Origin of the sequence: Pseudomonas sp. 3MA1 (assembly GCF_029237275.1) — a bacterium.
Lineage (GTDB): Bacteria > Pseudomonadota > Gammaproteobacteria > Pseudomonadales > Pseudomonadaceae > Aquipseudomonas > Aquipseudomonas fluorescens_AP.
The window spans coordinates 618467-728966 of record NZ_JAACFX010000003.1 but is presented as its reverse complement, the minus strand read 5'-3'; the positions used below and the strand labels follow the sequence as shown (position 1 = coordinate 728966).

Genomic DNA, 110500 nt, shown 5'->3' with positions numbered 1-110500 from the left:
CGGAAACCTTCGACGTCGGCGCCAGCGTGCAATTGGTGGCGCAGATGATCAATCCGTTGATCGGCGCTTGCATCGAGCTGCGTCTGGAACTGCCGGAACAGCCCTGCCACACCCATGCCGATGTCGGTCAGTTCGACACCGCGCTGATCAACATGGCGGTCAATGCCCGGGACGCGATGCAGGGCGAAGGCTTGCTGGTGATTGCCGTGGAGCGGGTGACGCAGATTCCCGCCACCGCCGGGCAGGGCGCCCAGGTCGGGGATTTTGTCGCGGTGTCGCTGACCGATACCGGGGCCGGCATCGACCCGCAGCAGATCGAGCGGATCTTCGAGCCGTTCTTCACCACCAAGGAGGTGGGCAAGGGCACCGGCCTGGGGCTGTCCCAGGTGTTCGGTTTCGCCAAGCAGTCCGGCGGCGGCCTGGAGGTCCATAGCCGGCCCGGGCAGGGCACGCGCTTTACCCTGTACCTGCCGCGCACCGAAGCCTTGGCCGGCACGCCGCTGCCGGCCGGCCCGGTGGCGCTGCCGGCGGACGGGCAGGGCGCCACCCTGCTGGTGGTGGAGGACAATCCGCAGGTGGGACGGCTGCTGGCCCAGTCCCTCAACGAACTGGGGTATCAGGTCGAGTGGGCCACCAGCGCCGCCGAGGCGCTGCGTCGCCTGAGTCAGGAGCAGGGCCGGTTCCAGGCAGTGTTTTCCGATGTGGTGATGCCCGGCATGAGCGGTATCGAACTGGCCGGGCGGATCCGCAGCGACTACCCCGGGTTACCGGTGATCCTCACCAGCGGCTACAGCCCGGCCCTGGCCGAAGGCCGCACCCGGGAGTTCGTGTTTCTGCAGAAACCCTACTCGATCGCCGAACTGGCCCAAGCCATCGATAGCTGCAGGTGCTAGGCGGCAGCAAGCTTGGCGCTGGCCGCTCAAGGCTTGCCGCTGTTCCTCACCCATTCCTGGGCCGAACGCCACAGGCAGATCCCCAGAAAATAGGCTGAAGCCGCCAGCCACAGGCCCATGATCGACGGGCTGTGCAATGGGTGGCTGAGGATCAGCAGCGCGCCACTGAGCAGCCAGACGAAGGTCACGATGATGTTCAGCCCCATCCACTTGCGCACCCGGAACGGATGCAGGAACTGCACCCGGGTCGCCGTCAGCAGGGCCAGGACGACGATGCTCAGCAAGCTCAGCCAGGGGCCGGGCTCGATCAGGTAGAAGCACAGGGCAACCACGTTCCAGGCCGCGGGAAAACCCTGGAAGTAGTTATCGTGGCTCTTCATGTTGACGTTGCAGAAGCACAGCAGCGACGACAGCAGGATCAGCGAGGTGGCCAGCAGCGCGCTGTACTCCGGCAGGGGAATGTAGCGGTAGATGAACAGCGCCGGAATGAACACGTAGGTCAGGTAGTCGATCACCAGGTCCAGCACCGAGCCGTCGATGTTGGGCAGCACCGAGCGGGTGTTGACCTTGCGCGCCAGGGAGCCGTCGACGCCGTCCACCAGCAGCGCCACCCCCAGCCATAGCAGGCAGGCCTTGGGCTGGTTGTCGAACAGCGCCAGGGTGGCGAGCAGGGCACTGACCACACCGGTGGCGGTAAAGCCATGGGCGCCCCAGGCTTTGATTCTGGCGATCTGCAGGGTCGATATCACAGGGCGTGTCTCCGGCGGCTGAGGGGGCCTGTAGTGCCCGCGTCGCTCAAGGGCGGCGCGGATCCAGGTTGCAGTAATCGACCGAAAAGCCTGGCAGAAGGTTCAGCGCGATCCTGCAAGCAGGCCCTTGTCGCAACCCTTGGCCGCCGCATGCCCGGCCTGGCCGGGGCCAGCGGTCGAGGGGATTTTCAGAGTTTAGGCGCGATGGCCGAAGCGACAAGAAAAACGCCACGTGCGCGCAGCCGACACGTGGCGTTTGGTTTTTCCGGCGCAGGCCTGGCGCGCAGCCGGAGCGCTTACCGGACCGTCTCAAGCGCGCTGAGAATCCCATGGGCGGCCTTGACCCGCTCTTCGTTGGGGTAGTTCTTGTTGGCCAGCAGGACGATGCCGATCTGCTTGCCGGGGACAAACAGCACATAGGCGCCGAAACCGCTGGTGGAACCGGTCTTGTTGTACAGGGCGTCAGCTTTGGGCGCATCGGCCGGGGTCAGCCATTGCACGGGGTGCGGCTCCAGAGCCATGGCCGGTGAGTTGCCGGCCATCAGCCGCGCCAGGGGCACCGGGTAGGCGTAGCGCTCCCAGCCCAGGCCCTGGGTCATGTCGCCGACCCGGTAATAGCCGCTCTGGGTGCTGGCGATGGCTTTTTGCAGCGTGTCGTCCAACGGCTGCGGTTGCAGGTTGTCGGCAATGAACTGCAGCAGGTCCGCGGCGCTGGTCTTGACCCCGTAGGCCTCGCTGTCCATGGGCCCGGGGCCGACCCGAGTCGGCTTGTCCTGCTTGTCATAGCCCTGGGCGTACTGAGCTTGCTGGGCTTGCGGGACGCGGATGTAGCTGTGCTTGAGGCCCAGCTTGGGAAACAGCATCTGCTCCATCAACTGATCGAACGGCTGGCCGAGGCTGCGGGCCGCCAGGTAGCCGAACAACCCGAGGCTGGGGTTGGAATACTGGCGCTGGATGCCGGGGCTGAAGGTCGGTTTCCAGGTGTTGTAGTAGTCCAGGGTCTTGTCCTCGCCCTGCACGTCATCGGGAAACTGCAGCGGCAGGCCGCCGGCGGTATAAGTGCCCAGCTGCAACAGGCTGATACCGTCGAAGGCGCTGCCACGCAGGGCCGGCAGGTACTGGCTGGCCTTATCCTCGAGGGCCAGCTTGCCGCTGGCCTGGGCGTAGGCCGCCAGGGTCGCGGTGAAGGTCTTGCTCACCGAACCGACCTCGAACAGGGTGTCGTGGTCCACCGGGCGCTGATTGTCCTTGGAGGCGACGCCGTAGTTAAAGTAATGTCGCTTGCCGTTGGCGATGATCGCCACTGCCATGCCGGGGATGCCCTGCTGCTGCATCAACGGACGGATGGTGGCGTCCACCGTGGCTTTCAGGGCGCTGTCCGGGGAGGTGTCGGCCAGTGCCTGGGTGGCACCAAGAAGCAAGGCACAGGCGCCGAACAGGCCCCGTCCGGTTAAGGTTATTTGCCGCATGATGGGGGATTTTCCATATGTATTGCTTATTTTGACCGCAGGGTTCCAAGCGGCCTTCCGGCCTTGATCTTCGTTGCGCGAATTCAAGGGGCACATGGCTCGCCAGGCGTTCCTGGCGGGGGGCGCCGGGTCGGCGGCTGGCGAGCGAGGCCAATGTAGGCAGTCTGTGGGGGATCGACAAACGATGATATTTCGCAGCAGCCATTAGAAAAACTAGGGAATAGTCATGCTCCGTCCTCATCTGCCCTTGAATGCGCTGCGCGCCTTCGAAGCCTCGGCCCGTCATTTGAGCTTCACCCGCGCGGCCATCGAGCTGTGCGTGACCCAGGCGGCGGTCAGCCATCAGGTCAAGAGCCTGGAGGCCCAGCTCAAGGTCACCCTGTTCAAGCGTCTGCCCCGGGGGCTGATGCTCACCAGCGAAGGCGAGACGCTGTTGCCGGTGCTGCGCGAGTGCTTTGACCGCATCGCCCAGACCCTCGGGCGTTTCGACGGCGGGCACTACCGCGAGGTGCTGACAGTGGGCGCCGTAGGCACTTTCGCGGTCGGCTGGTTGCTGCCGCGCCTGGGGGACTTCCAGGCCCGCTATCCGTTTATCGACTTGCGCCTGAGCACCAACAACAACCGGGTCGACGTGGCCGCCGAGGGCCTGGACTACGCCATCCGTTTTGGCACGGGAGCCTGGCACGGCATCGAAGCCCTGGAGCTGTTGCAGGCGCCGCTGTCGGTGCTGTGCGTGCCGGAGATCGCCCGTCAGTTGCACAGCCCGGCGGATCTCTTGGGCCAGACTCTGTTGCGTTCCTACCGCACCGACGAGTGGCCACAGTGGTTCCAGACGGCGGGACTGGGCAGCAACAGCCTGCTGCCCCAGAGCATTGTCTTCGACTCGTCCCTGGGCATGCTCGAAGCCGCCCTGCAGGGCCTGGGCGTGGCCCTGGCGCCGCCCTTGATGTTCGCGCGGCAACTGGCCAGTGGCGCGGTGGTGCAGCCGTTTGACATCGGCATCGTCACCGGCAGCTATTGGCTGACGCGCTTGCAGTCGCGGGCGCAAACCCCCGCCATGGACGCCTTCAAGGCCTGGCTGCTGGAGGCGCTGGCGGCCTAGGCCCCATCAATAGCGCCAATGCCCCGGCGTCCAGACCCACTGGCCGGCGTGCCAGCGGTAATGCCCGGCGACCCAGTGGTAGTTCGGCGCCGGCGCTATCGGTATCACTTCAACCATGGGCGGTGGTGGCGGCCGACGTGGATGGACCGGCTCCACTACGCAGCCGGCCAGGGTGCTGCCAAGCAAGGTGGCAATCAGGACGCTTTGGATAACACGGCGCATGCTGGGTTTCCTTGAGAAGTGACAGTGAACCCGCGGCAATCGCGGGCGCTTGGTTATTGAACGCGGCCCGGGGCTGAATCCGTCGCCGAGTCTTTCAATCGCGATTGGCCGCGCGGTTTTTCCCCGGGTTTCGCAGGTACATGGATTCCACCAGTTGCTGGCGCTCCCTGAGCGACAGGCCGCCGGCAAAATTGGCCAGGGCTTCATCCACCCGGGCCCGCAGGGCGATGTCGGCCTCGCGGGATTTGCCCAGCTCGGCGTCCAGGGCACGGCGGTCCAGTGTTTCGGCCCCCAGCTCGCGAACCACCCCCTGGCGGGCCTCGCGCCCGGCAATGATCAGCGGCTGGCTGTCGATGCGGGTCTGGCGCAACAGTTGGCGCAACTGGCGCCGGCGTTCTTCCGGCATCTGCGCCATGGCTTGGCGCAGGCCCTGTTGCGGCATCGCCAGGACCTGGCTCGATTTGGGCTGGCCGAACCATTGGTAGAGGCCGCCGGCGACGCCGCCGATCAGGAACACGTTGAGCAGCAGCGACAGCAGCAGCAAGGTTTTCAGTGGGCGGGGGGACAGGTTCACTGTTCGGCCTCCTCGGCATTGATGCTCAGGACGAATTCCGCGTCGCTCTGGTCCAGCACACTGGGCAAGGCCTCGGCGGAGGGCGGCAGCGGCAGGCTCAGGGTCACCGCCAGCATGCCGGCGGCGGCGCCGCTGAGGCCGACCCCGATCCAGCCCAGGGAGGTCAGCCAGCCGGCATAGCGCTGCCAGAGCGTCGGTGCCGGCGGGTGCAGCGCTGCCGTGGCCATGATCTGCCGCACCAGTGCCGGGCTTGGTTCGGGCACCCGGTAACTGTCCAGCCGGGTGTCGAGCCAGCGCGCCTGTTGCAGCGCTTGCCGGGCCGTGGCATGGCCGGTGTCGAGCAGGGCCTGGGCCTGGGCGCGCTCGGCGCTGGGCCAGCGTTGCAGGTCTGCGCCATAGGCGTCGGCCAGGTACGCAAAGCGTTCGGGGGTCATGGTTTTCTCCTTCCTGAGAGGTCCGCGCCGGGGGCCTCGGCGAGGTGGCTGCGCAGGGTGCGTCGGGCCCGCGACAGCAGGCTTTCCAGGGCCTCGACGCTGATGTTCATCAGCGCGGCGGCCTCGGTGTTGGACAGCTCCTGGTAGTACTGCAGGACGATCGCCTCGCGCTGGCGCTCCGGCAGCCGGTCCAGGGCCTGGGCCATGCGTCGCTGCTGGCTTTGGGCTTCCAGCTGCTGTTCCGGCGTGGGGCCGCTGTCCGGCGCCTCGATGGCCTCCTCGCTGTCGGCTTGCAGGTGGTCCTTGCGCCGGCGCAGGCGGTCATAGCACAGGTTCAGGGCGACCCGGTGCAGCCAGGTGTCGAAGCGCGCCTGCTCGCTGCGCCAGTGCGCGGCCTGTTTCCAGATCCGCAGAAAACTCTCCTGGGCGATGTCCCGGGCTTCGTCGGCGTCACCCAGCAAGCGGCTGGCCAGGGCCAGCAGGCGCGGCAGCTTGCGGGTGACCATTTCTTGCACGGCCTGGGCGTCGTTGTTGCCGATGCGGGCCAGCAACTCCAGATCCGGGTCGGTTTCGTTCAAATCGGCGGTTCTCGCTGCGGTGATGGGGCGATCCAAAAGAGCGCGTGTTCAACGCAGCCAATGGCCTTCGATCCAGTACCAGTTCGGCCCGCGCGCCTGCCAGTGCCCGGGCACCCACTGGCCACGGCGCATCACCGGCTGCCAGTGGCCCGGCACCCAGACATAGCCGCGTCCATGCCAGCGCCAGTGGCCGCGATCCCAGGCATAACCGGGCCGGGCCATGGGCGCCGCTTCGTAGCGCATGGGCGGCGGAGCTTGTTGAATGATCACGGTCTGGGCGAAGACCGGGCTGCCGACCAGGGCCGTGAAGGCCAGGGGGATCAGCAGCAGGGTACGAAGACGTGGCAGACAACGGGCAAGCTTCATGATGACTCCTTCAGGCCTGCGTTCGCTGTTGAACGCAGCTGATGGGTTCAACGATAGATGGCCGAAGAATCCGTCGCGGGGAAATGAATTTTTATCCGGGCCCGGTTCAACCGCGGTTCAGCCAGCGTCCAGGGTTGCGACACGGCGCGGGGCGCGGCGGATGAAAAAATTTCGGCGGTGGCGGCGACGGAAGTTGCCCGGGCGCGCCGTTCAATCGGTAACCCTGTGCAGCGCCGGCGAGGTTGGCCAGCGTCGCAGAGCGGTCGTATCACTGAACCCTTGAGGAATTCATCATGTCCCGTCGTATTGCACTGCTGATTGTCATGGCCACGATGCTGTCTTTGGGGGGCTGCGTGGTTTACCCCGGGCACTATCACGGCTGCTGCTACCGCTATGGCTACTACCGCTAGGGCGCGGGGCCGCGCGCCGGCGTGGCCCGGGGTGCTTGGCTAAGCCCCATGGGCCCGGCACAATCCTCGACCTTGCCGGGCAGGCACCGGCGTCGCGCCGATGGCGGGCTTGCCCCGGGCGTGGGGAGGAAGGTGGATGCCCGTCTTGAAACAGCAGGACCAGGACCCGGACGCGATTGCACGTCCGGTATGTGCCCTGCGCATCTCGACCCAAGAACAGCGCTGGGAACGGCCATGGCACAGCCATCGCAAGGCCCAGCTGCTGTTTCCCGCGGGCGGCGTGCTCAGTTGCGAGAGCGCCGAAGGCCTGTGGCTGGCGCCGCCGCAGTGCGCGGTATGGATTCCCAGCGCGATCGAGCATCGGGTCCAGGGGCTGGAGAACGCCCAGGGCTATTGCCTGTTGGTCGAGCCCGAGCACGCCCGTTCGCTGCCTCAGGCCTGCTGCACCCTGGTGATGTCACCGCTGTTGCAGGAGTTGCTCAAGCGTTGTGCGCAACTGCCGTTCCTGTATGACCAGGACGGCGCCGCCGGGCGCCTGGTCGCGGTGACCCTGGATGAGCTGGCGGTCGCGCCCCGTGAGCAGATCCACCTGCCCATGCCCCGGCACGCACAACTGCGGCGTCTGGCCCAGCAGATCCTTGAACAGCCGCAACGGCGCCTGAGCCTTGGGCAATGGGGCGAGCAGATCGGCCTCAGCGAACGCAGCCTGAGCCGCTTGATCGTGGCCGAGACCGGCCTGAGCTTCGGTCGCTGGCAGCGTCAGTTGCACATCCTCCTGGGGCTTGAGCAATTGGGCCGGGGCGACTCGGTGGAGCGTGTGGCCCTGACCCTGGGCTATGACAGCGCCAGCGCCTTTATCCGCATGTTCAAGAAAGCCGTGGGCCAGCCGCCGGGGCGGTTTTTTGCCGAACGTCGCCAAGCCCTGGAAAACCAGGCCCTGTAGCCGCTGCCGAGCCCGCGAGGCTGCGAAAAGGCCCGCAGGGCCTTGCCTGGCGATGCCTCGTCAAACTCACGATCGCGGTGGCCGCCAGGTCAGAGTGCCGCCTGTGGCAGTGGCAATATCTGGCTGGATTGGTCAATAACTTGTCGATCTCGGCTGATGCGGACAATGTTTCTCGGGAAGATGATAAGCATTCTTGTTTGTCAGCTTCTTGAGGTGTTCCCATGTACTTCGATCATCAGCATTTTCCCCTGGTCTGGATGCGTCGCGCCGAGGACGCAGGGCAGCCGGGCGTCGACCCTTTCCAGCAGTTGGAGGGGCTTATGCAGCGGGCCCAGGCCTTTGTCCTGATGAGTGATCTGATGCCTGAGCCCGAGCAGCGCAACAGCGCTCGGAGCCAGGCGTTGCTCAAGCAGGGTTCGTTGTGGATGAAGCGCAACAAGGCGGCGATCCGCCGCTGGATCAAGGCGATGATCGTCATTGCCCCGCAGCCGGAGACACAGGCCCGGGTCGAGGCGTTTGCCGACAGCTATGAAAAGTTCTGGGGCTATCCGCTGCTGCACAGTGCCTCGCCGCTGGCCGCAGCCGCCCTGGCCCAGCAACTGCTGCGTCCGCCGCGAGTCAACCCGCACAACTGGTAGTTCCAGCCACTTCAGCTGCGCAGGTGCTCGGGGAGGTTGGCGGTGAGCACCTTGCCCATGCTGACCCGGGGTTCAACCTGATAACCCAGGGCCTGGTAGAAGCCCTGCACCGCGGCGTTGCTGCTGAGGATCTGCAGGTTGATCTTCAGGCAGCCGCGGGCGCCCAGGGCCTGTTCGCCGTGGCGCACCAGGGCCCGGCCGGTGCCGAGTCGGCGCTGTTGCGGGTCCACCGCCAGGGAGTAGAGCCAGCCACGGTGGCCGTCGTAGCCGGCCATCAGGGTGCCGATGACCTGCCCTGAGGCCAGGGCGACGAAGAACAGCCCGTCATCCACGGCGAGCTTGCGCTCGATGGCCAGCTCCGGGGTGTTGTGGGCGCTGTCGTAGCCGAAGACGCGTTTCCACAGCTCGATCACGGGCTGGCGGTGCTGGGTGTTGTCGTACTCGATCAGTTGGATCATGGCGTGGGCTCGGCAAGGGGGGAGCTATGGGTGGTGGCGGTTGGCAGGTTTCAGTCCTGATGGCCGGGCCAGGTTTCGGTGGGGAAGTAGGCCTCCAGCCCCGGCTCGCGGTGGTCCACGCCGTTCCGGGTCCAGTAGCAGCTCAGGCGCGAGTAGTTGTCCAGGTCACCGCGGACCAGGCAGGTGGCGGCGTGCCCCGGCCAGTTGAAACGCAAGACATCGGCCTCGGCCATGCGGGCGCGTTCCACTTTGCCGACGGCGGTGGTGGTCTTGCCGTTGACGGTCTTGACCAGGGTCAGGGCCTGGTTCTCGTAGCGGATCAGCGCAGTGCCGGAGTAGGTCGGGCCGCCGTCCGGCTCCTTGCCGATCAGCATGAACTGGCCGGGCACCATGCTGTAGTAGATGTGCAGGTCCTGGTCCTGTTTTGGCGCGGCCTGGGCCGCGAGGCTGGCCAGCAGCAGGCCGAGAAGGGGGGCGCGGGAGAACGGCGGCATTGGTGCTCACTCCTGTTGAGGCGGGGGGGGCATGATTCCAGACTTGGCGGGGCAGATAGTAGCAAGCAGCAAGCAGCAAGCAGCAAGCGGCAAGCTTGGAGCGGAGGCGGGCTTAAAGGTCGTTGGGGTGGGGTTTGGTCGCTTTCTTTTGTAAGGCAAATCCGAGAAACTGCGGGCCGCTTGAATGCGCCTGGTGGGCGGGCTAGGGTGCCTGGGCCATCGCCAAATCGATGGCTCGGATGTGCAAGTCCGAACTCTGCAAAGGCGCACAAGCGATCAGCACTGATTGATCGTTTTCATGTCCGCTGCGTTATGGCGGCCGTGCGTGGGAGATCTTCGGATCTGCCGGGTGTCCTTGCAGACTCGGTCTTGCACACCTGCGTACGGCTGCCACCTTATTTGTGTGCAAGCGATCGGTGTCGGCTCCTTTTATCTGCAAGGAGTTTGACCATGAAAAAGATTGTCCCCGATCCCCCCACGTCCTATCGCGATCCCGAACTCAAGGCCGCCAACGCCACCCTGCGCGTGGCTCTGGCCCGGCAACCGCAGGACCCGGCGCTGTTCCAGCGCAACACCCAGGCCAAAGCCGTTACCCCCGACTCGCTGTTCAGCGTGCGCGAAGGCGTCAGCGCCGAAGAGGCGCTGGTGCATGTGGCGTTGTTGCTCAAATGCGCCGAGGAGGTCTGCGATGAAATCACCCAGCAGGGCAGCGGCATCGAGCGCGGGCTGATCTGGTCCATGGTGCATTCGGTGGAGATGGCCCGGGCGGTGGTGGAGGCATTGCTCGATGGCGCACCGAGGGATGCTGTTGGCCTTGGAGTAGAGGGCGGTTGTTGATGGGGTACATATCCGTTACTGCGGCTGTGGCCACTGGCGGTTTCGCTTTTACAGCGACTCACTTTTGACGGACGCAAAAGTAAGCAAAACGTCTCTGCCCCTGCATCCGGCGCCTCGCCTAGGCTCGGCGTTCCCTCGTTCCGGCATTGCTCCGGGGGCACGCCGCCACAGGCCATCCATGGCCTGGGGCGGCTAGCTCGGCATCCTTGCCGAGCTGCCCCCTGCGCAACGCCTGTGCTCGGCCTCCTGAAGGGGCAGCAAGATCACAAGCTGCAAGCCGCAAGCTTGGAGCTTGGCGCTTGGCGCTTACAGCTTGAGTATTCTGCCGCTGGCGGCCACTGCCAACAGCAGCACGGCGATCAGGCCGAAGGCCGCGCTCAGGCTGCTGCCGTGGGCGATGAAGCCGATCACCGCCGGGCCGGCCAGGATGCCGGCATAGCCCAGGGTGGTGATGGCCGGCACGGCGATGTTTTCCGGCATGACTCGCTGTTTGCCCACGGCGGTGTAGAGCACCGGCACGATGTTCGAGCAACCCGCGCCCACCAGGGCATAGCCCAGCAGCGCCGCTTCCCAGGCCGGGGTCAGGGTCGCCAGCAGCAGGCCGACGGCGGCGGTGCTGCCGCCGATGATGATCACCCGGCGTGCGCCCAGGCGCTGGACAATGGCATCGCCGGTCAGGCGGCCCAGGGTCATGGTCAGGGCAAAGGCCGCGTAACCCAGGCCGGCGTAGGCCGCATCCAGGTTGCGCTCGGCGGTAAGGAACACCGCGCTCCAGTCCAGCACCGCGCCTTCGGCGAGAAACACCACAAAGCACAGGCAGCCAATGAACAGCACCACGCCGTGGGGCACGGCAAACGCCGGGCCCGAGCTCTGGCTGCCGTAGGGCAGCATGTGCGGCGCGGCCTTGAGCAGGGCCAGCAGCATCAGGGCAATCACCACCAGGGTCGCGCCCAGTGGCGACAGGCCCAGGCCGAGCAAGGCGCTGACCCCGGCGGCGCCGACGATCCCGCCGAGGCTGAACAGCCCGTGAAAGCCCGACATCATGGTCTTGCCGCTGGCGCGCTCGACGATCACCGCCTGCAGGTTGACCGTGGAATCCACGCCGCCCAGGCCGGCGCCGAACAGGAACAGCGCGGCCATCAACAGCGGGATCGAGGTCAGGGTCGCCAGCAAGGGCAGGGCCAGGCAGATCAGCAAGGTGCCGCCGGCCATCACCCGACGGCAGCCGAAACGTCCGGCCAGGGCCCCGGCAATCGGCATCGCCAGGATCGAACCCACCCCCAGGCACAACAGCAACAGGCCCAGGGTGCCTTCGTCGAGCCCGGCCCGGGCCTTGGCGTAGGGCACCAGCGGGGCCCAGGCGGCAATACCGAAACCGGCGATGAAAAAGGCGATGCGGGTGGACATCTGTTCGAGGCGGCCGGGGGTGGCCTGGAAGTGGGTGTTGCTGGCAGTCATAAAGATCCTTGGCGATGAAACTCGCTGCCGGCCACCTGATGCCCCCATGGCGTGATGGCGGCCGGGTCGGGGATTGTGACAAATCCAGCCGGTGAAGGTTGCAGTCTTCGTCGGGGCGGCGGGCCAGGGCGGCAAATAATCCTGCGCAAGCCGGCGGTTTGTTTCGCATAATCGGTCGCTTTGCACAAAAACATTGCTGCGCGCGCCGTTCGCCCCCCGGAGTTTTCCTGCCCATGAATGCCAGTCTCGACGCCTATGACCTGAAGTTGCTCGCCGAGCTGCAGCGTGACGCCAGCACCGCGCAAAGCGAGCTCGGGCTGCGGGTCAACCTGTCCACCGCCGCGGTCAACCGGCGGCTCAAGCGCCTCTGCGACGAGGGCGTGATCGAGCGCTACAGCGCCATCGTCGCGCCGGATGCCCTGGGGCACGAGCTGAGCATCATCGTCGAGGTGGAAGTGGAGAGTGAGCGCATCGACCAGATCGACGCGCTCAAGCGCAGCTTCCAGGCCTGCCCCCAGGTCCAGCAGTGCTACTACGTGGCCGGCGAGTGCGACTTCGTGCTGATTTTCTGCGTGCGCAACATGGCCCAGTACACCCAGCTGACCCGCGAGCTGTTCTTCGACAACGCCAACGTCAAGCGCTTCAAGACCCTGGTGGCGATGAACCGGGTCAAGGTCGGCCTGGACGTGCCCACCACCGGTTGACGTTCAGGGTGCTTGCGGCGCTGGCCCGAGAACAGTCACGAACCCCGGACCTGCTGCGGCAGGTGGCGTTGGCCGGTCCGGCGTTGCCCTCTGGTGGAGCCGCGGCATTCTCCGTAATGTCAGCGGCTGGTTTTTTTCTGGAGGCGGTGTGATGGCGGCGTTCTACGATGCACGGGGCAATCTCTATGGTGTGGTGGCGCCCGCTGCGCTGCGTGGCCTGGGAATTGCCTTGCCCGACAACGCGGCCCAGGCGGCCCGGGACCGGCGCCTGTGGGCGGAACAGGCGATCGCCGCGCTCTGCGACTGGGCGCCGGGCACCCGCCCGCCCGGGGCCAAGGCCCACCGCTGCGACGGTCTGCTGGTGGGGCCGTTCCAGGCTCGGGCGCCCTTCGATCTGTTGATCGTCAACACCGATGGCACCCTGGCCGAGCGCAGCGGCAATGGCCTGACGATCTTTTCCCAGGCCCTGGCCGAACAGGGCCTGCTGGCCACCCAGGGACCGACGCTGTTGCAGGTGCATCACGATCAACCCACCGGCGCCTCGCCGCTGGCCACGGTGGTGGAGCAGGCGCAAGTGGCGGGGCAGCAGGGCTTCTGGCTGGATCTGGGCCAGCCGTCCTTCGGGCCCGAGGCGGTCGCGGCGATGGGCGTGCAAGCCGTGACCTTCAACGGTCGCGAGCTGAGCCGAGTGACGCCGTTGCAGGCGTTGAACCCGCTGTGGGAGCAGAGCCAGTTCGTGCGCATCGGCAACCCTCACTGCGTGACCCTGGTGGAGGAGGCCGAGGCCTTGCCGAGCAACCCGCAGATGCTCCAGGCGCCCCTGGCCAAGGGCCTGACCGCCGTCGCCTTTGCCTGGCCTCAGGGCCGCGGCGAGCCGTGCCCGGCGGGGGTCAACCTGCAATGGGCGATGCGCCAGTCGGCGCAGCGCATCGTCGCCCGGGTGTTCGAGCGCGGCGAAGGGCCGACCGCGTCGTCGGGCACCAGCGCCAGCGCCGTGGCCTGCGCGGCGTGGCGGGTGGGCTGGGTCCAGGCCGGACGGGTCGAAGTGCTGATGCCTGGCGGCACTGCGCCCTTGATGTTGCAAGAGCGCGATGGCGTGTTGACCCGGGTGAGCCTGTTCGGCACGGCGCAGGCACTGCCTGAGTGAGGACGCCGAAGTGGCTGTGGCGGAGTGCAAAACGGCGGGAGTTTCTATAGGGTGGCGGCCCTCGCGGCTCGTCTCTGGATACAGCCCGCATTTACCGAAAGGACTCGACATGCAAAAAGGAACGCCCCGCCGCGCTTTGCTCAAAGGCACGCTCATGGCCTTGGGGGCTGCGGTCGCTGGCAGCCTGGGCGGCTGCCTGACCAGCAGGCTGTACGAAAGCCGGGCCAGCAATGAGGTCTATACCGAAACCGTCAGCCAGTTCTACATCACGGCGGACGCGCAGAGCTTTGTCATCCTTGGCAAGCGCTATCACTACTTGGTGAGGGTCGATCCTGAGTTGCTCAAGGCCATCAAGTCGGACCTGCATGGAAAAATGCAGGCCGAGTTTTCGCCGATCCTCGTCAATGCGTGGCAGAACCTGGAGGGCGAGCTGGTCCTGAGGATTCCCGAGCCGGACCAGCTCGACGCCAGGCAGATCGATGAAGCCCGGGCGTTGGGCTTCGTCGTCGCAAGGTCGCAGAACGCCCTGCTGCACCGCTATGCCATTCGCGGCAGCCGCTTTGAGTCCAAGCGGGATATCAGCGCCTACCCGGCCAACCCGTTGAACAGCACCTACACCCTGAATTTCTCGGCGTACCGCGAGAAGAGCAAGGTCGGCCAGGTGCTGCTGACGCCGGTCACCCTCGCCGCGGACGGCGTGTTGACGATCCTTGCGCTGCCGCTGTTGCCGGTGGCGTTCATGGCGGCCCGGCCGTTTCGAGTCAAGTAGGCATCGCCACCGTCAGTCGCCGGCCAGTTGCACCTGGGCCATCTGCCGTTGCATCAGCACCTTGCCGTGGCGGATCGAGTACAGCGGCAAGCCCTGGCTGCGGAGCATTTCGTAGTCGCTGTCGGCCGAGAGGATCAGCAGGTTCGCCGGGCGGCCCTCCTCGATGCCGTAACCCTCGCCCAGGGCCAGGGCCTTGGCGCTGTTGTCGGTGACCAGGTCCAGAGCGCTTTGCAGGTTGCTGTAGCCGAGCATGTGGCAGATGTGCAGGCCGGCTTCGAGCACCCGCAGGATGTTGCCATTACCCAGGGGGTACCAGGGATCGACGATCGAGTCCTGGCCGAAGCAGACGTTCATCCCGGCATCCAGCAGCTCCTTGACCCGGGTCACGCCGCGGCGTTTCGGGAAGCTGTCGAAGCGCCCCTGCAGGTGGATGCTTTCGGTGGGGCAGGAGACAAAGCTGATGCCCGAATGCCCCAGCAGGCGGAACAGCTTGGCGCAGTAGGCGTTGTCGTAGGAGCCCATGGCGGTTGTGTGGCTGGCGCTGACCCGTGAGCCCATGTCGCGGCTGCGGGCTTCTTCGGCCAGCACTTCGAGAAAGCGCGAGTGCGGGTCGTCGGTTTCGTCGCAGTGCACGTCCACCAGGCAACCGCTGCGTTCGGCCAGGTCCATGAGGAATTTCACCGAACTCACGCCCTGGTCGCGGGTGTATTCGAAGTGCGGAATGCCGCCCACCACGTCGGCGCCCAGGCGGATGGCCTCCTCCATCAGCTCGCGGCCATTGCGAAACGATTCGATGCCCTCTTGAGGGAAGGCGACGATCTGCATATCGATCAGGTGCCCGGTCTGCTCGCGCACTTCGAGCATGGCCTTGAGGGCGGTGAGGTCGGGATCGGTGACGTCGACATGGGTGCGCACGTGCTGGATGCCGTGGGCGGCCAGGGCGCGAATGGTCTTGTGGGCGCGGGTGCGGGTGTCTTCGGCGGTGATGCTGGCCTTGCGTTCGCCCCAGCATTCGATGCCTTCGAACAGGGTGCCGCTCATGTTCCAGCGCGGCTCGCCGGCGGTCAGGGTGGCGTCCAGGTGAATGTGCGGTTCGACGAAGGGCGGCACCACCAGGTTGCCGCCGGCATCCAGGTGTTCGGGGCCGAAGGCCGGCGCGGCGGTGGGAGCGTCCGGGCCTTGCAGGACAATGCGGGCGATGCGGCCGTTTTCCAGGTGCAGTTGGTGCAGACCTTCACGGTGGCGCAGGCGGGCGTTGGTGATCAGCATCGGGGCAATTCCTCGAGTCGGGCAATCAGTGGTGGCGCCGTGAGATCCGGGCGCTGGCCCTTGTCCCACGGTCATTGGACTGTCCCTGCGCCGGCCGTGACCGGGCCGCTGGGCAGGGACAGGGTGTTGCGTGACCGGGCCATGATAGACCCGGAGCGCGTCGAATGAGCAAGGCGCGGGTTCAGCCCCGGGCCTCGGCGCCGGCGCTGGAGCGCGCGCCGCGCCAGGCGCTGAACAGCACATGACTCAGGCTGGCCACGGCGATGCCCACCAGCGGTGCGACCCAGGGCGAGCAGAACGCCGCCAGGGTGCCCAGGCCGTAGGCGGCCAGGCCCGGCCAGTTCCAGTCCGGCAACTGGCTGTCGGCCAGACGCGGGTAGCGGCCGCGCCAGCGGTAGAAGAAGTCGGCCATGATCACCCCGCCAATCGGCGGAATCACCGTGCCCAGCAGCACCAGGTAGGGCACCAGCAAGTCGTACATGCCGAGCATCGCCAGCAGGGTGCCGATCAGCGCGCCCACCAGGGTCACGGTCTTGCGCCGGTCGGTGCGCAGCAGGTTGCAGCCGGCCACGGCGAAGTTGTAGATGGTGTTGTCCTGGGTGCTCCAGATGTTCAACAGCAGCATGGCCATGGCCGCCATGGCAAAGCCTTGCAGCAGCAAGACTTCCACCACGTCCGGCTGCTGGTAGACGATGGCGCCGTAGGCACCGATCAGCACCATCAGGCCGTTGCCGATGAAGAAACCGATCAGGCTGGCGCTCACCGCCACCCGCGCCGAGCGGGAGAAACGGGTCCAGTTGGTGGCCTGGGTGGCGCCGCTGACAAAGGTGCCGAACACCAGGGTCAGGGCGGTGGACAGGTCCAGGCTGGCGCTGGGGCTGCGGGCCAGCAGGCCGTCCAGGCCGCCGACCTGGGTGGTCGCCACCGCCATCGACAGCACCAGCAGCAGGCCCATGGCCGGCACCGCGATCCACGACAGGATCTCCAGGCCGCGATAACCGATATAGGCGGTGGCGCAGAAGGCCATGCCGAACAGCAGCATCAGCCCCAGCACCGCGCCTGGATCGAGCTGGAAGTACTTGCCCAGCACCACCGCGGCGGTGGCGGTGCCCCAGGCGTACCAGCCGATCTGGGTGAAACCCAGGATCAGGTCGCTGAGCTTGCTGCCCCGCTCACCGAAGCAGAAGCGCCCCATCAGCACCGTGTTCAGCCCGCTCTTGAAGGCGATGTAGCCCAGGCTCGCGGCGTAGATTCCCAGCAGCAAGTTGCCGACCAGGATCACCAGCAGCAGGGTGGTGAAGTCGAACGCCACCCCCAGCTTGCCGCCGGCGAACATGGTAGCGGTGAAGAAGGTGAAGCCCAGCAGCACCATGGCCATGGAGGCCAGGCCCTTGCGGGCGTGCTGTGGAACTTCGCTCAAGGGGTAGTCGTTGCCGGGTTGGTGCTGGGTCATGGGCCTGTCCCTGGTCGCAGTGATGCCACGCTGTTGCAGACGCCGTGCCAATCCTTGACGGCAGGGCCGGGCGCCCCAGCAGTTATAGCCGATGCCCGTGCCCCTGCACCGGGTGCCTGTGGCCCAGGGGCGAAAGCAGTGCACCCCCGGGCCAGATTGGTTCACCGGCAGTCAGTCCGCGTCGGGAGTGAAAATGCTTTCGATGGGCATCTCGAAGGCCCGGGCAATCTTGAACGCCAGGGGCAGGCTGGGGTCGTAGCGCCCGGTCTCGATGGCATTCACCGTCTGCCGGGACACCTCTAGCCGGGTGGCCAGTTCGGCCTGGGACCAGCCTTTGAGGGTGCGCAGTTCGCGCAATTGGTTGTTCATCGGTAGCGCCGCACACCGGCCACCGTGGCCAGGGCCCAGACCAGGCCCATCACGGGCCATACGTAGAACATCGAGAGCCGGGGCAGGCCGGCGGTTTCCAGGAAGCCGTAGCTGAAGGTGATCAGCGCGGTGCAGACAAAGGACAGGCCCAGGGCTTCGAGCTGTATGCGCCGGGCCAGTTCGTCCATGCGCCGCAACTGGCGGACCACCGCCAGGGCCATGGCCACCATGGGGATCACCGGCACCAGGGCCAGGGCGATCTTGCCCGGGCCCGGGTTCAGGTCCGCCAGCCAGTGGCTGCTCAAAATCACGCAGGCGATGTAGGCCAGCAAGGCCAGGCTGAATTCGACGAAATAGCGTTTGCTGCCCATGGGCAATCTCCTTTTAGTAAAGTGTCCTTTACATTAGGTGGGGCGTTTTTCAATGTCAAGGTTGCTTTACATTGGCGGTGTCATGCTCAGTCGAACAGGGCCACGCTGCGCCGGCCTGCGTGGAAGTCGAAGGCCTCCTGAATATCCCGTTCAACGGTGCGGCCCAGGGACAGCGGCGGCAGCTGGTCGGGTGCGAAGAAGCCGGCCTCGGTGGCTTCGCTGCCGGCCACCGGGGCCGGGCCGCCGTGGCGCTCGCAGAGAAAGTACAGTTTGTAGAAGTCGCGGTGATCGGCCTTGTAGGGGCCCTTGGCCTTGTGCCGGACGCCGTACAAGGCGCGTACCGACACCTCGAGCCCGGCTTCTTCGTGGATTTCCTTGATCACGTTTTCGCTGGCCGACAGGCCGACGTCGGCATAACCCCCGGGCAGGGCCCAGAGGCCGTCGTGCTGTTCGCGCACTAGCAGAATCTTGCCGTCCTCGATCAGCGCGCCGCGCACTTCGACCATCGGCGTCGAGTAGCGCTGGGCAAAGTCCGAAACCAGATCGGTGATGCGTTCCAGGGGCACGTTGCCCAGTTGCGCGAGCATGTCGTGGGCGATGTCGGCGATTTCCTGGTAGCGCTCGCGGTCGTGCACGTCCTTGCAGAAGTGCAGGCCGGTGGAGGCGATGGCTTGCAGGCGTTTGGCGTGGGTCAGCCAGTGGCTTTCCATGGGAGGGGTTCCTGCGACGTCAGAGAGAAGGCGCTTGTTTTAAGCCCTTGGCGAGCAGGGAGCAAGCACCACGCCGTGGCAGGCGGCGTGGTGCTGTTGGATCACCCCGCGAGATCCTGCCGATGGCAACGCACTTGCTGCATCGCATCGCCCAGCAGCGCTTGAGGCTGTTCGCAACCCGGGCCGCGGCGGCTGCAGCGGTCGAAGAAGAAACAGCCGCTGGGCAGCTTGCGGTTGCCCGGCAGTTCGGTGGGCGCTGAAACCTGGCTGTCCGCCAGCGGCGCGCCGAGGCGTGGCACCGCCTCCAGCAGCAGTTGGGTGTAGGGGTGGCGCGGGCGCTCCAGCACCTGCTCGGCGCTGCCCAGTTCGACGATCTGACCCAGGTACATCACCGCCACTCGGTCGGCCATGTGCCGCACCACCGAAACGTTGTGGGAGATCAGCACGAAGGTCAGGCCGCGGCTGCGTTGCAGGTCCGCCAGCAGGTTGAGGATCTGCGCCTGCACCGAGATGTCCAGGGCCGAGGTCGGCTCGTCGAGGACGATGATGTCCGGGTTCGACGCCAGGGCCCGGGCAATGGCGATGCGCTGGCGCTGGCCGCCGGAGAACTGGTGCGGGTAGCGCTCCAGGTATTCGCCGCGGATGCCCACCTGCTGCGCGACCTTGGCGGCGATCTCGCGCATCTGCGCGGCCGGGGTGGTGCCCAGGGCGAACAGCGGCTCGGTGATGATCTTCCAGATCGGCAGGCGTGGGTCGAGGGACGATTGCGGGTCCTGGAACACGATCTGCACATGGCTGTGGCGCTCGCGGTCGCTGGCGTAGGCCCAGCGCAGGTCGCCGCTGCTGGGCTGGACCAGGCCCATCAGCAGTTGCGCCAGGGTGCTTTTGCCGCAGCCGGACTCGCCGACGATGCCCAGGGTTTCCCCGGGGCGCAGTTCCAGGTCGATGCCGTTCAGCGCGTGGGCGAAGGCCCGGGGCCGGCCCAGCCAGTCATTGCTCAGGGGGAAGCGCACTTGCACGTCGTTGAGCCGCAGCAGCGGCGCGTTGCCGGTGTGGGATTGAGGGGCGGTCATTGGGCGGACTCCGGGGCGGCCAGCCAGCAGGCACTCTTGCGCTGCTCACCGGCGTTGATCGAATGCAGCGGTGGCCGTTGGGCACACACCGCCATGGCCTGCGGGCAGCGCTCGCGAAAGGTGCAGCCAGCGGGCAGGTGGGCGAGGTTCGGCACCTGCCCGGGAATGGTCAGCAGCGGCGCGCCGGGGGCCACCTGTTCCGGCAGGCCGCTGAGCAGGCCGCGGGTGTAGGGATGCTGCGGGTCGAGCATGACCTGGGCGGTGCTGCCTTGCTCGACCACGGCGCCGGTGTACATCACATAGACCCGGTCGCAGAACTGCGAGACCACCGCCATGTCGTGGGTGATCAAGAGGATCGCGGTGCCCCGTTGCCGGGCCTTCTCGCGCAGCAACAGCAGCACCTGGCGCTGCACGGTGACGTCCAGGGCGGTGGTCGGCTCATCGGCGATCAGCAACTGCGGGTCGCAGGAAAACGCCAGGGCGATCATCACCCGCTGGCGCATGCCGCCGGACAGCTCGAACGGATAGGCCTGCAGCACCTGCTCGGGGTCGGCAATGTGCATGTCCCGCAGCAGGGCGATGGCCTTGGCCCGGGCCTGGTCCTGGCTCAGGCGCTGGTGATGGATGATCACGTCGAGCATCTGCCGGCCGATGCGCCGGGTCGGGTTGAGGGCGGTCATCGGCTCCTGGAAGATCATCGCCGCGTCGCGGCCACGGATCTGCAGCAGCTGTTTTTCCGGGGTGGCGAGCATGTCCCGGCCCAGCAGGCTCAGGCTGCCGGAGGTGACGCGGTAGCTGCGTTCGGGCAGCAGCCGCAGGCTGAGCATGGCGGTCACCGACTTGCCCGAACCGGACTCGCCGACCACGCCGACGATTTCCCCCGGGTTGACGTGCAGCGACACGCCGTTGAGGGCCTGCACGTTGCTGCGGTAGGCGGGGAATTCCAGGCTCAGGTTGTCGATGTTGAGAACGGCGGATGAGCTCATGGTCATTTCCCCTGTTGCCGTGGGTCGAGCAGGTCACGGATGCCGTCACCCAGCAGGTTGAAACCGGTGGCGGTGAACAGGATCGCCAGCCCGGGAAAGGTCGAGTACCACCAGTTGTCGAGGATGAAGTTGCGCCCGGTGGCCACCATCGCCCCCCATTCGGCGGTGGGCTGTTGCGCCCCGAGGCCAATGAAGCCCAGGGCCGAGGCCATGAGGATGGCGCTGCCGATGTCCAGGCTCAGTTGCACCAGCAATGGCGGCATGGCGTTGCGCCCCACGTGCCAGCTGACGATGTGCCAGCGCCCGGCGCCGTAGGTCTGCGCGGCCTTGACGTAGCCCATCTGGCGGATGCTCAGGGCCTGGCCCCGGGCCAGGCGCACGTAGAACGGAATGCGCACCAGGGTGATCGCCAGCATGGCGTTGAACAGGCTCGGGCCCAGGGCGGCGGCCAGGGCCATGATCAGCACCAGCGACGGCACCGAGAGCATGATGTCCATCAGGCGCATGATCAGGCTGTCGAAGCGCCCGCCGATGATTCCCGACAGGCAGCCCAAGAGGCCCCCGGCCAGGCACGAGGCGAAGGCCACGAACAGGCCCACGCCCACCGACTGGCGGCTGCCGTGGAGCACCCGGCTGAACAGGTCGCGGCCGACTTCGTCGGTGCCGAACCAATGGGCGGCGCTGGGGGCGGCCAGGCGCTGGGCCAGGTTCAGGGCATTGGGGTCATGGCTCGACAGCCAGGGGGCGAAGGCCATGCACAACAGCACCAGCAGGGTCATGCACAGCCCGGCGATGGTCAGCGGGCTTTGCCGCACGCGGTAGCCCAGGTAGGCCAGGCGCGCGCGCCAGCCGCTGGCCTGGGCGGTGGGTTGTGGCAGGGGAACGATCAAGGGAGCGGACATCTCAACTTACCTCGCCAATGCGCGGGTCGATCACCCGGTACAACAGGTCGATCGCCATGTTCAGCAGCACATAAATGAACGACACCAGGATGGCGAAGCCCATCACCGCCGGGAAATCCAGGGCCTGGATCGACTTCACCACGTAGGCGCCCATGCCCGGCCAGGCGAACACCGTCTCGGTCAGCACCGCGCCATACAGCAGATCGCCGAGGGTCAGGCCGAGTACTGTCACCGAGGGGATCAGCGCGTTGGGCAGGGCGTGGCGCAGGATCACCGCCCAGCGCGACAGGCCGTAGGCCCGGGCGGTGCGGATGTAGTCCTCGCCGAGCTGGTCGAGCATCGCCGAGCGGATCTGCCGCGCCACCACCCCGAGGTTGACGAAACCCAGGGTCACCGCCGGCAGGATCAGGTGCTGCAGGGCATTGAAAAACAGCGGGATATCCCCGGCCAGCAGCGAGTCGATCAGGTAGAAGCCGCTGATGGTTGGCGGCGGCTCCAGGCCTTCATCCAGGCGCCCGCTGCCGGGCAGCCAGCCGAGGTGGCCGTAGAACAGCAGGATCAGCCCCAGGCCCAGCCAGAACGCCGGGGTGGAGATCCCGGTGACCGCCAGGGTGCGGGCGATCTGGTCGATAAAGCGGTTGTGGTAGACCGCCGACAGCACCCCCAGCGGTACGCCCACCAGCACCGACAGCAGCAGGGCGGCCAGGGCCAGCTCCAGGGTCGCCGGGAAGAACGCTTGCAGGTCCTCCAGTACCGGGCGGCTGGTGCGGATCGAAGTGCCCAGGTCGCCGTGCAGCAGGTCGAGCATGTAGCGCCCGTATTGCTGGTACAGCGGCAGGTCCAGGCCCAGCTGGTGGCGGATGTTCTGCACGATGGCATCGCTGGCCCGGTCGCCGGCGATCAGCCGCGCCGGGTCACCGGGAATCAGGTGCGAGATGGTGAAGGTAATCAGCGAAACCCCGATCACGACCAGCAACAGGCCGAGCAGGCGTTTGCGCAACATATTCAGGAAGGCCATGAGGCAACCTCGTTAACGCTTGACGAACGGCAGGGGCCATAACGGCCCCGCAGCGGGGACACGGCCACCCGGCGCCGGCCCGGTTCAGGGGCTGGCGACGGGGATTGCAGGGCCGGTCCTACTTGCTGATTTCGGCGATGTTGAACACCTGTTCCAGCATCGGATGGAACACGTAGCCCTTCACCGAATCGCGCATCGGCAGGCTGTAGTTCTTCTGGTACAGGTAGGCGTAGACGTTGTCCTTGAGGACGATCTTCTGCGCCTTCTGGTACAGCTCGATGCGCTGGGCGGTGTCGTTGGTGGCCGCCGCTTCGCGGATCAGGCTGTCGACTTCCGGGTTGCTGTAGAACGAGCGGTTGCCCGGCAGGCCTTGCAGGCTGGAGTCGAACCAGAAGTTCATGAACATGTAGGGGTCGGCGAAGTCCGGGCTCCAGGAGCCGATGGCCACGTCGTAGTCACCCTTGCCGACCCGTTCACGCATGGTGGCGTTGGCCAGTTTTTCCATCTTCAGGTTGATGCCCAGGGGCGCCAGGCCCGCTTGCAGGGTCAGGCCGATGGACTCCCAGTTGGCGTCCTTGTCCGAGTACAGGTAGGTCAGGTTGCTGATCTTCTGCGGGACCTTGGCCAGGCTGGCCTTGGCGCCGTCGAGGTTCTGCTGCATCAGCGGCAGGCTCGGATCGTGGGCCCACATGCCGTCGGGGATCGGCCCGTTCATCAGCTTGGCCTGGCCCTTGAGGATGCCGTCGACGATGCCTTTGTAGTCGATGGCCTGGACCAGCGCCTGGCGCGCCTCGACGTTGTCCAGGGGCGCACGCTGGTTGTTCAGGTACAGGTAGTTGACCCGCAGCGAGGGGAAGGTCTGGATCACCACCCCGGACTTGCCGGCCAGGGTGCCGAGCTGGTCTTCGGGCATGTCCTCGATGATGTCCAGGTCGCCGCGCTCCAGTTGCAGGCGGCGCACCGAGGCCTCGCTGATGATCTTGATCACCACCTTGTTCAGGCTCGGCTTGGGCCCGGCGTAATAGCTGTTGGGCTCCAGCGTCAGCGCCTGGCCTTTCTGCCAGTTGCTCAGGCGGAAGGCCCCGGAGCCGGCGGTGTGGGTCGAGAGGTAGGCGTTGACGTCCTCGCCCTTGTTGGCCACGTCCGGGTTGATGATGCCGCCGCCGTTGTGGGCCAGGGTGTAGAGGAAGGGCGCGTAGGGCTTCTTCAGGGTGAAGCGCACGGTCAGCGGGTCGACCACGGCCACGCTCATGTCATCCGGGAAAGCCCCGGACGGGCCTTGCTTGAGCTGCATCAGGCGGTCGAAGGAGAACTTCACTGCCGCGGCGTCCACCGGCTTGCCGTCGTCGAACTTGTTGCCGGGCTTGAGCTTGAAGTCCCAGGTCAGGTTGTCGGCGGAGGTGCTCCAGCTCTCGGCCAGGTCGCCCTGGACTTCGGTGCTGCCCTTGCCGTTCTCGACCTTGTAGGTCACCAGCTTCTGGTAGGCCGGGTAGGTCACGGCCCAGTCGTTGTTGTCGATGGTCACGGCCGGGTCGAGGGTCTGCGGGTCGGCGGCCTTGCCGATCATCAGGGTGTCCTTGGGCGCAGCGGCGCTGGCCGCCTGCCAGGTGCCCAGGCTCAGGGCGGCGCACAGCAGCGACAGGGCGACACGGGTGGACAGACGCACATCAGGGTTATTGCGCAGATTGGGGGTCATGCCGGTTTCCTTGATCATTCGATGTTGGGAAGTTCGTCAGGTTTTTTATAAAAGCTATAACCGGGCAGTTGGAGCTGAAGCGGTATTGCAGTACGACCGGCTTGGGGCAGTGGGCTGCCTGTTGTTGTGGCCGGTTGGGGAACGGGAGATCAGTGTTCGAAGGGCTGGTCGTGCTCCTGGATCAGGGGGAAGTCCTCGGCGTTGGGCAACTCGTAGTGCCACCACTCGGTGGGGATCGCCTCGAAGCCGGCGCTGAGCATGATCCCCAGCAGCATCAGGCGATTGCGCTGCACCTGGGGCGGCAGGTCGCTGTAGAACTGGTGCGACTTGGGCTCCATGGCATCGAAGGCGGTGCCCATGTCCAGGGGCTGGCCCGATTCATCCACCAGGGTCAGGTCCACGGCCACGCCCCGGGTGTGGTGCGAGCCCAGGCGCGGATCGCGCACGTAGTCCGGGTTGGGCAGGGCCTGCCACAGCAGTTGCTGGGCGTAGGCCGGGCGATAGGCGTCGTAGATGCGCAGGCCCAGGCCGGCCATGCGCGCCAGCTGGCTGGCCTTGTACAGGCAGGCGGCGGCGTCCTTGTGCAGCAGGCAGCGGGCGTTGCGGTAGATCACCTGGCCGGCCAGGTTGTCGGCGCTGGCGTAGACCAGGTCGATTTCCAGTTGGTGGCGCTGGGCGTCGATTTCGACAAGGGGGCTGTTGTTCACTCACTCACTCCATCTTGGGGCACGCTTGAAGGTCAGGATTCGAACTGGCCGAAGGCTTCCTGCAACGCTCGGTTCTTCGCCAGGCGCTCATCCAGGCGCTCGCCATAGCCCTCGGCCACGGCGGACACCATCAGGTTGAACAGACAGGTCAGCGGCGCCAGGGAATCCCAGAACTGGCCGACATCGGTTTTCAGTTGCAGCAGGTCCAGCGGGTAGTCCCGGGCCCAGGGGCACTGCAGGTCGGTGACCAGGGCCAGGGGCAGGGCGTTGGCGTTGGCCACTTCGCAGAAGGTCTGGGTGATGGCGGAGTAGGCGCGAAAGTCGGAAATGATCGCGTAGGGCTTGGCGAAGCCCGAGTTCAGGGTTTCCGCGTAGATGCCCGACAGGCCGTCGACGTAGTAGACCTTGGGCCGGATGTATTCCAGGTGGCTGTGGAAGGCGTTGAGGATGCCCCGGGTCGACTGGATGCCGATGATGAACACCGCGTCGGCCTCGACGATCTGCCGCACGATGTCGGCGAACACCTGGCTGCGGGCCAGGCCGTAGACGTGCTGGATGGCCTCGATCTCGCGGTGCATCGAGCGCTCCAGGGCATCGTCCTGATGCGCCTCGCTGCGAAACGCGCCAAGCCGGTCGGTGATCAGCCAGGAGGCCTGGGCATCGCCGCGCAGGCCTTGCTTGACGTCATCCAGGTTGCGGTAACCCAGCGAGCGCAGGAAGCGCCCCACGGAAATGCCGGTGGTGCCGGCTTGCTGGGCGATGCTGTCGGCGGTTTCGAAGGGCAATTGCTGGAGGTTGGCCAGCAGATAGGTGGCGATGCGCTTGCCGGTGGGCGTCAGGCTTGCAAACTGCTGTTCCAGGGTGACTTGGAAACTGTTCTTGTCCATGACCATCTCGCCAGGGCTTCGCGGAAAATGTTATCTGAATTTCATTTTTGTAATTCGTGTTATAAACATAACATCGGCCTTCGCGACAAAACAAGGCTTTTGTCCGATGGGGTCGTTTTCGGCAGAAAGTGACGCTGCTGGTTATCTTCAGTGGGCCGCAGGGGTTGCGTTCAACCAGTGCCCGAGGTCACGGATGGCTGTTTCCACACAGGTGCTGCGACCGCTCCAGGTGCAGGCCAGCATCAGGTTGCGCGGCAGGTTGAAGTCTTCCACCGCAAAGCCCTGGGCATCACGGCCCTGGGCGTCGTGGGGCACTTGCTGGCGCAGGGTCGCGGGGCCGCTGAAGTAGGCCCACACCGGCTTGCCCAGGGCGATGGCTGCGCCCACTTCGAAGGCGGTGCCGGAATCCGGCTCCAGGCCGCGAAAGTCGTTGAGGTTGGCCAGCAGGGCGTCGCAGTCGCGGATCATGGCCAGGTTCTGCTGGCAGATCCACTGCGCCGTGGCTTCTGGCGAGAGGTGCTGCGGGGCCTGGTGATCCAGGGGGAACAGACCGTGCAGGCCCTGGGCGCTGCACAGTTGCTTGAGGTACTCGCCATGGGCCAGGGCGTCGCTACGGAACACATCGAAACCGGCGAGATAGATACGTGAGCTCATGGGCAGCTGGATCTCTTCTGTGGCGAGGGAGCTTGCTCGCGCTGGGTGGCAGCGCCACCCCAAAGGCGGTAAACGCGGTGCTCCAGGCGGATCACGGACTCAGGCCTTACGACCGCTACGCGCCGCAGCGCCAGCCAGCTCCCTTGCCACCGGCACATGGCACGGCTTATTCGCCGCGATAGATGCAGCCGCTGGTGCAGGTTTCGTGGATGCGGATCGCGCTCAGCTCCGGCAGCAACGGCTTGAGCTCGTTCCAGATCCACTTGGCCAGGACTTCGCTGGTGGGGTTTTCCAGGCCGGGGATGTCGTTCAGGTAGTTGTGGTCCAGGCGCTCGTAGAGCGGCTTGAAGATCGCCTTGATTTCCGAGAAGTCGCGGATCCAGCCGGTGTGCGCGTCAACCTCGCCACTGAGGTGGATTGCCACCTTGAACGAGTGGCCGTGCAGGCGGCCGCACTTGTGGCCCTCGGGCACGAAAGGCAGGCGATGGGCGGATTCGAAGGTAAATTCTTTGAAGATTTCCACAGTGTCGGTCAGCTCTGTCAGGTGGCGTCGCCCGCGGGCGAGTTGAGGCAGGCGGCGAGTTTATCAGCTTGGCTCCCAGGCTGCGGAAAAACCCTGACTAAAGGGTCAATGCACAGCCCGGGGCAGGTTCACAGGCTCTGCAGGCGCTCGCCCAGGCGGTTTTGCGCCGCCAGTTCGAGGAATTCGTCGCCCAGGCGCCGGCTTTCGTCCATGGCGCTGCGCCAGTATTTTTGCCGGCCGGCGTCATCGCCCATGAAGCGCTTGAAGTCGTTGCGGTCCGGCAGCTTGCCGTAGGGCAGGCGTGCCAGGTATTCCTTCGACGGCGCCAGTAGCAGGACGTCGCGCAGGCGTTCGGGGCTGGCGCGGCGCCAGGGCAGGGTCTTGTCGAACCAGCCGGGGATCACCCGGTCGGTGAAGTGCGGGTAGAGCACGATGTCGCTGCCGCTGTAGGGCAGGTCCAGGTGATAGTCCAGCAGGCCACCGTCGCGGAAGGTGCCGGCCCCGGCGCCGGGCAGTTCGCGCACGCCCTGCATGACCATGGGGATCGAGCCCGAGGCCAGCAGCGCCTGGCGCAGGTTGCCGCGGTCCAGGGGCACGAAGCGCGAGGGGAAGTCCTCCAGGGCCTGCAGCGGCGGGGCCAGGCGTGGGTCGTGCAGCACCAGGCGCTCGAAGTGCCGCGACAGCCGCGCGCGGCCCCGCAGGTTGTCGGCGATCACCGAGGACAGGCCCAGGCCAAGGCGCCCGCGGTGATCGTCGGCGAGCAGACCGTGGCTTTTGACCACCATGATGTTCAGTCGGTAGTGAGGGTTGTCGAGGATCGAGGCGTCGCGGCCATCGAGCAGGTCGTCGAGCATGCGCTGGGAGCTCTGGCTGATCTGCGCCATGGTCACGCCCTTGGCGAAACTCTGGGCGTTGTAAAGCTGACCGAGGCGGCGGATACCTTCGGCGGCGTCCGGCAGGCAGGCACTGGCAAAGCGCCAGGAGCCCACCGAGGCGCCGATCAGCGAACGCTCACGGGGCACCGCCGGCAGCCATTCACCGAACAGCGCCAGGTCCAGGCCCTGAATGCCCAAAGCCTTGGGGCCGCCGGCGGCGCCCGGCAAGGTGCCGACTTCGCCGGCGTGCAGGCCTTGGCGGCGGATGCGGGCCAGGGCGCGGGGGCCGGCCTTGAGGGTCAGGGCGGGAAACTTGATATGGATGGCGGTCATACCGGGCTCACTCTTGAATCAGCCGCCGAGTATAGAGAACCCGGGCGCCGGGGGCCGAGTGAAAGTTCTGTCAGGGCCATGCTGGCGATTCAGTTTCAATTAAGTTGCCTTGGGTATCGTCGGCGGCATCGGCTTTTTGGCCTGCGACTTTGGAGAACCGCCATGAAAACCCTGACCGCGCTGTTCAGCGCCAGCCTCATCGCTCTGACCACCAGCCTGGTCGCCAGTCTGGCCCATGCCCGCGACCTGGGCCCCGACGAAGCCCTGCGGCTGCGCGACGCTGGTACCATTGTGTCCTTTGAAACACTCAATGCCACGGCCCTGTCCCGGCATCCTGGGGCGAGCATCAGTGAAACCGAGCTGGAAGAGGAGTACGGCAAGTACATCTACCAGGTTGAGCTGCGCGACCCGCAGGGACTGGAATGGGACCTGGAACTGGACGCGGTGAGCGGCCAGGTTCTCAAGGATCATCAGGACACTTAATGAACCGGACTCTGCGCATCGCCGGCAGCTGCGCCGTCCTGGCGCTGCTGTTCTGCTCCCTGGCCATGGCCCGCGACCTGGACCAGGACGAGGCCCTGCGCCTGCGCCAGCGGGGGGTGATCCTGCCCCTGGAGCAACTGCTCAAGCAGGCCCTGGACCGTTACCCCGGGGCCCGGCTGCTGGAAGCCGAGCTGGAGGAAAAACATGATCTGTACATTTATGAGGTCGAGCTGTTGACCGTGGACGGCGTGGTCCGCGAGCTGGACCTGGACGCCGCCACCGGGCGCCTGTTGAAAGATGAGGAAGACGACTGATGCGCCTGCTTGTGGTGGAAGACCATGTACCCCTGGCCGATGAACTGCTCGAAGGCCTGAGGCTCCAGGGCTACGCCGTGGACTGGCTGGCCGACGGCCGCGACGCGCTGTACCAGGGCGCCAGCGAACCCTACGACCTGATCATTCTCGACCTCGGCCTGCCCGGGGTGCCGGGCCTGGACGTGTTGCGCCAGTGGCGCGCGGACGGGCTGGCGACCCCGGTGCTGGTGCTCACCGCCCGCGGTTCCTGGGCCGAGCGCATCGAGGGGCTCAAGGCTGGCGCCGACGATTACCTGAGCAAGCCTTTTCATCCCGAGGAGTTGCACCTGCGGGTCCAGGCCCTGCTGCGGCGTTCCCACGGCCAGGCCAACCAGCAAACCTTGCAAGCCGCCGGGCTGCATCTGGATGAAGGCCGGCAATGCGTGGTTCGCGACGGCCAGGACGTGCTGCTGACCGCCGCCGAGTTCCGCCTGTTGCGCTATTTCATGCTGCACCCGCAGCAGATCCTGTCCAAAAGCCACTTGGCCGAACACCTCTACGACGGTGAAACCGAGCGTGATTCCAACGTCCTTGAAGTCCACGTCAACCACCTGCGGCGCAAGCTGGGCCGCGAGGTGATCGAAACCCGCCGCGGCCAGGGCTACCTGTTCGGCGGGACTGATTCGTGAGGTCGATCCAGCGGCGCCTGAGCCTGGGCCTGATCACGGTGATGCTGGTGGTCGGTCTGGTGCTGGCCCAGACCAGCCTCTGGCTGTTCGAAATGGGCCTGCAGCGTTACCTGGAGGCCGGGCTGCGGGAAGACAGCGAGAGCCTGCTGCTGGCCCTGGTCCGGGGCCCTCAAGGTTTGCAGCTGGACGAGCGGCGCCTGTCGCCGGCCTATCAGCGGCCCTTTTCCGGGCATTACTTCCGTATCGATTTTGCCGACGTGCATTGGCGTTCCCGTTCCCTGTGGGATCAGGAGCTGCCGCAGCTGCAGCGCGCCGGCCTGCAAAGCGACCTGCAACTGGGGCCGGAAGGCCAGCAACTGCTGGTGCTGCGCAGTGACTACAAGCGCCTCGGGCAATCGATCTCGATCAGCGTGGCCCAGGACTACACCCCGGTGCGCGAGAGCTTCCAGCGCATGCGTCAGGTCGGTCTTGGCCTGGGGCTGGCGGGGTTGCTGCTGATCCTGTTGCTGCAGCGCATGACCGTGCGCCGGGCCCTGCGTCCCCTGGAAACCGCCCGCGAGCAGATCGCCCAGTTGCAGCAGGGCCAGCGTTCGCAGCTCGATGCCCGGGTGCCGCTGGAACTGGAGCCTTTGGTGGCGCAGATCAACCATTTGCTGGCCCACACCGAAGACAGCCTGAACCGCTCGCGCAATGCCCTGGGCAACCTTGGCCACGCCCTGAAAACACCGCTGGCAGTGCTCCTGAGCCTGGCGTCGGGGCCCAAGCTCGATGGCCACCCCGAGCTGCGCAAGGTGCTGCTGGAGCAATTGCAGCAGGTGCAGCAACGCCTCAATCGTGAACTCAACCGCGCGCGGCTGGCGGGGGATGCGTTGCCCGGGGTGCTGTTCGAATGCGATGCCGAACTGCCGGGCTTGCTGGCGACCTTGAACATGATCCATGGCCAGCACCTGGACTTGAGTTACCAGGCGCCACCGGGGCTGCGCCTGCCCTGGGACCGGGAAGACCTGCTGGAGCTGCTGGGCAATCTGCTGGACAACGCCTGCAAATGGGCCGATGCCCAGGTGCGCCTGAGCGTCGAGGAGCGGCCGCAGGGCTTTTGCCTGTGGGTGGAGGACGACGGCCCGGGCATTCCCGAAGCGCGGCGTAGCGAGGTGTTCAGTCGCGGCGCACGGCTGGATGAACAGACCCATGGCCACGGGCTGGGCCTGGGCATCGTGCGCGACATTGTCGACGCCTGCGGCGGCACCCTGAGCCTGGGGGACAGCGAGTGGGGCGGCTTGCGGGTGGAGATCGAGCTGCCCAAGCGCTGAACGCGCCGGGCGCTGGGTTCGGCGCCCGTGGCGGCGGTCGATCAACCGTAGAACCCTGACGCCCTCTGGAACTTTGCGTCCCCGCAACGCAGTGCCGCCCAGACCGTTCGCAGCCTGTAGCCGCTGCCGAGCTACGGCGAGGCTGCGACAAGGCCCGAAGGGCCTTTGGCGTCCTCAAGGGTGGCTATCGCAGCCTGCGGCAGCGGCTACAGGTCAGACGCGGAACTGGTCCATCAGGCTCTGTTGCTGGTTGGCCAGGCTGTTGAGGGACTGGCTGACCCGCGCCGATTCATTGGCCTGTTCCGACAGCGACTCGGTGACATCGCGAATGGTCGCCACGTTGCTGTTGATCTCTTCGGCCACCGCGCTCTGCTGTTCGGCGGCGCTGGCGATCTGCAGGTTCATGTCGCTGATCACCGTCACCGCATCGCCGATCTGGCGCAGGGCGGTCACGGCCTGACCCACCTGCTCGACGCTGCCCTGGGCCTGGCGATGGCTGTTGTTCATCGAGCCCACCACATCCCGGGTGCCGGTCTGCAGTTGCTCGATCACCTGGCGGGTTTCCTCCACCGATTCCTGGGTGCGCTGGGCCAGGTTGCGCACTTCGTCGGCCACCACCGCGAAACCGCGCCCGGCTTCCCCGGCGCGGGCCGCTTCGATGGCGGCGTTGAGGGCCAGCAGGTTGGTCTGCTCGGCAATCGAGCGGATCACTTCCAGTACCGTGCCGATCTGTTCGCTGTTGGCGGCCAGGCCTTCGACCTGGGTCATGGCGGCGCTCATGTCGGCGGCCAGCTGGTCGATGCTGCGGGTGGTGCGGTCGATCACCGTCAGGCCCTGTTGCGTGGCCTGGTCGGCGTCCCGCGCCGCCTGGGCGGCCTGGGCCGCGCTGCGGGCGACGTCCTGGGCGGTGGCGCTCATTTCGTGGGAGGCGGTGGCCACCTGATCCACCTGGCGATACTGCTGTTCCATGCCGGCGCTGGTCTGGGTGGCGATGGCCGATGACTGGTCGGCAGTGCCACGGGCGTCCTGCACCGAGCGTTTCACTTCGGCAATGATCGGTTGCAGCTTGTCGAGGAAACGGTTGAACCAGCCGGCCAGCTGGCCCAGCTCGTCCTGCTTGTCGTAGGCCAGGCGCCGGGTCAGGTCGCCTTCGCCGCTGGCAATGTCTTCGAGCATCTGGGCCACGCCGAGAATCGGCCGGGTCACGCTGCGGGCCATCAGCCACACCAGCAGCAGGCCCACCACCGCCGCCAGCAGGCCCAGGCCCAGCTCCATCAGGGTGCCGCTGCGGTTGCCGGCGTCCAGCTCGTTTTTCAGGGTTTCGGCCGGGCCCACCAGGACGCTCTCCGGCACGTCCAGCAGCACGCCCCAGGGCTTGCCGCCGGGGATCGGGGTAAAGGGCGCGAGCACCTTGAGCTCATGGTTGCTGTGCAGGCTGTGGGTCTGGGTGCTGTTGGCCAGCTGGCGGATCAGTTCGGCGCCGTTGACGCTGTCGACGCTGTCCAGGCGCTGGCTGAGCTTGCCGGCATCCGGGCTGTAGCCGGCCAGCAGGCCCACCGGGCTAATGATGCTGACGCTGGTCTGGCCGGCGTAGAGCTTCTGGCTGGCATTGCGGCTGACGGCCTGCAGGCTGTTGAGGTTGATGTCCACCGACAGCGAGGCGATGACTTTGCCGTTGACCATCAGCGGGAAGACGATGCTGGTCATCAGCACCTTCTGGCCGTCGATGTCATAGAAGTAGGGTTCGATCACGCAGGGCTTGAGGGTGCTGCGTGGGCAGGTGAACCAGGCATTGGCCGGTTCTCCGCTGGGGCCGCTGCGGGTGTCGCTCATGTCGCTTTCCGGCAGCGCCATGGAGGTCAGCTTGCCTGGGGTGGGCTGGGACCAGTACAGGGCAAAGCGGCCCTTTTCGTTGCTGCCCAGCTCGCCCTGGCCGCTGAACAACTCGTCCTTGCCATCCAGGGCGTTGGCTTCGAACACCAGGGACAGGCCCAGCAGGTCGGGGTTGGCCTGCAGCGCCGACTTGACCTGGCGGGTCAGGTCCTCGCGCAGGTCGAAGGCATCGAGAAAGCGCTTTTCCGCCTGTTCGCGGAGGAACAACACCTGGCGCGAGAACCCGTGGCCGTACTGGTAGGCGTCCATGAACTGCTGGCGAATGCCCAGTGCCTGGACTTCACCCTGGGCCTCGATCCGCGCCTGGGCGGCTTCGTTGAGCATCTCCATGCTCGAGGCCTTGACCAGCTCGGAGCTGTGCTCCATGCGATACAGCGAAAGCCCCACCAACAGCGAGACGATGCCCAACAGGCAGAGTCCGGCCAGCAGGGTGATCTTCCATTGGATGGAAAGTTGTCTGAGCGACATGGAGACGTCCTTTATTCGATAAATATCTGAGACTTTGCACTGTAGCGGCCGACCAACGGTGTTCTTTAAACGCTTGTTCGAAATAAGCCGTGAGGCGCTGGGGCTGCTGTGCAGCCCGACGCGAGCAAGCTCCCTGGTCACGGGTAGGGGTCGGTCCTGGGGGCTTGGCGAGCCAGCTCGCTCCTACGGGGACCGGGGCGGAGTTTTGACAAGCCGGGTCGGCTGCTGCAAAGTGCGCCCCCCTAATAAGAACCCCTTTCATTTCGATGTCGGCAGCCCGCTGCCTTCCGGTCGGTCACAGGCTTTTGCGCCATTTTTGCTGGTGCAGTAATGAGGTAACGATGATTAACGCAGTAATTGCCGCGGTTGGCGTGATGTTGGTGCTCAGCCTGTCCCGCGTGCATGTAGTGATCGCCCTGATCGTTGGCGCGCTGGTGGGCGGCCTGACCGGCGGCCTGGGGATCGAGGCCACGCTCAAGGCGTTCAACAGCGGCCTGGGCGGTGGCGCCACCGTGGCCTTGTCCTACGCCTTGCTCGGCGCGTTCGCCGTGGCCATCGCCAAATCCGGGCTGGCCCACGCCCTGGCGGACAAGATCCTGCTGCTGGTGGATCGCCAGGACGCCCACGGTGGCGGCCAGGTCAAGTGGCTGCTGATCGGCCTGCTGTGGGTGGTGGCGATTGCCTCGCAGAACATCCTGCCGATCCACATTGCCTTTATTCCTCTGCTGGTGCCGCCGCTGCTGTATGTGCTGACCAAGTTGCAACTGGACCGGCGGCTGATCGCCTGCGTCATCACCTTCGGCCTGATCACCCCCTACATGTTCCTGCCGGTGGGCTTCGGCAACATCTTCCTCAACGAGATCCTCCTGGCCAACGTGGCCCGCAGCGGGGTCGACGTCAGCCAGATCAACGTCACCCACGCCATGGGCATTCCCGCCCTGGGCATGCTTTGCGGCTTGTTGCTGGCCTTTGTCAGCTACCGCAAGAAGCGCGTGTATGACCTGGACCGGATCGAGAAAGTCGAGCAGGTGGCGGTGCAGTACAACCCGCGGACCCTGCTGGTGGCGGGGGCGGCCATCGTCGCTGCGTTCGTGATCCAGTTGCTGCTGGACTCGATGATTATCGGCGCCTTGTGCGGGTTTCTGATTTTCTCGGTGTCGGGCATCGTGCGCTGGCGCGAGACGGACGAGCTGTTCACCGAAGGCATGAAGATGATGGCCATGATCGGCTTCATCATGATCGCCGCCTCGGGCTTTGCCGAAGTGATGAAGGCCACCGGCGAGGTCAACTCGCTGGTCCAGGCCTCGGCGGCGTGGATCGGTCACAGCAAGGGCGTGGGTGCCTTGCTGATGCTGCTGGTGGGGCTGCTGGTGACCATGGGCATCGGCTCGTCGTTTTCCACGGTGCCGATCCTCGCGGCGATCTTCGTGCCGCTGTGTGTGCAACTGGGCTTCAGCCCGCTGGCGATCGTCTGCATCGTCGGCACCGCCGGGGCGCTGGGGGATGCGGGCTCGCCGGCCTCGGACTCGACCCTGGGGCCGACCTCGGGCCTGAACATCGATGGCCAGCACCACCATATCTGGGACACCGTGGTCCCGACCTTCCTGCACTACAACCTGCCGCTGCTGGCCTTTGGCTGGGTGGCGGCCATGGTCCTCTGACTCCTGACAGGCTGGAGCCGGCTTGCCGGCGAAGGTGTCTTTCAAGGCGCTACAGGGTTTGTCGGCTTGTTCGCCGACAAGCCGGCGCCTATGGGGCTAGGCTCAACTTTTGCGGTGGCGTGCCGTTAACGCGGTTATCACGCCAATAAAAAACCAAGAGTGAGCCCCCTATGCGCTTGAGCCTGAAGGCCAAAGTCCTGTCCCTGGCAGTCCTCCCGGTGCTGTTGTTTGCGCTGGTGATCAGCCTGAGCACGGTATTCATGCTGCGCCAGCAGGCGCAGAAAGAAGTCGAGGAAACCCGTCAGCGCTTGCTGGGCGAGGCCAAGGCCACGCTGCAGAGCTATGTCGAAGTGGCCTTGAACACGGTCAAGCCGCTGTACGACGCCGCGGCACCCGGGGATCAGGCGGCCCGGGCCGAGGTGGTCAAGCTGCTGTCGAACATCAGCTACGGCAAGGACGGCTACTTCTTCGGCTACGACTCCGAAACCGTGCGCCTGTTCAAGGGCAATAGCGCCGACGGCGTGGGCAAGAGCTTCAAGGACAACCGCGACCCCAATGGGGTCTACGTCAACCGCGAGCTGGTGCGGGTCGGCAAGGACGGCAGTCACTACGTGCAATACAGCTCGACCCAGCCGGGCAGCGACGTGCTGGTGCCCAAGCTGGGCTACACCGAATACCTGCCCAAGTGGGACATGGTGCTGGGCACCTCGGTCAACCTCGATGGCATCGACGCCCAGGTGGCAGCGGTCGAGAACAGCGTCAACCAGCGCATGGAAGGCATGGTCCTGAGCATTCTCGGGATCGCCGCGGTGGTGCTGCTGGTGATCGCGGGCCTGGGCATTCTGGTGGCCAACACCATGTTGCGGCCGCTGAACCTGATGAAGGCCAACCTCGATGACATCGCCGCCGGTGAAGGCGACCTGACCCGGCGCCTGCCGATCACCAGCCAGGACGAACTGGGGCAGTTGGCCAGTTCGTTCAACCGCTTTGTCGACAAGATCCACAGCCTGGTGCGGCAGATCACCGAGATGACCGGGCAGCTCACCGAGCTGGTGACCCAAGTCTCGGATCAGGCGCACCGCTCCGAGCAGGCCATGGAACGCCAGCGCCACGAGACCGATCAGGTGGCCACGGCGATCAATGAGATGTCTTCGGCGGCCCAGGAAGTGGCGCGCAGTGCCCAGGGCGCAGCGGTGGCCGCGCAACAGACCGATGAAGAAGGCCAGGCGGCCAAGCGCGTGGTGGACGGCAGCATCCAGCAGATCCACTCCCTGGTCAGCGATATCCGCAACAGCGGCACCTCCCTGGACAGCCTGCAGCAGGACGTGTCGTCGATTGTCAGCGTGCTGGACGTGATCCGTTCGATTGCCGAACAGACCAACTTGCTGGCGCTCAACGCCGCCATCGAAGCGGCCCGGGCCGGGGAGGCCGGGCGCGGTTTTGCCGTGGTCGCCGACGAGGTCCGCGCCCTGGCCAGCCGCACCCAGCAGAGCACTCAGGAAATCCAGGGCATGATCGACCGTCTGCAGCAGGGCACCCGGGTGGCGGTGGACGCCATGCGCCGCTCCAGCGACGCCGGCGACGGCACCTCGGTGAAAGCCAACGAAGCCGGGGCGTCGCTGGACACCATGGCCCAGCTGATCGGCACCATCAATTCGATGAACGCGCAGATTGCCAGTGCCGCCGAGGAGCAGACCGCGGTGGCCGAGGAGATCAACCGCAGCGTGCATCAGATCGCCGTGGCGGTGGACAGCGTCGCCGATGAAACCCAGCGCGGGGCCCAGACCTCCCGCAGCCTGGCGGACCTGGGCCAGCGCCTGGGCCGGTTGGTGGGGCAGTTCCGTATCTGAGGGCGCCCGCTGTAGCCGCTGCCCGGGCCGCAAGGCCCGGAAAAGGCCCCAGCAGTCTTGTCGCGCGGGCCAGGCATCGCCAGCGCTGCGCGCTCATGCGCAGCCGTGGCTACAAGGCGCGGTCCGTGCGCCGACTCAGGCGCTGATATCGCGCATCAGCAGGGCGAAGCGCAGGTCGACCTGATCCGGAATCGGCAGGTACACGGTGTGGCCATCCCCCGGGGCCACGTCGATGGCTTCGCCCTTGGCGTTCTGCAGTTCGTGCAGATCGAAGTGGAAGTTGCCCTTGGGGGTCATCAGTTCCATGTGATCGCCCACGGCGAAGCGGTTCTTGACCTTGACTTCAGCCAGGCGGTCGCGGCGCTCGCCGGTGAGTTCGCCGACGAACTGCTGGCGCTCCGAGACCGAGCTGCCGTTCTGGTAGTTCTGGTACTCGTCATGCACATGGCGGCGCAGGAAGCCTTCGGTGTAGCCGCGCTGGGCCAGGGACTCCAGGTCGTTCATCAGGCTGCGGTCGAACTCGCGCCCGGCCGCCGCGTCGTCGATGGCCCGGCGGTACACCTGGGTGGTGCGCGCGCAGTAGAAGTGGGATTTGGTCCGGCCTTCGATCTTCAGCGAGTGCACGCCCATGCGGGTCAGGCGCTCCACGTGCTGCACCGCCCGCAGGTCCTTGGCGTTCATGATGTAGGTGCCGTGCTCGTCCTCGAAGGCCGGCATCAGCTCGTCCGGGCGATTGGCTTCCTGCAGCAGGAACACCTGGTCGGTGGGCGCGCCCAGGCCCAGGGTCGGCTCCGGCTGGAAGGTCTGGACGATTTCTCCCAGGTCGTTCTCGGTCGCTTGCTCAGCCTTGTATTTCCAGCGGCAGGCGTTGGTGCAGGTGCCCTGGTTGGCGTCGCGCTTGTTCATGTAGCCCGACAGCAGGCAGCGTCCGGAATAGGCCATGCACAGGGCGCCGTGGACGAAGACTTCCAGCTCCATGGCCGGTACTTGCTGGCGGATTTCCTCGATTTCTTCCAGGGACAGTTCCCGGGACAGGATGATTCGCGTCAGCCCCTGTTGCTGCCAGAACTCGACGCTGGCCCAGTTCACCGTGTTGGCCTGCACCGAGAGGTGGATCGGCATGTGCGGGAAGTGCCGGCGCACCAGCATGATCAGGCCCGGGTCGGACATGATCAGCGCGTCCGGGGCCATGTCGATGACCGGTTGCAGGTCCTTGAGGAAGGTCTTGAGCTTGGCGTTGTGCGGGGCGATGTTGACCACCACGTAGAAACGCTTGCCCTGGGCCTGGGCCTCCTGGATGCCGAGGGCCAGGTTGGCGTGGTCGAATTCGTTGTTGCGCACCCGCAGGCTGTAGCGCGGCTGGCCGGCGTACACCGCATCGGCGCCGTAGGCGAAGGCGTAGCGCATGTTCTTCAGGGTGCCGGCGGGGGCCAGGAGTTCGGGTTTGGCGAGGAGCGTCATGGGGCTTGTCGGTCGCAAAAGGTCGCGAGGGTAAGCCAGCGCGCCGGGGCATTCATTGATCTGGGTCTATGTCTGGCGCAGAAAAAACGCACTCGGCATCGCGGCTGCGGACTAACCCTTTGGACGCCGCGATCGGGCGTCGACTGACCTGGATCGGACATGAAGCAAAACAACCTGCAAAACAAAAGCCTGCTGCTGTTACTGGCCCTGGTGACGGTGGCGTTCATCTGGATTCTGCTGCCGTTCTACGGGGCGCTGTTCTGGGCGGTGATCCTGGGCATCGTCTTTGCCCCCTTGCAGCGCCGCCTGCAATTGAAGTTCGGCTGGCCGCGCAATCTCACGGCCCTGTGCACGCTGTTGATCTGCCTGCTGATCGCCATCCTGCCGGTGATCATCACCAGCGTGCTGCTGGTCCAGGAGGGGGCCGAGCTGTACAAGAAGATCGAAAGCGGCCAGCTGGATATCGCCGGCTACCTGGCCCAGTTCAAGCACGGCCTGCCACCGTACTTCCAGCACCTGCTGGACCGCTTTGGCCTGGGCGAGCTCAAGGGCTTGCAGGACAAGGTGGTCAAGAGCGCGATGCAGGGCAGCCAGTACCTGGCGACCCAGGCCTTCAGCTTCGGCCAGGGCACCTTCGAGTTCGTGGTGAGTTTCTTCATCATGCTGTACCTGCTGTTTTTCTGTCTGCGCGATGGCGCCGAGCTGGTACGCAAGATCCGCGGCGCGGTGCCCCTGGCCGAGTACCAGAAGCGCCGCCTGCAATTGAAGTTCAACCGGGTGGTGCGGGCCACGGTCAAGGGCAATGTGCTGGTGGCGGTGACCCAGGGCGCCCTGGGCGGCTTGATCTTCTGGTTCCTGGACATTCCCAGCGCCTTGCTCTGGGCGGTGTTGATGGCCTTTCTGTCGCTGTTGCCGGCGGTGGGGGCGGGGATTGTCTGGGGCCCGGTGGCGGCGTATTTCCTGGTCAGCGGCGCGATCTGGCAAGGGGTGGTGCTGGCGCTGTTCGGGGTGCTGGTGATCGGCCTGGTGGACAACCTGCTGCGGCCGATCCTGGTGGGCAAGGACACGCGGATGCCGGATTACCTGATCCTGATCTCGACCCTGGGCGGGCTGGCGGTCTTCGGCCTCAACGGTTTTGTCATCGGGCCGCTGATCGCTGCCTTGTTCATGTCGAGCTGGGCGCTGTTCGTCGACACCCGGCCCCGGGTGCAGTTGCCCTGACGCTGGACGGCCCGGTGCTACGAAAAAACACCTATTGCGCTGTGGGGCATGGCGACCAGTGCTACCGGCATGGGCTGTTCAGTCCACCACCTGATCGAGCATGTGCAGCACTTCCTGCTCGTTGAGCAGGCCCTTGCGCACCAGGTTCTGGGTCAGCAGCGAGAGGAACTTGGCGCTGCGATGACCTTCCAGATGCTTGAGCTCGGTCAGGGCGTCGTACACCCGGCTGGAAGTGCAGAGGCCTTCGACGCGGTGCGGGTTTTGCGTGGGCATGGGGTTCGTCCTTGTTCTTGTGGGCCTGTTGTTATAGAGGCTGTGTGACGGGGCTGTTATGACAGGCGTGGGGCGAGCGGACCCGGTCGATCTTGCGGTCCCTGAATGACACACGCGTGACAGTCCCATGTCGCCCGAGGCGTCGCTGGGGTTGGCACACTATTGCCGGATTTTCATGCAAATACTGTTCCAGTCGCGACATGATGCTGAGCTATTCAGACATTTGGCTGATGGCAAAATGCAACAAGCCCCGCCGGATGGGCGGGGCCTGTGGCTGTTTCAGTGGAGCCTTACCAGCGGCCGGGACCCGGGCCGTAGTAGTAATGAGGGTGGCCGTAGTAGCCGCGAGGCGGGCCGTAGTACACCGGCGCCGGGCGGTAGTAGACCGGCTGCTGCACATACACCGGTGCTGGCTGGTAGTAGACCGGTGGTGGTGGCGCGGCGTACACCGGCTGCGGTTGGACATACACCGGCGCCTGCTGCACATAGACCGGACGATCCTGGTTGGCGATCACCGAACCCACTACGGCTGCGCCGACAACAGCACCCAATGCGGCGGGCCCGACCCAGCCACCGCCGTGGGCGGATGCCTGGCCTGCGACAGCGAGTGCGCCAATGAGCAAGGCTATCTTGGGGATTTTGGAAATCATGGTTGTTCCTCGGTTCAACCTCCGCGTTCATGGTCTGCACCAGACTCAAGAACTGACGCGGGGATACTTCTAAGACAGCGGTTTTTGCAAAATCGGCACAGCCGCTGAGTAAATATTGTGTAAGGTCTGTACCGGCCTCTTTACCGTCATCCCTGGGCGTCGAAGAGGCCTGTGAACCAGCGGCGATATGATCGGGCACAAGGGCTCGGCTGACCAATCCCGTCTATCCGAAAGTGCCCGGCAAGGAGATGAACATGCAAATGAACCCCAATAAAGACACCCAGTTGTGCATGTCGCTGTCCGGGCGTCCGGGGAATTTCGGCCTGCGCTTTCACAACCATCTGTATGAGCAGTTGGGGCTCAACTTCTACTACAAGGCCTTCAGCAGCCAGGACCTGCCCGGCGCGGTGCGAGGGATCCGCGCCTTGGGGATTCGCGGCTGCGGCGTGTCCATGCCGTTCAAGGAAGACTGCATCGCCCTGGTGGATGAGCTGGACGCCTCGGCCCGGGCCATCGCCTCGATCAATACCATCGTCAATACCAACGGCCATCTGAAGGCTTACAACACCGATTACATCGCCGTGGCCCGCTTGCTGGCCGAGCACGCGGTGCCGCAGGCGTCTACCTTCGCCCTGCGCGGCAGCGGCGGCATGGCCAAGGCCGTGGCCAGTGCCTTGCGTGACGGCGGTTATGCCCGCGGGGTGATCGTGGCCCGCAACGAAGTGGCCGGGCGCGCGCTGGCCCGTTCCCTGGGCTATGAGTGGCAGGCCGAGTTGGGCAGCCTGCGGCCGCAGATGCTGATCAACGTTACCCCGATCGGCATGAGCGGCGGGCCAGAGGCGCAGCAACTGGCGTTCGACGCCGAGGCGATAGCGGCGGCGGACACGGTGTTCGATGTGGTGGCGGTGCCGCCGCAGACGCCGCTGATCCTGCGGGCCCAGGCCGAGGGCAAGCAGGTCATCACCGGGCTGGAAGTGATTGCCATCCAGGCCCTGGAGCAGTTCGTGCTGTATACCGGCGTGCGCCCGAGCGAGGAGCAGTTCCAGAAGGCCGTGGCCTTCGCCCGGGCCTGAAACCGCAACGCCGTAGCCGCAAGCTGCGACAAGGCCCGCAGGGCCTTGGGCGTGCTTAGGTGCGGCGCCTCCTTCGGGGGCGATCGCCGCCTGCGACAGCGGCGACCAGGATCAGCCTTCGAGCTGGGCCAGGCGCTCTTCCAGGGCGGCGATCCGCGCTTCCAGTTCTTCGATGCGTTCCACTGAAACACCGCCGCCCGTGCTGCGTTCCACCGGGTTGCCGCGGGCGGCGAGAATCGCCTCGATGTCCGCCGTGTCGCCCAGGGCGTGGGTGTAGCGGTCTTCGCGCTGGCCGGCCTGACGCGGAATGTGCAGGGCCAGGCCCCGGGCGATCAGGCGTTCGAGCTGGTGCAGGACCTGCTCGCTGTCTTCGAAATCATGCATGCGCCCGCTGCGGGTCAGCAGCTCGTTGACGGTTTGCGGCCCGCGCAGAAACATCAGGCCGCACAGGATCAACTGCGCCGGCACCAGTTCCAGGGCCTTGTCCAGGCGCTGTTCCCAGCGATCGGCGCGGCTGCCCATGACCAGCCGGGTAAAGCCACGGGCTTCGAGGGCGCGCAGGCTTTGCCCGACCTGGCCCGGGGTCAGGTTCATCACCGGTTCACGGCTGGTTTTCTGGTTGCAGGCCAGTACCAGGGCGTTGAGGGTCAGGGGGTAGGTTTCCGGGCTGGTGGCCTGCTTTTCGATCAACGAACCCAGGATGCGGATATCGGTGCTGCTCAAGCGCAGTTCTTCGCCGGGGGTGTCGTGCTCGCTGCTCATAAGTGCTGGTCCCTTGGTCACTGATGGGTGGGTCGTGAAAAACCGCAACAGGGCCTGGATCGGCGCTGCGGTTTTTCCGTGGCCGGGTGGGCCACTTTGGAGGGGCTCTGTTTTACCTTCAGAACCCGGATCTTGCCATCAGAACTTGGCACGGCCCGCGCCGGCGCCGGTTTATCGGGGCGCCCCCGCCGCCATGCGTGGGGCGAGGGCGGCCGGTTCAGCCGGGTTGCGCGTCTGTTGCAGGCTGTGTCGTGCGTGGCGAATCCGCTGCCTGCCGGGCTTGGCTCGCTGTCTCCAGGCACTGGCGGGCAAACCGGGCCAGGCCCAGCAGGGCGTTTCTCGCGGAGCGCAGGTAGAACGCCTGCAACTGGAACACGTGCCAGCGGCCCTCGTGGATTTCCAGCTGGCAAGCCACCCCCGACTGCCTGGCGCGCTCGGCCAGGCGTGTGGAGTCCGACAACAGCAGCTCCTGGTCGCCGACCTGGATCAGCATCGGCGGCAGGCCGCGCAGGTCTGCTTCCAGGGGGCGATGGGTGGGGGCTTGAGCGGGCGCTGCGTAGGTCTTGAGGGCTTGCTCCAGCCAGTCGCGGCGGATCATCGGATCGGCCTCCTGGCGCGATTGCATACTGGCGCCGCCCAGGTCCGGATCGGTGACCGGCGACAGCAGCATCAGCCCGGCGGCAATCTCCTCGCCACGTTCCTTCAAGGCCAGGGCCAGCGCTAGGACCAGGGCGCCGCCGGCGGAGTCGCCGGCAATCAGCAGTTTGTCCGCCGGGCAGAGCTGGGCGCGGATGGCGTCATAAGAGGCTAGGCAGTCTTCCAGCGCGGCGGGGTAGGGATGCTCCGGCGCCAGCCGGTAGTCGGGGACCCAGACACTGCAGCCGCTGTCCCGGGCCAGGCGGCTGCTGACGCTGTAGTGAGAGCGCGGGCCGCCGAGGCAGAAGGCGCCGCCGTGCAGGTAGAGAATCACCCCCTTGGGCGCCGTGCTTGCGGGTTCGACAATCTGCAACGAGAGCCCGTCCAACCGCATGCTCCGGCGCTTCACGCCCAGGCAGCCGGGCATCAGCCATGACAACCGGTCGACGATCTTGCGCTGGCTGGCCAGGGCCCGGGGCGGGCCGATCAAGGCCCTGAAACTGACCCGCAGGAAAACCCGCAGGAAGGCTGCGTTGGCCTGCTCCAGCCAGTCCCGGGGGGCGGCTATGCGTTGTCCGGCGCAGTCCGGGGACCGGGCGTCCAATGGCCTGGACAGGCGATAGGCGGCCAGCCCGGCATAGCGCGCCAGCCAGCGATAGGACCAGGTGAAGCCTGGCCAGTTGGTGCTGTTGTGCCCCCGTTCGTCGACATACCAGCTCTTGCAGCCGCTCCACACCGAAGTGGCCAGGCGGCGCTGGATGCGCCGTTGAAAGCGCTGGTGGCGGTGTTCATCCACTTCCAGCTGGCTGGCGCCGCTGTCCAGCAGCGCCTGGCGGGCCTGCATGACGTGGGAGATCTGGCTCTCCAGCATATGGATGATGGAGTTGTGGCCTAGGTTGGTGTTGGGCCCATAAAGCATGAAGAAGTTGGGGAAGCCCGGCACGCTGATACCCAGGTAGGCCGCCGCGCCGTCTTGCCAGGCCTGGTTCAGGTCAAGCCCGTCACGGCCGCTGATGCGCATCGGCGAAAGGAACTCGGTGGCGGCGAAACCGGTGCCGTAGATGATTGCGTCCACAGGGTGCTGCTGGCCGTCGAGGGTTTCGATGCCGTGTTCGGTGATGCGTGCGATGCCCTCGGTCACCAGCTGCACATGAGCTTGGTCGAAGGTCTTGAGGTAGTCGTTGGACAGCAGGATGCGCTTGCAGCCGATGGGGTAGTCCGGGGTCATCTGCCGGCGCAGCTCGGGGCTGGCGACCGAGGCGTGCAGGAGCTTGTTGAACGGGCCACCGACCACCCACCGGGTCAGGCCCTTGAGGCGGGTGAAGCCCAGGGCCCGGGATTCGAAGTGCAGGTAGTGGGCCGCGCGCAGCAGTTTCATCCGCCAGGGCTGGCGGGCCAGACGCTGTTTTTCTTGCTCGCTGTAGGCCCGGTCGGCCTTGGGCATGATGTAGGCCGGCGAGCGCTGGAAGACCTTGAGCGCCGCCACCTGATCGGCAATCTGCGGCACGAACTGGATGGCCGAGGCGCCGGTGCCGATCACCGCCACCCGTTGGTCGGCCAGGGCGTAATGGTGATCCCAGTGGGCGGAGTGAAAGACCCGGCCGCGAAAGCTGTCCATGCCCGGCAGTTTGGGCAGGGCGGGACGGCTCAGCTGGCCGACAGCGCTGATCAGCAGGCGGGTGAAATGCTCCTGGCCATCGTTGCAGACGACCTGCCAGTAATGGCCGGCTTCATCGAAGCGGGCGTGGCGCACTTCGCTGCCGAAGTGAATGTGTGGCAGCAGGTCGTAGGTACGGGCGCAATGTTGCAGGTAGCCGTGGATCTCGGCCTGGGGCGCGAACACCCGGGACCAGCGCGGGTTGGGCTCGAAGGAAAATGAGTACAGGTGCGAAGGCACGTCGCAGGCGGCGCCGGGGTAGGTGTTGTCGCGCCAGACGCCGCCGACGTCCTGGCCTTTCTCAAGCAGGAGGAACTGACTGACCCCGGCCTTGCGCAGGGCGATGGCCATGCCCAGGCCGCCGAAGCCGCTGCCGATGATCAGGGCTTCCAGGGGCGCGCAGGGGCTGGAACAGAGGTTTAGCGGGGCGGTGGATTCGGGCATGACGACCTCGTTGTTATTGTTGTGGACGCAGGTGGGATCGACCCGGGGCCCTGTCCTGGCGACGTTGGCGTGGCCCCGTTGAGTGAAGCATGGGGGCAAATATCCGTGGACCCCATGCTGCAACGGGACAAGTGTTTTAGTATTTGGGCCAAATCCGCCCATGAGTCAGGCCATGAACGTTCAAGCATTCACCCGGGGACCGTCCAGCGCCTTGCTGTTGGTGAACTTTGCGCTTGAAAGGGGCCTGTCGCCGACGCGCCTGCTGGCCGGTTGCGCGGTGTCCCTGGAGGGGCTGCAGGACCCCAATACGCTGCTGCTGGCGGCCCAGGAGCTGCGGCTGGTGAGCAATCTGCTGCAGCTGCTGGGGCATCCTCCTGGGCTGGGCTATGAGGTGGGCGCGCGTTACCACTTCTCCACCTACGGCTTGTTCGGCTATGGCCTGATCAGCAGCGCGACGCCGGCCGATGCCCTGAGCCTGGCCCTGCGCTTTCTGCCGCTGACCTATGCCTTCGCTTCGATCGGCTACCGACTGGAGCGGGATCTGGGCGTGCTGACCTTCGGTGCGCCGCCGGTGGCCGATCCGCAGGTGGCCGCGTTTCTGCTGGAACGGGACATGGCCGCTGCCGCGGTGTTGATGAAGGAGATCGTCGGTGAGGATTTTTGTCTGGCGCGCCTGACCCGCCGTGCCGCCCCGCCCGCGGCTAGCGCGGCCTGCGATGTTCCGCGGGTGCTGGGCCGGGTGCCCGAGTACCGGGCGGCGCTGGACAGCTTGGCGTTCGACCGGCGGTTCCTGGATCGCACCTTGCCCCAGGCCAACCCGCTGACGGTGGCGATGTGCGAGCAGATGTGCCGGCAGTTGCTTGAGCGCCGACAGGCCCATCAGAGCACCGCGGCCCTGGTCCGCCAGCATCTCGAGGCCCTGCCGGCCGGCAGGGTCGCTGATCTGCCGGACATGGCGCGTCTTACGCGGACCAGTGTGCGTACCTTGAAGCGGCGCCTGCAGGAAGAGGGCACCAACTATCGCCAGTTGCTGGCCGAGCAGCGCGGCGCCCGGGCCCTGGCGTTGTTGGGCAATCGCGCCTTGAGTCTGACCCGGATCGCGGAAGAGCTGGGTTTCAGCGACCTGTCGAGTTTTTCCCAGAGCTTCAAGCGCTGGTTCGGCGTCGCCCCCAGCGCCTATCGCCGGGGGCCTTCGGGATAAAGGCCCCGGGTTGAGCCGCTGTGGCTATAATCGCTGCTCGTTGTACTCCCGCCATCCTTGTCGAGACTGTCATGACTATTTCCCTGTACGCCGCTTCCGTTCCCGTCTTCAAGCAAATGCTCAACGCCCTGAGCGATGTCCTGCACAAGGCCGAAGCTCACGCCACCGCGAAGAACATCGAGCCCAATGCCCTGTTGCAGGCGCGCCTGTACCCGGACATGTTCCCGCTGGTGCGCCAGGTGCAGATCGCCGTGGACTTCGCCAAGGGCGTGTCGGCGCGTCTGGCCGAGGTCGAGCTGCCCAAGTACGACGACAGCGAAACCACCTTCGCCGACCTGCAGGCGCTGATCGCCAAGGTCCTGGCCTTTATCGACGGCATCCAGCCTGCGCAGATCGATGGCAAGGAAGGCATCGAGATCGTCACTCGCCCGGGCACCCCGAAAGAGAAGCGCTTCAGTGGCCAGTCCTACCTGTTGACCTACGGCCTGCCGCAGTTCTTCTTCCACGTCACCACCACCTACGCGATCCTGCGTCACAACGGTGTGGAAGTGGGCAAGCGCGACTACATGGGCGCGTTCTAAAACCCCAGGTGATAAAAAAGCCCGGCCAGGTTGACCCTGGCCGGGCTTTTTAGTGGGCGTTGGATCAGGCGGCGGCTTGCGCCTTGTCTTCCTGGGCCAGGCACGCGGCGGCCGTGAAGAGCACGTCGGTGGAGGAGTTCAGCGCGGTTTCCGCCGAGTCCTGCAGCACGCCGATGATGAAGCCCACGGCAACCACCTGCATGGCGATTTCGCTGGGGATGCCGAACAGGCTGCAAGCCAGGGGAATCAGCAGCAGCGAACCGCCGGCAACGCCCGAAGCACCGCAGGCGCAGATGGCCGCGACCACGCTGAGCAGCACGGCGGTGGGCAGGTCGACGGCGATGCCCAGGGTGTGCACGGCGGCCAGGGTCAGCACGGTGATGGTGATCGCCGCGCCGGCCATGTTGATGGTGGCGCCCAGGGGGATGGACACCGAGTAGGTGTCTTCATGCAGGCCCAGGCGCTTGCTCAGTTCCAGGTTGACCGGGATGTTGGCGGCCGAGCTGCGGGTGAAGAACGCGGTGATGCCGCTCTCGCGCAGGCAGGTCAGCACCAGCGGGAAGGGGTTGCGGCGGATTTTCCAGAACACGATCAGCGGGTTCATCACCAGGGCCACGAACAGCATGCAGCCGATCAGCACCGCCAGCAGGTGCAGGTAGCCGAGCAGGGCGTCGAAGCCCGAGGTGGCCAGGGTCGAGGCCACCAGGCCGAAGATCCCCAGGGGCGCGAAGCGGATCACCACGCGCACGATGACGGTGACCCCGTTGGACAGGTCATCGAGTACGGCGCGGGTCGTCTCGCCGGCATGGCGGATGGCCACGCCCATGCCGATGGCCCAGGCCAGGATGCCGATGAAGTTGGCGTTCATCAGGGCACTGACCGGGTTGTCCACCACGCTCAGCAGCAGGCTTTGCAGCACCTCGCTGATACCGCCCGGGGCACTCACGGCGACGTCGTGGGTGGCCAGGACCAGGGACGAGGGGAACAGGCTGCTGGCGATCACCGCGACCACCGCCGCGGCGAAGGTGCCCAGCAGGTAGAGCACCAGGATCGGCCGGATATGGGTTTCCTGGCCGTGCTTGTGGTTGGCGATCGAGGCCATGACCAGCACGAACACCAGGATCGGCGCCACGGCCTTGAGCGCCGAGACGAAGACCTTGCCGATGAAGGTGGTGGACTTCGCCACTTCGGGGGCCAGCAGGGCCAGGGCGATGCCGGCAATGAGGCCGATGACGATCTGGGTCACCAGGCTCAGGCGTTTGAGGGTGTGGAGGAAGGAAGGAGGTGCAGCGCTCATAGCGGTATCTCTGTTTTTTTAATGTGCAGTGCATGCCGGGGCTGAGCCGGCATCCAGGGATGCGGTGGCAAAGGGCAACGGGCGATCGGGCGGCCTGACGGGCATGCCGGCGCGAAAACCACTGTTTTTGGCAGGGGGCGGACTTTATCACAGGCGCCCGGGCTTCCTGTGTTGATGTGACGATCTGCCACCTGCGACGCCCGGCGCCGGCGCGGTTGCCCAGACCCGTACCCACTCTGTTAAGATCCGCCACCCCCTTTTCTATCCAGTCAGCGGGCCCTTCGGGCTGTCGCTGCTGTCGTTGTTTCTGGAGTTTGCGATGTTGTTGCCCATCCTGCTGTTGTCCGCCGCGGGTTTTACCGTGTTGACCACGGAATTCGTCATTGTCGGCCTGTTGCCGTCGATAGCCCGGGACTTGCAGGTCAGCGTGTCGCAGGCCGGCTTGCTGGTGACCCTGTTCGCCTTTACCGTCGCGGCGTTCGGGCCGTTCCTGACGGCCTATTTCGCGCGTTTTCCGCGCAAGCAGTTGTTTATCAGCGTGCTGCTGATGTTCGGCCTGGCCAACACCCTGGCGGCCCTGGCGCCGAACATCTGGGTGATGGCCCTGGCACGCCTGGTGCCGGCCCTGGGGCTGCCGGTGTTCTGGGCCCTGGCCAGTGAAACGGCGGTGGATATCGTCGGTCCGGATCACGCGGGGCGCGCCATCGCCAAGATCGGCTTCGGCATCGTCTGTGCCACGGTGTTCGGGATTCCCGTGGGCACCCTGATCGCCGATGCGTTCGGCTGGCGCAGCGCCTTCGGCATCCTGGCCCTGGTGGCCGTCGCCAAGGCCTTGCTGCTGTGGGTCTATCTGCCGAACACCAGGCCGCACAACCCGCAGGCGAGCCTGCGGGCGCAGTTTGGCATCCTGCGCAGCCCGCTGATGCAGGGGCACGTGCTGCTGTCGATCCTGGTGTTCAGCGGCATGTTCACCGCCTACACCTACCTGGCAGACATTCTCGAGCGCCTGGCCGGCTTCGACGGCACCCTGGTGGGCTGGTGCCTGATGGGCTTTGGCGCCGTGGGGCTGATCGGCAACTCCCTGGGGGGCCGGGCCGTGGACCGCCATCCGCTGATCGCCTCCATGGTGTTCTGCGCCTTGATGATCGGCGGCATGCTGGCCCTGGTGCCGAGCATTGATTCGCCCCTGGCCCTGGCGGCGGCCATGGGCGTCTGGGGCGTGACCCAGGCCGCCTTGTTCCTGGTCAGCCATGTGCGCTTGATCAAGGCGGCGCCGCAAGCGCCGGCTTTCGCCGCGTCGCTGAACATCGCCGGGGCCAACCTGGGGATCGGCCTGGGGGCGATGGTCGGCGGGCGGGTGATCGATACCCTGGGCCTGGGCAGCCTGGGGATGGCGGCGTCGGCGTTCATTGTGTTGTCGATTGCTCTGGCTCTGCTGCTGATGAACCTCAAGACGCCGCGGGCCTGCGCCTCTATCCATGCGCCAGGGGCGTGAACAGTTCGCGGCGCGCGCCCTCGGTGATGGCCAGGATGCCCGGGTGCTTGACCTTGCGTTCCACCGAGATGGCATAGAACGATTCGGTCACGGCGTCGGTCTGGCCGATCAGCTGGACGCCGTACTGCTGCCGGACTTCCTCGGCAATCACGCTGGGGGCGATGAAGATCCCGCTGCCGGATTGGCCAAAGGCCTGCATCAGGGCGCTGTCGTCGAATTCACCAATGATCCGCGGTTGCAGTTGCTGTTCGGCGAACCAGCGCAGCAGGCGGCTGCGGACCACGGTTTCCTGCCCGGGAATCAGCAGCGGCGCGCCGTGCAGGCCGCGTGGGAAGTCGGCGCCGTGCAGCCGGGCCAGTTCGGCGGTGGCAAAGAAACTGATGCCGCATTCCCCGAGTTTCTGGCTGTAGCCCTTGATGTCCAGGTGCGAGGGCATCGGGCTGTCGGAAATCACCAAGTCCAGGCGCTGGATGGCCAAGTCGGCCAGTAGGCGTTCGAGTTTGTCTTCGCGGCAGGTCAGGCGAATCGGTTCGCTGAGCTCCATGGTCGGGGCGATCAGGCGATAGACGATGGACTTGGGCACCACGTCGGCCACCCCGACCCGGAACTGGATCTGCTGTTCGTCGGGGCGGGCTCGCAGCATGGCTTCCAGCTCGCCGCCGAGCTGGAACATCTGTTCGGCGTAGGGCAGGGCCTGGCGTCCGGCTTCGCTCAATTCCAGCTGGCGCCCGACCCGGTGAAACAGTTCGATGCCGTAGGTCTGCTCCAGCAGGCTGATCTGGCCGCTGATGGTTTGTGGGGTCAGGTTGAGCTGCTCGCAGGCGCGCACGATGCTGCCGGTCTTGGCCACAACCCAGAAGTAATGCAGTTGGCGGTAGTTGAGCATGGCGACTATCAGTTCGTAAAAACCGAAGTATAACTGCAAAAAATACGAATTTTCCTGAAGTATTCGCCTCCTTAGAATGCCCCGCTATCGACGGGGCCCTCATTGGCCCTGTCCGTTCTATCGAGGAATACGGCATGTCATTCAAAACCCTGGGCGCGGCGTCGCTGCTGGCCCTGTCTATGCTGACTCTGGCGGGGTGTGATCAGGCGGAAAAAAGCGCGCAACAGGTGCTGGACAAGGCCGCCGAGACGGCCAAGCAAGCCATCGATGACACCCACAAGGCCGCCGAGCAGGCGTTGAACGAGGCCACGCAAAGCGTGACCGGCAAGGAAAAAACCAAGGACGACGCGGCCAAGCAGCCCGATTCTTCCCAGGAAATCTGACTTTTCATCTCACCGATTCAGGATTGACCCATGGATTACCTTTTACAGCTCGCCGCCAGCCCCACTGCCTGGGTGGCCCTGGCCACTCTGGTGGTGATGGAGATCGTGCTTGGCATCGATAACCTGATCTTTATTTCCATCCTCACCAACAAGCTGCCGGAAAAACACCGGGCCAAGGCGCGGCGCATCGGGATCAGCATGGCGTTGTTCCTGCGTCTGGCGCTGCTTAGCACCGTTGCGTTCATCGTCCAGCTCACTGAGCCGGTGATCGATGTGCTGGGGCAGAGCTTCTCCTGGAAGGACATGATCCTGATTGCCGGTGGCCTGTTCCTGGTCTGGAAAGCCACCACCGAAATCCATCAGAGCATGGACCCTGAGCCCGAGAAGCCTGCGACCGTGGCGTCCAAGGTGAGCATCGGGTTCGCTGCGGCGATCGGGCAGATTCTGCTGCTGGACCTGGTGTTCTCCATCGACAGCATCATTACCGCGGTGGGCATGACCGAGCACCTGCCGATCATGATCATTGCCGTGGTGATCTCGGTGCTGGTGATGTTGCTGGCCGCCGAACCGCTGGCCAAGTTCATCCATGACAACCCGACTGTGGTGATGCTGGCCCTGGGCTTCCTGATCATGATCGGCATGACCCTGATCGCCGAAGGTTTCGGCGCCCATGTGCCCAAGGGCTATGTGTACGCGGCGATGGCGTTCTCGGCGGCCATTGAAAGCCTGAACATGCTGGCCCGTCGGGCTCGGCAGAAGCGCCAGGCGCAGCAGACCGAGGTCTGATTCGCCGCCATGGCAAACGGCCGCCTGCACTCGTTGGAGTCAGGCGGCCGTGTCGTTTTATCGGAAGGGCAAGCGGGGTCAGTGCACAGTGGCGGGGCGCCGGGCGGTCTTTTCGCTTTCGATGCGTGGCTCGCGAGGCTGAGGATGGTGGCGGCGAGTGATACGCAACACGCCCCAGAGCATGGCGCCGGCGACGGCCAGCCAGCCCAGGATCAGCATCAGGATTGTCGTTGTCAGGCTCATCAGTGCCTCCTTATATGCCCTGTTCAGGGCACACACACTTACCAATGGACAGTCTAGTAGCCCCTGTGTTTCAGGCTATTGACCAATAGTCGCGAGTCTTCGAACACTTCGCTCTATGGTTTGCAATTAACTGCTGCCTAACGCTATACCCTCGCCCGCGAGGGCCCTATGATCAAGGCCCCAGCCGGAGCAGGGTTGTCCGGCGTCTGTCTATTAGAGAGCAATGATGGTGCGGGTATTTCCTCGATTTCGAGCGGTGCTGCTGGCCAGCGCCTGTGTTCTGAGCCTGGCCGGTTGTGCCGGCAGCGTACAACCGGAGATTCAGCGACTGCCGGAGCGGGTGGAGCTCAATAGCGTGCCGTTCTTCCGTGGCGAGATGTACCAGAGCGCTCCCGGAGCGCTAGCCAGTATGTTGTCGCAACAGGGCGTCGTGATCACCCCCGGGCTGCTGGACAAGCCACTGCATCTGCCGGGAGCCGAGGCGCAGTTGCAGCAGAACCTGCAGAGCCTGGCCCGGCAATACGGCATGGTGGTCTATCCCCTGGATGATCATCTGTCGGCCTTGCTGACTCAGGTGGCCGCAGGCTATCCGGTGCTGGTGCGCTTTACCGAGGGTTCAAGCTTGTGGGCGCAGCCGCGTTATGCGGTTCTGGCCGGTTATAACCGGGATAAGCAGACGGTGCTGTTGCGGGGGGCGAAAAGTCGTCGGCAACTGATGAGTTTCAGTGCCTTCGAGTCGTCCTGGAAAGACGCCGGCAGTTTTGCGGTATTGATTCAGGCGCCCAACCAGCTGCCGGCCAAGGTTGATCGCCAGCGTTGGTTGAAGGCGGCCAACGATCTGGCCCAGTCCGGCCAGGAGCAAGCGGCGGCTCGGGCCGGCAAGGCGCTCGACGGTCATTGAATGCTCAAAAGACAACAACGGCGCCTTAGGGCGCCGTTGTTTTTGCGGGGGGATCAATGTGAGGCTTGCGGGGCTGCGCTCTGGTGGTTCTTGAGGTTCTTGTCGGCCTTGTAGCGCAAGGCCACGTCTGGCACCGAACCGCTTTTGCCCGTCTCGACCCAGTTGCGGATACGGCTGGCGTCGGCAAAGTGGGTGTACTTGCCGAAAGCGTCGAGAATCACCAGGGCTACTGGGCGGTTGCCCATGCTGGTGACCAGCACCAGGCAGTGGCCAGCCTGGTTGGTAAAGCCGGTCTTGGTGATCTTGATGTCCCATTTTTCCTTGTTGACCAGGTGGTCGGTGTTGCGAAAACCCAGGGTGTAGTTGGGTTTGCGGAACGCCACGGTCTTTTCCTTGGTGGTGCTCAGCTCACTCAACAACGGGTATTTGCGTGCGGCCACCAACAGCTTGCTCAGGTCGCGCGCGGTGGAAACGTTGTGGATCGACAGGCCAGTGGGCTCGACATAGTGGGTGTGGGTCATGCCCAGGGACTTGGCCTTGGCGTTCATGGCGGCGATAAACGCCGAGTAGCCGCCTGGATAGTGATGGGCGAGGCTGGCGGCGGCGCGGTTTTCCGAGGACATCAGGGCGATCAGCAAGGTGTCGCGACGGCTCAGCTCACTGTTGAGCTTGACCCGGGAAAACACACCCTTCATCTCCGGGGTGTCGCTGATGTTCATGGAGATGTGTTCATCCAGTGGCAGCTTGGCGTCGAGCACGACCATGGCGGTCATCAGTTTGGTGACCGAAGCGATGGGCACCACGACGTCCGGGTTGCTGGAGTAGATGACTTTGTTGGTCTGCAGATCCAGCAGCAGGGCGCTGCCGGAGGCGATGTGCAACTGTGAAGTGTCTCTTGGCGCCGCGGTGGTTTCGCTGGCGTCGACGCTGTGCGCGATCAGGGTGCCGGACACAGCAAACAACAAGCTGAGGATGGAGAGACGAATTTTCACGCGGGCGGACTCGATAAAGATGGATATGCCGTCTGGCAACGGGTTTTTTCGGGAAAACGTTACATTTTATGAATATAGCTGAGGAACTGTCGATTGTTCTTCAGCGGTCAGTCGAAAACCCTTAAAAACCAAGAAAAAACACCGGTTTTCCCTGAGTGGCAACTGCTCATCAGGATAGGTCCAGCTCGATCCGGGGCGCTAAGATTCAGGCGCTATATGTCGGCGGTCGTGTGTGTGCAGAGAGGGCATAAAAAAGCCCGCCAATGGCGGGCTTATTCAAGCGGGCTGGCAACACTCAGCTGTGCAGCGTTTCAGCGGCGTACAGGGTGTTTTCCAGCAGGCAGGCGCGGGTCATGGGGCCGACGCCGCCAGGTACGGGGGTGATCCAGCCGGCGCGGGGCAGGGCGGTCTCATACACAACGTCGCCCACCAGCTTGCCATCTTCCTGACGATTGATGCCCACGTCGATGACGATGGCGCCTTCCTTGATCCACTCGCCCTTGACCAGGCCCGGCTTGCCCGCGGCAACCACGACCAGATCGGCGCGGCCGACGTGGCCGGCCAGGTCTTTGGTAAAGCGGTGAGTCACGGTCACGGTGCAGCCCGCCAGCAGCAACTCCATGGCCATCGGACGACCGACGATATTGGAGGCGCCTACGACGACTGCGTCCATGCCGTACAGATCGGCACCGGTGCTTTGCAGCAGGGTCATGATGCCCTTGGGGGTGCAGGGGCGCAGCAGGGGAATGCGCTGGGCCAGGCGGCCGACGTTATAGGGATGGAAACCATCCACGTCTTTGTCCGGGCGAATGCGCTCAAGCAACAAGGAGGCGTCCAGGTGCTCGGGCAGCGGCAACTGCAACAGGACGCCGTCGATATTCGGGTCATCGTTGAGCTTGTCGATCAGACCGGCCAGATCTTCTTGAGTGGTGTTGGCGGGCAAGTCATAGGCTTGTGAAAGGAAGCCGACCTCTTCGCAGTCTTTACGCTTGTGCGAGACATAAACCTGAGAGGCCGGGTCGCTGCCGACCAGAATCACCGCGAGACCCGGAGTACGCAGGCCTTGTTGGCGACGCTCGGCGACACGTTTGGCGATCTGCTGGCGCAGGCTAGCGGCGATCGCTTTGCCGTCGATTAGTTGTGCAGTCATGACGCGTGATTAACCATCGAGAGGGAGAGAAAAAGAGAACGTATTCTCGCATGTCGGGACGTGAGGGCAAAGGCGCTTGGTCTGCAAATTCCCCTAACTCCTTTAATTAAATGAATTTTTTTTAAAAAAGAGTTGACGACCTAACGGCTCGTCTATAACATTCGTCGCACTTGTCGGGCACAGCCTAGCACTGGTTAAGAAGGTCGGGCAGAGTTGATGTTTAACTCGTAACGACTGAAAGCAATTAGTTTGTAGTCATTAAAGAATACAGATTAATAAGGCGCCCGTAGCTCAGCTGGATAGAGCATCCGCCTTCTAAGCGGATGGTCGCAGGTTCGAGTCCTGCCGGGTGCGCCATTAGGCAGCTTTGGCACAAGTAACGCAATATGGTGGGCGTAGCTCAGTTGGTAGAGCACAGGATTGTGACTCCTGTTGTCGTGGGTTCGATCCCCATCGTCCACCCCATATTCGAAGAAGGCGCCAGATTAATAGTCTGGCGCCTTTGCTTTAAAAGCTTGTTAAGCGGACGTGGTGGAATTGGTAGACACACTGGATTTAGGTTCCAGCGCCGCAAGGTGTAAGAGTTCGAGTCTCTTCGTCCGCACCATTAAAGTAGCTAGTTAATAGCAGATCACGGCGCAGCACCTGAAAGGGGGCTGCGCCGTTTTCGTTTCTGGATTCGATGCTGTGGTCTAGCCGCATGTAATGGGCTGACCGGTGGCCCCAGATTCGCTCCTGGTCGTCAGGTGTATGAGCTTCTGCTGTTGGCTGGTGTTTGTCAGGGGTGGGCCGGTCGATCCCTTCTATATATAGAAGGATTGGTCTAGAGCCCCTGGCGGGATTTGTAGTAATTGCTCTCATGGCGAGGCTCAACCCTTTGTCCCCGCCTTCACATTGTCGGTCGTATTTCACCCTTTTTCAGTAGGGTGACTTCTTGAGTTTGACCCACTAGAATGCATGCCCTTGATTCTGGGGTCGGAAAACGGCCGGCTAACGTCTGTGCAACGAGGAATATCCATGCAAGTTTCTGTTGAAAATACTTCTGCTCTTGAGCGCCGCATGAGCATCACCGTGCCGGCTGAGCGCATCGAGAGCCAGGTCAACAAGCGTCTGCAGCAGACTGCCCAAAAGGCCAAAATCCCAGGCTTCCGTCCTGGCAAGGTTCCAATGAGCGTGATTCGTCAGCGTTATGAGGCTGACGCGCGTCAAGAAGCAGTGGGTGACGTGATCCAGGCTTCTTTCTATGAAGCTGTTGTTGAGCAGAAGCTGAACCCGGCTGGCGCTCCTTCGGTCGAGCCTAAAGTGCTGGAGAAGGGCAAGGATCTGGAATACGTTGCCACTTTCGAAGTATTCCCAGAGTTCACCGTCGCCGGTTTCGAAAACATCGCTGTTGAGCGTCTGAGCGCTGAAGTGGCTGATGCCGATCTGGACAACATGCTGGAAATCCTGCGCAAGCAGAATGTTCGCTTCGAAGTGGCTGATCGCGCTGCGCAGAAAGACGACCAGCTGAACATCGATTTCGTTGGCAAGGTCGACGGCGAAGTTTTCGCAGGTGGCTCGGCCAAGGGTACTCAACTGGTGTTGGGCTCCGGTCGCATGATTCCTGGCTTCGAAGACGGTCTGGTTGGCGCTAAAGCTGGCGAAGAGCGTGTTCTGAACCTGACCTTCCCAGAGAACTACCAGAACCTGGATCTGGCCAACAAAGCCGCTGAGTTCACTGTTACCGTCAACAGCGTTTCCGAGCCTAAGCTGCCAGAACTGACCGAAGAGTTCTTCGCTCAATTCGGGATCAAAGAAGCGGGTCTGGATGGCTTCCGTGCCGAAGTTCGCAAGAACATGGAGCGCGAACTGCGTCAGGCTATCAAGTCCAAAGTGAAGAATCAGGTTATGGATGGTCTGCTGGCCTCCAATCCGATTGAAGTGCCGAAGGCACTGCTGGACAACGAAGTTAACCGTCTGCGTGTTCAAGCCGTGCAGCAGTTCGGTGGCAACATCAAGCCGGATCAACTGCCTGCTGAGCTGTTCGAAGAGCAGGCTAAGCGTCGCGTAGTGCTGGGCCTGATCGTCGCCGAGGTTGTTAAGCAATTCGACCTCAAACCTGATGAAGCGCGCGTTCGCGAGTTGATCCAGGAAATGGCTTCGGCTTACCAAGAGCCTGAGCAAGTCGTGTCCTGGTACTACAAGAACGAGCAGCAGTTGAACGAAGTCCGTTCGGTTGTGCTGGAAGAGCAAGTTGTGGATACTGTTCTGCAGAAAGCTAGCGTGACCGACAAATCGGTCTCTTACGAAGAAGCGGTCAAGCCGGTAGAAGCACCTCAAGCCGACTGATCTTCTTTTCGTTCGAAGCACACACCATAAGCCAGCCTTCGTGCTGGCTTATGCGTATTCAAGACATGACTATTTGGGAGTGACTGCAGGACATGTCCCGCAATTCTTATTATCAGCAGAGCTCTGACATCCAGGCCGCAGGCGGCCTGGTCCCGATGGTTATCGAGCAGTCCGCCCGCGGCGAACGCGCCTATGACATCTACTCGCGCCTTCTGAAGGAACGGGTGATTTTCCTGATTGGCCCGGTAGAGGACTACATGGCCAACCTGGTTGCGGCGCAACTGCTGTTCCTTGAAGCGGAAAACCCGGACAAGGACATCCATCTCTACATCAACTCGCCAGGTGGCTCGGTAACTGCTGGCATGTCGATCTACGACACCATGCAGTTCATCAAGCCTGACGTTTCGACTATCTGCATTGGCCAGGCTTGCAGCATGGGTGCCTTCCTGCTCGCTGGCGGTGCTGCAGGCAAGCGTCATTGCCTGCCTAACTCGCGGATGATGATTCACCAACCGCTCGGCGGTTTCCAAGGTCAGGCGTCGGATATCGACATCCATGCCAAGGAAATCCTGCACATTCGTTCGCGCCTGAACTCGCTGCTGGCTCACCACACTGGTCAGAGCCTCGAAACCATTGAGCGTGACACCGAGCGTGACAACTTCATGAGCGCCGAGCGCGCCGCGGAGTACGGTCTGATCGACTCCGTGATCAACAAGCGTCAAATGCCTGCCTAAGCAACTCAAATGTAGGCGGCTGATTTAACTGGCCGCCTGCGGACTTGAAAAAGCCCGCAATTGCCTTCATCTTGTGTTGCAAGCCTATCGGATTTGGATCGATCGAATGACTGACACCCGCAACGGCGAGGACAACGGCAAACTGCTTTATTGCTCCTTCTGTGGCAAAAGCCAGCATGAAGTACGCAAATTGATTGCCGGCCCCTCGGTCTTTATCTGCGACGAGTGCGTCGACTTGTGCAATGACATCATCCGTGAGGAGGTGCAGGAAGCACAGGCCGAGAGCAGCGCGCATAAATTGCCTTCGCCTAAAGAAATCAGCGGCATCCTTGATCAGTATGTGATTGGTCAGGAGCGTGCGAAAAAGGTTCTGGCGGTAGCGGTTTACAACCACTACAAGCGTCTGAATCAGCGTGACAAAAAGAACGACGATGTCGAGCTCGGCAAGAGCAATATCTTGCTGATCGGGCCTACAGGTTCGGGTAAGACACTGTTGGCGGAAACCCTGGCTCGTCTGTTGAATGTGCCTTTCACCATTGCCGACGCAACCACCCTGACCGAAGCCGGTTATGTGGGTGAGGACGTTGAGAACATCATTCAGAAATTGCTGCAGAAGTGCGATTACGACGTAGAAAAAGCTCAGATGGGCATTGTCTACATCGATGAAATCGACAAGATTTCCCGCAAGTCTGACAACCCTTCGATTACCCGGGATGTTTCCGGCGAGGGTGTTCAGCAGGCTCTGTTGAAGTTGATCGAGGGTACGGTCGCTTCCGTTCCGCCTCAAGGTGGTCGCAAGCACCCGCAGCAGGAGTTCCTGCAAGTTGACACCCGCAACATCCTGTTTATCTGCGGCGGCGCTTTCTCGGGTCTGGAAAAGGTTATTCAAAACCGCTCCACCCGTGGTGGCATCGGTTTCAACGCCGAAGTTCGCAGCAAGGAAGAGGGCAAGAAGGTTGGTGAGTCCCTGCGTGAAGTTGAGCCTGACGATCTGGTCAAGTTCGGTCTGATCCCGGAGTTCGTCGGTCGTCTGCCGGTTCTTGCGACGCTGGATGAGCTGGACGAGGCTGCCTTGATTCAGATTCTTACTGAGCCGAAGAATGCTTTGACCAAGCAGTATGCCAAGTTGTTCGAGATGGAAGGTGTGGACCTGGAGTTCCGTACTGATGCATTGAAGTCGGTCGCCAAGCGAGCGCTTGAACGCAAGACGGGTGCTCGTGGTCTGCGCTCTATTCTCGAAGGTGTTCTGCTCGACACTATGTATGAGATCCCCTCGCAATCCGAGGTGAGTAAAGTAGTGATCGATGAAAGCGTTATTGAAGGCAAGTCCCAGCCACTGTACATCTATGAGAACAGTGAGCCGACGGCCAAGGCTGCGCCAGACGCGTAAGTGTTGTGGTGTTGCTTAAAAGAAGGGGCCTTCGGGCCCCTTTGCTTTTAGCGTCTTTAAAGTGCTGTCTTTAAGCTTGTTTTTTTTGCAGGCAGCCCCCATCTTGGTTTCAAGCTTACTTCCATCTGTTTACGGCCGTACGGCCGCCGTAGAGGCGAAATCATGAAGACAACCATCGAATTGCCTCTCCTGCCATTGCGTGATGTTGTGGTTTATCCGCACATGGTTATCCCGCTGTTCGTGGGGCGCGAGAAGTCGATCGAAGCCCTCGAGGCAGCGATGACGGGCGACAAGCAGATTCTTCTGCTGGCACAGAGAAACCCTGCTGATGATGATCCCGGTGAAGATGCACTCTATCGCGTAGGTACCATTGCGACTGTCTTGCAGTTGCTCAAGTTGCCTGATGGCACCGTCAAGGTGCTGGTTGAAGGCGAACAGCGCGGCGCTGTTGAACGCTTCAGTGAAGTTGATGGTCACTGCCGTGCTGAAGTCTCTCTGATTGACGAAGTCGACGCTCCTGACCGTGAGTCGGAAGTGTTCGTCCGTAGTTTGTTGTCCCAGTTCGAGCAGTATGTGCAACTGGGCAAGAAAGTCCCTGCCGAGGTGCTGTCCTCTCTCAACAGCATCGATGAGCCAAGCCGTCTGGTAGATACCATGGCTGCGCACATGGCGTTGAAGATCGAGCAGAAGCAGGAAATCCTCGAGATCATTGATCTGTCCGCTCGGGTCGAGCATGTCTTGGCATTGCTGGACGCCGAGATTGATCTGCTGCAAGTGGAAAAGCGCATTCGTGGCCGCGTCAAGAAGCAAATGGAACGCAGCCAGCGCGAGTACTACCTGAACGAGCAGATGAAGGCCATTCAGAAAGAGCTGGGTGACGGTGACGAAGGCCACAACGAAATCGAAGAGCTGAAGAAGCGCATCGACGCCGCTGGTCTGCCCAAAGACGCCATGACCAAGGCTCAGGCCGAATTGAACAAGCTCAAGCAGATGTCGCCGATGTCTGCCGAGGCCACTGTGGTTCGCTCCTACATCGACTGGTTGGTGCAGGTGCCGTGGAAGGCTCAGAGCAAGGTGCGCCTGGACCTGGCACGTGCCGAAGACATCCTTGATGCCGACCACTATGGTCTGGAAGAAGTCAAAGAGCGGATTCTCGAATACCTCGCCGTACAAAAGCGGGTCAAGAAAATCCGTGGTCCAGTGCTGTGCCTCGTCGGGCCTCCAGGGGTGGGCAAAACCTCCCTGGCCGAATCGATCGCCAACGCAACCAATCGCAAGTTTGTGCGCATGGCGTTGGGTGGTGTTCGGGACGAAGCGGAAATCCGTGGTCATCGCCGGACTTATATCGGTTCGATGCCAGGAAGATTGATTCAAAAGATGACAAAGGTCGGGGTACGCAACCCGCTGTTCCTGCTTGATGAAATCGACAAGATGGGCAGTGATATGCGCGGCGATCCTGCGTCTGCCTTGCTTGAAGTCCTGGACCCCGAGCAGAACCATAATTTCAACGACCACTATCTGGAAGTCGATTACGACCTGTCCGATGTGATGTTCCTGTGCACCTCCAACTCGATGAATATCCCTCCGGCATTGCTGGACCGGATGGAGGTGATTCGTCTGCCCGGCTATACCGAGGACGAGAAGATCAACATCGCGATCAAGTACCTGTCGCCCAAGCAGATCCAGGCCAATGGTCTGAAAAAGGGTGAGCTGGAATTCGACCCTGATGCGATCCGCGACATCATTCGTTACTACACCCGCGAAGCCGGTGTGCGGGGGCTGGAGCGCCAGATTGCCAAGGTCTGCCGCAAGGCGGTGAAAGAGCACGCGATGGAAAAGCGCTTCTCGGTCAAAGTCACTTCCGACCTGCTGGAGCACTTCCTTGGCGTGCGCAAGTTCCGCTACGGCCTTGCTGAGCAGCAGGACCAGATCGGTCAGGTGACCGGCTTGGCGTGGACTCAGGTAGGCGGCGAATTGCTGACTATCGAAGCGGCCGTGGTGCCGGGCAAGGGCCAGTTGATCAAGACCGGTTCCCTGGGAGATGTCATGGTCGAGTCGATCACCGCAGCGCTGACCGTGGTCCGCAGTCGGGCGAAGAGCCTGGGCATTCCCCTGGACTTCCACGAGAAGCGCGATACCCATATCCATATGCCTGAAGGAGCCACTCCCAAGGACGGCCCAAGCGCAGGCATAGGCATGTGCACGGCGCTGGTTTCCGCGCTGACCGGCATCCCGGTACGGGCTGATGTGGCGATGACTGGTGAGATCACTCTGCGTGGTCAGGTGTTGGCCATCGGTGGACTGAAAGAGAAATTACTCGCCGCTCATCGAGGTGGAATCAAGACGGTGATCATTCCTGAAGAGAATGTTCGCGATTTGAAAGAAATTCCTGACAATATCAAGCAGGATCTGCAGATTAAACCGGTTAAATGGATTGACGAAGTCCTGCAAATTGCGCTGCAATACGCGCCGGAGCCCTTGCCGGATGTGGCTCCCGAGATAGTTGCAAAGGACGAAAAACGCGAGTCTGACTCTAAGGAAAGAATTAGCACGCATTAATACGCATTAGCCTGGGGGGCTTCCTTGACAGCTTTTTAGAGCCCTTGTTATAAAGCGGCTCTTAAGTGTCTGTAGGCCATTCAGCACTCGTTTTTGCTTTCACCAAAAAACTTAGAATCATACTCATAGATATATAAGGGGACTTAGAGTGAACAAGTCGGAACTGATTGATGCTATCGCTGCATCTGCTGATCTCCCGAAAGCTGCTGCTGGCCGTGCGCTGGACGCAGTAATCGAATCCGTTACTGGCGCTCTGAAGGCCGGTGACTCTGTTGTTCTGGTTGGTTTCGGTACCTTCTCCGTAACTGATCGTCCAGCTCGTATCGGCCGTAACCCACAGACCGGTAAGACTCTGGAAATCGCCGCTGCTAAAAAGCCAGGTTTCAAAGCCGGTAAAGCACTGAAAGAAGCCGTTAACTAAGTTTCTTCAGGGTCTTTGCCCATCCGGGTCGGGGTCATGCCTGATCTGGCAGCGGGGCGCCAGTTCACCGATGCACCATCGGTTTACGCAGAGGGTTGCAGATTCAGCTCTCGTCCGCTCCGCCAGTTACGAGAAGGCGCATCCTCGGATGCGCCTTTCTTCTATCCGGATTCTACCCACGCTCCACGGCTGCTCAAATTGAATTACAGCCGTTTTTGGGGGACGTATGCTGCAGAATATCAGGGACAATTCACAAGGCTGGATTGCCAAAACCATCATCGGGGTCATCGTCGCGCTGCTGGCGTTGACCGGTTTCGATGCCATTTTCAAGGCCACCACCCACAACCAGGACGCGGCCAAGGTCAACGGCGAGGAAATCACTCAGAACGAGTTGAGCCAGGCCGTCGACATGCAACGCCGTCAGTTGATGCAACAGTTGGGCAAAGACTTCGATGCCTCACTGCTGGATGAGAAGATGCTGCGTGAAGCCGCTCTGAAAGGGCTGATCGATCGCAAGCTGTTGCTGCAAGGGGCGAAGGATTCCAAGTTCGCGTTTTCCGAAGGTGCCCTGGATCAAGTGATCCTGCAGACACCTGAATTCCAGGTGGACGGCAAATTCAGCCCCGAGCGTTTCGACCAGGTCATCCGTCAACTGGGTTACACCCGTCTGCAATTCCGCCAGATGCTGGCTCAGGAAATGCTGATCGGCCAGGTACGTGCCGGTCTTGCCGGCAGCGGTTTTGTGACCGACGCCCAGGTGCTGGCCTTCGCTCGTCTGGAAAAGCAGACCCGGGATTTCGCTTCCCTGACCATCAAGGCCGATCCGGCGGCAGTCAAGCTGACCGACGAAGAGGTCAAGGCCTACTACGATCAGCACGCCAAGGAGTTCATGACTCCTGACCAGGTGGTCATCGATTACATCGAGTTGAAGAAGGCCGCGTTCTTCGACCAGGTCAGCGTCAAGGACGAAGACCTGCAAGCGCTGTATCAGAAAGAAATCGCCAACCTGTCCGAGCAACGTCGTGCCGCGCACATCCTCATTGAAGTCAATGACAAGGTGAACGAGGCCCAGGCCAAGGCCAAGATCGAGGAGATCCAGGCTCGTCTGGCCAAGGGTCAAAGCTTCGAGGCGCTGGCCAAGGAGTTCTCCCAGGATCCAGGTTCGGCCAGTAACGGCGGTGACCTGGGCTTCGCCGGCCCGGGTGTTTACGACCCGATCTTCGAAAAAGCGCTGTACGCGCTGAACAAGGATCAGGTGTCGGCGCCGGTGCGTACCGGCTTCGGTTTCCACTTGATCAAGCTGCTGGGCATTGAGGCACCGCAAGTGCCGAGCTTCGCCAGCCTCAAGGACAAGCTGACCCGCGAACTGAAAACCCAGCAGGTCGAGCAGCGTTTCGTCGAGGCCACCAAGCAGCTTGAAGATTCGTCGTTCGAGGCTTCCGATCTGGCACAGCCGGCTCAGGATCTGAAACTGACTGTTCACACCTCCGCGCCGTTCGGCCGTGAGGGCGGTGACGGCATCGCCGCCAACCGTAACGTGGTGCAGGCCGCGTTTAGCACCGAGGTTCTCGATGAGGGTGCCAACAGCACCGCAATCGAGCTGGATCCTGAAACCGTCGTGGTGCTGCGTGTCAAAGAGCATCACAAGCCTGAGCAACTGCCGCTGGAAGGTGTTGCTACCGCCATTCGTGCGCAATTGGCCAAGGAGCACGCCAGTGCTGCGGCCAAGACCAAGGCCGAAGAACTGATCGCCAGCTTGCGTGATGGCAAGACCGCGCTGAACAAGCCGGTAGACGGTCAGAACTGGAAGGTCATGCAAGCCGTGACTCGTGCCCAGGACGGTGTCGATCCGACCGTACTGCAGGCGCTGTTCCGCATGAGCAAGCCTGAGTCCAAGGACAAGCCGTCCTTCACCAGCGTGACGCTGCCCAACGGCAACCTGCTGGTGCTGCAACTCAACAGCGTCAACGAAGCCGCCGCGCCGACCGAGGAAGAGAAGGTTCAATACCGTCGCTTCCTGGCCTCGCGAATCGGCCAGCAGGACTTCTCTGCTTATCGCAAGCAGTTGGAAAACCAGGCGGACATCAAGCGTTACTGATGCCTGATCCGCAGTGTTGAAAAGACCCCGGCCATCATGCCGGGGTTTTTTTGGCCCGGATAAACCTCAGGCGCAGGCGGTTTTCCAGCGCTTGCGGGCATGCAGATAGGCCGCCTGATCGTTGTAACCCAGCTGCAGCGCGATCTGCGCCCGAGATTCGCCTTGCAGTTCCAGATGCATTTCCAGCTCGGCGCGGGTCTGGTCCAGCAGTTGGCGAAAACTCAGCCCTTGTTCCTCCAGGCGTCGCCGTAGCGTGCGCGGGCTTTGATGCAGATGAGCACAGAGGCCTTCCAGGGTCGGTGACTGGCCTGCCATCAATGCCTGGCGACAGGCTGCCGCCACTCTGGCAGCCCAGCCGCTGTGCCGTTGATGCAGGGCCACCCGCCGATCCAGCTCTTGGCTCAGCAGTTCGAGCATGCCGGCGTGGCGGGTCTGTAGCGGCAGTTGCAGGTTTTGCGGGGTGAAATAGAAGCGGTTGGCCGGGCAGTCGAACTCGATCCGGTCGCCGAACCAATGCCGGTATTGCGCGTGATAAGCCGGGCGCGAATGGCTGAAGCAGGCCAGCACCGGCTGAAGCGCAGTACCGGTCCCTCGCCGCAGTTGAGTGATGGCCATGACGCCATAGTGTTCGATCAGGTAGCGGCTCAATTCCACCGAGGTGTCGATATGGATTTCAACCCCGGAACCCTGGGCATCCGTCATCCATTGCACGCGGTCGGTATCCGAGCCTAACGGCGCAAAGCGTACCCAGAACGCCATGGCCGCGGCGACATCCGGGCAATAGAGGCTGGCGTGGGCGATCACGTGCCAGTCCTGGGGCGTGAAGCGCTCGAACAGTTTGAGGCCGATGGCCGGTTCCAGCGCCGCCGCGGCGCGCCATAGTTGCTCCAAGTGCAGCAGATTGTAGTCATGCTGAGTGGTAGCGCTCTGGTCATCGAGAAAGCGTTGCAGGACTTCGCCGACGCGCCCGCGGTGGAAGCGTGGGGTCACCCGGTTGGCCGGATCTCGCTGGATTCTGTCCATTTCGCGCATAGAGAGTGCCGCCTTGCTGATCTCTAATGGTTGGGCGTTGCCCATAAGCACAAGAGCGAGAATGCCATGAACCACGATCTGCTGACCAACCACCCGCTGTTGATCGTTTCGGCGATCTTCGGGTTTTTCGTCCTCCTGGAAATAGCCTGTTCGACTTTTCGCCAACCCCGTGGCCAGCGCCGCGATGTGTTGATCGAGGCGGTGGGCTCAAGCCTGTTGCTCGGCGTGACCTTTCCCTTGGTGATGTGGGCCAGTGGCGCGCTCATGGGCCTGGCACTGCCGCAAGCCAAGGGCCTGCTGGCGCAGACGCCCTGGGTGCTGGGCCTGTTGTTGTTCCTGGTCTTCGATGACATGACCCAGTACTGGTGGCACCGTCTGACCCATCGCCTGCCGGCGCTGTATGCCTTGCACCGTGCCCACCATTCGGCGCCCTACATGAGCATTCGCATCGTCTACCGCAACAACAGTTTTTATTACCTGTTGATGCCCGGGATCTGGTTCTCCGGGGTGCTGATCTACCTCGGGCTGGCGCCGGTCTATTACGTTTACCTGGTGCTCAAGATGACGGTGATCTTCGCCGCACACAGCAGCGTGGCCTGGGACGACAAGTTGTACCGCATCGGTTTTCTGCGGCCGCTGATGTGGCTGGTGGAGCGGGTATTTTCGACTCCGTCGACCCATTCGGCCCACCACGGCCTGAGTGCCGAGGATGGCGTGACCCACTACAAGGGCAACTTCGGCAATTTGCTGTTCCTCTGGGATGTGCTGTTTGGCACCGCGAAGATCACTCGACGCCGGCCCACTGCATTCGGTATCGAGCACCTGGCGCCGGTGAACTGGAAGGAAGAGCTGTTCTGGCCGCTGGTACGCAGCCGCAAAGCCCGCTCCGCGGCGCCCTCCAAGGTGGACGCTGCCTTGCCGGCCGGCTCTGCGGCAGAAGGCTAGGCCTGACATGTCGCGGTGTCGCGAGTACCCCGGTCGCCAGTGCTTGGGGCCGGGTCAGCGACGGGCGGGAAAACCCTGCTGCCGAGCGCGCACCGCCACCATCAGGCTGATCAGTAACAGGGCGGCAATCACCCAGGGGAAAGTCGCCACTCCCGGTCCTTGCAGCAGCAAGGCGCCACCCAGGCCGCCGCCGGCAATCGCCAGGTTCCATAGGGTGACCAGCATCGACTGCGCGGTGTCCGCGTGCTCGCCTGCAGCCTTGGCCAATGCGGTTTGCAACAGGGTGGCCATGCCGCCGAAGGACAGCCCCCAGATAGCGGTCGCTGCGTAGATCGCCATTGGCCAGTCATCCAGCAGACCCAGCATCAGGGTCGAGCCGATGAACAGCAGGCAACCGAGCAGCACCAGCTCACGCAGCCAGCGGTCGATCAGCAGGCCCACCAGCCAGATGCTCAGCAATGCGGCCAGGCCGAATACCAGCAATACCCGCTCGATCTGCCCGCCAAGCCCGGCCGGCTGAAGAAAGGGCGCGATATAGGTGTAGAGAATGTTGTGCCCCAGCACATAGGCAAAGGTCACGAACAGTACCGACCGGATCCCCTGCAAGGCCAGGACCCGGCCAAGCGACAGGCGCTTCTGCGCGCGCAGCCCGGGGAAGTCCGGCACCTGAGCCAGCACCCAGCCGATCAGTCCCAGGGTCAGGAGGGTCATGACGGCAAAGCTCATGCGCCAGCCCAGCAGGCCGCCCAGCCAGGTCCCGGCAGGCATGCCCACCGACAAGGCCAGCGGCGCGCCGAGCATGGCCAGGGTAATCGCCCGGCCCTGCAGGTGTGGCGCCACCATGCGGCTGGCGTAGCCTGCCAGCAATGCCCACAGCAGGCCTGCGAAGACTCCGGCGCACAAGCGTGCCAGCAGAATCAGGCGGTAGTCGGTGGAGAGTGCGGTAACGCTGTTGACCAGGGCAAAGCCGCCGATGGCGATCAACAGCAGCGGGCGCCGCCGCCAGCCCTGGGTGAGGAGAATCAGTGGAATGGCTGCCAGCAGCGACCCCAAGGCGTACACGGTTACCCATTGGCCGATCAGTGCCGCCGAGACGCCCAGGTCGGCACTTATCTGCGGCAGCAGGCCGGCAGGCAGGGTCTCGGTCATCAAGGTGATGAACCCGGCAGTCGCCAGGGCCAGCAGACCGCCAACAGGCAGGCGATCGCTGGGTTCGGCAGGCACTTGCAACAGCTCGCAGGCGTTGACGGTATTGCTCATGTGGAGGCCCCGATAGGTTGGCTTGAAAGAGAGGGGCCTAGCCTAGGGCGCTGTGCATGGCGGAAAAATAGGCTAAGGTTCCGAACTTATCGGACATAGAAGTCCTTGGTTTCGAGGGGGCGCTGTGGATTGGCTCGGCAGTATTCCGGTGTTTATGCAGGTGGCGGAAACCCGTAGTTTCACAGAGGCGGGGCGTCTTCTTGGGGTGTCTTCCTCGGCGGTTGGCAAAAGCATCGCGCGTCTGGAGGAGCGTCTTAAGATCCGTCTGTTTCATCGCACCACTCGCAGTATCAGCCTGACCGCCGAAGGTGCCGGTTTTCTCGAGCGCTGCCGCAGGATCGCTGCCGAGGTCGAGGCCGCCGAGTTCCAGCTGTGTGACTCTTCCAGTGCGCCGGTGGGCAAGTTGCGAATCAGTGCACCGCAGGTCCACGGCCTGTTGATGCCGGTGCTGGCGGAGTTCATGCGGCGTTACCCGCAGATCGAGCTGGACGTCGACCTCTGCGATCGCATCGTGGATGTGGTGGAGGAGGGCTTCGATCTGGTGGTACGTACCGGCCACCCCAAGGACTCGCGGCTCCTGGCTCGCCAACTCGGGCGCTTTCGCATGCTGCTGGTGGGCAGCCCCGGGTACTTTCAGCAGTACGGGGTGCCTCAAACCCCGCAGGAGCTGCGTGAGCATGCTTGTCTGCGGCACACCTTTCATCACACCGGCAAACTCGAAGCCTGGCCGTTCAAGGCCCAGGCCAACTCGCCGGAACCGGTGCTGCCGACCCGTTTGACCAGCAGCTCCATCGAGGCGGTGGAGCACGCTGCGCGCAGTGGGCTGGGAGTTGCCTGCCTGCCCGATTTCATGGTGCAGGCGGCAGTGCAGCGCGGCGAGTTGCAAACCGTGCTCGACGACTATCTGGAGCACAACGGCGTCTTCTGGGTGCTGTGGCCATCGAGCCGGCATGCAGCGGCCAAGGTGCGGGTGCTGATCGAGCACTTGAGCGAACGACTTTTTCCGGCAAACAGCGGTCAGTAGACTTGTATGAAATTTAAGACACCAATTACCTGCGCTGCGCGGCATTGATCTGTTGCACAATACGCCCCGGAGCGTTTTCCTCAGGATTTTCGATGTTTAGATCATTTCATCTGCGCGCGGCGGCCGGCTTGTTGCTGTTGTCCGCGATCGCCGGTTGTTCCTCGCACAAGACCGCTATCTATGAGCATGAAAGCTTCGATGATTCCGGCACCTTCTCGCGCAATTATCCGGTGAGCGACGCCGCCTCCTGCGAGGCCGCGCGCCGTGCCCTGCTCAGCCAGGGCTACATCATCACCAGCAATGATCCGAAGCTGGTCAGCGGTCACAAGAGCTTCCAGCAAACCGGCGAGACTCACCTGGAAATCAGCTTCAACGTGGTCTGCGCCCGGGACGGCAGCGGCGACCAGCGCTCGACGGTGTTCGCCAACGCCCTGCAGGACCGCTATGCACTGAAGAAGGTCAACAACTCGGCCAGCCTTGGCGTGGGGGTGCTGGGCTCGGTCTCGATGCCGATCGGCTCCACCGATGATTCGATGGTCAAGGTGGCCAGCGAGACGGTGTCCTCGGCCAAGTTCTATGAGCGCTACTTCGCCCTGGTGGAACTGTTCCTGCCGCCGGAGGCCAAGAAGGCCGCCCATATCGAAGAGAAACCCAAGGCCGACCTCGGGGTTCCCGAGAGCAAGCCCGAGCCGCAGGCCAAGCCGGAACCCAAGGCATCGCTGCCGCAGGCCGAGCCTGCACCATTGGCGGCGCCGGCTCCCGTTGCTGAGCCGGAACCTGCCGTCTCGCAACCGCTGGCGCCGCCAGCCGAGGCCGCGCCGATCGTGCCGGCCCCCAGCAGTGAGCCCGCGCCCGTCAGCGAAACCATCACGCCGCCACCGGCCAGCCACTTGCCGCCGCCGAGCGAGCCGATTCCGGCCCTGCCGAGCAGCGGGCACTAAGACACCTGCGCCGAGGTCGGGTCGACGCGTTCAACGTCGATCCGATAACGGCTCAAGGTATCGCTGATCTGGCTGTAAGAAATCTCCCGTCATTGACCAGGGCTTTCAACGCTGCCAAGGCAGTGAAGTGTCGGCGGCCATTTCGAAAAAATGCTCGCAGTTTTTCCCAGCTTAGTGGATGGGCCGCAACCGTCGGTAACAACCGGCGGCTGAATTGCTCATGGGCTGTTACGTTTTCATTGCAGAAATCCTGACCTGGGGGGTAGTATTTTTTCTGTCATCCCGGCACTTTATGCTGGTGCCGACGGTCAATGGTCACAGAGCTATTCAATCAACCGAGAAAGGAGTCCGCGATGGACGAATACCAAGAGGAACTGCTGGAGTATCAAGCTTTCGAGCTCGATCCCCTGGAACCCGCAGAAGACGCCACCGAGCTGTAACGCCGGTGGCGTTTTTTTTTAGCCGAACTGTCGATGGCAGCGGCGAAACTCCCCAGGCGTCTGGCCATTCCAGCGCTTGAACGCCCGCTGAAACGCCTCGGCTGAGGCAAAGCCCAGCAGATAGGCAATCTCGCCGAACGCCAGTTCGGTATCGCGAATGTAGGTCATGGCCAGGTCGCGCCGGGTGTCATTGAGAATGGCCCGGAACTGCGTCCCTTCTTCCGCCAGCTTGCGCCGCAACGTCCAGGTCGGCAGCTTCAGGCGCATCGCCACTTCTTCCAGGTCGGGCTCACGGCCACCATTGAGCAAAGGTCCCAGCAATTGAATGATGCGCTCGCGCAGGCTGCGAGTGCGGGTCAGTTGTTCCAGCTCCCTTTCGCACAACTGCAGCAGATGCCGCCAGGTGCTCGGGCAGTGTTCCGGATTGCGCAGGGCCAGGCTGGCCTGGCTCAGGCGCAGTTGGTTCTGTTCGGCGGCGAACTGGATGGGCGTGGGGCCGAGGATGGCGTAGGCGTCGTGGTAGTCCGGGCGCTCGAACTCGATGTCGATCTGCTCGGCCAGCAGGGTCTGACCGCAGAGGCTGGACAGCTGTTGCAGCCACCCGGAGATGATCGAGTCGACCACGAAGCGGTTGTAGGCGTTGTATGGGCTGATGGAATAGAAGCGTAGCCAGGCGCCGCCGGCATCTTCGTGAAAGCTCGACTGACCGCGATAGTTGGAACCGTACAGCGCTTCGAAGCGAGTCAGGCAACGGGCCGCTTCACGCACGGTTGGGGCTTGGGCGGCAGTGACGCCGGCCAGGCCGAGCTGGCTCAGCCGACTCAGACGGCCCATGCGCAGACCCAGGGCCGGGTCGCCGGTGAGCTGGATCGCGCCATGGCCCAGGCGCATGTAGCGGGGGATCGACAGGCGTGCTCCGGCTTCGGCCAGTCGGGCCGGATCCAGTGCATATTGTTCGAGCAAGGGGGTTGGGTCCTGGCCGTGGCTGCGGACCGCGTCCGCCAGGCTGTGGACAAAGCCCACCGACAGGTCCCCCAGGCGCATTGGCGTGGTCTTCATGCTTTACAGCCAGAGGTTCAGCAAGCGGGCGCCCGTCGTGCCCTGATCGGCGAACGTCTGGCCGTGGCTATTGATGAAGCTCTGGCCGCTGCTGCGCTGGTCCCAGAACTGGCCGCGCAGGAAGACGCTGACGCCGGCGCTGGCCAGGCTGCTGGGCGGGCGTGCGGTGAGGGTCAGGCGATGCCAGGCTTCGCCTTCGCTGGTTTCCTCCGGCTTGAGGCTGACCTCGCTGGGGGTGGTGATGCTCTTGAAGCCGCGCCAGGGTCGCTCCCAGCCATCGCGGCCCATGACAAAGGCCGGGACCGCGACCAGTTGTGCGCCCTGGTCATTGAGCTGGCGATAGTTGTCCGGGTACCAACTGTCACTGCCGATCAGCACCCCCAGGCGCCCGGCGGGAGTGTCGACGACTTGTACCCCCTGTTTGGCATCGCCTCGCACATAGCCGCTTTCGGCATGGGTGGGATAGAGCTGGCGCTGGGGTTGGCCGATGGGCAGGCCGTCGCTGCCGAACACCAGGCTGCTGTTGTACAGGGCGCCGCTACCGATCTGCAGGTTGCCCTGGCTGACGCTGGGCTCGGGCAGAATGATCGAGCCGGCCACCAGGGTCACCTGGAACTCCCTGGCCAGGCCGCCGAACAGCAATTGGTACTCCTTGGCCATCTTCTTCGCCTTCATGCGCAGGTGCGCATCGTCCAGGCGGCTGGTTCCCTTGGCCGTGATCAGTGCCTTGAGGAACGGCAGCGGATTGCTCACCGCCAGCCAGTTCATTGCTTCTTTCAAGGACACGGCCTGGTACAGCTCATTCTTTTCGCCGCTGACCATCAGCCAGGTGCCGATGTGTTCCGGCAGCACCACGACGGTCTTGGCATTCACCAGACCCTTGTCCCGGGCCTGTTGCAGGTAGGCGGCGAGCTTGCGGTGCAGGCGCTCGGGGCTCTGGTAATCGGTGGGGAACAGCTCCGGCTGGATCGCCAGCAGGTTGCCGTGATCGGCAGGGACGCCCTGGTCCACGGCCAGTTCGATGCGCAGGTCCGACAGGTAATGCGCCCCCGGCCGGTCGTGGGTCCAGAGTGCATAACGGGTGATGACGGCAAGCAGGGCCAGGGACAAGGTGAGGTAAAGAAGTTTGCGCATGGGAAAACAGTCGGCGGCCGTGTGCAGGATTCGCCGACTAGGGTAGGGCCCGTGCTGGCACTTGCCAAGGGGCGCTGCGCGTTTGGATCAATAAGTTGTCAGTTACGGTCATTGAGCGTCGGGTGCGGTGCTCTTAGTCTGTGCAGCACTACTGATGGAGGCCGCAGAGCTTTCGCATTTTCCCGTGATTGCCCGATCTGGAGAGACACCATGGCTGGAGCACCTTACCCGCATTTGCTGGCCCCCCTCGACCTGGGTTTCACCACCCTGCGCAACCGTACCCTGATGGGCTCCATGCACACCGGTCTGGAAGAGAAGCCTGGTGGCTTCGAGCGCATGGCGGCGTATTTTGCCGAGCGCGCCCGGGGCGGCGTGGGCCTGATGGTCACCGGCGGCATCGGTCCCAATGATGAGGGCGGGGTGTACTCCGGCGCGGCCAAGCTGACCACCGAAGAAGAGGCGCTCAAGCACCAGATCGTGACCCGCGCGGTACACGAGGCCGGCGGCAAGATCTGCATGCAGATCCTCCACGCCGGGCGCTATGCCTACAGCCCCAAGCAGGTGGCGCCCAGCGCGATCCAGGCGCCGATCAACCCGTTCAAGCCCAAGGAGCTGGACGAGGAAGGCATCGAGAAGCAGATCCGCGACTTCGTCACCTGCTCGACCCTGGCCCAGAAGGCCGAGTATGACGGCGTCGAGATCATGGGCTCGGAAGGGTATTTCATTAACCAGTTCCTCGCCGCACACACCAACCACCGCACCGACCGCTGGGGCGGCAGCTATGAAAACCGCATGCGCCTGCCGGTGGAGATCGTCCGCCGGGTGCGTGAAGCGGTGGGTCCGAACTTCATCATCATCTTCCGCCTGTCGATGCTCGACCTGGTGGAAGGCGGCAGCACCTGGGAAGAGATCGTGCAACTGGCCCAGGCCATCGAGGCGGCTGGCGCGACCCTCATCAACACCGGGATCGGCTGGCACGAAGCGCGGATCCCGACCATCGCCACCAAGGTGCCGCGGGCCGCGTTCAGCAAGGTCACGGCCAAGCTGCGGGGTTCGGTGAGCATTCCGCTGATCACCACCAACCGCATCAACACCCCGGAAGTCGCCGAGCAGATCCTCGCCGAGGGCGATGCCGACATGGTGTCCATGGCCCGGCCATTCCTGGCCGATCCGGATTTCGTCAACAAGGCCGCTGAAGGCCGTGCCGACGAAATCAATACCTGCATCGGCTGCAACCAGGCCTGCCTGGACCACACCTTCGGCGGCAAGCTCACCAGTTGCCTGGTCAACCCCCGCGCTTGCCACGAGACCGAGCTCAACTACCTGCCGGTCAAGCAGATCAAGAAGATTGCCGTGGTCGGTGCCGGCCCGGCGGGCCTGTCCGCCGCCACCGTGGCCGCCGAGCGTGGTCATCAGGTGACCCTGTTCGACTCCGCCAGCGAGATCGGCGGCCAGTTCAACATCGCCAAGCGGGTGCCGGGCAAGGAAGAGTTCTACGAAACCCTGCGCTACTTCAAGCGCAAGCTGCAGACCACCCATGTCGAACTGTGCCTCAACACCCGGGTGGATGTGGAGCAACTGGTGGCTGGCGGTTTCGATGAGATCATCCTGGCCACCGGTATCGCCCCGCGCTTGCCGACGATCCCTGGCGTGGAGCACCCCAAGGTCCTCAGCTACCTGGACGTGCTGCTGGAGCGCAAGCCGGTGGGCAAGAGCGTGGCGGTGATCGGGGCGGGTGGCATCGGCTTCGACGTTTCCGAATTCCTGGTGCACCAGGGCGTGGCCACCAGTCAGGACCGCGAAGCGTTCTGGAAGGAGTGGGGCATCGATACCCAGCTCCAGGCCCGCGGCGGCGTGGCCGGAATCAAGGCCGAGCCCCATGCGCCGGCGCGTCAGGTGTTCCTGTTGCAGCGCAAGAAATCCAAGGTCGGCGACGGCCTGGGCAAGACCACCGGCTGGATTCACCGCACAGGGCTGAAGAACAAGCAGGTGCAGATGCTCAACAGTGTCGAGTACCTGAAGATCGACGATGCCGGCCTGCATATCCGCATCGGCGAAGCGGGTGAGCCCCACGTGCTGGCGGTGGACAATATCGTCATCTGTGCCGGTCAGGACCCGCTGCGCGAGCTGCAGGACGGCCTGGTAGCGGCGGGGCAGAACGTGCACCTGATCGGCGGTGCCGATGTGGCTGCCGAACTGGACGCCAAGCGCGCCATCAACCAGGGCTCGCGCCTGGCCGCCGAGCTGTAACGGCCTGCCGTCCTGTAGCCGCTGCCGCAGGCTGCGCACCAGGCCGCAGGACTCGCCCAGCGGGCAATCGCGCTGCAACGAGCGAGCGCGGTTGCCTGTCTTGCGGGTTCTGCGAACCCGTTCGCAGCCTGCGGCTACAAGGATGAGCGTGGGCCTGGAGCTGATAGACTGCGCAGCCTTTTCCCTGAACCCCCGCTGCCGATGTCCTTGCCCGAATCCTTCGACTGGTTACCCCACGCCCCGCTGCAACGGCTGGAGCTGGACTGGCTGACCCGGGCCGGGGTCGAGGTGGCGGTGCTGCGCCTGGACCTGATCGATCCGCTGATCAGCGGCAACAAATGGTTCAAGCTGACCCAGCACCTGGCGGCGGCACGTACCGCCGGTGCCCACGGCATCATCAGCCTCGGGGGCGCCCATTCCAATCATCTGCATGCCCTGGCCGCCGCTGGCCGGCGTTTTGCCTTTCCTACCGTGGGCCTGTTGCGTGGCCATCCCCAGGACACGCCGACGGTGCTCGACCTGCAGGCGTTCGGCATGCGCCTGCACTGGCTGGGCTACGCCGGTTATCGGGCACGCCATGAGGCGGGGTTCTGGGTGCCTTGGCAGGCCCAGTACCCGCAGTTGTACCCGGTGCCTGAAGGCGGTGGTGGCCTGGCCGGTGCGGCGGGCTGCATGACCTTGCGCGATCAGGTGCAGCGACAGTTGCCGAGCCTGGGCTGGAATGACTATGACGCCTGGTGGCTGGCCGCCGGCACCGGCACCACCCTGGCCGGGCTGGTGCTGGCGGAGGCCGGGGCGCACCCGGTGTATGGCGCGCTGGCGGTGCCCGAGAACCATGGGGTGGCGCAACAGGTCGAGGGCATTGTGCAGGCGGCCGGGCAGGGCCCTGGGGGTTATGAACTGCTGGACAGCAGCCGCGGTGGCTTTGCCAAGGTCGATGCCCCGCTGCGGGAATTCATCCGGTTGAGCGAGCTGCACAGTGGGTTGCCATTGGAGCCGCTGTACACCGGCAAGGCCCTGCTGGCCTTGCAGGAGCAGGTGGTGGCCGGGCGCTTTGCTCCGGGTTGCCGCTTGATCTTCGTCCACACCGGCGGCTTGCAGGGCCGCCGCGCGCTGCTGGCTCAGGCCTGACCGCGCTGGCGCCACATGCGTTGCAGGGTGTTGTCGCGCATCATGTAGTGGTGATACAGCCCGGCCAGGGCATGCAGGCCGATCAGCCAGTAACCGAGGCTGCCCAGCAGTTCGTGCCAGCCCTGGAACTGCTTGGCCAGGGTCTTGTTCTCTTGCACCAGCAGCGGCAGGTCGAAACCGTAGAACATCACCTGATGGCCCTTTGCGCTGGTGGTCAGCCAGCCGAGGATCGGCATGGCGATCATGAACAGGTACAACGCCCAGTGCATCAGGCTCGACAAGACTTGTTGCCACTGCGGCGGGGTGGGCAGGATCTTCGGCGCCACGCCCTGGGCGCGGGCGAACAGCCGCAGCCAGACCAGCGCAAACACGGTCAGGCCGAGCATGAAGTGGGCCTCGACAATCAGCGTGCGCCCGCCACTGCCCTTGGGAAAGATGCCGCGAAATTCGATACAGGCGTAAACCACCGCCAGCAACACCAGCATCAGCCAATGCAAGGTGATGGTCATGGTGCTGTAGCGAGACTCAGTGTTTTTCCAGGGCATACGGGACATCCTCGGTCATCAGGTCTGAAGCCTCCGTTCTTGAATGACGGAGTGGTTTAACTGTAATCCGCTTTCCCCGGGTTTGCCTGAGCCGCTTGTGGCTTTTATCGCCCGTGCCAGAGCTTTGGCGCGGATATGACCGAAAAAAAACGGCGATGCCTCCTGGCAGCGCCGTCTTTGCCCCAGCCAGCGCCTGATCAATGGTTCTGGGGCATTTCCCCCCGGGCCAGGCGCTGGTTGATATCGCTGATGACGTCGGGCAGGTCGGCGATGGTGTCGATCAGGTAGTGCGGGCGCGAGGCCTCGAACAGCCGGTGGATGCGCTGGCGCTCGCTGGCCAGGGTGTCGCTGGCCAGGGCCCGGTAGGCGTCGTAGGTCAGGCCCAGGGCGTTGCCCGAGCAGATCAGGGCGACGGTCCACATGCCGGCGCGGCGACCTTCGAGAATGCCGGGTACGGTGTCGTCGATTTTCACGCAGGCACCGACGTCCTCGATCCCCAGGGCGATCACGTTGGCCAGTGCCTGGGCCGGCCAGGGCCGACCGTTGGGCACCTCGTCGGTGGCCACCACGTGGTCGGCGACGTAGCCGTTGGTCGCGGCCAGGGCCACCACCTTGTCCATCACCTGCTTGGGGTAACCGGAGCAGGAGCCGATCTTGATGCCCTGCTCGCGCAGCGCGGCGATCACCTCCAGGGCCCCGGGAATCAGCGCCGAGTGCTCGGCGATCTTCTCGATCTGCAACGGCATGAAGCGTTCGTAGATGGCGGTGACGTCGGCGTCGGTCGGGGTACGGCCGAAGACTTGGCGGTAGCGTTCGGCCACCTGCGGCAGGTCGCACAAGGTGCGGATGTGGTCCCACTTGCCCATGCCCATGGGGCCGCGGGCCTCTTCGATGGACACCTGGACGTCGAACTCGGCGAAGGCTTCGACAAAGATCTGGGTCGGGGCGAAGGAGCCGAAGTCGACCACGGTGCCGGCCCAGTCGAGGATGGCGGCTTGCAGCTGGGTGGGGTTGCTGTAGTTCATGGTTCCAGTGCCTGTTGTAGGAGCGAGCATGCTCGCGAAAAAAGGTTCGGGGATCGCGGCGCCTGATTCGCGAGCAAGCTCGCTCCTGCAGGGGCGCGGGTGAGTCAGAGGTCGAGGATTTCCATTTCCCGCAGCACTTCGCCGATGGCGGCCACCGCGGCCTGCATGCAACGGCGGTCGACGTGGCCGATGCAGCCCACGCGGAAGGTGTCGACCTGGGTCAGCTTGCCCGGGTAGAGGATGAATCCCTTGGCCTTGACCCGTTCGTAGAAGTCCTTGAACTGGTAGCGCGGGTCTTGCGGCGCATGGAAGGTGACGATGATCGGCGCCTGAATCGACTCCGGCAGAAAGCTCTGCAGGCCCAGTTCGCCCATGCCCTGCAGCAGCGCCCGGCAGTTGTCGGCGTAGCGCGCATGACGCGCCGGCAGGCCGCCTTCCTCGTTGTATTGCAGCAGGGCTTCGTGCAGCGCGGCCACCACGTGGGTCGGCGGGGTGAAGCGCCACTGGCCGGTCCTGGCCATGTAGCTGTGCTGGTCGTGCAGGTCCATGGCCAGGGAATGGGCATTGCCGGCGGCCTGGGCCAAGGCGTGTTTGTCGGCCAGGACAAAGCCCATGCCGGGCACGCCTTCCAGGCATTTGCCGGAGGCGGCGATCAGCGCGTCGAAGGGAATTTCCCGGGCATCGATGGGCAGCGCGCCAAAGGAACTCATGGCGTCGATGATCAGGCGCTTGCCGTGGCCGGCCACCACCTGGGCGATCTCCGGCAGCGGGTTGAGGATGCCGGTGCTGGTTTCGCAGTGGATCAGGGCCACGTGGCTGATGGCGCGGTCGGCCTGGAGCAGGCGCTCGACGTCGGCGGCGGTGGTGGGCTGGTCTTCGGCGGTTTCGAAGGTGCTGAAATCCCGGCCGAGCACTTCGCAGATTTTCGCCAGGCGCTTGCCGTAGGCACCGTTGATCAGCACCAGGACCTTGCCGTCACGGGGCACCAGGGTGCCGATGGCCGCTTCCACGGCGAAAGTGCCGCTGCCTTGCAGGGGCACGCAGTGGTGGCTGTCGGCGCCGTTGACGATGGCCAGCAGTTGCCGGCACAGGCTGGCGGTCAGTTGGTTGAAACGCTCATCCCATGAACCCCAGTCCACCTGCATCGCCTGGCGGGTGCGGGCGGAGGTGGTCAGGGGACCGGGGGTGAGCAGGATGGGCTCGGCGACGCTCATGGGGTGTCCTCGAAAAGATGGGGTGACGCTACGGGGACTAAATTGCAGTTTGCCTTGTCATCAATCAAATTGTTTGTTGTTATGCCAGCCATCAGTGAGGCCGATAGCAATGAACCTGTTTCAACTCCGCGCATTCGACGCCGTGGCCCGTGAAGGCAGCTTCACCCGGGCCGCCGGGCGGCTGTTCATCAGCCAGCCGGCCGTCACCGGGCACATCAAGGCCCTGGAAGAGCATTACCAGATCACGCTGCTGCGGCGCACCGCGCGCCGGGTGGAGTTGACCGAGGAGGGCACCAAGCTGGCGGCCATCACCCGGGCCATGTTCGGCCTGGCGCAAGAGGCCCAGGCCCTGCTCGAAGCCAACCGGCAACTGCTGACCGGGCGTCTGGAAGTGGCGGCCGACGGCCCGCATCTGGTGATGCCGATGCTGGCCAGCCTGCGGGCGCAGTATCCGGGGGTGACGGTCAACCTGCGCCTGGGCAACGCCCAGGAAACCCTGGCCGCGCTGCTGTCCGAACATGCCGACGTGGCGGTGCTGACCGAGGTCGAACCGCGCAAGGGCCTGCATTTGCAGAGCCTGGCGCAATCGTGGATGTGTGCCCTGGTGCCCCAGGGACATCCCTGGCTGGAGCTGCCCGAAGGCATCGCCATCGAACAATTGGATCAGGTGATCATGGTGCTGCGTGAGCCCAGCTCCATTACCCGGCGCACCTTCGACGAGGCCTGCGGGCTGGCCAAAGTCCAACCCCGGGTGCTGCTGGAGCTGGACAGCCGCGAAGCGGTGACCGAGGCGGTGGCGGCGCAATTGGGGGTGGGCGTGGTCAGCTCGGTGGAAGTCGGCCACGACCCGCGGGTGCGAACCGTGCCGATTCGCGGCGCGGGCCTGGTCAACCGGCACATGCTCGGCTGCATCGAGCGGCGTCGCGAGTTGCGCCTGATCCAGGCATTTTTCGCCCTGGCCCCCGCCTGACCCGTCCCCCGCGGGTTGGCGCTGGCTGGCCAGCGCAGAGGCCCGAGAGATGGCCGCCGCCGGCAAGGCCGACTCGGGCCAAGGCCGTCAGAGCGGCGGCCGGATACTGACTTTTTGGTCGATCAGGGCCTTGAGGACGTATAAACTTGCCCATCGCGTCGGCCAAATCCAACTCGACGCCATAGATCAAGAGAGTGAGTAATGGGCGCACAGTGGAAGGTTAAACACAAAGAAGCGGCAGCCAACGCCAAGGGCAAGATTTTCGGCAAGCTGGTGAAAGAGATCACCATCGCCGCACGTAACGGCGCTGACGTCGCCACCAACGCCCACCTGCGGCTGGTGGTGGAACAGGCGAAAAAGGCTTCGATGCCGCGTGAGACTCTTGAGCGTGCCATCAAGAAAGGCTCGGGTCAGCTGGGCGAAACCGTGCAGTACCACCGCGTGACCTACGAAGGTTTTGCCCCGCACCAGGTGCCGCTGATCGTTGAATGCGTGACCGACAACATCAACCGCACCGTGGCGGAAATCCGCGTGGCGTTCCGCAAGGGCCAGCTGGGCGCTTCGGGTTCGGTGTCCTGGGATTTCAACCACGTGGGCATGATCGAAGCTTCGCCGGACAGCCCGGACGCCGATCCGGAACTGGCCGCCATCGAAGCCGGTGCCCAGGATTTCGAACCGGGCGAAGAGGGCGCGACCCTGTTCCTGACCGAGCCTGCGGACCTGGATGCGGTACAGAAAGCCTTGCCCGAACACGGTTTCACCGTGTTGTCGGCCAAGCTCGGCTACCAGCCGAAGAACCCGGTGAGCGGCCTGAGCGATGAGCAGATGGCTGAAGTCGAAGCCTTCCTCGAAGGCCTGGACAACCATGACGACGTGCAGGACATGTTCGTCGGCCTGGCGGGTTAAAACTGAGATTCGCCGGCCAGCCGGCACCTGCATACTCCTGTAGGTGCCGGCTGGCCGGCGAAGCTGTTTTAAAGCCCTGCCAATTCCTCGCAGACCTGGGCAAAATCCGGTCGCGCCAGCACCTCAGGTTGACAGCAGCGCTGCACCAGCGCCGCCAGTTTCTGCCGCTGTTCCAGGCTCAGCGAACCATCCCCACGCTCCAGCAGTTCCTCCAGCAAGATGCCGAAGGCGCGTACTTCCAGGCGTTGCAGCGCGCGGCTTTGCAGGCTGTCGTCCTGGGCATGGAAGGATGCCGCGCCAAAATCCCCCAGCAGGCAGTCGCCCTGGGCATTCCACAAAGTGTTGTGGCCATAGAGGTCGCCATGGGTGATGCCCTGGGCGTGCAGGTGCGCGCCCACCGAGGCAATGCCCCGGGCGATGCCCAGGGTCACCTCGGCGTTGAAGCGGGCGTTGTCCGGGTAGATGTCCCGGGAGCAGGAGTCCAGGCTTGGCAGCGCGGCGAGGTTGGCAAAGTCGGTGTCGATCAGTTGCATCACCAGGCCGTTCTGCTCCTGGGGATGATCGAGGACTCGACCTTCGACACGGATCAGGTTCGGGTGCAGCCCGGCGCTGATGCAGGCGTTCATTTCATGCAGCGGCGAGCCGTCGCTGGTCATCTCGCCCTTGTACAGCTTGACCGCCACCGCGCGCGGCGGTTGCCCGGCGGGTTGCCACTGGGCCTGGTGAATCACTCCCGAGGCGCCTTCGCCCAGGCGCTGCTCCAGGGTCAGTTCGCTCCAGGGAATGCTTGGCGTGGAGGCCAGCGCCGTGGCGTCGGCTTCCGATTCCAGCGGGTTGCCGGCGTAGGCCAGCCAGGTCAGGCGCGGCAGGGCCAGGAGGAACGGCGGCAGTTCGCTCAGTTGGTTGGCGGCGATCCGCAGCAGCTCCAGGCGATGGCACTGGCTCAGGCTCTCGGGCAGCCGGGTCAGGCGGTTGCCCGAGAGCATGAGCTTTTGCAGCAGCGGGCGCTGGCCCAGCTCTTGCGGCAATTCACTGATGCAGTTGTCGGTGAGGATCAGCCAGCGCAACTGCGGCGGCAGCGCGGCGGCCGGCACCCGTTCGATGCGGTTGGCCTTGAAGCCGATCATGCTCAGTTGCGCGCATTGGCCGAGGCAGGCCGGTACTTCACTGAACTGGTTGTCCGAGCAGAACAGGATGCGCAGGTGGGTCAGGCGATGCAGGTCGTCGGGCAGGCTGTCCAGGGCGTTGCCGCTGAGGTTGAGGATCTCCAGGGAGTCGGCCAGATCGAAGATCTCCCGGGGGAACTCGGTCAGTCCACAGGACAGGTCCAGGCGCTTGATTCCGGCCAGCTGGCCGGCCCGCAGTTGAGCAAGGGTATCCATGAACAGCGTCGACACTCGAATGAAGAACAAGGGCGGGGAGGATAAAGCAGATCGGCCGGTTTTGCTGCCTGGGCGGCGGATTGCCTTTGCGCAACTGCAGAAAATCGGTGCCGAGCACCGACAGACTCAAGAGTTGGGGTAGCCCGCTTCAGCGTGCAAGGGTGATGCTTCATACCTTCGAACAAACCCTGCGCGGATTTTCTGTACTTCGCTCAATTGCCCGCCAGTCCAGCTCGCCGTCACTGTGAGTGCTCGATAAACATCGGCAGGATCAACGATGCAACGATCTCTCTGGCTACAAGAACTGGCGGATGAGCTCAGTCCAGCGCCTGCGCTGGAAGGCCACTGCAATGTGGATATCGCCATCATCGGTGGAGGCTTTGTCGGGTTATGGACAGCCTTGCACATTCGCCAACTGGCTCCCGAAAAAACCGTAGCCATCCTTGAGCAGGACATCTGCGGCGCAGGTGCATCAGGGCGCAATGGTGGCTTTGTCATGTCATGGTGGCCCAAGATCAGTTCGCTGACTGCGCTGTGCGGCGCAGCAGAGGCACTGAAGCTGGCTCGAGCTTCCGCGCAGGCCATCGAAGAAATTGAAATCTTCTGCGAGCAACATGCCATTGATGCGCACTTCGTGCGGTCAGGCTGGCTATGGACGGCCACAACCGAGGCGCAACGTGGCGCCTGGCAAAGCGTGCAGCACACCTGTGCGACATTGGGCGAGGACGTGTTCCGCAGCCTGAGCAACGCCGAAATTGCTCGCCGCTGTGGTTCCCCCATGCACTTGGAAGGTGTATTTGAGGCGGGCAATGCCACGGTGCATCCGGCTCGCCTGGTACGCGGCCTGCGCCGGGTGGCCCTGGAACAGGGGGTGCGCATTTTCGAAAACAGTCGGGTTCGGCAAATGGAACGCGGCCAACCCACGCGCCTGCACACTGACCACGGCCAGCTCCGTGCTCAACGCGTAGTCCTGGCCACCAATGCCTGGTCTGCCGAGTTGCCGCAACTGCGCCGCAGTGTGTTGCCGGTCAGCAGCACCATCATCGCCACTGCGCCGATCCCCGAGCGCTTGCGGGCCATCGGCTGGACTGGCGGCGAAGCCATTACCGACTCCCAGCAGATGGTCGACTATTACCGCACCACCCAGGACGGGCGAATCATCTTCGGCAAGGGCACCGGCCTGATGTCGTTTGCCAGCCGGGTCGGCACTCGCTATGACCAGTTGCCACAGTTGCATGCCGAGGTCGAAGAGGACTTTCGGCGCCTCTACCCGCAGTTGGCCGACGTGGCTATCGAACATCGCTGGTCGGGCCCCATCGACAGGACCTATGACAGCTTGCCCGTGTTTGGCCGTCTGCAGGATGCGCCGCAGATCATCTACGGCGTGGGCTGGAGCGGCAATGGGGTCGGACCCAGCCATCTGGGGGGACAGATTCTCGCCAGCCTGGCTCTGGACCTGAACAACCAATGGAGCCGCTGCGGCCTGGTCAATCGCTCCTTGCGCCGGTTCCCGCCAGAACCCTTGCGCTACTGCGGCGGCCTGCTAGTGCGCAATGCGGTCAAGCGCAAGGAGCGCGCGCAGGCATTGGGTCGTGCGCCATCCTGGCTGGCCCATTCGCTGAGCAAGCTGGCCCCCGCCGGCCTTGAAGACAAAAAACCTTGAATCAAAGGAGCTGTCATGAGCGCCCCGATTATCTTCAGCAACACTTCAGGCCTGGCGTTGGGAATGCCGGTCGACGTCAAACAACCCATTGGTGAGTTGGTGGCCAGGACTCGCATAAGCATGGCGGATGCTGGCGCGTCGTTACTGACCGGGGTCTGGGAATGTTCGCCTGGACGCTGGCGCCGCCAGGTACTGGAGCGCGAGTTCAGTCACTTCATCGTCGGATACGGCTTCTTTGTACCCGACCACGGCCCGGCGATAGAGATTCACGCTGGCGATGCGGTATTTTTTCCCGCGAACTGCCAAGGCGAATGGGATATCCGCGAAACCGTCAGAAAGAGCTTCGTGATCATTCCTTGAAGGCAGCGATACGCTCGTGCACCCCGGCGACCTCGGCGCTGCGCAGGGCAAACCAGAGAATCGCCACGTCTTCGGTGTGATCCAGGGAACGCCCGGTAATTTCTTCGATGCGCCGAATGCGATAGACCAGCGTCTGCTTGTGCACATGCAACACCTTGGCGGCGATCAGCCACGAGCGATTCTGCTGCAGGAATACCTGCAAGGTCCGCAGCAATTGCGTGCCTTGCAGTTGGTCATACTCCAGCAGACTGCCCAGTACCCGCTGAAACGTCTGTTGCGCACCCTCCAGGCTCTGTGCCAGCCATGGAGCCATCGTCTCGGTCTGCTCGTAGCACGCCAGGGGCTGCTCGGCGCTGGCATGCGCCAGGGCCAAGCGCGCCTCTCGCAACGCCTCAAGGCCGCGTTCGGCATGCCCCAGTGGATTACTCAGGCCCAGGCACCTGTGCAGGCGCGCCTGAACGGTCCGGGGGCTGTGCTCCCCCCACAACAGCAGTATCAGCTCGTCACCCTGCACGCGCATCAGCACCTTGGCCTCGGTCCGTGACAACTGGTCGTCCAGTTCGGCCAGTTCCCGACCATCGTTGTGCATCACCGCAACGCGCAGATGTTCCGGCGACGCGCCAAACGCTCGCAGACGCTCGGTCAGTTGACGATCCGACAAGCGTTGCTGGAACAAATCATCGAGCAGTTCCGAGGTCAGGCGCAGATGCCGTTCCCGCTCGACCTGCAGTCGCTCCAGCTCGATGCCCAAAACCGCCGCCATGTGATGCAGCAAACCATAGTCCGGCAGGTTCTCGCCCTGCGCCACCAGGACACAAGGACGGCGACTGGGCATCAACATCAGCAGGACATCGTCGTCACCTGCGCGCCAGCGTTGCACCACAGGCACATTGCCCGAAGGCTTCAAGCGCTGCTGCAACGCTGAGCGTTGTGCGGCAACGACTTCTGGAAGCCCAGCCAGATAGGGCTCCAGGGTGTGCGGATCGAGCAGCCTGAGGCTGGCTTTGACGTCTTTTTCCAGGCGGCTCAAGAGCGCTTCGAGCCCCAAGCCCTGAATGCCCATGCGCGCACTTTCGTAGAGCCGAGTGATGGCCTGCCGACGCTCGACTTCTTCCTGTTGAGTGGCCTCGACAATGGCCCGGGTCACCGAGGAAAACGGCACGCCGTACTCGGTCATCAGCAATGCAAAGCCCAGGGCATCGGCGGCGTCCCGCAGGCCTTGCAGATCCTCCGGCGCCTGCATGCTTTCGCCAATCATCAGCCCCGAGAGTCCGGCCGCCTGCAAGCGATGCACATAACGCCACTGTTCCTGCGGCCCTGCGGGGATGCCCATTCCGGTGCTCATCAACAGCTCCCCGGGCCCCAGCCATTGCGCCGGGTCGTCCAACTCGCAGACGTGCGCCCAGCGAACCGGTCGGTCAACCCCCCGAGCCCCTCCGATGAGGCGCGTGCGCAATGCTGGAATCTGAATGATGTCGCTGACGGTCAATGACATGGCGTGTTCGATCAGGCCCGGGACTTGAAGGGCCACAGCATGCCACCCCGACACCCACCAGCAAAGCCCGCTCATACGAACGTACCAAGGCCAATCGCGGAATCCTAACTTGGTACGATTGCCGACTCGGCAGGCGACACTAAAACTCGTCCAGGTAGCAGCAGATCCTTTTTTGGACCTAGGCCTCAATCATCTGGAGACGCAAATAATGAATAAGAAACCGACTCTGCCATTGATGCTGCTGGCGTTGTCCCTCGCGACCACTTCGGCCCTGGCCGACCTCACGGTGGTGTCCCACGGAGGCGCGAACAAGGACGCCCAGGTTGCAGCCTTCTACAAGCCCTATCAGGCTCAGCACGGCACGCGCATCATCGCGGGCGAGTTCAACGGCGAACTGGCCAAGATCAAAGTCATGGTGGACACCGGCAGTGTCTCCTGGGACGTCGTTGAAATGGAGCTGCCCGAGCTGGCTCGCGCCTGTGACGATGGCTTGCTGGAAGAATTCAGCGTCGACCCGAACCTGGCGAAAGACCTGCTTCCCGGTGCGCTGCAAAACTGCGGCGCGGGCTTCTTCGTCTGGTCTACGGTGCTGGCCTACAACGCCGACAAGCTCACCAGCGCCCCGACCAGTTGGAAAGATTTCTGGGACGTGCAGAAGTTTCCCGGCAAACGCGGCCTGCGCAAGGGCCCGATGTACACCCTGGAATTTGCGCTCCTGGCCGATGGCGTAGCCCCAGAGGAGGTCTACAAGGTGCTGGCCACCGAGGCGGGACAGGATCGTGCATTCCGCAAACTCGATGAAATCAAGTCCAGCATTCAATGGTGGGAAGCCGGAGCCCAACCTCCTCAGTACCTGGCCTCTGGCGACGTGGTCATGAGCTCCGCCTATAGCGGCCGGATCAGCGCAGTACAGGGGCAGAGCAACCTGCGCATCGTCTGGAATGGCGGCCTGTATGACATGGACGCCTGGGCCATACCCCGTGGTGCGAAGAACCGTGAGCAAAGTCTCAAGTTCATCAACTTCACCCTTGAAGCCGAGCAACAAAAAAATTACGCGCAGCACATTGCCTATGCACCGGTAAACCAGCGCGCCAATACCTTGCTCAGCGAGCAACGGCTCAGCGTACTGCCTGATCTGAAACAGCAGGTGGCAATGGACCCGACCTTTTGGGCCGACCATGGCGAGCAACTGCACCAGCGCTTCAATGCCTGGGCCGCCAAATAGCGCTTGTTACATCGTTCAGGCAGGAACGGCGCGCCGTTCCTGCCAGACGCCAACTCGATCGACATCCATCTACTCTTCCCCGAATGCTTCCAGCTACTCGATGAATTGCCCATGAAGGGTCGGGCTGATGCCAAGCGCCGATCACCGGGTCGGCCCGTCACCCTGGAAGGCTTGCAAAAGGCTGACGGCCGTTCGATAGAGCACACGGCATTTACAGGCCAGCGTGCATGGCTCTGGCCAACCTGCGGAATGCAGCGGGATGCCTGAGGTTTCGGGTCTCGCTTGGCATCCACTCCAGGCTGTAGTGTTCAAAGGTCTTTTTGACTGACTCGGTGGCCATTCTGCCCGAGGGGTTGCTTGAGTCAAAGTCGCTTTCCAGGGTGGCAATCAGATAGGCGCCTCTGGCGCTCCATTGGTTGAAACGCATCACATGCCGGTCATCCAGAATCACTGCGCCTTCTTTCTTGTCGTGCGAGAAGTAAAAGGCCAGGCTGTGGCCCGGCTCGGTCCAACCTTTGAGGTACTTGAGCAAGGTTGTAAGGCGGACGCCGCACACCAGGTTGAAGCCACTGTCAATCCGTTGCTGGCCGAAGAAGTAGCACTTGAAAATCACCTCCAGCGTTCGCTGGTGGTAATCCGTCAAGTGGCTCTTTTCGTAGAAGTGAAAGTCCGTGGGCTCGCCGATCAGTTCGTAGCCCTTTGCCGCGAATTCGGCGGGGGAGAACGCCAGCAGGCCAAACCGGCACGGATGTTCGAGCGTCAAGTTGCTCAGGTGCAGGTCAAGCAGCTGGAAAAAAGTCAGCGGCAGCCTGTGCATGCAGGTGCGCCCTGGCTCAGCCATGGGCCGGCTCCGGACCGATTTCCCGCAGTTGCCCAAGGCGGCTGCGGGTGCGCGCCAGGTCGATGGCGTGGCCGCCCAGGCTGTCGCGCAATGGGCGCTGGCCGATCAGCAGCAGGCGCTTGTCCTGGTCGTAGAGTACGTCGATCAGGTTGATGAAGCGCTGCTGGGCGGCAATCGAGCATTCTCCCAGTTCGGGCAGTTCGTCGATGATCCAGGTGTCGAACTGGCGGCTCAGTTCCAGGTAGTCCATGACGGCCGTGGGTTGTTCGCACAGGTCGTTGAATTCAAAACGGATGCTGCGCTGCTGGATCTGGCGCACGGTCAGTTGCCGGGTCCCCACGCTCAGCGGCTGCGCCGGGGCATGGCGCTGCGGCAGTGCCAGGGCCTGGCGCTGGGCCGGGGTGCCGGGCCACACATAGCATCCCTGGGTGAAGACCTGCTGCTCATGGGTCTTGGCCTGGCTGCGGTAGTCGTGGGGGCCGCCCACTTCCATGACCTGCATGCGCTGCTTGATCAGCTCGATCACCGGCTTGAACCGGGCGTGGTACAGCGGATTGGGCAGCAGGCCTTCGGGAGCGTAGTTGGAGGTCACCAGCAGGGTGATGCCGCGTTTGAACAAGGCCTTGAACAGCCGGGTGATGAGCATGGCATCGCCGATGTCGTGGACGTGGAACTCATCGAAGCACAGCACCCGGCACTCGTTGAGCAATTGGTCCAGGGTGGTTTCCAGGGCGTCGGCCTGTTGCCGGTGGCGGAACATGCCCTGGTGCAACTGGGCGAAGAAGTCATGGAAGTGCAGGCGCTGTTTTTCCGCGAGGGGCAGGGCGCGGAAGAACCCGTCCAACAGCCAGCTCTTGCCTCGGCCGACGGCGCCGTACAGGTACAGGCTCTGGGCCTTGCCGGGTGAGTGGGCCAGGTCTTCGGCCTGTTGGGCCATGCAGTCGATCACCCGCAACTGGCTGTGGCTCAGGGTGTAGCCCAGCTCCTGGGCCCGGTGGCGAAAGTAGTCGCGGATGACCGCACCGGCAGCACTCGGGCGGTGCGCGGGCCTGGCGAACAGGCGACGCCAGGGGGAGCGAGTCGGTGCAGGTTTTGGCGGTAGAGCGGCCAAGAGCGGTTACCTCGATGATTCGGGCCGCTCACCTTAAAAGCGGCGCGACAATTTAACCAATAGGAAACCTGTCGACCAGTGATCTCTAAAGGGCATGGCTCGGATGCGAGGGGCGGGTGGGCCGGAATCTGGCCAATTAATACGCAAACTGGCGGTTTCCCCGCTGCTTGCTAACCTGATTGCAGCAAATGCTTCTCACAAGGATTGAGGCCTTGAATGGATACCAGGGGATGGCAGTCATGAGCGCGTTGCTCTGCGCGACGGCAGGGGCCGCGGATCTGCAGGTGCAGGTCCGGGTCGATGTGTTGCGTGGTTGCCAGTTGCAGGGGCAACAGCGCGAAGCCGGCATCGAGCAGCTCGGCACCCTGGATTTCGGCAGCAGCGCGCGCTTGGATGATGCCGCGGGGCCTTTGACCGCCGCGCTGCCCAGTGGCCGCCGGCCGCGTCTGGAGTGCAATCCCGATACGCCCTATCAACTGCGCGTCGATGGCGGCCTGCATGGCGGTGTCGGCGACGTGCGCTACCTGGCCAGCAACCGCGCGCCGGGCAAACCCATTCCTTATCGCCTGTACCAGGACCCGGCCCGGCGCATACCGTTGCCGGTGAATGTCCCGGTCAGCGGACGCGTGCCGGATTCCGGCAGCGTGGATCTGCCCCTTTACGGGCGCATCGAGCCCTTGGCCGAGATTCCCCGGGCCGGGGGCTATTCCGATCTATTGAAGGTGACCCTGAGCTGGTGAAGTCGGGGCCATGAAAGCTGCCGCGGGGGATTCCGCGCAGAACAGGGAAAGCCGTCGACGATGGACGGCTCAGGTGGGAGTCCTGATGGAAGCGGGATGGCGACAATGAATGGCAGAAGCTGGACGATCATCGCCCTGGGTTCGTTGTGCCTGCTGGCCGATGACACCCAGGCGGCAATCAGCGGACAGATTCAGGCGCGTCTGGTGATCCTGGCTAGTTGTCAGGTCAGCAGTGCGGGCAGCGATCCCGCCGCAGGTCCTGTCAGCGACCTGGGCCTGCTCGATTTCGGCCGGCAAGGTCCGACCTGGGTCAACCCGATCAAGGCCAGCCTTGCCGACAGCGCCGAAGGCCGCTTGCAGGTGGCCTGCAACCCTTCGGTCACCGGGTTCACCGTGACCATCAATGGCGGCCTCAACGGTGACGGCACGACCCGGCGCCTGAGCAACGGGCGCCAGACCATTCCCTATCGATTGTTCGTCGATGCATCCGGTAGCGACAGCTACAGCATCGGCCAGCAGCGCAATTTCGCAGTGAGCAGCGGCAGGCGGATTCCCATTCCGGTGTTCGGCTCGGTGGTCGCGAATACCCGCGCGGTTCCGGCAGGGGTCTACACCGACACCCTGACCATCACGCTGGATTGGTAACTCATGAGAGGACGCACATCATGCACGCGCTTGTATCCAGAATCGGCTGGCCCTTGCTGGGGCTGGTCATGGCCTCAACGGTCAACGCCGCCACCACGGTCACCGGGCAGATCAGCTCGACCCTGATCCTCACCAGCAGCTGTCAGGTCAACGGCGTCGGCGGCAGCACCGGCCTGAACTTCGGCGCCTTGAACTTCGGCACCACCAACAGCCTGTTCACCACCGCCACCGGCCAGGTGCTGGGAGGCGGAGGCGGGGCGCTGTCGATTCTCTGCTCCAGCGGCACCACCCCCAGCCTGACCATCCAGGGCGGCAGCAACGACGGCAAGTCCACCGGTGGCACCCGGGCGCTGTACGACGGCGTGGCCAACTACGTGCCCTACGACTTGTACACCGACTCCGGGCATTCGCAGATCGTGGCGATCAACGGGGTGATCAACCTGGCACCGAGCACCGGGGTGGCGCAGACCGTGAATCTCTATGGCCAGGCCGTGGGCAAGGCCGGGCTGCCGGCCGGCACCTACACCGATACGGTGTCCGTGCAACTGACCTTCTGATGCGATGGTCCGCCCCGGATGTGCGCTGCTGGCCCTGATCTGTGCCAGTGCCTGGCCGGCGTGGATCAGTGCCGCCACCAGCCAGAGCTTCCAGGTCAGCGCCACCATCACCGCCGGTTGCCTGGTGGTGGGCGGCGTCAGCAACTACGGCAGCCTGGCGTTCGGCAGCCAGTCGGCGCTGTCCACCAGCACGGTCCGGGTGGCACTGAGCGGCGGCGTGCAGTTGCAGTGCACCCCGGGAGTGACCCTGAACATGACGGTGGACGGCGGCCAGTACAACAGCAGCGGGCGGCACATGCAGATCAACAGCGGCAGTGCCCGGGTCGCCTATCAGTTGTTTCGCGATGCGGGATACAGCCAGAGCCTGGGGATCGGCCAGAGCGTGGCCGTGGCTTACAGCGATGCCAATAACATCAGCCTGCCGATCTACGGACAGGTGCAGTTGCCGGGCAATCAGCCTGGGGGGACGTACAGCGACGTGCTGCAGGTGCAGCTGTCGTGGTGAAGGGGCGAATCGACCATCAGCCGGCAGGCGGACAAGGAGTAGCAGTATGCATTTACTTTTGCGGGGCCTGCGGGCCACCCGTTACCTGATATTGGCCGGGCTGTTGTCCGGTGTGCCCGCGGTACAGGCCGCCAGCTCGGTGCTGATCTGGCCGATCGACCCGGTGCTGGAGGCCGACCAGCAGGCCAGCGCCTTGTGGCTGGAAAACCGTGGCACCGAGACGGCCAACCTGCAGATCCGGGTGTTTGCCTGGAGCCAGAGCGGCTTTGCCGATCAGTACCAGAACCAGCGCGAGGTCATCGGCAGCCCGCCGGTGGCGAAGATCGAACCCGGGCAGAAGCAACTGGTGCGCCTGACCCGCACCCGCGATGTGCCGCCGGGGCAGGAGCTGGCGTACCGGATCATCATCGACGAGATCCCCTCGGCCCAACCCATCACCCCGCAGGACGGTGCCAAGAGCGCGGCGGCGATTCGCTTCCAGATGCGCTACTCGGTGCCGCTGTTCGCCTATGGCGCCGGACTCTGGAGCAAGGAGGACACCACCCGCCAGCGCGATCCCAAGGGCGCCGGCGTACCCGACCTGAGCTGGCGCAAGGTGGCGGTGGACGGCAAGACGTTCCTCGAAATGCGCAATCAGGGCGCGGTGCATGCGCGCCTGACCGATGTCGGGTTCAAACAGGGCGCGCAGACCCGGCCGCTGGCGCCGGGCTTGCTGGGGTATGTCCTGCCCGGCGCGGTGATGCGCTGGCCGTTGACCGAGCCCCTGGCGGCTGACTCGACCCTGCAACTGCGGGTCAACGGTGCGCCGCAGTTGCAGAGTTTGGCGCCTGCGCATTGAAGCATTGGCGTCGCGCGGCCGTCGGCAAGAGGGCAATCGGGGAGCGGTACGGACGGATGTGAGCACGATGGCGCATTCGCCTTGGGATGGAGATGCCCATAGATGGACTTGAACCCGCCATGAGCCAGGTTCCGGCTCGTCGTTTCCGGCGCTTGCAAGGGCTTTTTGCCGGCTTGTGGGGCGTGATGCTGGGCTGGCCCATCCAGGCCGGCGAGCTACCGCCGCCGCCCAGCAGCCTGGAGTCGATGGCCGACGCGCAATTGTTTCTGGAGTTGGTGATCAATCAGATGAACACGGGCAAGGTGGTGGCGGTGGAGCAGCGCGCCGGACGACTGTTCATGCCGCTGCAGACGCTGCAGGACGCCGGGATCAAGCTGCCGCAGGGGCTGGGCGGCGAGGTGGATCTGCAGAGCCTGCCGGACCTGCACAGCGATTACGACAGCCAGGGCCAGCGCCTGCTGCTGGATGTGCCGCCGGACTGGTTGCCGGAGCAGTTCATCGGCAGTCGCCAGGCCTATCCGCGAACCCCGGCGCTGAGCAGTTTCGGCGCGCTGCTCAACTATGACCTGTACCTCAATGACACCGATGACGGCGGCACTTACCTGGCGGCCTGGAACGAAGTGCGGCTGTTCGACACCTGGGGCACCTTGTCCAATACCGGCCAGTACCGGCGCACCTTGTCCGGGGTTGAAAGTGCTTCGCTGAACAATGGCTATCGGCGCTACGACACCACCTGGCGTTTTTCCGATGAGGAGCGCCTGCTGACCTATGAGGCGGGTGACGTGGTGAGCAGCGCCTTGCCCTGGAGCAGTTCGGTGCGCCTGGGCGGGGTCCAGCTGTCACGGGACTTCGCCGTGCGTCCGGACCTGGTGACCTATCCCTTGCCGCAGTTTGCCGGGGAAGCGGCGGTGCCATCCTCCCTGGACTTGTTCATCAACGGCTACAAGGCCAGCAGCAGCGAGTTGCAGCCCGGTCCCTATACCCTGACCAACATTCCCTTCATCAACGGTGCGGGAGAGGCGGTGGTGGTGACCACCGATGCCCTGGGGCGCCAGGTGTCGACCACGGTGCCGTTCTATGTCACCAGCACTTTGCTGCAGAAGGGCCTGACGGACTTCTCGGTGGCCGCGGGCAACCTGCGTCGTGACTACAGCTTGCGTGATTTCGGCTATGGCCCGGGCGTCGCATCCGGCAGCCTGCGCCATGGCCTGAGCGACAGCCTGACCCTGGAGGCCCACGCCGAAGCCGCGGATTCCCTGACGCTGGGCGGATTGGGCGGCAACCTGGGCCTGGGGCACTTCGGCGTGCTCAATACCGCGCTCAGCCAGAGCCGCTTCGATGGCAGCGGCGGCCAGCAGTTGAGCTTCGGCTACCAGTACAACAACCAGCGCTTCAGCCTGGCGTACCAGCGCATGCAGCGTCGTGACCAGTACGCCAACCTGAGTCTGCTCGACAGCCCCTACACCCGTCTCAGCCAGCGCAGCGAGCAACTGACCCTGAGCCTCAATCTGGAGCGTTACGGCAGCCTGGGAGCCGGTTATTTCGATGTGCGGGCCGCCGATTCGAGCCGCACCCGCTTGCTGAACCTGACCTGGAGCAAGCCGTTGTGGCACAACAGCAGCTTCTACCTGTCGGCCAACCGGGAGATCGGCAACAGCCAGTGGGCCCTGCAGGCGCAACTGGTGATTCCCTTCGATCTGCACGGCAGCCTGAGCCTGAGCAACGAGCGCAGCAAGACCGGGGAAAACCGCCAGCGGGTCAATTTCAGTCGTTCGGTGCCGCTTGAGGGGGGTGTCGGTTACAACCTGGGGTATGCCACCGGCGCCGGTGCCGACTATCGCCAGGCGGATGCCACCTGGCGCCTGCAATCGGTGCGCCTGCAGGCCGGGCTCTACGGCACCCGCGAAGCCGAGACTCGCTGGGCCGATGCCAGTGGTTCGCTGGTGTGGATGGACCGCCAGTTGTTCGCCGCCAACCAGATCGACGACGCCTTCGTGGTGGTCAGCACCGGCGGCTACCCGGACATACCGGTGCGCTATGAAAACCAGTTGGTGGGCAAGACCGACAACAGTGGGCACCTGCTGGTGCCCTGGAGCAGCGCCTACTACCGGGGCAAGTACGAGATCGATCCGCTGAACCTGCCGGCCAACGTGCAGAGTCCGAATGTCGAGCAGCGGGTGGCGGTACGCCGGGGCAGCGGCTATCTGCTGGAGTTTCCCCTGGCCCGGGTGATCGCCGCCAGCGTGGTGCTGGTGGATGCCCAGCAACGGGAGTTGCCTCTGGGGAGCAGCGTGACCCACCAGCCGAGCGGGGCCCGGGCGGTGGTCGGCTGGGATGGGCTGGTGTACCTGGAGAACCTGGCGCAACACAACAGCCTGGAAGTCGGCCTGGCCGATGGCCAGCGCTGTCATGCGCAGTTCGATATGGATCTGCAACAGCAGCAGGTGCCGCTGATCGGCCCGCTGGTCTGTCAGTAGCGGCAGGATCAAGACGCAAGGGAGGGCGAGGCGTGGGCAGATTCAAGGGCTGGCGACAGGCAGTGGCGGGACTCTTGGCCAGCATGCTGGCGCTGTCGGCCCAGGCGCTGTGCACCACGGTCAGTACCGCGCCGGCGGGGTTCGGCACGCTCAGCTCGATCCTGGTGCGCACCACTTCGCAGCCGGCCTCCACCACCAATGCCGGCCTGAGTTGCACCGGCTCGTTGCTGAGCCTGTTGACCAGCAGCGACCACTTCTACGCCACCATCACTTCCGCCACCAGCGGCATGGTCGGCCCCACCGGCGACGTCATCGGCTACACCCTGTACGCCAACAACAGCACCAGCTACCCGATCACTCGCGGGGTGCAGTTCGACTTCGCCCGCAACTCGATCATCGATGTGCTTGGTTTGCTGGGCAGCCCCACCGTGGCCAAGACTGTGCCGATCTACATGGGGACCATCACCGGCAGCAACGTGGCGGCGGGGGTCTATACCGAGAACCTGAGCATCTTCTGGAGCTGGAACTACTGCGCCGGGATCGGCGCCCTGGGCGCCTGCCTGGGGCGTGATATCGGCAGTGGCACCCAGGCCCTGACGGTCAACATGACGGTGTCCAACGATTGCGTGATCACCGCGCCCAACATCAGTTTCGGCAGTGCGCCGGTGGTCAGCGCCTTTGCCACGGTGACCGGGCAGACCATCAACCTGGCCTGCACCAAGGGCAGCGCCTATACCGTGGGTTTGAGCGATGGCCAGCAGCCGGTGAGCACGGGCGGTCGGCGGCGGATGGTTTCCAGCGGCAATTACCTGGCCTATGACATCTTCAAAAGTGCCGGCAACACCCGTTGGGGCAGTGTCGGCAGTGCCCGGCGCTCCAGCACCGATGCCGAGGTCAACCCGGGCAACGGCCTGGGCACCGGCAGCCAGATCTTCAACTACAACGCCCGGATCTATACCGACCAGAACACTCCGCCGGCCGGCACCTATGTCGACAACGTGGTGCTGGATGTGGGGTTCTAGGAACCACCGCGGCATTGATATCGCCGTCGTCCGCCCGAGGTGCTTTGGCTCAGTCATGCCCTGGCTGGCGGTTCCCTGGCGCCGCGCTGCTGCAACGCACGGCGCGGGGCCGGGGTTGGAACACTTTCGGGCGAGCCTCTTAGGGACGCGCTGAACTGGCGCAGTGCGCAGTGACCGGGTGTTTTGCCGGGTTCAGGCTCCACAGCCAATAGGTCAGTGCCACGCCGTTGATGGCGGCGCCCAGCAGGCACACCCCGGTCCAGCCGGCCCAGGCGTAGGTGGCGGTGGCGGCGATGGAGCCGCCGGCGCTGCCGGCCGAATAGAACAGCATGTAACCGGCCGCCAGACGACTCTGGGCTTGCGGGCGCACGCTGTAGATCAGGCTCTGGCTGGTGACGTGGACCGCCTGCAGGCCCAGGTCGAAGGTGATCACCCCGACGAGCAGGGCCCACAGGGAGGATTGGGTAAAGGCCAGGGGCAACCAGGACAGCAGCATCAGCGTCAGGGCCAGGCCACTGGTCCACTGCGCCAGCCCGCGATCCGCCAGGTGCCCGGCCCGTGCCGCGCCCAGGGCACCTGCGGCGCCGGCCAGGCCAAACAGACCGATCTCGGTGTGTGACAGCGACAGCGGCGGGGCGCTCAGGGGCAGCACCAGCGGGGTCCATAACACAGTGCCGGCGGCGAAAATCAGCATGGCCAGGACAGCCCGGTCGCGCAGGATCTTTTCCTCCTTGAACAAGAGCAGCAGGGAGCCGAGCAGTTGCCCGTAGCGTTGCACCGCTGGCGGCTGTTCAGCGGTCGGCAGCACCTTCCACAGGGCCAGGGCCACCAGCAGGGTCAGCCCGGCCGACAGCAGGTACACCGAGCGCCAGCCCGCCAGATCGGCCATGGTGCCGGCCACGGTGCGGGCCAGGAGGATGCCCACGACGATGCCGCTGGTGACCATCCCCACCACCCGTCCGCGTTGAGCGACCGGCGTCAGGTGGGCGGCGTAGGCCACCAGCACCTGAGTCACCACCGCCAGCAGGCCGGTGCAGGCCATGCCCAGTAACAGCCAGGCGCTGTTGGGGGCCAGGGCCACGGTCAACAGGGCCAGGACCGACAGCAGGGTCTGGCTGACGATCAAGCGCCGGCGATTGAGCAGGTCGCCCAGGGGCACCAGCAACAGCAGGCCGAGGCCGTAACCCACCTGGGTCAGGGTGATGACGATGCCCACCGTGGCCGGCGCCAGGTCGAAGGCCTGGGCCATGGCGTCCAGCAGCGGTTGTGCGTAGTACACGTTGCCCACCGCCAGCCCGCAGGCTACGGCGAACAACAGCACCACCTTGGCTGACAGTGGCGAGGGGGTTGAGGATTCTGATGACATGGCGGACTCCGTATCTGGTTTTGTTATAAAACCAGTTGTACGGTAGTGATCGCGGTTTTATATTGCAACCACTTTTCCGCTGTCCGTTTGGAGAATCCTCGACATGGTCAAACGCACGAGCCTGCAAGATGCCGAGTGCCCGGTGGCCCGCTCCTTGGACGCCATTGGCGATTGGTGGTCGTTACTGATCGTGCGCGATGCCTTTGATGGCATCCGCCGCTTTGGCGAGTTCCAGCGCAACCTGGGCATGGCCAAGAACATCCTCGCCGCGCGCCTGCGCACCTTGGTGGAGCATGGGGTTCTGGCGGTTGTGCCCGCCTCCGATGGCAGTGCCTATCAGGAGTACGTCCTGACGCAGAAGGGCAAGGGGTTGTTTCCTCTGATCATCGGTTTGCGCCAATGGGGCGAGGCGTTTTTCTACAAGGAGGGCGAGGCGCATTCGCGGATGGTCGACCGGGAAACCGGGCAACCGCTGCCGGCACTGGAACTGCGGACGGCGGATGGGCGCTTGCTGGGGCCGGATGATTGCCTGCGGGTGCCGGCGTCGTGAGTACATGACGACTGCGGGAGCGCTTCCCGCAGTCGTCGGGATGACTTAGCGCAGGCTGTCCACCAGATCGGCGAGGGTACTCAGCACATCCTTGCCCAATTGCATGGAGCGCTTGCCGGACCAGCCGGTCACCGGGTTGGGGGCATCGTCGTGATCCTTGAAGGGCATCTCCAGCGTCAATGCCAGGCAATCGTATTTTTCCCCGACGGCGTTGCAGGCCAGGGTCATGTTGGCCTCTCCGGGGTTGTCCCTTGCGTAACCGTGGGTGGTCTGGAAATCCCGGGTCTGGCGCTTCAGGTGGCTGCGGAAATGCTCTTCGAGCGCCGCCAGTCGTGGCGTGTAGCCCGGGTTGCCTTCGCAGCCGGCGGTGAATACGTAGGGAATCTCTTCATCGCCGTGTACATCGAGGAACAGGTCGACGCCGTACTTTTCCATCTGCTGCTGGACGAACAGCACTTCGGGGCTGAGCTCCTGGCTGGCGTTCTGCCAGGCGCGATTCAGGTCCTGGCCCTTGGCGTTGGTCCGCAGGTGGCCATGGAACGCGCCATCCGGGTTCATGTTCGGCACCAGATACAGATCGGCCTTGGCCAGCAGCGCATTGAGTTCCGGGTCGTCCCGCTGCTGCAGGCGCTCGATCACGCCTTCCATGAACCACTCGGCCATGTGCTCGCCGGGGTGCTGCTGGGCGATGATCCACAGCTTGCGTCGGCCTTGCTCGCCGCTGCCCTTGCGCAGCAGCTGGATGTCCCGGCCTTCGACGCTTTTGCCCACGGCCAGCAATTGGGCGCCGGCCTTGCTCAAGGCCTGGTCGATCAGCCAGTCGTGGCGCCCGCGGCTGTAGGGCTCGAAGTAGGCGAACCAGGCGTGAGTCTGGGTGGCTTCCAGATTGAAGCGCAGGGCGTCGCCTTCGAAGATCGTCGGTACGCGAAACCAGTTCACATGGTCATAGGAAGCGACGGCCTGGTAGCCGGTCCAGGCCTTGTTGTAGGAGGACTGGCTGGCATTGGTCAGACGGAACCAGTGTTCCTGGCCGACATGCAGGCCGCTGACCTTGAAGTGAAACCATTGGAAATGCGGACTCTGGGTATCCGGGCGGATGGCCAGCAGGGCCTGCAGTGGATTGCTGATGTCCAGCACCTTGATGTTGCCACTGTCGAAGTCGGCAGTGATTTGAAACGAAGCGTGATTGCCCACGGTCATGTTCGGCTCCTGTACAGGATTGTTATGACCGTCACTCTACACACTGGAGAGGGTAATAGAAGGGGGGCGTCGTCCTTGACGCCAAAGCAGCTTAGTGGCTATGCGATTGATTCTCAAGCGCTACTTTTTTCTTGACCCGGAGCATGGCGCCAGGTGCTGACTTGCAAAACGACATTCTTTTGCTATCATCGCCGCCATTATTTTTAGCAGCACCCACGTCTTCATTAGCCTGAAGCCAAGCCAGAAAAACTGGCAAAAAAAAGACCCGGCAAAAAGCCGGGTCAAAAACCGTGATTAGCCTGATGAGGAGATAATCCAAAGGTCCGACCTAAGGTCCTTTGGGTTATCGACCGATCTCGCGATCAGCTGAATGCAATAATAATCATTATCATTTGCAAGTCAAATGGTTTTCCTCGCGTTCCGGTAAATAATCCTCCCTTTTTATCTAGCCCACTTGTCCACCCTCCTGTCGGGAGGGGATCAGGCACCCTAGCTGGACTCACCACGTTGGCATTCCAGGCACTTGTCCACCAGGGCCTTGGCCAGGTCGATCATGTGCACCACCGAAAACGCCAGGTCACGGTTGGCTCCCCGCAGATTGTTGGCGGCGTCATAGGCGGTGGCTGCCGCGCAGCGCAATAGATCGGATGCATGGATCATGGCTTCCTCGCTGCTCAGGCTGCGTCTGATCTCGAAAAATTTTTCCTCCTTGCTGGGCTCGGTAATGGCGGGTTTCAAGTAGTAGTCCATTGCTCGCCGTGCCGCATCGCTGTCCTTGAGCGCGTTCAATGTGGCCTCTGTATCGAATTGCGGCACGTCCTTGCTGCTTGTGTTCATGAAGTGTTCTGCCCTGATTGTGATAAGGAAAGAGGGGTAGGAACGATGTTAATACGTATTGTAATTGTGACGAGATTTCAAATACTACAACTTGTGTGTTGAGGCGGGAAATACACAACGTATTGTTCGGCCCATGGACAAATGGATCGAGTTGGTTAAAGCCAACATGAAAGGCCGCAAGGTCACACAGGAAAAACTCGCCGAGCGTCTGGGCATGTCTCAAGGTGGTATCGGTCATTGGCTGAGCAAGCGTCGCCAGCCGAAAATCGAAGACATGAACCGGGTGCTTGAAGAGATCGGCATGGGCTTTCTTGAAGTTGCCCTGGTGGTCCGCGAAAAACCCATGCTCGGCGACGATGGCGAACCCCTGGTGGACGAGCCTTCCCTGCAGCACAAATACAACCCGTATTTCCGCTATCCGGTCAGCGATTGGCGGGTGGTCGGAGAAGTCCGGGAGAATGGCCAGTCGGCCTATGTGCCCGAGCGTTACGAACTGTCCGATTACCAGGCGCAGGGCGCAGCCTTCTGGCTGGTGGTGGTCGGTGACGCGATGATCGCTCCAAGCGGCCTGAGCATCAGTCAGGGCATGCTGATCCTGGTGGATCCGGCCGTTGCTGCCGAGCCTGGGAAGTTGCTGGTCGTGCAGTGTCCCGGGAATGACGAGGCGATCTTTCGCAAGTTGGTACAAGAGGGCAGTCAGCGTTATCTGGTACCACTCAATCCCACTTATCCGAAGATGCTCTACAGCGACGAGTGCCGGGTTATTGGTGTAGTCGTACAAGCAACTGCGAAGTTTTAACTAACTGCCAAGCCTTTTCCTACAACCTATGTAGGAAAGGCTGGCCGTTTAAACGAATGCAGTCCTCTTCCTTCTGTCAATTCATGGCACAGGTTTATGCTTGTGGCCCTGCTCCTTTTTATAAGGTCGAATGCATGTTCACTGACGTTGAGGAACCACGCCTGAGTGTTCAGCACTTGGATGGCTCGATGCTCACTCTGCCCGCCGGTCAAATCACCCAGCGAGATGACCGGAAGAAAAGCCAATGGAGCAGTGACATCGAGGGCTTCCAACTCTGTCGGTTTCCCACCACCCAGGCGCTCTACCTTGAGGTCATGCAAGCATCCCCTGCGCACTTTGAACACCAGGATTCGCCAGTGGAATGCGTTTCCTGGTTGGATGCCGTGGAGTTCTGCAATCGTCTATCCCGCCTGCTGGATCTTGAACCGGTGTACGACATCCAGTTGGCTGATGAGTACGTGCATTGGGATCGGCAGCGTTGCGGGTTTCGGCTGCCCACTGACGCCGAGTGGGAATACGCCTGTCGCGCCGGGGACGGCCCGGTGCAGTACGGTGACTTGGACGAGATCGCCTGGTACGCACAGAATGCCGGGGAGCGCACCCATCCCGTGGGGCTGAAGGCGCCCAATGGCTTTGGTTTGCACGACATGCTGGGGAACGTCTGGGAGTGGTGCTGGGATCAATACGATCCGCAGGTTTACGGCAGCTATCGAGTCTTTCGCGGGGGTGGCTGGAGCGATCAGAGTCGCGGTTGCCTGGCATCCAATCGCCGCCGCAGCCATCCGACCTTCCGTATTGAAGACCTGGGTTTTCGACTGGCCCGATCATTGGCACAGCCAACGCAGGCTTAGCTGGAACCCGATATCGCAATGACGGTGACAAAGCACTCTCCAGGCCCACAAGGGCCGGAGAGTGCATCTGCTTGACCTGCGCTTATTCCAACTCCACCAACGCACTGCCTTCGCTGACCATCTCACCTTCCTGGCAGTACAGGGCCTTGACGATTCCCGCCTTGGGCGCGCGGATGCTGTGCTCCATCTTCATCGCTTCCAGTACCACCAGTTGCGCGCCGGCCTCGACGCTTTGTCCGACACCCACCAGCACCCGCACGATACTGCCATTCATCGGTGCAGTGAGCCCGCCATGCTGGCTGTGGCTGGCGTCTGCGGCGGCGATCGGGTCGAAGGCGGTGATGGCGTGCATGTCGCCCTGCCAGTGCAGGTACAGGGTGTCGCCACGACGAATGGCGCGATGTTCACGACGCAGCCCCTGTTGCTCGACCCACAGGCGTTCGCCTTGCAACTGACAGGCGGGGGAGTGAGCCCCAAGGCTGATGGCCCGGTCCTGGCCGGCACAACTCAGGTGCAGGCTGGTCTGGGCTGGCAGGCCACTGCGCCAGCCGTTGAGCCTTGACCAGGGCGATTGGGGGTCGTCGTCGCGGGTGCGCTGCGGCTGACTTTGCGCAAAGGCCTGGGCGGCTGCGTGCCAGAAGTCCGTAGTCGGTTCGCTCGGCGCTGGCAGGAGTTGCTCCTGATGGCGTGGGATAAATCCGGTATCCAGTTGCGCCTTAGCGAATGCCGGATGAGCAATGATGCGCCGCAGGAACGCCAGGTTGGTTTTCAGGCCACCGATGGCGAATTCGTCAAGCATGCTCAATAGCCGCAGACGCGCCTGTTCGCGGTCCTCGCCCCAGGCAATCAACTTGCCCAGCATCGGGTCGTAGAAGGGTGAAACGCTATCGCCTTCCTCAACCCCGCTGTCCACCCGGCGCCCGGGCCCGGCAGCCGACTCGCGGTACAGCTCCAGGCGCCCGGTGGCCGGCAGAAAGTCATTGGCTGGATCTTCGGCGTACAGCCGCACTTCGATCGCATGCCCGTGCAGCGGCACCTGCTCCTGGCTGATGGGCAGGGCTTCGCCTCGTGCTACACGGATCTGCCAGGCCACCAGATCCAGGCCGGTGATGGCCTCAGTCACCGGGTGCTCCACTTGCAGCCGGGTATTCATCTCCATGAAGAAGAATTCGCCGCGGGCATCCAGTAGAAACTCTACGGTGCCGGCGCCCACATAGCCGATGGCCTGGGCTGCGCGCACGGCCGCCTCGCCCATGGCTTTGCGCAGCTCAGGGCTGAGGCCCGGAGCGGGGGCTTCCTCGACCACTTTCTGGTGGCGGCGCTGGATCGAGCAGTCGCGCTCGTTGAGGTACAGGCAGTTGCCGTGTTGGTCGGCAAACACCTGGATTTCCACGTGCCGCGGCTTGAGCAGGTACTTTTCCACCAGCATCCGCGAATCGCCGAAGGACGACTGGGCTTCACGCTGCGCCGAGGCCAGGGCTTCAGCCAGCTGGCTGACGTCCTCGACCACCTTCATGCCCTTGCCGCCACCGCCCGCGGTGGCCTTGAGCAGCACCGGGTAACCGATGCGCTCGGCGGCATTGCGGAAGGTGTCCAAGTCCTGGGCTTCGCCGTGATAACCCGGCACCAACGGCACCCCGGCGGTTTCCATCAGCGCCTTGGCCGCCGATTTACTGCCCATGGCGTCGATGGCCGAGGCGGGCGGACCGAGGAAAATCAGCCCGGCGGCTTCGATGGCTCGGGCAAAACCGGCGTTCTCCGAGAGAAAGCCGTAGCCGGGGTGAATGGCCTGGGCGCCGCTGGCTTTGGCCGCGGCAATCAGCTTATCGATCTGCAGGTAACTGTCGGCGGCCTTGCTGCCGCCCAGATCGACACGGATATCCGCCTCGCGGCTGTGCCGGGCGTCACGGTCGGTGGCGCTGTGCACGGCCACGGTGGTCAGGCCCAGGGCCTTGGCGGTGCGCATCACGCGGCAGGCGATCTCGCCGCGGTTGGCCACCAGCAGGGTGTCGAGAACAGGGGCGCTCATGAGCGGGGCTCCTTGGTGGTGGTCGCGGACTGCCAGCTGGGCGGACGTTTATCCAGGAACGCCCGCAGGCCTTCCTGGCCTTCGGCGCTGACCCGGATGCGCGCAATGGCGTTCTCACAGTAGCGGCGCAGGGCCGTGGTCAGGGCGCCGTTGCCGACTTCCCGCAACAGGTCCTTGCTGGCGCGCATGGCCTGGGGACTGTTGAGCAGCAGGTTGTCGATCCATTGGTTCACGTGTTGTTCCAGCTCGGTAGCCGGGTAGCTTTCCGCCAGCAAGCCGATGTCCCGCGCGCGCTGGCCGCCAAAACGTTCCGCGGTGAGGGCATAGCGCCGGGCGGCGCGCTCGCCGATGGCCTGCACCACGAACGGGCTGATGACCGCCGGTGCCAGGCCGATGCGCACTTCTGAGAGGCAGAACTGCGCATCGTCGGTGCCGATCGCCATGTCGCAGCAACTGATCAGGCCCAGGGCTCCGCCGAACGCTGCGCCTTGCACCACGGCCAGGGTCGGGATCTTCAGCTTGGCCAGGTTGTACATCAGCTCCGCCAGTTCCCGGGCGTCGTCGAGGTTGGTCTGGTAGTCGAGTTCGGCCGACTGTTGCATCCAGGCCAGGTCGGCGCCGGCGCTGAAGTGCCTGCCGCGTCCGCGCAGCAACAGGAAACGCAGGCTCGGATCGGCCTGAACCTGGTCCAGGGCGAGGATCAGCTCGCGGATCATCTCGGCGTTGAAGGCGTTGTTCTTGGTTTCGCGGCTGAGCCACAGGGTGGCAAAACCACGGGGGTCGCGCAGCAGTTCCAGGGTATTGAAGTCGCTCATGTTCTTCTCGCGCAGGATTACATGCGGAACACGCCGAAGCGGCTCTGTTCGATGGGGGCGTTGAGGGCCGCGGACAGGGCCAGGCCCAGTACGTCACGGGTTTGCGCCGGGTCGATGACGCCGTCGTCCCACAGGCGCGCACTGGAGTAGTAGGGGTGCCCCTGGTGCTCGTACTGATCGAGGATCGGCTGCTTGATTTCGGCTTCCTGGGCCGCGTCGAACGGCTGTCCGCCACGTTCCGCCTGTTCGCGCTTGACCTGAACCAGTACGCCGGCCGCCTGTTCGGCACCCATCACGCCGATTCGCGCGTTGGGCCACATCCACAAAAAGCGCGGGTCATAGGCGCGGCCGCACATGCCGTAGTTACCGGCGCCGAAGCTGCCGCCGATGATCACGGTGAGTTTCGGCACCTTGGCGCAGGCCACCGCGGTCACCAGCTTGGCGCCGTGTTTGGCGATGCCGCCGGCTTCGTATTTTTGTCCCACCATGAAGCCGGTGATGTTCTGCAGGAACAACAGGGGAATGCCGCGCTGGCAGGCCAGCTCGATGAAGTGCGCGCCTTTTTGCGCGGCTTCGGCGAACAGGATGCCGTTGTTGGCGAGAATGGCCACCGGATAGCCGTGCAGGTGGGCGAAACCGCAGACCAGGGTGGTGCCGAACAGGGCCTTGAATTCATCGAACAGCGAGCCGTCCACCAGTCGGGCAATGACTTCGCGGACGTCGAAGGGCTGCTTGGCATCGGCCGGCACCACGCCATAGAGCTCGTCGCCGGCGTACAGCGGGGCGATCGGGGTGCGTTGCTGCAATTGCCCCTGCTTGTGCCAGTTGAGGTTGGCCACGCTGCGCCGCGCCAGGGCCAGGGCGTGTTCGTCGCTGTCGGCGTAGTGGTCGGCGACCCCGGAAACCTTGCAGTGCACGTCGGCACCGCCCAGGTCTTCGGCACTCACCACTTCGCCGGTGGCGGCTTTCACCAGGGGCGGACCGGCCAGGAAGATGGTCGCTTGTTCACGGACCATGATCGCTTCGTCGGCCATGGCCGGTACGTAGGCGCCACCGGCGGTGCAGGAGCCCATGACCACGGCGATCTGCGGGATGCCCTGGGCGCTCATGTTGGCCTGGTTAAAAAAGATCCGTCCAAAGTGCTCGCGGTCCGGGAACACTTCGTCCTGGCGTGGCAGGTTGGCGCCGCCGGAGTCCACCAGGTAGATGCACGGCAGGCGGTTCTGCTGGGCGATGGTCTGGGCCCGCAGGTGCTTTTTCACCGTCAGCGGGTAGTAGGAACCGCCTTTCACCGTGGCGTCGTTGGCCACGATCATGCACTCGATGCCTTCCACCCGGCCGATGCCGGCAATCAGCCCGGCGGCCGGCACGTCTTCGCCATAGACCTCGTAGGCGGCCAGGGGGCTGAGTTCAAGGAACGGCGAGCCAGGATCGAGCAGGCGGTTGATACGCTCGCGCGGCAGCAGTTTGCCCCGGGAAGTATGGCGCTCCTGGGCCTTGGCGCCGCCGCCTTGCTGGACCTGGGCGAGCAGGCTGTGCAGGGCGTCGACCTGGGCCAGCATGCTGGCCGCGTTCTGCGCGAACTCGGGGGATTTCGGGTTGAGCTGAGACTTCAGAATCATGGGAGGGCCTACGGCAGCTTCAAGCGACAAGCTTCAAGCTGCAAAAGTAAGTCGGTATGACGGCAGCTTTGGCGTGCCGCTCGTAGCTCGCAACTTGCGGCTGCTCTTACTTGGTTTCGTTGAACAGTTCGCGACCGATCAGCATGCGGCGGATCTCGCTGGTGCCGGCGCCGATTTCGTAGAGCTTGGCGTCGCGCAGCAGGCGGCCGGCGGGGAATTCGTTGATGTAGCCGTTGCCGCCGAGGATCTGGATCGCATCCAGGGCCATCTGGGTGGCACGTTCGGCGCTGTAGAGAATCACCCCGGCGGCGTCCTTGCGGGTGGTTTCGCCGCGCTCGCAGGCCTGGGCCACGGCATACAGGTAGGCGCGGCTGGCGTTGAGCTGGGTATACATGTCGGCGATCTTGCCCTGGATCAGCTGGAACTCGCCGATGCTCTGGCCGAACTGCTTGCGGTCGTGAATGTAGGGCACCACCAGGTCCATGCAGGCCTGCATGATCCCGGTCGGGCCGCCGGAGAGCACCACGCGCTCGTAGTCCAGGCCGCTCATCAGGACTTTGACGCCACCATTGAGCACGCCGAGGATGTTTTCCTCCGGTACTTCCACATCATCGAAGAACAGCTCGCAGGTGTTGGAGCCGCGCATGCCCAGCTTGTCGAACTTGTTGCTGCGGCTGAAGCCTTTCCAGTCGCGCTCGACGATGAAGGCGGTGATGCCGTGGGGGCCTTTTTCCAGGTCGGTCTTGGCGTAGATCACATAGGTGTTGGCGTCGGGGCCGTTGGTGATCCAGGTCTTGCTGCCGTTGAGCACGAAACGGTCGCCGCGCTTGTCGGCGCGCAGCTTCATCGACACCACGTCGGAACCGGCGTTGGGCTCGCTCATGGCCAGGGCGCCGATGTGTTCGCCGCTGATCAGCTTGGGCAGGTACTTGCTCTTCTGCTCGTGGGTGCCGTTGCGGTTGATCTGGTTCACGCAGAGGTTGGAGTGGGCGCCGTAGGACAGCGCCACCGAGGCCGAGCCGCGGCTGATTTCTTCCATGGCGACCACATGCGCCAGGTAACCCAGGCCGGCACCGCCGTACTCTTCGGCCACGGTGATGCCCAAGAGGCCCATGTCACCGAACTTGCGCCACATGTCGGCGGGAAACAGGTTGTCGACATCGATCTGTGCCGCCCGCGGTGCCAGCTCGGCCTTGACGAAGGCCTGGACCTGTTGGCGCAGCATGTCGATGGTTTCACCGAGGGCGAAGTTCAGGGTCGGATAACTCATGGCGTGGGCACCTTCACACTTGTTTTTATTGAGAGAGGAGACGTGGAGAGCGGCGCTGGCGGGCTCTCACCTTTACGTTAACGTAAACCTGCGACCGAAGGCTGTCAATCGCCCTTTACGTAAACGTCAACTTGCGCCAGAGTAGCAGGGCTTTCGATTGGGGCCAGGCTTTTTTGCACCTTTCGCCTGACTCCTGAACACCCACTAATAAAGACAATAGGGGTCGTCATGGAACACTCGGGTTTCCAGCCGGATCGCAGTTACACCCGTGGTACGCAAGACAAGCCGTTGCTCGCGCTGACCATCGGCCAGGCTTTCGATAACACCGTCGCCGCCTATCCTCAGGGCGAGGCTCTGGTGGTGCGTCATCAGCAGCTGCGCTACACCTGGCAGCAGTTGCGCGACGCGGTGGATCTGCATGCCAGGGCGCTGCTGGCCCTGGGGCTCAAGACAGGGGATCGACTGGGAGTCTGGGCGCCCAACTGCGCCCAATGGTGCATCGCGCAACTGGCCAGCGCCAAGATCGGCGCGATCCTGGTGAACATCAACCCGGCCTACCGCAGTTCCGAGCTGGAGTATGTGCTCAAGCAGTCCGGCTGCCAGTGGCTGGTCTGTGCCGGGGCGTTCAAGACTTCCGACTACCACGGCATGCTGCAGGGGCTGATCCCCGAACTGGCCGAGCAATCCATCGGCCAATTGCACTGTGAGCGCCTGCCCGAGTTGCGTGGGGTGATCAGCCTGCACGCCCAGCCGCCCTCCGGCTTTCTGCCCTGGTCGCAGTTGACGGCCCTGGCCGCCGGCATCACGGCTGAGCAACTGCAGGTGCGCCAGGACAGCCTGGATTTCGACCAGGCGGTGAATATCCAGTACACCTCGGGCACCACGGGCTTTCCCAAGGGCGCGACCCTGAGTCACTACAACATCCTCAACAACGGTTACATGGTGGGAGAGAGCCTGGGCCTGACCGCGGCGGATCGGCTGGTCATCCCGGTGCCGCTGTACCACTGCTTCGGCATGGTCATGGGCAACCTGGGCTGTATCACCCATGGCACCACCATGATCTACCCCAACGACGCCTTCGACCCATTGCTGACCCTGAACGCCGTGGCCGAGGAGCGGGCCACCGGTTTGTATGGGGTGCCCACCATGTTCATCGCCATGCTCGATCAGCCCAGGCGTGGCGAGTTCGATCTGTCGAGCCTGCGCACCGGGATCATGGCCGGCGCCACATGCCCGATCGAGGTGATGCGTCGGGTCATCAGCGAGATGCACATGAGCGAAGTGCAGATCGCCTACGGCATGACCGAGACCAGTCCGGTGTCGTTGCAGACCGGTCCTGATGACGATCTGGAGTTGCGAGTCACCACCGTGGGGCGTACCCAGCCCCATCTGGAGAGCAAGATCATCGACGAAGCCGGCAATGTGGTGTCGCGGGGCACGATCGGCGAACTCTGTACCCGGGGCTACAGCGTCATGCTCGGCTACTGGAACAATCCCCAGGGCACCAGCGAGGCCATCGATCAGGCGGGCTGGATGCACACCGGCGACCTGGCGACCATGAACGAGCAGGGGTATGTGTGCATTGCCGGGCGCAACAAGGACATGATCATTCGCGGTGGCGAGAACATTTACCCGCGGGAGCTGGAAGAGTTCTTCTTCACCCATCCTGCCGTGGCCGATGTACAGGTGATCGGCATTCCCTGCGCCAGGTACGGTGAGGAAATCGTCGCCTGGATCAAGTTCCATCCCGGGCATTGCGCCAATGAAGTCGAGCTGCAGGCCTGGTGCAAGGAGCGCATCGCCCATTTCAAGACGCCGCGTTACTTCAAGTTCGTCGAGGAGTTTCCGATGACGGTGACGGGCAAGATCCAGAAATTCCGCATGCGAGAAATCAGCATCGAGGAGCTGGGCGAGCAGGTGGGTAAGGTCTGAGCCTCGCTGGGGCGTGCATCTGCATCGGTGCACGCTTTAGGGGCGAGGAAGGGTCGGTAAAAGCCGAATCGCGAAAAGCACAAAGGGGAGCCGAAGCTCCCCTTTAATTTGTCGTTGCGTGCTCTTTTTTATTATTGAGGGGCGGTCTGTTGTTGTTTTTGGCAACCGTTGCCCTTTACCGCTGTTTTTGGCGATCCCCATCCGGGATCAAGAGCAAACGTATTTTTTTGAGCGCTGATCTAATGTGTCGCCAGGGCGATCCAACCAGTTCGGGAGCTACCTCAGGGTAGTTTTATTGTTCTCTGACCGGTTGCGGGTGGCTCTTTCAAGCCCTCCTGCACACTACATCCTCTCCAAAAAAATCTGTTAGCTGCGTCTCTGCCGTGTTGTTTTTGTTATCTCAGAGTCGTTACGTCTTATTTTTATTAGGTTTGCTGCTTTTTATTCTTGTTATGCCATAGAGATAGCAGAAGCCGTGCCAACTTTTTAAAGTCCTTTAAAATCAATGGCTTGATATTTTTGTAGGACAATCTGTGTCGCAAAAAAATCGACAAACTGTTTCCGTGTTACTCGCTCTCGCCCCAGTTCTGAGTGGCCGGTAACACCCGGCCGCAGCTTGCCTCAACCAGCGTTACGCGCCTTGGCCACGCGAGAGCCGCTAGGACGCCCCAGCACGTTGCAGATCTGCCGGCCGGCGTCGATCAGGCGGTCCATGTCGATACCGGTGTGAATGCCCAGGCCATTGAGCAGGTAGAGAACGTCTTCGGTGGCAACGTTACCGCTGGCGCCCTTGGCATAAGGGCAGCCACCGAGCCCGGCGATCGAGCTGTCGAACACCGCAATGCCTTCCAGCAGGCTGGCGTAGACGTTGGCCAGGGCCTGGCCGTAGGTGTCGTGGAAGTGCCCGGCGAGTTTTTCCCGTGGCACCTGGGCGCCCACCACCTCGAACATGCGCCGGGTGGCGCCGGCGGTGCCGGTGCCGATGGTGTCACCCAGGGACACCTCGTAGCAGCCCATGGCATAGAGTTCGCGGGCTACCAGGGCGACCTGCTCCGCAGGCACTTCACCTTCATAGGGGCAGCCCAGCACGCAGGACACGTAACCGCGCACGCTGATCCCGTGCTGTTTGGCAGCGTCCATGATCGGCACGAAGCGCTCCAGGCTTTCGCTGATGGAGCAGTTGATGTTGCGCTGGGAGAACGACTCCGACGCGGCAGCGAACACCGCGACTTCCTTGACCCCGGCCGCCAGGGCGTCATCGAAGCCCCGCAGGTTCGGCGCCAGCGCGCCGTAGACCACCCCGGGCTGGCGCTGGATACGGGCAAAAACCTCGGCCGAGCCTGCCATCTGCGGCACCCACTTGGGCGAGACGAAACTGCCGACTTCTATATAGCCCAGGCCCGCTGCGGTCAGGGCGTCGACCAATTGCACCTTGTCTTCGACGCTGATGGGCTGGGCTTCGTTCTGCAGGCCATCGCGGGGACCGACTTCGATCAGGCGTACATGGCTGGGGAGTGACATACAGGTTCACCTTCTATGAGGGAGGGCGGGTGCCGGCACGAGCCGCGCCGGTGTCCCGGGGATTATTGGGCAGGGTGCTGCTGGCTCTGGAGGGTCTGTTGCAGTGCCTGGGTGCAGCGCTCTTCGGCGGTGTCCAGTTCCAGCTTCATCTGTTCGATGTCGAGCAACTGCTGTTCGAGCTGCTCACGGCGCTCGCTGATCTTGGCCAGCATGCTGTGCAACTGCTTGAGGTTGCCGCTGCTGGGGTCATAGAGCTCGATCAGTTCACGGCATTCGGCCAGGGAAAAACCGATGCGCTTGCCCCGCAGGATCAGCTTCAGACTGACCTTGTCCCGGGGCGAATAGATGCGTTCCTGGCCGCGACGCTCGGGGGCCAGCAGGCCTTGCTCCTCATAGAAGCGGATGGCCCGGGTGGTGATGTCGAGCTCGCGGGCGAGGTCGGAGATGCTGTAGGTCTGGCTGCTCATGGAGGCGCTCAAGGTGGGACTTGGCGCTAAGCTAAAGGCAGGTTTACGTATACGTCAAGCAATCCGCGTCGATGCCGTTCGCCGACAAGCCGGCTCTTGCAGTGAGGGCTTGCCGGCGCAGGAGTCAGGCGGTCTGTTGGTCGAGCTTCTTTTCGTGAGCCGTG

The 110500-nt window shown here is 63.7% G+C and carries 108 protein-coding genes and 3 tRNA genes (2 of these 111 cut by a window edge); 53 read left to right on the top strand and 58 right to left on the bottom strand.

Annotated elements, in window-relative coordinates; translation table 11 throughout:
- A protein-coding gene (locus GWQ44_RS12340; RefSeq protein ID WP_103742479.1) for a PAS domain-containing protein crosses the window boundary here: on the top strand, positions 1–893 show its end. It extends 1540 nt beyond the left edge of the window; the window shows 893 of its 2433 coding nt (coding positions 1541–2433); its start codon lies beyond the left edge, outside the window; it ends in the stop codon at positions 891–893.
- 26 nt (positions 894–919) lie between these two features.
- On the opposite strand, the gene pcsA is transcribed toward GWQ44_RS12340, so the two are convergent.
- Positions 920–1642, bottom strand: coding sequence for a phosphatidylcholine synthase (gene pcsA, locus GWQ44_RS12335; RefSeq protein WP_275927436.1), 723 nt, complete (start codon positions 1640–1642; stop codon positions 920–922).
- 296 nt (positions 1643–1938) lie between these two features.
- Positions 1939–3111, bottom strand: a complete 1173-nt coding sequence (gene ampC / locus GWQ44_RS12330; RefSeq protein WP_275927435.1) for a class C beta-lactamase — start codon at positions 3109–3111, stop codon at positions 1939–1941.
- Between the two features lie 226 nt (positions 3112–3337).
- On the opposite strand from ampC, the gene GWQ44_RS12325 reads away from it, so the two are divergent.
- A complete protein-coding gene (locus GWQ44_RS12325) occupies positions 3338–4213 on the top strand; it encodes a LysR substrate-binding domain-containing protein (protein ID WP_103742482.1) in 876 nt (291 codons plus the stop codon).
- Positions 4214–4219: 6 nt separating this feature from the next.
- Here GWQ44_RS12325 and GWQ44_RS12320 read toward each other — a convergent pair whose 3' ends face one another.
- From GWQ44_RS12320 to GWQ44_RS12300, 5 genes are all read right to left on the bottom strand, one after another.
- Positions 4220–4435 (bottom strand): YXWGXW repeat-containing protein, encoded by a 216-nt coding sequence (locus GWQ44_RS12320; protein WP_016964530.1) that lies wholly within the window; start codon positions 4433–4435, stop codon positions 4220–4222.
- Between the two features lie 94 nt (positions 4436–4529).
- Positions 4530–5009: a periplasmic heavy metal sensor gene (locus tag GWQ44_RS12315; protein WP_016964531.1), complete on the bottom strand. Its 480-nt coding sequence runs from the start codon at positions 5007–5009 to the stop codon at positions 4530–4532.
- Positions 5006–5443, bottom strand: a complete 438-nt coding sequence (locus tag GWQ44_RS12310) for a hypothetical protein (protein ID WP_275927434.1) — start codon at positions 5441–5443, stop codon at positions 5006–5008. The genes GWQ44_RS12315 and GWQ44_RS12310 overlap by 4 nt, the downstream gene beginning before the upstream one ends.
- A complete protein-coding gene (locus GWQ44_RS12305) occupies positions 5440–6045 on the bottom strand; it encodes an RNA polymerase sigma factor (protein WP_268795039.1) in 606 nt (201 codons plus the stop codon). Before GWQ44_RS12305 ends, GWQ44_RS12310 begins: the two co-directional genes overlap by 4 nt.
- Before the next feature lie 24 nt (positions 6046–6069).
- The gene (locus tag GWQ44_RS12300) at positions 6070–6387 is read right to left on the bottom strand and encodes a YXWGXW repeat-containing protein (RefSeq protein WP_103742485.1); all 318 of its coding nucleotides are present in this window, start codon (positions 6385–6387) and stop codon (positions 6070–6072) included.
- Positions 6388–6933: 546 nt separating this feature from the next.
- On the opposite strand from GWQ44_RS12300, the gene GWQ44_RS12295 reads away from it, so the two are divergent.
- Positions 6934–7740: a helix-turn-helix transcriptional regulator gene (locus GWQ44_RS12295; RefSeq protein WP_016964535.1), complete on the top strand. Its 807-nt coding sequence runs from the start codon at positions 6934–6936 to the stop codon at positions 7738–7740.
- Positions 7741–7961: 221 nt separating this feature from the next.
- Positions 7962–8378, top strand: a complete 417-nt coding sequence (locus tag GWQ44_RS12290; RefSeq protein ID WP_016964537.1) for a hypothetical protein — start codon at positions 7962–7964, stop codon at positions 8376–8378.
- Positions 8379–8389: 11 nt separating this feature from the next.
- Here GWQ44_RS12290 and GWQ44_RS12285 read toward each other — a convergent pair whose 3' ends face one another.
- Positions 8390–8836, bottom strand: a complete 447-nt coding sequence (locus GWQ44_RS12285) for a GNAT family acetyltransferase (RefSeq protein WP_016964539.1) — start codon at positions 8834–8836, stop codon at positions 8390–8392.
- Positions 8837–8886: 50 nt separating this feature from the next.
- Complete coding sequence (locus GWQ44_RS12280; RefSeq protein WP_275927433.1) at positions 8887–9330, bottom strand: hypothetical protein; 444 nt, start codon at positions 9328–9330, stop codon at positions 8887–8889.
- A 450-nt stretch (positions 9331–9780) separates the two neighbouring features.
- Between GWQ44_RS12280 and GWQ44_RS12275 the strand changes: the two genes are divergently transcribed.
- Positions 9781–10167, top strand: coding sequence for a hypothetical protein (locus GWQ44_RS12275; RefSeq protein WP_275927432.1), 387 nt, complete (start codon positions 9781–9783; stop codon positions 10165–10167).
- Positions 10168–10473: 306 nt separating this feature from the next.
- On the opposite strand, the gene GWQ44_RS12270 is transcribed toward GWQ44_RS12275, so the two are convergent.
- A complete protein-coding gene (locus GWQ44_RS12270; RefSeq protein WP_179600648.1) occupies positions 10474–11625 on the bottom strand; it encodes an MFS transporter in 1152 nt (383 codons plus the stop codon).
- A gap of 233 nt (positions 11626–11858) precedes the next feature.
- On the opposite strand from GWQ44_RS12270, the gene GWQ44_RS12265 reads away from it, so the two are divergent.
- The 3 genes from GWQ44_RS12265 to GWQ44_RS12255 all read left to right on the top strand — a co-directional run bounded on the left by GWQ44_RS12265 (position 11859) and on the right by GWQ44_RS12255 (position 14245).
- Positions 11859–12329: an Lrp/AsnC family transcriptional regulator gene (locus GWQ44_RS12265; protein WP_047305382.1), complete on the top strand. Its 471-nt coding sequence runs from the start codon at positions 11859–11861 to the stop codon at positions 12327–12329.
- A 151-nt stretch (positions 12330–12480) separates the two neighbouring features.
- The gene (locus GWQ44_RS12260) at positions 12481–13476 is read left to right on the top strand and encodes a diaminopimelate epimerase (protein WP_275927431.1); all 996 of its coding nucleotides are present in this window, start codon (positions 12481–12483) and stop codon (positions 13474–13476) included.
- A gap of 109 nt (positions 13477–13585) precedes the next feature.
- Complete coding sequence (locus GWQ44_RS12255) at positions 13586–14245, top strand: hypothetical protein (protein ID WP_275927430.1); 660 nt, start codon at positions 13586–13588, stop codon at positions 14243–14245.
- Between the two features lie 12 nt (positions 14246–14257).
- On the opposite strand, the gene codA is transcribed toward GWQ44_RS12255, so the two are convergent.
- The 15 genes from codA to GWQ44_RS12180 form a co-directional block, all read right to left on the bottom strand.
- Entirely contained in the window at positions 14258–15514 is a 1257-nt protein-coding gene (gene codA / locus GWQ44_RS12250; RefSeq protein ID WP_275927429.1) for a cytosine deaminase, read from the bottom strand.
- A 181-nt stretch (positions 15515–15695) separates the two neighbouring features.
- Positions 15696–16967 (bottom strand): cytosine permease, encoded by a 1272-nt coding sequence (gene codB / locus GWQ44_RS12245; protein WP_275927428.1) that lies wholly within the window; start codon positions 16965–16967, stop codon positions 15696–15698.
- Positions 16968–17138: 171 nt separating this feature from the next.
- The gene (locus GWQ44_RS12240; protein WP_016965799.1) at positions 17139–17336 is read right to left on the bottom strand and encodes a helix-turn-helix transcriptional regulator; all 198 of its coding nucleotides are present in this window, start codon (positions 17334–17336) and stop codon (positions 17139–17141) included.
- Positions 17333–17707, bottom strand: a complete 375-nt coding sequence (locus tag GWQ44_RS12235; RefSeq protein WP_047305377.1) for a hypothetical protein — start codon at positions 17705–17707, stop codon at positions 17333–17335. The genes GWQ44_RS12240 and GWQ44_RS12235 overlap by 4 nt, the downstream gene beginning before the upstream one ends.
- Positions 17708–17793: 86 nt before the next feature.
- Positions 17794–18417 carry an NUDIX hydrolase gene (locus GWQ44_RS12230; RefSeq protein ID WP_016965801.1) on the bottom strand — a complete coding sequence of 208 codons (624 nt, stop codon included), beginning with the start codon at positions 18415–18417 and terminating at the stop codon, positions 17794–17796.
- 101 nt (positions 18418–18518) lie between these two features.
- On the bottom strand, positions 18519–19490 hold the full coding sequence (locus GWQ44_RS12225; protein ID WP_113194303.1) for an oligopeptide/dipeptide ABC transporter ATP-binding protein: 972 nt from the start codon (positions 19488–19490) through the stop codon (positions 18519–18521).
- Positions 19487–20482, bottom strand: a complete 996-nt coding sequence (locus GWQ44_RS12220) for an ABC transporter ATP-binding protein (RefSeq protein WP_275927427.1) — start codon at positions 20480–20482, stop codon at positions 19487–19489. Before GWQ44_RS12220 ends, GWQ44_RS12225 begins: the two co-directional genes overlap by 4 nt.
- A complete protein-coding gene (ddpC, locus tag GWQ44_RS12215) occupies positions 20479–21378 on the bottom strand; it encodes a D,D-dipeptide ABC transporter permease (RefSeq protein WP_103742015.1) in 900 nt (299 codons plus the stop codon). The genes GWQ44_RS12220 and ddpC overlap by 4 nt, the downstream gene beginning before the upstream one ends.
- Before the next feature lies 1 nt (position 21379).
- Positions 21380–22396 carry an ABC transporter permease gene (locus tag GWQ44_RS12210; RefSeq protein ID WP_016965616.1) on the bottom strand — a complete coding sequence of 339 codons (1017 nt, stop codon included), beginning with the start codon at positions 22394–22396 and terminating at the stop codon, positions 21380–21382.
- A gap of 118 nt (positions 22397–22514) precedes the next feature.
- Entirely contained in the window at positions 22515–24092 is a 1578-nt protein-coding gene (locus GWQ44_RS12205; protein WP_179600658.1) for an ABC transporter substrate-binding protein, read from the bottom strand.
- 149 nt (positions 24093–24241) lie between these two features.
- Complete coding sequence (gene ddpX, locus GWQ44_RS12200) at positions 24242–24799, bottom strand: D-alanyl-D-alanine dipeptidase (RefSeq protein WP_102881853.1); 558 nt, start codon at positions 24797–24799, stop codon at positions 24242–24244.
- Between the two features lie 32 nt (positions 24800–24831).
- On the bottom strand, positions 24832–25692 hold the full coding sequence (locus tag GWQ44_RS12195) for a MurR/RpiR family transcriptional regulator (RefSeq protein ID WP_275927426.1): 861 nt from the start codon (positions 25690–25692) through the stop codon (positions 24832–24834).
- 141 nt (positions 25693–25833) lie between these two features.
- Positions 25834–26340 carry a nucleoside 2-deoxyribosyltransferase gene (locus GWQ44_RS12190; protein WP_275927425.1) on the bottom strand — a complete coding sequence of 169 codons (507 nt, stop codon included), beginning with the start codon at positions 26338–26340 and terminating at the stop codon, positions 25834–25836.
- 166 nt (positions 26341–26506) lie between these two features.
- Positions 26507–26863, bottom strand: a complete 357-nt coding sequence (gene queD / locus GWQ44_RS12185; RefSeq protein WP_011062303.1) for a 6-carboxytetrahydropterin synthase QueD — start codon at positions 26861–26863, stop codon at positions 26507–26509.
- A gap of 128 nt (positions 26864–26991) precedes the next feature.
- On the bottom strand, positions 26992–28071 hold the full coding sequence (locus tag GWQ44_RS12180; protein ID WP_275927424.1) for a patatin-like phospholipase family protein: 1080 nt from the start codon (positions 28069–28071) through the stop codon (positions 26992–26994).
- 162 nt (positions 28072–28233) lie between these two features.
- Between GWQ44_RS12180 and GWQ44_RS12175 the strand changes: the two genes are divergently transcribed.
- The 4 genes from GWQ44_RS12175 to GWQ44_RS12160 are packed head-to-tail and all read left to right on the top strand — an operon-like array spanning position 28234 to position 30846.
- A complete protein-coding gene (locus tag GWQ44_RS12175; RefSeq protein WP_275927423.1) occupies positions 28234–28554 on the top strand; it encodes a PepSY domain-containing protein in 321 nt (106 codons plus the stop codon).
- Positions 28554–28868: a PepSY domain-containing protein gene (locus tag GWQ44_RS12170; RefSeq protein WP_275927422.1), complete on the top strand. Its 315-nt coding sequence runs from the start codon at positions 28554–28556 to the stop codon at positions 28866–28868. Before GWQ44_RS12175 ends, GWQ44_RS12170 begins: the two co-directional genes overlap by 1 nt.
- Positions 28868–29536 (top strand): response regulator transcription factor, encoded by a 669-nt coding sequence (locus GWQ44_RS12165; RefSeq protein WP_275927421.1) that lies wholly within the window; start codon positions 28868–28870, stop codon positions 29534–29536. The genes GWQ44_RS12170 and GWQ44_RS12165 overlap by 1 nt, the downstream gene beginning before the upstream one ends.
- Positions 29533–30846: a sensor histidine kinase gene (locus tag GWQ44_RS12160; RefSeq protein WP_275927420.1), complete on the top strand. Its 1314-nt coding sequence runs from the start codon at positions 29533–29535 to the stop codon at positions 30844–30846. The genes GWQ44_RS12165 and GWQ44_RS12160 overlap by 4 nt, the downstream gene beginning before the upstream one ends.
- 213 nt (positions 30847–31059) lie before the next feature.
- Here the strand turns inward: GWQ44_RS12160 and GWQ44_RS12155 are convergent, their stop codons facing one another.
- The gene (locus tag GWQ44_RS12155; protein WP_047305366.1) at positions 31060–33207 is read right to left on the bottom strand and encodes a methyl-accepting chemotaxis protein; all 2148 of its coding nucleotides are present in this window, start codon (positions 33205–33207) and stop codon (positions 31060–31062) included.
- 344 nt (positions 33208–33551) lie between these two features.
- Here GWQ44_RS12155 and GWQ44_RS12150 point away from each other — a divergent pair, with 344 nt between their 5' ends.
- Both GWQ44_RS12150 and GWQ44_RS12145 read left to right on the top strand, forming a co-directional pair.
- Complete coding sequence (locus GWQ44_RS12150) at positions 33552–34868, top strand: Na+/H+ antiporter family protein (RefSeq protein ID WP_275927472.1); 1317 nt, start codon at positions 33552–33554, stop codon at positions 34866–34868.
- A gap of 170 nt (positions 34869–35038) precedes the next feature.
- Positions 35039–36718, top strand: coding sequence for a methyl-accepting chemotaxis protein (locus GWQ44_RS12145; protein WP_275927419.1), 1680 nt, complete (start codon positions 35039–35041; stop codon positions 36716–36718).
- A gap of 135 nt (positions 36719–36853) precedes the next feature.
- On the opposite strand, the gene yegQ is transcribed toward GWQ44_RS12145, so the two are convergent.
- Entirely contained in the window at positions 36854–38179 is a 1326-nt protein-coding gene (gene yegQ / locus GWQ44_RS12140; protein ID WP_016965585.1) for a tRNA 5-hydroxyuridine modification protein YegQ, read from the bottom strand.
- 159 nt (positions 38180–38338) lie between these two features.
- Here yegQ and GWQ44_RS12135 point away from each other — a divergent pair, with 159 nt between their 5' ends.
- Entirely contained in the window at positions 38339–39400 is a 1062-nt protein-coding gene (locus GWQ44_RS12135; RefSeq protein WP_179600670.1) for an AI-2E family transporter, read from the top strand.
- 78 nt (positions 39401–39478) lie between these two features.
- Here GWQ44_RS12135 and GWQ44_RS12130 read toward each other — a convergent pair whose 3' ends face one another.
- Together GWQ44_RS12130 and GWQ44_RS12125 are read right to left on the bottom strand one after the other, a co-directional pair.
- Complete coding sequence (locus GWQ44_RS12130; protein ID WP_016965586.1) at positions 39479–39673, bottom strand: hypothetical protein; 195 nt, start codon at positions 39671–39673, stop codon at positions 39479–39481.
- A gap of 290 nt (positions 39674–39963) precedes the next feature.
- A complete protein-coding gene (locus tag GWQ44_RS12125) occupies positions 39964–40323 on the bottom strand; it encodes a hypothetical protein (protein ID WP_016965587.1) in 360 nt (119 codons plus the stop codon).
- Positions 40324–40577: 254 nt separating this feature from the next.
- Between GWQ44_RS12125 and GWQ44_RS12120 the strand changes: the two genes are divergently transcribed.
- On the top strand, positions 40578–41396 hold the full coding sequence (locus GWQ44_RS12120) for a shikimate 5-dehydrogenase (RefSeq protein ID WP_199012261.1): 819 nt from the start codon (positions 40578–40580) through the stop codon (positions 41394–41396).
- Between the two features lie 111 nt (positions 41397–41507).
- On the opposite strand, the gene GWQ44_RS12115 is transcribed toward GWQ44_RS12120, so the two are convergent.
- Together GWQ44_RS12115 and GWQ44_RS12110 are read right to left on the bottom strand one after the other, a co-directional pair.
- Positions 41508–42158, bottom strand: a complete 651-nt coding sequence (locus GWQ44_RS12115; RefSeq protein ID WP_275927418.1) for a DUF480 domain-containing protein — start codon at positions 42156–42158, stop codon at positions 41508–41510.
- Positions 42159–42375: 217 nt separating this feature from the next.
- Positions 42376–44895, bottom strand: coding sequence for an alpha/beta hydrolase fold domain-containing protein (locus GWQ44_RS12110; protein WP_275927417.1), 2520 nt, complete (start codon positions 44893–44895; stop codon positions 42376–42378).
- A gap of 172 nt (positions 44896–45067) precedes the next feature.
- Between GWQ44_RS12110 and GWQ44_RS12105 the strand changes: the two genes are divergently transcribed.
- On the top strand, positions 45068–46096 hold the full coding sequence (locus GWQ44_RS12105) for an AraC family transcriptional regulator (RefSeq protein WP_275927416.1): 1029 nt from the start codon (positions 45068–45070) through the stop codon (positions 46094–46096).
- Between the two features lie 71 nt (positions 46097–46167).
- The gene (locus GWQ44_RS12100) at positions 46168–46677 is read left to right on the top strand and encodes a DUF1993 domain-containing protein (protein ID WP_016968416.1); all 510 of its coding nucleotides are present in this window, start codon (positions 46168–46170) and stop codon (positions 46675–46677) included.
- 64 nt (positions 46678–46741) lie between these two features.
- Here the strand turns inward: GWQ44_RS12100 and sstT are convergent, their stop codons facing one another.
- Positions 46742–47974, bottom strand: coding sequence for a serine/threonine transporter SstT (gene sstT / locus GWQ44_RS12095; protein WP_047305357.1), 1233 nt, complete (start codon positions 47972–47974; stop codon positions 46742–46744).
- Positions 47975–48293: 319 nt separating this feature from the next.
- Here sstT and GWQ44_RS12090 point away from each other — a divergent pair, with 319 nt between their 5' ends.
- Positions 48294–49469 carry an MFS transporter gene (locus GWQ44_RS12090; protein WP_275927415.1) on the top strand — a complete coding sequence of 392 codons (1176 nt, stop codon included), beginning with the start codon at positions 48294–48296 and terminating at the stop codon, positions 49467–49469.
- Here GWQ44_RS12090 and nhaR read toward each other — a convergent pair.
- Positions 49447–50355, bottom strand: a complete 909-nt coding sequence (gene nhaR, locus GWQ44_RS12085) for a transcriptional activator NhaR (RefSeq protein WP_042941363.1) — start codon at positions 50353–50355, stop codon at positions 49447–49449. The two genes, GWQ44_RS12090 and nhaR, sit on opposite strands and share 23 nt — an antisense overlap.
- A gap of 134 nt (positions 50356–50489) precedes the next feature.
- On the opposite strand from nhaR, the gene GWQ44_RS12080 reads away from it, so the two are divergent.
- Entirely contained in the window at positions 50490–50738 is a 249-nt protein-coding gene (locus GWQ44_RS12080; protein WP_275927414.1) for a hypothetical protein, read from the top strand.
- A 30-nt stretch (positions 50739–50768) separates the two neighbouring features.
- Positions 50769–51524 (top strand): TerC family protein, encoded by a 756-nt coding sequence (locus GWQ44_RS12075; RefSeq protein WP_016965888.1) that lies wholly within the window; start codon positions 50769–50771, stop codon positions 51522–51524.
- A gap of 78 nt (positions 51525–51602) precedes the next feature.
- Here GWQ44_RS12075 and GWQ44_RS12070 read toward each other — a convergent pair whose 3' ends face one another.
- Complete coding sequence (locus GWQ44_RS12070) at positions 51603–51767, bottom strand: hypothetical protein (RefSeq protein WP_016965887.1); 165 nt, start codon at positions 51765–51767, stop codon at positions 51603–51605.
- Between the two features lie 226 nt (positions 51768–51993).
- Between GWQ44_RS12070 and GWQ44_RS12065 the strand changes: the two genes are divergently transcribed.
- Positions 51994–52668 (top strand): PA2778 family cysteine peptidase, encoded by a 675-nt coding sequence (locus GWQ44_RS12065; protein WP_275927413.1) that lies wholly within the window; start codon positions 51994–51996, stop codon positions 52666–52668.
- Positions 52669–52721: 53 nt separating this feature from the next.
- Here the strand turns inward: GWQ44_RS12065 and pbpG are convergent, their stop codons facing one another.
- On the bottom strand, positions 52722–53660 hold the full coding sequence (gene pbpG / locus GWQ44_RS12060) for a D-alanyl-D-alanine endopeptidase (protein WP_016965269.1): 939 nt from the start codon (positions 53658–53660) through the stop codon (positions 52722–52724).
- 295 nt (positions 53661–53955) lie between these two features.
- Positions 53956–54810 carry a bifunctional methylenetetrahydrofolate dehydrogenase/methenyltetrahydrofolate cyclohydrolase FolD gene (gene folD / locus GWQ44_RS12055; RefSeq protein WP_016965270.1) on the bottom strand — a complete coding sequence of 285 codons (855 nt, stop codon included), beginning with the start codon at positions 54808–54810 and terminating at the stop codon, positions 53956–53958.
- 280 nt (positions 54811–55090) lie between these two features.
- Here folD and GWQ44_RS12050 point away from each other — a divergent pair.
- The 9 genes from GWQ44_RS12050 (at position 55091) to GWQ44_RS12010 (ending at position 64340) form a co-directional block, all read left to right on the top strand.
- Positions 55091–55167 (top strand) — tRNA-Arg (locus GWQ44_RS12050).
- A gap of 32 nt (positions 55168–55199) precedes the next feature.
- A tRNA-His gene (locus GWQ44_RS12045) sits at positions 55200–55275 on the top strand.
- A 57-nt stretch (positions 55276–55332) separates the two neighbouring features.
- Positions 55333–55417: transfer RNA gene (locus GWQ44_RS12040), tRNA-Leu, on the top strand.
- Between the two features lie 410 nt (positions 55418–55827).
- A complete protein-coding gene (tig, locus tag GWQ44_RS12035) occupies positions 55828–57138 on the top strand; it encodes a trigger factor (RefSeq protein ID WP_016965271.1) in 1311 nt (436 codons plus the stop codon).
- A gap of 92 nt (positions 57139–57230) precedes the next feature.
- Positions 57231–57872 (top strand): ATP-dependent Clp endopeptidase proteolytic subunit ClpP, encoded by a 642-nt coding sequence (clpP, locus tag GWQ44_RS12030; RefSeq protein WP_016965272.1) that lies wholly within the window; start codon positions 57231–57233, stop codon positions 57870–57872.
- Positions 57873–57978: 106 nt separating this feature from the next.
- Entirely contained in the window at positions 57979–59262 is a 1284-nt protein-coding gene (gene clpX, locus GWQ44_RS12025) for an ATP-dependent Clp protease ATP-binding subunit ClpX (RefSeq protein WP_016965273.1), read from the top strand.
- Between the two features lie 162 nt (positions 59263–59424).
- Positions 59425–61821: an endopeptidase La gene (gene lon / locus GWQ44_RS12020; RefSeq protein WP_047305355.1), complete on the top strand. Its 2397-nt coding sequence runs from the start codon at positions 59425–59427 to the stop codon at positions 61819–61821.
- Between the two features lie 148 nt (positions 61822–61969).
- On the top strand, positions 61970–62242 hold the full coding sequence (locus tag GWQ44_RS12015) for an HU family DNA-binding protein (RefSeq protein WP_011062271.1): 273 nt from the start codon (positions 61970–61972) through the stop codon (positions 62240–62242).
- A 226-nt stretch (positions 62243–62468) separates the two neighbouring features.
- Positions 62469–64340 carry a SurA N-terminal domain-containing protein gene (locus GWQ44_RS12010; protein WP_275927412.1) on the top strand — a complete coding sequence of 624 codons (1872 nt, stop codon included), beginning with the start codon at positions 62469–62471 and terminating at the stop codon, positions 64338–64340.
- Between the two features lie 66 nt (positions 64341–64406).
- Here the strand turns inward: GWQ44_RS12010 and GWQ44_RS12005 are convergent, their stop codons facing one another.
- A complete protein-coding gene (locus tag GWQ44_RS12005) occupies positions 64407–65372 on the bottom strand; it encodes an AraC family transcriptional regulator ligand-binding domain-containing protein (RefSeq protein ID WP_275927411.1) in 966 nt (321 codons plus the stop codon).
- A gap of 66 nt (positions 65373–65438) precedes the next feature.
- Between GWQ44_RS12005 and GWQ44_RS12000 the strand changes: the two genes are divergently transcribed.
- Positions 65439–66317, top strand: coding sequence for a sterol desaturase family protein (locus GWQ44_RS12000; protein WP_275927410.1), 879 nt, complete (start codon positions 65439–65441; stop codon positions 66315–66317).
- Positions 66318–66371: 54 nt separating this feature from the next.
- Here the strand turns inward: GWQ44_RS12000 and GWQ44_RS11995 are convergent, their stop codons facing one another.
- Entirely contained in the window at positions 66372–67577 is a 1206-nt protein-coding gene (locus GWQ44_RS11995; protein WP_275927409.1) for an MFS transporter, read from the bottom strand.
- A gap of 124 nt (positions 67578–67701) precedes the next feature.
- On the opposite strand from GWQ44_RS11995, the gene GWQ44_RS11990 reads away from it, so the two are divergent.
- From GWQ44_RS11990 to GWQ44_RS11980, 3 genes are all read left to right on the top strand, one after another.
- Positions 67702–68601, top strand: coding sequence for a LysR family transcriptional regulator (locus GWQ44_RS11990; protein WP_275927408.1), 900 nt, complete (start codon positions 67702–67704; stop codon positions 68599–68601).
- Positions 68602–68693: 92 nt separating this feature from the next.
- The gene (locus GWQ44_RS11985; RefSeq protein WP_275927407.1) at positions 68694–69542 is read left to right on the top strand and encodes a DUF2242 domain-containing protein; all 849 of its coding nucleotides are present in this window, start codon (positions 68694–68696) and stop codon (positions 69540–69542) included.
- Positions 69543–69853: 311 nt separating this feature from the next.
- Complete coding sequence (locus GWQ44_RS11980; RefSeq protein ID WP_016968473.1) at positions 69854–69982, top strand: hypothetical protein; 129 nt, start codon at positions 69854–69856, stop codon at positions 69980–69982.
- A gap of 18 nt (positions 69983–70000) precedes the next feature.
- Here GWQ44_RS11980 and GWQ44_RS11975 read toward each other — a convergent pair whose 3' ends face one another.
- On the bottom strand, positions 70001–71041 hold the full coding sequence (locus GWQ44_RS11975) for an AraC family transcriptional regulator (protein ID WP_047305349.1): 1041 nt from the start codon (positions 71039–71041) through the stop codon (positions 70001–70003).
- A 3-nt stretch (positions 71042–71044) separates the two neighbouring features.
- Positions 71045–72175, bottom strand: a complete 1131-nt coding sequence (locus tag GWQ44_RS11970; protein WP_275927406.1) for a carbon-nitrogen hydrolase family protein — start codon at positions 72173–72175, stop codon at positions 71045–71047.
- A gap of 210 nt (positions 72176–72385) precedes the next feature.
- On the opposite strand from GWQ44_RS11970, the gene GWQ44_RS11965 reads away from it, so the two are divergent.
- Together GWQ44_RS11965 and GWQ44_RS11960 are read left to right on the top strand one after the other, a co-directional pair.
- On the top strand, positions 72386–74425 hold the full coding sequence (locus tag GWQ44_RS11965) for an NADPH-dependent 2,4-dienoyl-CoA reductase (protein WP_275927405.1): 2040 nt from the start codon (positions 72386–72388) through the stop codon (positions 74423–74425).
- A 201-nt stretch (positions 74426–74626) separates the two neighbouring features.
- Positions 74627–75556 carry a pyridoxal-phosphate dependent enzyme gene (locus GWQ44_RS11960; protein ID WP_047305346.1) on the top strand — a complete coding sequence of 310 codons (930 nt, stop codon included), beginning with the start codon at positions 74627–74629 and terminating at the stop codon, positions 75554–75556.
- Here GWQ44_RS11960 and GWQ44_RS11955 read toward each other — a convergent pair.
- The 3 genes from GWQ44_RS11955 to GWQ44_RS11945 all read right to left on the bottom strand — a co-directional run bounded on the left by GWQ44_RS11955 (position 75547) and on the right by GWQ44_RS11945 (position 78340).
- Entirely contained in the window at positions 75547–76101 is a 555-nt protein-coding gene (locus GWQ44_RS11955) for a cytochrome b (RefSeq protein ID WP_275927404.1), read from the bottom strand. The genes GWQ44_RS11960 and GWQ44_RS11955 overlap by 10 nt on opposite strands.
- A gap of 197 nt (positions 76102–76298) precedes the next feature.
- The gene (phnX, locus tag GWQ44_RS11950; RefSeq protein WP_016968479.1) at positions 76299–77126 is read right to left on the bottom strand and encodes a phosphonoacetaldehyde hydrolase; all 828 of its coding nucleotides are present in this window, start codon (positions 77124–77126) and stop codon (positions 76299–76301) included.
- A gap of 104 nt (positions 77127–77230) precedes the next feature.
- Positions 77231–78340, bottom strand: coding sequence for a 2-aminoethylphosphonate--pyruvate transaminase (locus GWQ44_RS11945; protein ID WP_275927403.1), 1110 nt, complete (start codon positions 78338–78340; stop codon positions 77231–77233).
- Positions 78341–78449: 109 nt separating this feature from the next.
- Between GWQ44_RS11945 and GWQ44_RS11940 the strand changes: the two genes are divergently transcribed.
- Entirely contained in the window at positions 78450–79310 is an 861-nt protein-coding gene (locus GWQ44_RS11940; RefSeq protein ID WP_275927402.1) for a LysR substrate-binding domain-containing protein, read from the top strand.
- A 201-nt stretch (positions 79311–79511) separates the two neighbouring features.
- A complete protein-coding gene (locus GWQ44_RS11935) occupies positions 79512–80216 on the top strand; it encodes a YebC/PmpR family DNA-binding transcriptional regulator (protein ID WP_016968482.1) in 705 nt (234 codons plus the stop codon).
- Positions 80217–80284: 68 nt separating this feature from the next.
- Here the strand turns inward: GWQ44_RS11935 and GWQ44_RS11930 are convergent, their stop codons facing one another.
- Entirely contained in the window at positions 80285–81598 is a 1314-nt protein-coding gene (locus tag GWQ44_RS11930) for a leucine-rich repeat-containing protein kinase family protein (protein ID WP_275927401.1), read from the bottom strand.
- Positions 81599–81875: 277 nt separating this feature from the next.
- On the opposite strand from GWQ44_RS11930, the gene GWQ44_RS11925 reads away from it, so the two are divergent.
- A complete protein-coding gene (locus GWQ44_RS11925) occupies positions 81876–83261 on the top strand; it encodes an FAD-binding oxidoreductase (protein WP_047305342.1) in 1386 nt (461 codons plus the stop codon).
- 15 nt (positions 83262–83276) lie between these two features.
- Complete coding sequence (locus tag GWQ44_RS11920) at positions 83277–83621, top strand: cupin domain-containing protein (RefSeq protein WP_047305341.1); 345 nt, start codon at positions 83277–83279, stop codon at positions 83619–83621.
- Here the strand turns inward: GWQ44_RS11920 and GWQ44_RS11915 are convergent.
- Positions 83611–85116 carry a PucR family transcriptional regulator gene (locus GWQ44_RS11915; protein ID WP_275927471.1) on the bottom strand — a complete coding sequence of 502 codons (1506 nt, stop codon included), beginning with the start codon at positions 85114–85116 and terminating at the stop codon, positions 83611–83613. The two genes, GWQ44_RS11920 and GWQ44_RS11915, sit on opposite strands and share 11 nt — an antisense overlap.
- Positions 85117–85351: 235 nt before the next feature.
- On the opposite strand from GWQ44_RS11915, the gene GWQ44_RS11910 reads away from it, so the two are divergent.
- Positions 85352–86341: an ABC transporter substrate-binding protein gene (locus GWQ44_RS11910; protein ID WP_260620681.1), complete on the top strand. Its 990-nt coding sequence runs from the start codon at positions 85352–85354 to the stop codon at positions 86339–86341.
- Between the two features lie 211 nt (positions 86342–86552).
- On the opposite strand, the gene GWQ44_RS11905 is transcribed toward GWQ44_RS11910, so the two are convergent.
- Together GWQ44_RS11905 and zapE are read right to left on the bottom strand one after the other, a co-directional pair.
- Positions 86553–87182: a hypothetical protein gene (locus tag GWQ44_RS11905; RefSeq protein WP_200902902.1), complete on the bottom strand. Its 630-nt coding sequence runs from the start codon at positions 87180–87182 to the stop codon at positions 86553–86555.
- A complete protein-coding gene (zapE, locus tag GWQ44_RS11900) occupies positions 87175–88293 on the bottom strand; it encodes a cell division protein ZapE (RefSeq protein WP_275927400.1) in 1119 nt (372 codons plus the stop codon). The genes GWQ44_RS11905 and zapE overlap by 8 nt, the downstream gene beginning before the upstream one ends.
- A 239-nt stretch (positions 88294–88532) precedes the next feature.
- Here zapE and GWQ44_RS11895 point away from each other — a divergent pair, with 239 nt between their 5' ends.
- The 7 genes from GWQ44_RS11895 to GWQ44_RS11865 all read left to right on the top strand — a co-directional run bounded on the left by GWQ44_RS11895 (position 88533) and on the right by GWQ44_RS11865 (position 95077).
- Positions 88533–89033, top strand: a complete 501-nt coding sequence (locus tag GWQ44_RS11895; protein ID WP_016963519.1) for a spore coat U domain-containing protein — start codon at positions 88533–88535, stop codon at positions 89031–89033.
- A 105-nt stretch (positions 89034–89138) separates the two neighbouring features.
- Positions 89139–89678, top strand: coding sequence for a spore coat U domain-containing protein (locus tag GWQ44_RS11890; protein WP_016963520.1), 540 nt, complete (start codon positions 89139–89141; stop codon positions 89676–89678).
- 20 nt (positions 89679–89698) lie between these two features.
- On the top strand, positions 89699–90235 hold the full coding sequence (locus GWQ44_RS11885) for a spore coat protein U domain-containing protein (RefSeq protein WP_016963521.1): 537 nt from the start codon (positions 89699–89701) through the stop codon (positions 90233–90235).
- A 4-nt stretch (positions 90236–90239) separates the two neighbouring features.
- Positions 90240–90740, top strand: coding sequence for a spore coat U domain-containing protein (locus tag GWQ44_RS11880; RefSeq protein WP_103741639.1), 501 nt, complete (start codon positions 90240–90242; stop codon positions 90738–90740).
- Positions 90741–90786: 46 nt separating this feature from the next.
- The gene (locus GWQ44_RS11875; RefSeq protein ID WP_016963523.1) at positions 90787–91578 is read left to right on the top strand and encodes a molecular chaperone; all 792 of its coding nucleotides are present in this window, start codon (positions 90787–90789) and stop codon (positions 91576–91578) included.
- 119 nt (positions 91579–91697) lie between these two features.
- Positions 91698–94055, top strand: a complete 2358-nt coding sequence (locus tag GWQ44_RS11870; RefSeq protein WP_275927399.1) for a fimbria/pilus outer membrane usher protein — start codon at positions 91698–91700, stop codon at positions 94053–94055.
- Positions 94056–94138: 83 nt separating this feature from the next.
- Positions 94139–95077, top strand: coding sequence for a spore coat U domain-containing protein (locus GWQ44_RS11865; RefSeq protein WP_179602132.1), 939 nt, complete (start codon positions 94139–94141; stop codon positions 95075–95077).
- A gap of 139 nt (positions 95078–95216) precedes the next feature.
- On the opposite strand, the gene GWQ44_RS11860 is transcribed toward GWQ44_RS11865, so the two are convergent.
- The gene (locus GWQ44_RS11860) at positions 95217–96443 is read right to left on the bottom strand and encodes an MFS transporter (RefSeq protein ID WP_275927398.1); all 1227 of its coding nucleotides are present in this window, start codon (positions 96441–96443) and stop codon (positions 95217–95219) included.
- A 103-nt stretch (positions 96444–96546) separates the two neighbouring features.
- On the opposite strand from GWQ44_RS11860, the gene GWQ44_RS11855 reads away from it, so the two are divergent.
- On the top strand, positions 96547–96993 hold the full coding sequence (locus tag GWQ44_RS11855; RefSeq protein WP_047305335.1) for a helix-turn-helix domain-containing protein: 447 nt from the start codon (positions 96547–96549) through the stop codon (positions 96991–96993).
- Between the two features lie 45 nt (positions 96994–97038).
- Here the strand turns inward: GWQ44_RS11855 and GWQ44_RS11850 are convergent, their stop codons facing one another.
- The 3 genes from GWQ44_RS11850 to GWQ44_RS11840 all read right to left on the bottom strand — a co-directional run bounded on the left by GWQ44_RS11850 (position 97039) and on the right by GWQ44_RS11840 (position 99030).
- Positions 97039–98193, bottom strand: a complete 1155-nt coding sequence (locus GWQ44_RS11850; protein ID WP_016965749.1) for a M14-type cytosolic carboxypeptidase — start codon at positions 98191–98193, stop codon at positions 97039–97041.
- A 91-nt stretch (positions 98194–98284) separates the two neighbouring features.
- Positions 98285–98512 carry a hypothetical protein gene (locus tag GWQ44_RS11845; protein ID WP_158552878.1) on the bottom strand — a complete coding sequence of 76 codons (228 nt, stop codon included), beginning with the start codon at positions 98510–98512 and terminating at the stop codon, positions 98285–98287.
- A gap of 170 nt (positions 98513–98682) precedes the next feature.
- Positions 98683–99030: a DUF3077 domain-containing protein gene (locus GWQ44_RS11840; protein ID WP_047305334.1), complete on the bottom strand. Its 348-nt coding sequence runs from the start codon at positions 99028–99030 to the stop codon at positions 98683–98685.
- 133 nt (positions 99031–99163) lie between these two features.
- Between GWQ44_RS11840 and GWQ44_RS11835 the strand changes: the two genes are divergently transcribed.
- Together GWQ44_RS11835 and GWQ44_RS11830 are read left to right on the top strand one after the other, a co-directional pair.
- Positions 99164–99829, top strand: coding sequence for a LexA family transcriptional regulator (locus GWQ44_RS11835; protein ID WP_016965747.1), 666 nt, complete (start codon positions 99164–99166; stop codon positions 99827–99829).
- 134 nt (positions 99830–99963) lie between these two features.
- The gene (locus tag GWQ44_RS11830; protein WP_275927397.1) at positions 99964–100680 is read left to right on the top strand and encodes a formylglycine-generating enzyme family protein; all 717 of its coding nucleotides are present in this window, start codon (positions 99964–99966) and stop codon (positions 100678–100680) included.
- A gap of 82 nt (positions 100681–100762) precedes the next feature.
- Here the strand turns inward: GWQ44_RS11830 and GWQ44_RS11825 are convergent, their stop codons facing one another.
- The 4 genes from GWQ44_RS11825 to GWQ44_RS11810 form a co-directional block, all read right to left on the bottom strand.
- A complete protein-coding gene (locus GWQ44_RS11825) occupies positions 100763–102709 on the bottom strand; it encodes an acetyl/propionyl/methylcrotonyl-CoA carboxylase subunit alpha (protein ID WP_275927396.1) in 1947 nt (648 codons plus the stop codon).
- Positions 102706–103524, bottom strand: coding sequence for a gamma-carboxygeranoyl-CoA hydratase (locus GWQ44_RS11820; RefSeq protein ID WP_016965744.1), 819 nt, complete (start codon positions 103522–103524; stop codon positions 102706–102708). Before GWQ44_RS11820 ends, GWQ44_RS11825 begins: the two co-directional genes overlap by 4 nt.
- Before the next feature lie 17 nt (positions 103525–103541).
- The gene (locus GWQ44_RS11815; RefSeq protein WP_016965743.1) at positions 103542–105146 is read right to left on the bottom strand and encodes a carboxyl transferase domain-containing protein; all 1605 of its coding nucleotides are present in this window, start codon (positions 105144–105146) and stop codon (positions 103542–103544) included.
- Positions 105147–105252: 106 nt separating this feature from the next.
- Positions 105253–106416 carry an isovaleryl-CoA dehydrogenase gene (locus GWQ44_RS11810; RefSeq protein ID WP_047305331.1) on the bottom strand — a complete coding sequence of 388 codons (1164 nt, stop codon included), beginning with the start codon at positions 106414–106416 and terminating at the stop codon, positions 105253–105255.
- A 228-nt stretch (positions 106417–106644) separates the two neighbouring features.
- On the opposite strand from GWQ44_RS11810, the gene GWQ44_RS11805 reads away from it, so the two are divergent.
- Positions 106645–108348 (top strand): AMP-binding protein, encoded by a 1704-nt coding sequence (locus GWQ44_RS11805; protein ID WP_275927395.1) that lies wholly within the window; start codon positions 106645–106647, stop codon positions 108346–108348.
- Between the two features lie 621 nt (positions 108349–108969).
- Here GWQ44_RS11805 and GWQ44_RS11800 read toward each other — a convergent pair.
- From GWQ44_RS11800 to GWQ44_RS11790, 3 genes are all read right to left on the bottom strand, one after another.
- The gene (locus GWQ44_RS11800; RefSeq protein ID WP_275927394.1) at positions 108970–109869 is read right to left on the bottom strand and encodes a hydroxymethylglutaryl-CoA lyase; all 900 of its coding nucleotides are present in this window, start codon (positions 109867–109869) and stop codon (positions 108970–108972) included.
- Between the two features lie 62 nt (positions 109870–109931).
- A complete protein-coding gene (locus tag GWQ44_RS11795) occupies positions 109932–110336 on the bottom strand; it encodes a MerR family DNA-binding transcriptional regulator (protein ID WP_016965740.1) in 405 nt (134 codons plus the stop codon).
- Positions 110337–110460: 124 nt separating this feature from the next.
- Positions 110461–110500, bottom strand: the end of a protein-coding gene (locus GWQ44_RS11790) for a LysR family transcriptional regulator (protein ID WP_179600738.1). It continues 896 nt past the right edge of the window; only the last 40 of its 936 coding nucleotides appear in the window; its start codon lies beyond the right edge, outside the window; it ends in the stop codon at positions 110461–110463.

Excerpts from the sequence above, each read along its gene's own strand:
- GWQ44_RS11795 (WP_016965740.1), bottom strand. The coding sequence starts at position 110,336 with ATGAGCAGCCAGACCTACAGCATCTCCGACCTCGCCCGCGAGCTCGAC.
- GWQ44_RS12195 (WP_275927426.1), bottom strand. The coding sequence starts at position 25,692 with ATGGTCATGGACAAGAACAGTTTCCAAGTCACCCTGGAACAGCAGTTT.
- GWQ44_RS11895 (WP_016963519.1), top strand. The coding sequence starts at position 88,533 with ATGAGCGCGTTGCTCTGCGCGACGGCAGGGGCCGCGGATCTGCAGGTG.
- GWQ44_RS12210 (WP_016965616.1), bottom strand. The coding sequence starts at position 22,396 with ATGGCCTTCCTGAATATGTTGCGCAAACGCCTGCTCGGCCTGTTGCTG.
- GWQ44_RS12065 (WP_275927413.1), top strand. The coding sequence starts at position 51,994 with ATGGTGCGGGTATTTCCTCGATTTCGAGCGGTGCTGCTGGCCAGCGCC.
- GWQ44_RS12205 (WP_179600658.1), bottom strand. The coding sequence starts at position 24,092 with ATGACCCCCAATCTGCGCAATAACCCTGATGTGCGTCTGTCCACCCGT.
- GWQ44_RS12325 (WP_103742482.1), top strand. The coding sequence starts at position 3,338 with ATGCTCCGTCCTCATCTGCCCTTGAATGCGCTGCGCGCCTTCGAAGCC.
- GWQ44_RS12080 (WP_275927414.1), top strand. The coding sequence starts at position 50,490 with ATGTCATTCAAAACCCTGGGCGCGGCGTCGCTGCTGGCCCTGTCTATG.
- GWQ44_RS12105 (WP_275927416.1), top strand. The coding sequence starts at position 45,068 with ATGAACGTTCAAGCATTCACCCGGGGACCGTCCAGCGCCTTGCTGTTG.
- clpP (WP_016965272.1), top strand. The coding sequence starts at position 57,231 with ATGTCCCGCAATTCTTATTATCAGCAGAGCTCTGACATCCAGGCCGCA.
- GWQ44_RS11840 (WP_047305334.1), bottom strand. The coding sequence starts at position 99,030 with ATGAACACAAGCAGCAAGGACGTGCCGCAATTCGATACAGAGGCCACA.
- yegQ (WP_016965585.1), bottom strand. The coding sequence starts at position 38,179 with ATGACGCTCCTCGCCAAACCCGAACTCCTGGCCCCCGCCGGCACCCTG.
- GWQ44_RS11995 (WP_275927409.1), bottom strand. The coding sequence starts at position 67,577 with ATGAGCAATACCGTCAACGCCTGCGAGCTGTTGCAAGTGCCTGCCGAA.
- GWQ44_RS12135 (WP_179600670.1), top strand. The coding sequence starts at position 38,339 with ATGAAGCAAAACAACCTGCAAAACAAAAGCCTGCTGCTGTTACTGGCC.
- GWQ44_RS11850 (WP_016965749.1), bottom strand. The coding sequence starts at position 98,193 with ATGACCGTGGGCAATCACGCTTCGTTTCAAATCACTGCCGACTTCGAC.
- GWQ44_RS12125 (WP_016965587.1), bottom strand. The coding sequence starts at position 40,323 with ATGATTTCCAAAATCCCCAAGATAGCCTTGCTCATTGGCGCACTCGCT.
- GWQ44_RS12100 (WP_016968416.1), top strand. The coding sequence starts at position 46,168 with ATGACTATTTCCCTGTACGCCGCTTCCGTTCCCGTCTTCAAGCAAATG.
- GWQ44_RS11820 (WP_016965744.1), bottom strand. The coding sequence starts at position 103,524 with ATGAGCGACTTCAATACCCTGGAACTGCTGCGCGACCCCCGTGGTTTT.
- GWQ44_RS12240 (WP_016965799.1), bottom strand. The coding sequence starts at position 17,336 with ATGAACAACCAATTGCGCGAACTGCGCACCCTCAAAGGCTGGTCCCAG.
- GWQ44_RS12300 (WP_103742485.1), bottom strand. The coding sequence starts at position 6,387 with ATGAAGCTTGCCCGTTGTCTGCCACGTCTTCGTACCCTGCTGCTGATC.
- GWQ44_RS11860 (WP_275927398.1), bottom strand. The coding sequence starts at position 96,443 with ATGTCATCAGAATCCTCAACCCCCTCGCCACTGTCAGCCAAGGTGGTG.
- GWQ44_RS12265 (WP_047305382.1), top strand. The coding sequence starts at position 11,859 with ATGAATGCCAGTCTCGACGCCTATGACCTGAAGTTGCTCGCCGAGCTG.
- ddpC (WP_103742015.1), bottom strand. The coding sequence starts at position 21,378 with ATGTCCGCTCCCTTGATCGTTCCCCTGCCACAACCCACCGCCCAGGCC.
- GWQ44_RS12310 (WP_275927434.1), bottom strand. The coding sequence starts at position 5,443 with ATGACCCCCGAACGCTTTGCGTACCTGGCCGACGCCTATGGCGCAGAC.
- GWQ44_RS11910 (WP_260620681.1), top strand. The coding sequence starts at position 85,352 with ATGCTGCTGGCGTTGTCCCTCGCGACCACTTCGGCCCTGGCCGACCTC.
- GWQ44_RS11945 (WP_275927403.1), bottom strand. The coding sequence starts at position 78,340 with ATGAGCGTCGCCGAGCCCATCCTGCTCACCCCCGGTCCCCTGACCACC.
- GWQ44_RS11980 (WP_016968473.1), top strand. The coding sequence starts at position 69,854 with ATGGTCACAGAGCTATTCAATCAACCGAGAAAGGAGTCCGCGATGGAC.
- GWQ44_RS11855 (WP_047305335.1), top strand. The coding sequence starts at position 96,547 with ATGGTCAAACGCACGAGCCTGCAAGATGCCGAGTGCCCGGTGGCCCGC.
- GWQ44_RS12180 (WP_275927424.1), bottom strand. The coding sequence starts at position 28,071 with ATGACCGCCATCCATATCAAGTTTCCCGCCCTGACCCTCAAGGCCGGC.
- GWQ44_RS12260 (WP_275927431.1), top strand. The coding sequence starts at position 12,481 with ATGGCGGCGTTCTACGATGCACGGGGCAATCTCTATGGTGTGGTGGCG.
- GWQ44_RS12070 (WP_016965887.1), bottom strand. The coding sequence starts at position 51,767 with ATGAGCCTGACAACGACAATCCTGATGCTGATCCTGGGCTGGCTGGCC.
- GWQ44_RS12000 (WP_275927410.1), top strand. The coding sequence starts at position 65,439 with ATGAACCACGATCTGCTGACCAACCACCCGCTGTTGATCGTTTCGGCG.
- GWQ44_RS12225 (WP_113194303.1), bottom strand. The coding sequence starts at position 19,490 with ATGACCGCCCCTCAATCCCACACCGGCAACGCGCCGCTGCTGCGGCTC.
- GWQ44_RS11875 (WP_016963523.1), top strand. The coding sequence starts at position 90,787 with ATGCATTTACTTTTGCGGGGCCTGCGGGCCACCCGTTACCTGATATTG.
- GWQ44_RS12115 (WP_275927418.1), bottom strand. The coding sequence starts at position 42,158 with ATGAGCAGCGAGCACGACACCCCCGGCGAAGAACTGCGCTTGAGCAGC.
- GWQ44_RS11810 (WP_047305331.1), bottom strand. The coding sequence starts at position 106,416 with ATGAGTTATCCGACCCTGAACTTCGCCCTCGGTGAAACCATCGACATG.
- GWQ44_RS12155 (WP_047305366.1), bottom strand. The coding sequence starts at position 33,207 with ATGTCGCTCAGACAACTTTCCATCCAATGGAAGATCACCCTGCTGGCC.
- phnX (WP_016968479.1), bottom strand. The coding sequence starts at position 77,126 with ATGAACTACAGCAACCCCACCCAGCTGCAAGCCGCCATCCTCGACTGG.
- GWQ44_RS12285 (WP_016964539.1), bottom strand. The coding sequence starts at position 8,836 with ATGATCCAACTGATCGAGTACGACAACACCCAGCACCGCCAGCCCGTG.
- GWQ44_RS11865 (WP_179602132.1), top strand. The coding sequence starts at position 94,139 with ATGCTGGCGCTGTCGGCCCAGGCGCTGTGCACCACGGTCAGTACCGCG.
- tig (WP_016965271.1), top strand. The coding sequence starts at position 55,828 with ATGCAAGTTTCTGTTGAAAATACTTCTGCTCTTGAGCGCCGCATGAGC.
- GWQ44_RS12175 (WP_275927423.1), top strand. The coding sequence starts at position 28,234 with ATGAAAACCCTGACCGCGCTGTTCAGCGCCAGCCTCATCGCTCTGACC.
- codB (WP_275927428.1), bottom strand. The coding sequence starts at position 16,967 with ATGACCCAGCACCAACCCGGCAACGACTACCCCTTGAGCGAAGTTCCA.
- GWQ44_RS11815 (WP_016965743.1), bottom strand. The coding sequence starts at position 105,146 with ATGATTCTGAAGTCTCAGCTCAACCCGAAATCCCCCGAGTTCGCGCAG.
- GWQ44_RS11890 (WP_016963520.1), top strand. The coding sequence starts at position 89,139 with ATGAATGGCAGAAGCTGGACGATCATCGCCCTGGGTTCGTTGTGCCTG.
- GWQ44_RS12010 (WP_275927412.1), top strand. The coding sequence starts at position 62,469 with ATGCTGCAGAATATCAGGGACAATTCACAAGGCTGGATTGCCAAAACC.
- GWQ44_RS12295 (WP_016964535.1), top strand. The coding sequence starts at position 6,934 with ATGCCCGTCTTGAAACAGCAGGACCAGGACCCGGACGCGATTGCACGT.
- GWQ44_RS11915 (WP_275927471.1), bottom strand. The coding sequence starts at position 85,116 with ATGTCATTGACCGTCAGCGACATCATTCAGATTCCAGCATTGCGCACG.
- GWQ44_RS12170 (WP_275927422.1), top strand. The coding sequence starts at position 28,554 with ATGAACCGGACTCTGCGCATCGCCGGCAGCTGCGCCGTCCTGGCGCTG.
- GWQ44_RS12005 (WP_275927411.1), bottom strand. The coding sequence starts at position 65,372 with ATGCGCGAAATGGACAGAATCCAGCGAGATCCGGCCAACCGGGTGACC.
- GWQ44_RS11960 (WP_047305346.1), top strand. The coding sequence starts at position 74,627 with ATGTCCTTGCCCGAATCCTTCGACTGGTTACCCCACGCCCCGCTGCAA.
- GWQ44_RS12230 (WP_016965801.1), bottom strand. The coding sequence starts at position 18,417 with ATGGAAAGCCACTGGCTGACCCACGCCAAACGCCTGCAAGCCATCGCC.
- GWQ44_RS12090 (WP_275927415.1), top strand. The coding sequence starts at position 48,294 with ATGTTGTTGCCCATCCTGCTGTTGTCCGCCGCGGGTTTTACCGTGTTG.
- GWQ44_RS12255 (WP_275927430.1), top strand. The coding sequence starts at position 13,586 with ATGCAAAAAGGAACGCCCCGCCGCGCTTTGCTCAAAGGCACGCTCATG.
- lon (WP_047305355.1), top strand. The coding sequence starts at position 59,425 with ATGAAGACAACCATCGAATTGCCTCTCCTGCCATTGCGTGATGTTGTG.
- GWQ44_RS11825 (WP_275927396.1), bottom strand. The coding sequence starts at position 102,709 with ATGAGCGCCCCTGTTCTCGACACCCTGCTGGTGGCCAACCGCGGCGAG.
- GWQ44_RS11920 (WP_047305341.1), top strand. The coding sequence starts at position 83,277 with ATGAGCGCCCCGATTATCTTCAGCAACACTTCAGGCCTGGCGTTGGGA.
- GWQ44_RS11935 (WP_016968482.1), top strand. The coding sequence starts at position 79,512 with ATGGGCGCACAGTGGAAGGTTAAACACAAAGAAGCGGCAGCCAACGCC.
- GWQ44_RS11835 (WP_016965747.1), top strand. The coding sequence starts at position 99,164 with ATGGACAAATGGATCGAGTTGGTTAAAGCCAACATGAAAGGCCGCAAG.
- GWQ44_RS12220 (WP_275927427.1), bottom strand. The coding sequence starts at position 20,482 with ATGACCATGAGCTCATCCGCCGTTCTCAACATCGACAACCTGAGCCTG.
- GWQ44_RS12145 (WP_275927419.1), top strand. The coding sequence starts at position 35,039 with ATGCGCTTGAGCCTGAAGGCCAAAGTCCTGTCCCTGGCAGTCCTCCCG.
- GWQ44_RS11805 (WP_275927395.1), top strand. The coding sequence starts at position 106,645 with ATGGAACACTCGGGTTTCCAGCCGGATCGCAGTTACACCCGTGGTACG.
- clpX (WP_016965273.1), top strand. The coding sequence starts at position 57,979 with ATGACTGACACCCGCAACGGCGAGGACAACGGCAAACTGCTTTATTGC.
- GWQ44_RS12320 (WP_016964530.1), bottom strand. The coding sequence starts at position 4,435 with ATGCGCCGTGTTATCCAAAGCGTCCTGATTGCCACCTTGCTTGGCAGC.
- GWQ44_RS11955 (WP_275927404.1), bottom strand. The coding sequence starts at position 76,101 with ATGCCCTGGAAAAACACTGAGTCTCGCTACAGCACCATGACCATCACC.
- GWQ44_RS11985 (WP_275927407.1), top strand. The coding sequence starts at position 68,694 with ATGTTTAGATCATTTCATCTGCGCGCGGCGGCCGGCTTGTTGCTGTTG.
- GWQ44_RS12275 (WP_275927432.1), top strand. The coding sequence starts at position 9,781 with ATGAAAAAGATTGTCCCCGATCCCCCCACGTCCTATCGCGATCCCGAA.
- GWQ44_RS11800 (WP_275927394.1), bottom strand. The coding sequence starts at position 109,869 with ATGTCACTCCCCAGCCATGTACGCCTGATCGAAGTCGGTCCCCGCGAT.
- GWQ44_RS11880 (WP_103741639.1), top strand. The coding sequence starts at position 90,240 with ATGGTCCGCCCCGGATGTGCGCTGCTGGCCCTGATCTGTGCCAGTGCC.
- GWQ44_RS11970 (WP_275927406.1), bottom strand. The coding sequence starts at position 72,175 with ATGCGCAAACTTCTTTACCTCACCTTGTCCCTGGCCCTGCTTGCCGTC.
- GWQ44_RS11830 (WP_275927397.1), top strand. The coding sequence starts at position 99,964 with ATGTTCACTGACGTTGAGGAACCACGCCTGAGTGTTCAGCACTTGGAT.
- GWQ44_RS12235 (WP_047305377.1), bottom strand. The coding sequence starts at position 17,707 with ATGGGCAGCAAACGCTATTTCGTCGAATTCAGCCTGGCCTTGCTGGCC.
- GWQ44_RS12110 (WP_275927417.1), bottom strand. The coding sequence starts at position 44,895 with ATGCCCGAATCCACCGCCCCGCTAAACCTCTGTTCCAGCCCCTGCGCG.
- GWQ44_RS11885 (WP_016963521.1), top strand. The coding sequence starts at position 89,699 with ATGCACGCGCTTGTATCCAGAATCGGCTGGCCCTTGCTGGGGCTGGTC.
- sstT (WP_047305357.1), bottom strand. The coding sequence starts at position 47,974 with ATGAGCGCTGCACCTCCTTCCTTCCTCCACACCCTCAAACGCCTGAGC.
- GWQ44_RS11940 (WP_275927402.1), top strand. The coding sequence starts at position 78,450 with ATGAACCTGTTTCAACTCCGCGCATTCGACGCCGTGGCCCGTGAAGGC.
- GWQ44_RS11930 (WP_275927401.1), bottom strand. The coding sequence starts at position 81,598 with ATGGATACCCTTGCTCAACTGCGGGCCGGCCAGCTGGCCGGAATCAAG.
- GWQ44_RS11975 (WP_047305349.1), bottom strand. The coding sequence starts at position 71,041 with ATGAAGACCACGCCAATGCGCCTGGGGGACCTGTCGGTGGGCTTTGTC.
- GWQ44_RS11905 (WP_200902902.1), bottom strand. The coding sequence starts at position 87,182 with ATGGCTGAGCCAGGGCGCACCTGCATGCACAGGCTGCCGCTGACTTTT.
- GWQ44_RS11965 (WP_275927405.1), top strand. The coding sequence starts at position 72,386 with ATGGCTGGAGCACCTTACCCGCATTTGCTGGCCCCCCTCGACCTGGGT.
- GWQ44_RS11925 (WP_047305342.1), top strand. The coding sequence starts at position 81,876 with ATGCAACGATCTCTCTGGCTACAAGAACTGGCGGATGAGCTCAGTCCA.
- nhaR (WP_042941363.1), bottom strand. The coding sequence starts at position 50,355 with ATGCTCAACTACCGCCAACTGCATTACTTCTGGGTTGTGGCCAAGACC.
- GWQ44_RS12075 (WP_016965888.1), top strand. The coding sequence starts at position 50,769 with ATGGATTACCTTTTACAGCTCGCCGCCAGCCCCACTGCCTGGGTGGCC.
- GWQ44_RS12280 (WP_275927433.1), bottom strand. The coding sequence starts at position 9,330 with ATGCCGCCGTTCTCCCGCGCCCCCCTTCTCGGCCTGCTGCTGGCCAGC.
- GWQ44_RS12190 (WP_275927425.1), bottom strand. The coding sequence starts at position 26,340 with ATGAGCTCACGTATCTATCTCGCCGGTTTCGATGTGTTCCGTAGCGAC.
- GWQ44_RS12270 (WP_179600648.1), bottom strand. The coding sequence starts at position 11,625 with ATGACTGCCAGCAACACCCACTTCCAGGCCACCCCCGGCCGCCTCGAA.
- folD (WP_016965270.1), bottom strand. The coding sequence starts at position 54,810 with ATGACTGCACAACTAATCGACGGCAAAGCGATCGCCGCTAGCCTGCGC.
- GWQ44_RS11870 (WP_275927399.1), top strand. The coding sequence starts at position 91,698 with ATGAGCCAGGTTCCGGCTCGTCGTTTCCGGCGCTTGCAAGGGCTTTTT.
- GWQ44_RS12290 (WP_016964537.1), top strand. The coding sequence starts at position 7,962 with ATGTACTTCGATCATCAGCATTTTCCCCTGGTCTGGATGCGTCGCGCC.
- codA (WP_275927429.1), bottom strand. The coding sequence starts at position 15,514 with ATGCTGATCACCAACGCCCGCCTGCGCCACCGTGAAGGTCTGCACCAA.
- GWQ44_RS12130 (WP_016965586.1), bottom strand. The coding sequence starts at position 39,673 with ATGCCCACGCAAAACCCGCACCGCGTCGAAGGCCTCTGCACTTCCAGC.
- GWQ44_RS12165 (WP_275927421.1), top strand. The coding sequence starts at position 28,868 with ATGCGCCTGCTTGTGGTGGAAGACCATGTACCCCTGGCCGATGAACTG.
- ampC (WP_275927435.1), bottom strand. The coding sequence starts at position 3,111 with ATGCGGCAAATAACCTTAACCGGACGGGGCCTGTTCGGCGCCTGTGCC.
- GWQ44_RS12120 (WP_199012261.1), top strand. The coding sequence starts at position 40,578 with ATGCAAATGAACCCCAATAAAGACACCCAGTTGTGCATGTCGCTGTCC.